Below are 115,343 nucleotides of genomic sequence, written 5' to 3' on the forward strand. Positions count from 1 at the left end.
TTAATTTACGAGCATTATTGACACGGTTTTGTGCGCCAGTTTTAGTTTGCTGACTTCCGAAAGGTTGCTCCGGGACATTACTGTCTACAGCAACAGACTCTATATGGCACGAATCGTCACCATAAATATGAGTGAAGGCCAGCAAAACTGACTGAATTTTAGCAGGATTGGTTGTCGCACAGGCTACATGGTACATAATAGATAAGAACCTCTCATATTTTACATCGTAGTATAACGGATAAAACGCATGGCACAGGTATACCTTGTTCGTCACGGTGAAACGCTCTGGAACGCAGAACGTCGTCTTCAAGGCCAGTCAAACAGTGCATTGACGGAGCATGGAGAACACCAGGCCCGGCTCGTCGCCAGACGTGCTAAAGAGCTTAATATTACCCATATTATTTCCAGCGATTTAGGAAGAACCCAGCAAACGGCTGAAATTATTGCGGCGGCTTGTGGTTTAACGGTGGTTCTTGACCCGCGCTTGCGTGAGCTGGATATGGGAGTACTCGAACGTCGCCTGTTGGACTCGCTGACCGCAGAAGAAGAGGGTTGGCGCCGTAGTCTGGTAGATGGCTCCCCTGACGGACGTATTCCTGAAGGTGAAAGCATGCTTGAGATGGGTAACCGCATGAATGGGGCGCTGAGTGCGTGCCTTGAACTTCCTGCTGGTAGCCGTCCGTTACTGGTCAGTCATGGGATGGCTCTGGGCTGTCTTATCAGTACTATTCTTGGTTTACCCGCATCGGCTGAACGGCGTTTACGTCTGCGTAACTGTTCTATTTCACGCCTGGATTACCAGGAAAGTTCATGGCTGGCTCCTGGCTGGGTTGTCGAAACCGCAGGCGACACCGCGCATCTTGATGCCCCTGCTCTTGATGAACTTCAGCGCTAACGCTTTATTGGGATGAGGTACTCACAACGGATCTCCGTAGGTGGTTTCTCGTCCCTGACATCTTTTTCCGGGAAGAAGCATTCAATATCCTGCCCCTGCCGACGCGTCAGATTAAGCATCGGCATACAGGTACCATAAAGCGTCAGGATAAACTCCTGAAACCCAGTCACTGGGCCCTGATAGTCAAACTGAACATAATCGCCACCTTTTAGCAGCACCGGATGCGCATCAGGTAATGCTGCGGTGACATTCTCTGTCATCAGCGCTGTGGTATAAAAAATTTCTTGCTCATCATCTTTTTCGTTACTCACCTGAACATCATGTAGCCCATACAGCACTTTGGGTATTTTAGGGGAATGACTCAGGAATTTAGTCCAGAACTGAAGGCGCATTTCATGACGAGAATCTGAAATTTCTTCCAGAGTACAGTTGTAGCTACGGGTTGTACCGGTCAGATGAATTTCTGGCAAGGTAATAAATTTTGCCTCTGGTGGGGTGAAGCCATCCAGCTGTAACGGCGGGCAGATACCAAAAGCACTCCAGTCAGCAGATCGTCGATAGAAAGCAGGCGTCAGAGCAAATTGTCTTTTAAAGGCGCGAGTAAATGTTTGCTGCGAGTCAAAACGATACTGTAAGGCGATATCAAGTATAGGACGTGCCGTCAGGCGTAAAGCAACAGCCGATTTTGACAGACGGCGGCCACGAATATAAGCCCCAATAGCTTGTCCCGTTACTTCTTTAAACATTCTCTGTAAATGCCATTTGGAGTATCCGGCTCTGGCTGCCACATTATCAATTGAGAGTGGCTTATCCAGATGGCTTTCCAGCCAGGAGAGTAGATCACGGATGATCCCTGCTTGATCCATAAAAACCTCTTATCCTTAACCTGACAGTGACCTGACTAAAGGAGGTGGATGATAGCATTTTTTCTGCTTTTTTCGGGGCAACTTTTGTTTAACAAGATGTGCTTCTTTACTTGGATCAATAAAAATCTGATAAGGACTATTGTTAATTAAAGAATTTTTTACTATATCTAACGCATATCTAAAAAGAATAAACTATGGTAATACTATGAATCTTAAGGCATTAGCGATTTTTGGAAGTTTGATGGTGTGCAGTTCACTGGCTTTTGCTGAACAAGTTGGCTCAGTGGATACTGCATTTAAGCTATTAGGGCCCGATCATAAAATTGTTATTGATGCTTTTGATGATCCTGATATCAAAAATGTCACTTGCTATATCAGTCGGGCTAAAACTGGCGGGATCAAAGGCGGATTGGGCCTGGCTGAAGATACCTCAGATGCTGCGATTTCTTGCCAGCAAGTGGGGCCGATTGAGCTAGCGGATAAAATTAAGAAGGGTAAATCAGATGGCGATGTCGTATTCCGCCAGCGTACTTCGTTTATTTTTAAAAAGCTGCAAGTAGTGCGGTTTTACGACGCTAAGCGTAATACACTTATTTACCTGAGCTATTCAGATAAAATTATTGATGGTTCGCCAAAAAATGCACTGAGTGCGGTGCCAATTATTCCCTGGAGTAATTGATATCTGAATAACAGGCACCCTGATAAAGAGTAGATTTTAGCGGGGTGCTTTTTTAAATTAAAATTGTCATAACTGATGATAATAATATCTATTCGTCTTTTTATCTGCGCAGTGACTTCTCAGATGAACGATTCTGTACTGACTGTATAATTCATTGATTTTTGATATAATCATAACTATCAATATGATAAATATTTGCTCATGAGTAATTATAGCTATATATGCTAATAAATATAAAGTGAGGTGTTATTGATGTTGAAATTATATCCGGAACGAATACAACAGGATATTAATAAGAATCTGAAATTAAATCATAGTGATGACTCAGTACAAACAATAATAAAAATACAAAACTCTCCAGGGTCATCATTTTCTACAATAAACCAACCAATAAAATCAAGAGGGAATGGTTTTTTTAACCGTTTTTTTAATAAAATAAAAAATGAGAAAATGGATTTTCAAGAATATTCGCGGTTGATTGGCATAACCATCCATCCTAAAACAGTACAAAAATTCCAAGGGAAAATAGAATTTAATAGTACTGGAGAAATAACCTCCATAATGAGTAAGGATATTACCAGGAAACAGTTTAATCTATTGATTAAAAACAGAATAAAACCATTGGCTGAAACGCCGCAGATAATGAAGGAACGTATCAGGACGCCAGGTGAAACTATTATTGATATTGGTGGGTTAATAAATAAAGCGGGTGTTGAGCTAGTCAATAAGCATGAGATAGAAGAGTTGATTAAATCTACCTGGCTGGATGGATCATTATCTAAGCAATCACTTTACAATACGGTTGAATTAATAAAAATAAAAATCAGTGAATCTAAAAGTATCATTCTTGAAATTGATAGCATTGTCGATACATTAGAAAAAGACTTCTTTGTCACTAAACGAAATGATAATTACTATGGACGACTATTTGAAACAGAACTTTCAAAATATATTATTCATAACCCTGATTCCGGAATGCTAAAAGTACGTGATATTGTTAGTGAATTTATTCTGGATAATTTCTCAAATATGTCTGAACATCAACAAATTGCTCTTTGTACCGAAGTGGCAAAAAACATGTGTAAAGACCCACCATTATGGCGTTCTTCTTTATATCATGCCAATAGATTCATTGTTAATAAGAAGCCACCATGTTTTATTGACATGATTGAATTTAAAGGAACGAACTCTGTTCCTTTAATATTGTCTGTAGCTGTAAAATATATTGTTTTATCTGAGGGGACTCGTGATATAAAGAATATAGCAACAAAACACTATATAAATAAAATTATGCCACAAAGGCAATTTCTCAAACCTTTGAGTGAAAAAAAAAGTTCATTTACGACGGCTTATGGATTGCTTCTTCCCTGGCAAAAATATCACCCTGCTAAAAATGAAGGTAACCCGGGATTTGGAATCCGTCCCATCGATGAGTATTTATGCCCAAGTGCAGGAGTCGCATTAACTGAACATGATGCTGCCGCTTTAGCTAACGAAAGGGCGATTGGTATCGGCATTTCCGGTTCCGCTAACGTTTTACATTTTCTGTTTCAGTATCTGCGGTTACGGGATGATAATTTTCCTCTTGATGAAGCCAAACTCGCGACCGCATCGTGGCTTAGCTACAGCGGTGGTCATTCTTTCAATGAAGCTTATTCAGTATTTGGCTTTATGACCGAGGGAAATTTTAAGCCATTGTCATTCAATGGAATAAAATCATCAAGCTCACTAGGGGGGGTGGCTGTTGCACAAGCATATAACAAAGTTATTGAGGCATCTGTTGCGTTGAGTAACTGAAAGCCTGGAGCGGTATTAACTGAATAACATCTCTGAGTGACGTTATTCAGCATACAGACAGCTGTCTGTATGCTGAGAGAGAAAGTTCTGCCAGTTAATCCTGTAAATCGCCGCAGAAGCGATAACCTTCACCGTGGATAGTGGCAATAATTTCTGGAGTGTCTGGTGTTGATTCAAAATGTTTACGAATACGACGGATAGTCACATCGACAGTACGATCGTGTGGCTTCAGTTCGCGGCCGGTCATTTTCTTCAGTAATTCAGCACGGGACTGAATTTTACCTGGGTTTTCACAGAAATGCAGCATAGCGCGGAATTCACTACGCGGCAGTTTGTAGTTGTCACCCTGTGGACTCACCAGAGAACGGCTATTAATATCCAGTTCCCAGCCATTAAATTTGTAGCTCTCTACGCTGCGGCGTTCTTCACTGATTACCGGTAAATTCATGGTGCGTGATAACAGATTACGTGCACGGATAGTCAGTTCACGCGGGTTAAATGGCTTGGTGATGTAGTCATCTGCGCCAATTTCCAGGCCCAGAATTTTATCTACTTCGTTATCACGCCCAGTGAGGAACATCAGTGCGACATTAGCCTGTTCGCGGAGTTCGCGAGCAAGCAATAAACCATTTTTACCAGGAAGGTTGATATCCATAATGACCAGGTTAATGTCATTATCTGCTAAAATCTGATGCATCTCAGCGCCATCGGTCGCTTCAGAAACATCATAGCCTTCCGCTTCAAAAATATTTTTTAACGTATTACGTGTTACTAATTCGTCTTCGACGATAAGGATGTGCGGAGTCTGCATGTTTGCTACCTAAAATATCTGACTAAATTGAAACAGGAAGTACTATAGTCTCTATCTGGCAACTGTGTTGAATTAATGCGCCAGAATTAACATGACTAAAGTAGATAATTGCCTTTTTGATGCATTGCTCATCAATGTTAACAATGTAGCTGGCCTCCATTCCTGTCTACCCTAGTGTACCCAGTAGGTTATATGCTTATGCTAACCATTTTAACAGCGACATAACAAGAATTCCGGCTCCAGGTTCTTAATAATGCTACGTATCGTTGACATATATCAAATTCAATTGTAACACGCCAGCCCTTTTATGAAGAGATTGTTATGTGATACTGGTAACGATTACAACTAATTAACAATAATAATAGTAGGAAAGAAAGGCATATCAGGCAAATGTCGTATGCAGGTCCATTATTCAGATCAGGATATTTTGGGGTGAGATCTGTTACCCTGCGGTGATTAATTTTGTCGATTAGCCTGTGTCAGACGCAGTGAAGAGAGTTTACATGCAGTTGTCTATTATTCTGGTTTCACCTGCCAGAGCAGAAAATATAGGGGCTGCGGCCCGCGCCATGAAAACCATGGGCTTTACCGATTTGCGGATTGTCGCGAGTCAGGCACATTCAGAACCCGCGGCACGCTGGGTGGCTCATGGTTCCGGGGATATTCTCGATAATATTCGTCACTTTGATACCCTTGAAGAGGCATTAACGGGGATTGATTTCACCGTTGCAACGACTGCGCGTAGCCGGGCTAAATTCCATTATTATGCGACCCCGGAACAGTTACTGCCCTTACTGAAAGAAAAGCAACAATGGGTAGGGCAGTGCGCTCTGGTATTTGGCCGGGAAGACTCGGGGTTAACCAATGATGAGCTGGCTCTGGCAGATATTCTGACAGGTATACCGATGAGGGCAGATTATCCGTCGTTAAATTTGGGTCAGGCGGTGATGGTCTATTGTTACCAGCTCTCCGGCTTAATATTATCGACTACACCGGTACAACCTTCTGCTGATAGTTTGCAATTGAATGCGTTACGCCAGCGTTTCTCATCATTGTTAACCCAGCTTAATGTCGCTGATGACCAAAAAATGGTCGACTGGCTGCATCAGCGTCTGGGGTTACTTGAACAGCGAGATACGGCAATGTTGCATCGTTTGCTGCATGACATCGAAAAAAAATTTGCAGAATAAAACGCTGTTATTATCGTCTTTATGATATAAGAAACAGATACACCCTTAATGGTTTGCAGATGGTTATCTGATAGTTTGCCATTTCGCCAGTAGAGACTGCGAGTGTCAATTATTAGCAAAAAGCTAAAAAAAATTGACTTAATGGCAGGATTACTTTAACCAGTAGGGGTAATGGATATAAAGAATTTAAAGAGCGTACAGCAACTATGAATCGTCAAGGCCTGATTACAACGATTATTACCATCACTATTACCACAGGTAACGGTGCGGGCTGACGCGTACAAGAATTAATAAAAAAAGCCCGCACCCAAAGGATGCGGGCTTTTTTTTCGATCAAAAATCAAGGGGTAATAAGCATGCGAGTGTTGAAATTCGGCGGTACTTCAGTGGCAAATGCGGAGCGTTTCCTCCGTGTTGCCGATATCCTGGAAAGTAATGCTAAACAGGGGCAGGTGGCGACCGTGCTGTCTGCCCCGGCAAAAATTACCAACCATCTGGTGGCGATGATTGAAAAGACCATCACGGGTCAGGATGCTGCGTCGAATATCAATGAGGCTGAGCAGATTTTCGCTGACCTGATAAAAGGTCTGGGCGAAGCGCAACCGGGTTTTCCGGCAGATGAGTTAACTGCGCTGGTCAGTCTGGAGTTTGCTCAACTGAAGCACGTGTTGCACGGTATCAAACTGTTAGGCCAGTGCCCGGACAGTATCAATGCCGCTATTATCTGCCGCGGTGAGAAGCTTTCTATCGCTATCATGGCTGCCGTATTACGTGCTCGTGGTTATGGGGTCACCGTTATTGACCCGGTTGAAAAGCTACTTGCTGTAGGTCACTACCTTGAGTCAACTGTCGATATTACTGAGTCCACTCGTCGCATTGCTGCCAGCCGTATCCCTGAAGACCATATGATTTTGATGGCAGGCTTTACTGCCGGAAATGATAAAGGTGAGTTGGTGGTACTGGGTCGTAATGGCTCTGACTACTCTGCTGCGGTACTGGCTGCTTGTTTACGCGCAGACTGTTGTGAGATCTGGACTGACGTCGACGGCGTTTATACCTGTGACCCACGCCAGGTACCAGACGCCAGGTTACTGAAGTCGATGTCGTACCAGGAAGCGATGGAGCTTTCTTACTTCGGCGCTAAAGTTCTTCACCCTCGTACTATCTCCCCCATCGCTCAATTCCAAATCCCTTGCTTAATTAAAAATACCGGTAACCCGCAGGCTCCCGGCACGCTGATTGGTGATGACAGCAAAGATGACTCTTTGCCAGTAAAAGGGATCACCAACCTCAACAATATGGCGATGTTTAACGTCTCAGGCCCTGGAATGAAAGGGATGCCGGGAATGGCGGCGCGTGTCTTTGCTGCTATGTCACGCGCGGGTATCTCAGTGGTACTGATCACTCAGTCTTCATCTGAATACAGTATCTGTTTCTGTGTGCATCAAAGTGACTGTGTTCGTGCCCGTCATGCCATGGAAGAAGAGTTCTACCTCGAGCTTAAAGAAGAGTTACTGGAGCCTGTTGCGGTGATGGAACGTCAAGCCATCATCTCTGTGGTCGGCGATGGTATGCGTACTGTACGCGGTATCTCAGCGAAGTTCTTCTCAGCCCTGGCACGCGCGAATATTAATATCGTTGCCATTGCCCAGGGGTCTTCTGAGCGTTCTATTTCCGTTGTTGTCAGTAACGATGATGCGACTACGGGAGTTCGCGTTGTACACCAGATGCTGTTCAACACCGATCAAGTGATTGAAGTCTTCTTGATTGGAGTGGGTGGAGTGGGCGCTGCACTGTTAGAACAAATTAAAAACCAGCAAGCACGCCTGAAGAGCAAACATATTGATTTGCGTGTGTGTGGTATTGCGAATTCAAAAGCGCTGTTAACCAGTGTGCATGGTCTGAATCTGGATAACTGGCAGCAGCAGCTGGAGCAGGCCAAAAAAGAAGAGCCATTGAATCTGGGACGTCTGACCCGTCTGGTGAAAGAGTATCATTTGTTAAACCCTGTGGTGGTTGACTGTACCTCCAGCCAGGCGGTCGCCGATCAGTATGCTGATTTCCTGAGTGAAGGATTCCACGTGGTAACGCCGAATAAAAAGGCCAATACCTCAGGCATGAATTACTACCACCAGATGCGTAATGCTGCGGCTAAATCACGCCGTAAGTTCTTGTATGACACTAACGTGGGTGCAGGTTTGCCAGTTATTGAAAACTTGCAGAACTTACTGAATGCCGGGGATGAGCTGCAACACTTCTCTGGCATCTTGTCCGGTTCGCTCTCTTTCATCTTTGGTAAGCTTGATGAAGGGATGTCTTTATCAGAAGCAACCCGTCTGGCGCGCGAAATAGGCTATACCGAGCCGGATCCACGTGATGATCTCTCCGGGGTTGATGTCGCACGTAAACTGCTTATTCTGGCGCGTGAAACCGGCCGTGAGCTGGAGCTCTCAGATATCGTTATCGAACCCGTCCTGCCAGCTGATTTTGATAGCAGCGGTGATGTTGAGAGCTTTATGGCGCGTCTGGGACAACTGGACGAGGCTTTTGTCCTGCGTGCCGCAGAAGCGCGTGAACAAGGCAAGGTTCTGCGTTACGTTGGTTTGATTGAAGAGACCGGTCTGTGTACTGTGAAAATTGCTGCTGTTGATGGTAACGATCCACTGTTCAAAGTGAAAAACGGTGAGAATGCGCTGGCCTTCTACAGCCAGTACTATCAACCGATCCCACTGGTTCTGCGTGGTTATGGCGCCGGGAATGATGTTACCGCTGCGGGCGTATTTGCTGATTTATTACGCACCCTGTCATGGAAGTTAGGAGTTTAAAATGGTTAAAGTCTATGCCCCCGCTTCCAGTGCCAATATGAGTGTTGGTTTTGATGTTCTGGGTGCGGCAGTTTCTCCGATAGATGGCTCCCATCTGGGTGACTATGTGACAGTCGAAGCGGCTGACAAGTTTAGTCTGACCAATCTGGGGCGTTTTGCCCGTAATCTGCCGACGAGGCCCGATCAGAATATTGTCTATCAGTGCTGGGAAATTTTTTGCCGGGAAATCGGTAAAGAAATCCCCGTTGCGATGACGCTTGAGAAAAATATGCCGATAGGCTCTGGTCTCGGATCGAGTGCCTGTTCAGTGGTCGCAGGTTTGATGGCGATGAATGAATTTTGCGGTAAACCCGTCAGTGATACCCGTTTACTGGCGCTGATGGGGGAGCTGGAAGGGCGTATCTCCGGCAGCGTTCACTATGACAATGTTGCCCCTTGTTTCCTTGGCGGCATGCAGCTGATGATCGAAGAAAACGACATCATCAGCCAGTCAGTGCCTTGCTTTGATAACTGGCTATGGGTATTAGCCTATCCGGGAATTAAAGTTTCCACCGCTGAAGCGCGAGCAATTCTGCCTGCCCAGTATCGCCGCCAGGACTGTATCAGTCATGGCCGTCATCTGGCTGGCTTTATTCACGCCTGTTATACCAGGCAGCCACTGCTGGCGGCAAAATTGATGCAGGATGTGATTGCCGAGCCTTATCGGGCAAAATTATTACCCGGCTTTGATAAAGCCCGCCAGGCCGTAGCGGATATCGGCGCTCTGGCAAGCGGCATCTCGGGTTCCGGCCCGACCTTATTTGCGCTGTGCGATAATTTAGATACCGCACAACGTACGGCTGACTGGCTTGGCCAACACTATTTGCAGAACCAGGAAGGTTTTGTACATATTTGCCGTTTGGATACGGCCGGCGCACGAGTTTTGGGATAACGAATGAAACTGTATAACCTTAAAGATAACACCGAGCAGGTCACTTTCGCACAAGCCATCACCCAGGGTCTTGGCAGACTACAAGGCCTGTTTTTCCCTGACGCTTTACCAGAGTTCTCTCGCTCTGAAATAGACGCCATGCTGGAAATGGACTTTGTCAGTCGTAGCAGCAAAATTCTCGGTGCTTTTATCGGCGAAGAGATCCCACAAGAAGCCCTGGCTGCACGTGTTGCCGCAGCCTTTGCTTTCCCGGCCCCGGTGAAAATGGTTGAGCCTGATGTCGGCTGTCTGGAACTGTTCCATGGCCCGACTCTGGCGTTTAAAGACTTCGGTGGCCGCTTTATGGCGCAGATGCTGACGCTCATCAGTGATAAGCCGGTCACTATTTTAACGGCGACTTCGGGTGATACCGGGGCTGCGGTTGCTCATGCCTTCTACGGGCTACCAAACGTAAAAGTCGTGATTCTTTATCCAAACGGAAAAATCAGCCCGTTGCAGGAGAAGTTATTCTGTACCCTCGGTGGCAACATTGAAACCGTGGCGATTGATGGTGATTTTGACGCCTGCCAGGCGTTGGTTAAACAGGCTTTTGACGACGAAGAATTAAAAGTGGCATTGGGTCTTAACTCTGCTAACTCAATTAATATCAGTCGTTTACTGGCTCAGATTTGTTATTATTTTGAAGCGGTAGCGCAGTTGCCAGCAGATGTACGTGACCAACTGGTGATTTCAGTACCAAGCGGTAACTTTGGTGATTTGACGGCTGGCCTGCTGGCTAAATCATTAGGCCTGCCGGTTAAGCGCTTTATTGCTGCCACCAATGCCAATGATACAGTGCCCCGTTTCCTCGCCGAAGGGCAGTGGAAGCCAAAAGCGACGGTTGCCACACTGTCTAACGCGATGGATGTCAGCCAGCCAAATAACTGGCCGCGTGTTGAAGAGCTGTTCCGCCGTAAAGGCTGGCCTCTGAATGAGCTGGGCTACGAAGCGGTCAGCGATGAAACTACGCAAGAAACCATGCGTGAGCTGCAAGGCAAGGGTTACATCTCTGAACCCCATGCGGCAATTGCTTATCGTGCACTGCGCGACCAGTTACAGGCGGGCGAGTTTGGTCTGTTCCTGGGGACTGCGCATCCGGCGAAGTTTAAAGAGAGCGTGGAAGAGATCCTCGGTCAAACCTTGCCTCTGCCAGAAGAACTGGCTTCCCGTGCTGACCTGGAATTACTGTCACATTATTTGCCTGCAGATTACGCCGCATTGCGTGACCTGATGATGGGTAAAGCCTGACCATCAGTGAAAACTTAAGATAAAACAGAGCGGTCAGGGAATTGATTACTGACCGCTTTATCCGCCAGACGTGGAAGGATAGGTTTTATCCGCAATCCCAAACGCCAGTCTGACTGGCGTTTTTTATTGCTCCGTGCGTTTAAATACCAACTCATTCTGCTGTGAAGCAGACTCGTCGAAAGCGTAGCCTTCAAGATTAAAGTCTTTCAGCTGCTCAGGGCGCGTTAAGCGATTCTGGATGATATAGCGGCTCATCAGCCCACGCGCTTTTTTCGCATAGAAGCTAATCACCTTAAAGTTACCGTTCTTCTCATCAAGAAATACCGGTTTGATTATCTCTGCATCCAGCTGACGCGGTTTAACGGATTTAAAGTATTCATCAGAGGCGAGGTTAATCAGCACATTATCGCCCTGGTCTGCCAGCGCCTGGTTAAGCTTGTCGGTGATAACCGTGTTCCAGAAATGATACAAGTCCTTGCCACCAGGGTTATTAAGCCGAATCCCCATTTCCAGGCGGTAAGGTTGCATTAAGTCTAGCGGGCGCAGCACACCATAGAGGCCGGACAACATCCGTAGATGCTGCTGGGCGAAATCGAAATCCTCTTCACTGAAGTTCTCAGCTTGCAAACCGGTATAGACATCGCCTTTAAATGCCAGAATCGCCTGACGGGCATTGTCCGGGGTAAATTCGGGCTGCCATTCGTTAAAGCGGGTGGCGTTTAACGAGGCGATTTTGTCGCTGACGCCCATAAGCGACGATATTTGTGGCGCACTGAGGGTACGAGCGACGTCAATTAATTGCTGTGAATACGCCAGCAGTTCAGGCTGTGTATAACGCTGGGTCGCTAAATCACTTTGGTAATCCAGTGTCTTGGCGGGTGAAATCAGAATTAACATGTTCGTTCCTCGCTGTGTGAGCCACTACTTTAACAAATTTTTGCACTCCATCGGCCAATCGCTGCGATAAGGCAGGGGTTTTATTTGCTGATTAGTGCCTTCACTGATGATTTCTGGCGCCTGATACCCTAAATTTGCTGTAAGCATTCAGCGATATGACTTTTTGCAGAGAGTTATCAAGCAGACTGTGGCGAATACCGGGTTATTTAGTGAAGTTATAGCTTACTGGCAGGCTGTTTCTACGCTAATTATACTCTTTGCGATGTGAGCGGCGTATCGCGGTTGCACCTCGCTTAAGGCGTGATATTATCAATGGATAATTAGTTACCTATCCCTAACTGCTAGACTCAAAGAGAAATACTGACTATGACGGATAAATTAACTGCTCTGCGTCAACTCACCACCGTGGTTGCTGACACGGGTGATATTGCGGCGATGAAACTGTACAAACCGCAAGACGCAACGACTAACCCTTCACTTATCCTTAACGCAGCACAAATTCCTGAGTACCGCCCACTGATTGATGACGCGATTGCTTTTGCTCGTAGCCAGAGCAGCGATCGTGCACAGCAAGTTATTGATGCAAGTGACAAACTGGCGGTAAATATCGGTCTGGAAATTCTGAAACTGGTTCCTGGCCGTATTTCTACTGAAGTTGATGCGCGTCTGTCTTATGACACCGAAGGCAGCATTGTTAAAGCCAAACACCTGATCAAACTGTATAACGATGCGGGTATCAGCAACGATCGTATCCTGATCAAACTGGCTTCAACCTGGCAGGGTATCCGTGCTGCCGAGCAGCTGGAAAAAGAAGGCATCAACTGTAACCTGACTCTGCTGTTCTCCTTCGCTCAGGCTCGCGCTTGTGCTGAAGCGGGTGTATTCCTGATCTCTCCATTCGTTGGCCGTATTCTGGACTGGTACAAAGCGAATACCGACAAGAAAGAATATGCTGCAAACGAAGATCCAGGCGTGGTTTCTGTTAGCGAAATCTATCAGTACTACAAAGAACACGGTTACGAAACCGTGGTGATGGGCGCAAGCTTCCGTAATATCGGTGAAATCATCGAACTGGCTGGCTGTGACCGTCTGACTATCGCTCCTGGACTGCTGAAAGAGCTGTCAGAAAGCGAAGGTCCTCTGGAGCGTAAACTGAGCTACACCGGCGAAGTTAAAGCGCGCCCAGCTCGTATCACTGAAGCCCAGTTCCTGTGGCAGCACAACCAGGATCCTATGGCAGTAGACAAACTGGCGGACGGTATCCGTAAGTTTGCTATCGACCAGGAAAAACTGGAAAAAATGATCGGCGACCTGCTGTAATCATTTGGCGTGACTGGCTCCGGCTGGTCACGCTTTTATTGTTTTACTCTGTTTGTCTCCCCTTTCCCGATGTATTATTCCAGCTAACCGTTCCCTTCTAGTTTGGAAATTATATGAATACACTCCGTGTTGGATTAGTGTCTGTCTCCGATCGCGCTTCAAGTGGTGTTTATCAGGACAAAGGGATCCCCGCACTCGAAGAGTGGTTAGCACAAGCGTTAACTTCACCCTTTCAAGTAGAAACTCGCCTTATCCCCGATGAACAACCGATTATTGAGCAAACGCTTTGTGAGCTGGTTGATGAGATGGGCTGTCATTTAGTTCTCACCACCGGGGGAACCGGCCCCGCACGTCGCGATGTTACGCCTGATGCCACGCTGGCGATTGCCGATCGCATTATGCCGGGATTTGGTGAACAGATGCGGCAGATAAGCTTAAACTTCGTTCCCACCGCGATTCTTTCCAGACAAACGGGCGTTATCCGTAAGCAGGCATTGATCCTTAATTTACCGGGTCAGCCAAAGTCTATTAAGGAAACCCTGGAAGGAGTCAGGAATGAGCAGGGTAAAGTGACTGTTTCCGGTATTTTTGCCAGCGTACCGTATTGTATACAGCTGCTTGATGGTCCTTATGTTGAAACAAATGACCAGGTTGTCGCCTCTTTTCGCCCAAAAAGTGCGATTCGCGAAATAAAATAGCAAATGTACTAAATAAGCAACATAAAATGTGGCTGGGGTGGAGTGTTAATGATTAACTGATATAGTAATTTTTTCTTTACGGATATCAGGTATTTTTTTTAATACTCTCATCAATTTATGGTTGCCTATGTCGCAAATTCATGCAAGACCTCTGAACGCTCAGGACTATAAAACGTTATCTCTTGCCGCCCTTGGCGGCGCGCTTGAGTTCTACGATTTTATTATCTTTGTTTTCTTTACTACCGTGCTGGGAGCGCTGTTCTTCCCGCCTGATATTCCTGAGTGGTTACGTCAGCTACAGACCTTCGGTATTTTTGCCGCCGGTTATCTGGCTCGTCCTCTGGGCGGCATTATCATGGCACACTTTGGTGATCTGCTCGGCCGTAAGAAAATGTTCACTTTAAGTATCTTGCTGATGGCTTTGCCGACGCTGGCGATTGGTCTGCTTCCTACCTATGAAACGATAGGTATTATGGCGCCAATATTACTGCTGTTGATGCGCGTCTTACAGGGAGCCGCTATTGGCGGTGAAGTACCTGGTGCATGGGTGTTTGTGGCAGAGCACGTACCCTATAAGCGGATTGGTATCGCCTGCGGCACGCTGACGGCGGGTCTGACTATTGGTATTTTAATCGGCTCCATTGTCGCGACAATTATCAATACCTCGATGACGCGCGAAGCGATTCACGATGGTGGCTGGCGTATACCCTTCTTTCTCGGCGGCATTTTTGGTCTGTTTGCTATGTACCTGCGCCGCTGGCTGGAAGAAACCCCGGTCTTTGTTGAAATGCAGAAAAGAAAAGCGCTTGCGGAAGAGCTGCCGCTTAAATCTGTCATCGTGGGTCATAAAAAATCTATCGTCGTATCGATGTTCCTGACATGGTTATTGTCAGCAGGTATCGTGGTGGTGATTCTGATGGCACCGGTATGGCTGCAAACACAGCTTAACATCGCCCCGGCGCTTACGTTGAAGGCAAACAGTATCGCCATCGTTCTCTTGTCGGTGGGTTGCATTGTCTACGGTCTGGCAGCCGATCGTTTTGGCGCCAGTAAAACATTTATTGTCGGCAGTTTACTGCTCTGTGTCTGTAGCTGGATGTTTTACCATCTGGTTTCCGTGTATCCGGAATACCTGTTTGCACTTTACGGGATGGTGGGATTCAGTGTCGGCATTGTCGGGGCTGTACCTTACGTTATGGTTCGTGCTTTCCCCGCTGAAGTCCGCTTTACCGGGCTCTCTTTCTCCTACAACGTCTCTTACGCTATTTTCGGCGGCCTGACGCCGATAGTCGTGACGTTAATGATGAAAGTCTCGCCGTTAGCACCTGCATGGTATGTACTGGCCTTGGGATGCGTGGGGCTGGTGATAGGTATTCTATTACGTAAAGATATAAATCATGAGAACACGGTGCTGAATAAGCCTGCTGCTCAGTCATAACCGACCTAAAAAAACGGGGAAACATAATGTTTCCCCGTTTTTTATGAACGCGTAATTATTTTTTTTCGCCTATTGGCAGGACAGTGCGACCAAACTGTTCGTTGAGCACTTCGCCCATTGCCAGATAAATAGCGCTGGCGCCACAAACGATTCCCACCCAGCCTGCGATGTGAGTAATGCTTTCATTACCAACAAAGTGAGCGATAGCGAGCAGAGCAAACAGAACTGTCAGGCTGCCAAAAACGAATTGCAGCATGCGAGGGCCGACGAGCGTGCCAAAGAACATAAACAGAGTGAATACACCCCATAAGGCCAGATAGGCGCCCATAAAATAGGTATCAGCTGGCGCACCCGCTCCCATTTTAGGTAACAGCCAGATGGCAACCAGAGTTAACCAGAACGCACCGTAAGAGGTAAAGGCGGTTAAACCGAAAGTATTTCCTTTTTTATATTCGAGCAGACCTGCAAAAATCTGTGCGATGCCACCAAAGAAAATACCCATCGCCATAATAAGGACATCAAGTTCAAAAAAACCGGCATTATGCAGATTGAGCAAAATTGTGGTCATCCCAAAGCCCATAAGGCCGAGGGGAGCGGGGTTGGCCAACTTAGTGTTACCCATAATTCCTCTAAAAAGTTATCTGAAATGCAATAATAAGTGATTACCCGTTTCCGGTTATCCGGGAGCGGGGCGCGGCATAATAAGCAGACAGAGAGTTGCCGTCTATGATCTAAAGAGGGGAAAGAATAAAAATTTTTTTTCATCTCCCCCTTGATGGAAGTCTGTATGACCCCATCTTGTATGCAACCGCGTTGTAGGACCTGAAAAAAAACGCTTCGGGCAGTTGAAATAAACGTATTTGCCCACATAACAGGTTCACAACCTAATGATGACGAATTTTTAGTGGAGACGTTCAGATGGGTAAAATTATTGGTATCGACCTGGGAACAACTAACTCATGTGTCGCGATTATGGATGGGACTACCGCACGCGTTCTGGAGAATGCTGAAGGCGACCGTACCACTCCTTCTATTATCGCCTACACCCAGGACGGTGAAATTCTGGTAGGTCAGCCGGCAAAACGTCAGGCAGTGACTAACCCGCAAAATACGCTTTTTGCAATCAAGCGTCTGATTGGCCGTCGTTTCCAGGACGAAGAAGTACAGCGTGATGAAGCTATCATGCCGTACAAAATCATTGGCGCTGAAAATGGCGATGCCTGGATTGATGTTAAAGGTCAGAAAATGGCACCTCCGCAGATCTCTGCTGAAGTGTTGAAAAAAATGAAAAAAACAGCAGAAGACTATCTGGGTGAGCCAGTAACTGAAGCTGTTATCACCGTACCTGCATACTTTAACGATGCTCAGCGTCAGGCAACTAAAGATGCTGGCCGTATCGCAGGTCTGGAAGTAAAACGTATCATCAACGAACCAACCGCAGCCGCTCTGGCTTACGGTCTGGATAAAGAAGTCGGTAACCGCACTATCGCCGTTTATGACTTGGGTGGCGGTACTTTCGATATCTCTATTATCGAAATCGACGAAGTTGATGGCGAAAAAACCTTTGAAGTTCTGGCAACCAACGGTGATACCCACCTCGGTGGCGAAGACTTCGATAGCCGTATGATTAACTACCTGGTGGAAGAGTTCAAAAAAGATCAGGGTATCGATCTGCGTAACGACCCACTGGCAATGCAGCGTCTGAAAGAAGCGGCTGAGAAAGCGAAGATTGAACTGTCTTCTGCTCAGCAGACCGACGTTAACCTGCCATACATTACGGCAGATGCAACCGGTCCTAAGCACATGAACATCAAAGTGACGCGTGCGAAACTGGAATCACTGGTTGAAGATTTGGTTAACCGTTCTATCGCACCACTGAAAGTTGCGCTGCAAGATGCTGGCCTGTCAGTTTCTGACGTTAATGACGTTATTCTGGTCGGCGGTCAGACTCGTATGCCAATGGTTCAGAAGAAAGTGGCTGAGTTCTTTGGTAAAGAGCCACGTAAAGACGTTAACCCGGACGAAGCTGTTGCTGTTGGTGCTGCTGTTCAAGGTGGCGTATTAACTGGTGAAGTTAAAGATGTACTGCTGCTGGACGTTACCCCGCTGTCATTGGGTATCGAAACCATGGGCGGAGTCATGACTGCACTGATTAATAAAAACACCACTATCCCGACCAAGCACAGCCAGGTGTTCTCTACAGCAGAAGACAACCAGTCTGCGGTAACGATCCACGTTATCCAGGGTGAGCGTAAACGTGCTTCAGATAACAAATCTCTGGGCCAGTTCAACCTGGACGGGATTCAACCAGCACCGCGTGGCATGCCACAGGTCGAAGTGACCTTCGATATCGATGCTGATGGTATTTTGCATGTTTCTGCGAAAGACAAAAACAGCGGTAAAGAGCAGAAAATTACCATTAAGGCTTCTTCTGGTTTGAACGAAGAAGAGATCGAAAAAATGGTACGTGATGCAGAAGCGAATGCGGAAGCTGACCGTAAGTTTGAAGAACTGGTACAGACACGTAACCAGGGCGATCACTTACTGCACAGCACCCGTAAGCAAGTTGAAGAAGCCGGTGACAAACTGCCTGCTGATGACAAAACTGCAATCGAAGCTGCTCTGAGCGCGCTGGAAACTTCTCTGAAAGGCGAAGACAAAGCGGATATCGAAGCGAAAATAGAGGCGCTGGCACAAGTTTCTGCCAAGCTGATGGAACTGGCTCAGCAGCAACATGCTGAACAGCAAGCGGGCGGAAGCCAGGATGCTGGTAAAGCTGGCAAAGACGACGATGTTGTTGATGCTGAGTTTGAAGAAGTTAAAGACAAAAAATAATCGCCCACTGAGCGGTTAATTCCTGACACGGGCGTTGAGGTTTATCCTCCACGCCCGTTTATGCATATTTAGGGCTAGAATAAGAGATGGCTAAAAGAGATTACTACGAGATTTTAGGCGTTCCTAAATCAGCGGAAGAGCGTGAAATCAAAAAGGCGTATAAGCGTCTGGCGATGAAGTATCATCCGGATCGTAATCAGGGTGATAAAGACGCGGAAGAGAAATTCCGTGAAGTGAAAGAAGCCTACGAAATCCTCACCGATGACCAGAAGCGTGCGGCCTACGATCAATACGGCCATGCTGCATTCGAGCAAGGCGGTATGGGTGGCGGTGGTGGTTTCGGCGGTCAGGGTGCTGATTTCGGCGATATCTTTGGTGACGTTTTCGGTGACATCTTTGGTGGTGGTCGCCGTCAACGCTCCTCGCGTGGCGCAGACTTACGCTACAACATGGAGTTAACGTTAGAAGAAGCGGTTCGTGGCGTCACCAAAGAGATCCGTATCCCGACACTCGAAGAGTGTGAAGTCTGCGACGGTAGCGGAGCGAAATCTGGCTCTAAACCGCAAACCTGTCCAACCTGTCACGGCCAGGGCCAGGTTCATATGCGCCAGGGCTTCTTTACGGTGCAGCAGGCTTGTCCGCATTGTCAGGGTCGTGGAACCATTATTAAAGATCCGTGCAATACCTGTCATGGTCATGGCCGCGTTGAGAAGAATAAAACCCTGTCAGTGAAGATCCCGGCCGGGGTTGATACTGGAGACCGTATTCGTCTCACCGGCGAAGGTGAAGCTGGCGAAAATGGTGCACCAGCGGGCGATTTATATGTCCAGGTACAGGTCAAGCAGCACGCTATCTTTGAGCGTGACGGCAGTGACCTTCACTGTGAAGTACCGATTAACTTTGCTATGGCCGCATTGGGTGGGGAAATTGAAGTTCCTACACTTGATGGTCGTGTGAAACTGAAAGTCCCGGCAGAAACGCAAACCGGTAAACTGTTCAGAATGCGTGGCAAAGGGGTGAAATCGGTTCGCGGTGGTGCGCAGGGTGATTTACTGTGCCGGGTATATATTGAAACCCCCGTCAACCTGAATGACAAGCAGAAGAAATTGCTGCGTGAACTTGAAGAAAGCTTCGGTGGGCCGGCGGGTGAACATAACAGCCCGCGATCAAAAAGCTTTTTCGACGGCGTGAAAAAGTTCTTTGAAGATCTGACCCGCTAGTTACCTGCTATAAAAAACCTGAACTATGTTAAGTGGTTCAGGTTTTTTTTTGTCTGATATTACAGTTCGGTTATTCCGAGTTATCATGACAATATAACCTGCTTTTAGCGATTTGTTATTTTCGCTATCCTGTCAAACCAATAGCCTCTTACGTACAATTTATTATTTGGATAACTGAGTAAAAAATGACGAAAACTCTACAGCGCTTTTTCCAGAATGATGCGGCGGGTGGTATTTGTTTGATTATCGCCGCTATTCTCGCCATGTTTTTAGCGAATTTTCATCTTACTGGTGCAGCCTATCAGGCCTTTCTCGATACGCCGGTAGAGATTCGCATCGGAACGCTTGATATCAGTAAAAACGTTCTGCTGTGGGTGAATGATGCACTTATGGCAGTATTTTTCCTGATGGTGGGCCTGGAAGTTAAACGCGAGATGGTACAGGGTTCGCTGGCCAGTCGTCGTCAGGCAGCATTTCCGGTTATTGCTGCTCTGGGGGGAATGGCGCTGCCTGCGCTGCTTTACCTGGCATTTAACTTCTCTGACCCTATCACGCGCGCAGGCTGGGCTATCCCGACCGCAACGGACATCGCTTTTGCCTTGGGTATTCTGGCATTACTGGGCAACAGAGTTCCGGTGGCGTTAAAAGTTTTTCTGATGGCACTGGCGATTATTGATGATCTCGGGGCGATTATTATTATTGCCTTATTTTATACCAGCTCACTTTCCATGCTTTCTCTGGGGGTGGCGGCAGCAGCGATTGCAGTACTGGCATTGCTGAATATTTTCAACGTACGGCGAACCGGGATCTATATCCTGGTCGGCATTATTTTATGGACGGCGGTATTAAAATCCGGCGTGCATGCCACGCTGGCTGGCGTCATTCTGGGCTTCTTTATTCCGCTAAAAGAACACAACGGACGTTCAGCGTCGCAGGAGCTGGAACATGTTCTGCACCCCTGGGTCGCTTTCCTGATCCTGCCGCTGTTCGCCTTTGCTAACGCCGGAGTGGTGCTGTCAGGTGTCTCCCTGGGTTCTCTGACGTCATATCTGCCGCTCGGTATTATGGCCGGACTGATAATAGGTAAGCCGCTGGGCATCAGCTTATTCTGCTGGCTGGCACTGAAACTGAAACTGGCTTCATTGCCCGTTGGAACAAAGTTCAGCGATATTATGGCAATTGGCGTGCTGTGCGGCATCGGCTTTACCATGTCGATTTTTATTACTTCACTGGCATTTGATGAACAGCACAGTGAACTCATCACGCTGGCTAAACTGGGTATTCTGTCAGGATCGTTACTGTCAGCGGTAATAGGTTATAGCATGTTAAAAGCGCGCTTTAAGGTGAAGGCATAATCTTCCGGCTGTACCCGGGTACATTGGCCCGGGTATCCGGGGTAAGGTAAGGAGCGTAGCTGATGTCGTTGATTAATTACAATCATCTCTATTACTTCTGGCATGTCTGCAAAGAAGGCTCGGTTGCTGGTGCTGCGGAAGTCCTGCATTTGGCCCCACAAACGATTACCGGGCAGATTAAAGCGCTGGAAGTCCGGTTACAGGGGCAACTTTTTCGTCGTCAGGGACGCGGGATAGTGCCCTCTGAACTGGGTCAATTAGTCTTTCGCTATGCCGATCGTATGTTTACCCTTAGCCAGGAAATGCTGGATATCGTGAACTATCGCAAAGAGTCCAGCACATTGTTTGAAGTCGGCGTAGCTGATGCTCTGTCAAAGCGACTGATTAGCGAGATCCTGAATATCGCAGTGGTTGAGGATGAACAGATCCATCTGCGCTGTTACGAGTCGACGCATGAAATGCTGCTTGAACAGCTGGGCCAGCATAAGCTGGATATGATTATTTCAGACTGCCCCATCGACTCGACACAACAAGAAGGACTCTTTTCGGTCAAGATAGGCGAGTGTGGTATCAGCTTTTGGTGTAAGAAACCGCTACCGGAAGCGCCATTTCCTGCCTGCCTGGAACAACGCCGATTACTGATCCCCGGGCGGCGCTCAATGCTCGGGCGCAAACTGCTTAACTGGATCCAGACTCAGGGACTACAGGTTGAGATATTAGGTGAGTTTGATGATGCGGCGCTGATGAAGGCTTTTGGCGAAACGCATTCGGCTATTTTTGTCGCCCCGACAGGCTATATGCAGAATATCTATAGCGATGACAGTATTGTAGAACTAGGCCGCCTTGATAACGTGATGGAAGAGTACCATGCGATTTTTGCTGAGCGAATGATCCAGCATCCGGCGGTTCAGCGAATTTGTAATCATGATTATGCTACGTTGTTTCATAGCGCCTGATTTTATGGGGAACTCTCAGATATAATTACTGTTTATAATATTTTATTATCTTATCGGTATTAGCTCTAAGAACCACATATTGAAAAAAGCCATTTCTTCCTGTCAGTGGAGAAACTATTTTTGTTTTATCCATAATAGCGACATGATTGAAATAAACATCAACATATTCACCCACATTACGGCTGAAAAAATCTTCAAACTGCATTGAGCAATCAGGGCTGTTTTTGATATTAAAAAAAACGTTATGACCGTGATTACGACTTGATACGCCAGTGACACAGTCTTTTTTTAAAATAAATACTGAGCTTCCCGCCTGGTAGGTCAGTGGAGTAATGGGGCTTGTCAGTCGGGTATTGCCTGGGGGGTTACAGCCTGACAGCAAAATTAATAAAGAAGGAATAATAACCATTTTTTTTAACATCACTTTCTCCCTGAAGGTTGATATTTAATCAAGCTGATCATCGCCTTGCCTGTATTCGCTGATGCCTGGCAACGCCGATGACAAAATTGATAGATTCAGCCTATCAATTTTTCACTCTGCAAGAGGTATTCACAGTACGGCGTCTTCGCTATCGCGGCAAGGCGTAGTTCAGTGTCAGGATCGTTATTAGCATTTTCTGAAGATAAAACTTCTGATATTTGTGATGAGGGCAGGCCTCTCGGGTTCGCCGATCGGCTGGTGATCCTAAATACTCTCTATCGCTGGCTAAATCAGAGGGAAAAACGGAACCCAGAGCAATTTGTTCCTTGGAAACAGGACTTTCAAGGCTGGCAGATTTACCACACATAACTGTGAGTGCTCTTTCTAGTAGGTTACGGAAGTGTTTATGGTCGTCCGAAGACGTCAGTTTTAGACCACGTTCAACTCCTATGACTTACTCGTTTCAAGCGCTTTGAATCTGCCAGAAAAGAGAGTAATCTAGCACCTGGTGCTATAGTTATGGTGACAGGATGTCGGCCTAATGCGTGTGTTCAAAAGTAAGTGGTTCACTAAGGTGGCTAAATCTCACGCCATCAAGGATAGCGAGTTATGTCGGGCTATTGAGGCGGTGATGGAAGGAAAAGCTGACGATCTCGGCGGTGGTGTTTATAAAAAACGGCTGAGCCAGAATCGCGAACGCGCCATAATACTGGCGAAAGGTGGACAGCATTGGTTTTACACTTTCCTGTATGCCAAGCAGGATATGGCAAATATCGATAATAGCGAACTGGCCGGATTTCGTGAGTTGGCGAAGCACTATTCTACCCTGGCGGATGAAGAAATTACCGTATTGATTAAGAATAAAGAACGGGTGGAGATTTGCTATGACCACAAAAAATAAATTCAAGAGTCCGGCATTTGAAGCTATCCACAGCGCTGCTTCTGGATTATTTAGTGTCGACGCTATCGGGCAGGAAACGATGCGCAACTTTGACAAAGCGTGTCTCAACAGCATAGACGACCTTCAACCTCTTGAGATTAAAGCACTGCGTGAGAGGCTAAATGTCAGTCAGCCAGTTTTCGCTCACTACCTTAACACCAGCGTTTCAACGGTGCAGAAATGGGAAAGCGGCGTAAAACGCCCCAGCGGTTTATCGCTGAAACTGCTTGCGGTGGTGCAGAAGCATGGGTTGAAGGTGTTGGTTTGATTGATTTTTAAGAGGGTAATCTGGGATTTTTATTGCATGTGATGTCAGAGATAAATTTCAGGCATAAAAAAACCGGCCGAAGCCGGTTTTTTTCAAAGCAACAACAGACGGGCGATTAAGCCAGTTTGCTGATTTGTGCAGTCAAGTTAGCTTTATGACGTGCAGCTTTGTTTTTGTGGATCAGACCTTTGCTAGCCTGACGATCCACGATTGGTTGCATTTCGTTAAATGCGTTTTGTGCAGCAGCTTTATCGCCGGTTGCAATCGCTGCGTATACTTTCTTGATGAAAGTACGCATCATTGAGCGACGGCTAGCGTTGTGCTTACGAGCCTTTTCAGACTGTACAGCACGTTTCTTAGCTGATTTGATATTAGCCAAGGTCCTACTCCCAAATATTTCTTTAGACAATTCAAAGGCCGAGGAATATGCCCCGTTAGCCTTCTTTTGTCAATGGATTTGTGCAAATAAACGTCGTTAAAGCCACGGCGCGTCTTGCGTTATGATGGCGCGAATTCTATCAGCATCGGGCTTGCGAATACAGCCTTTCGCATCAAAATTACACATGAAAAGACGAATCCCCAGTAAATATCTGTGCCTTCAGAGGTAAATTAGTGAAACCTTTACGATAAAGGCAACAATCGCAGGTTAACCTTATCTCTGGTAGTTGGTATAATCCAATGATTCCCACTGTTTTGAGCCAGGCATGAAGCTGATACGCGGTATACATAATCTGCGCCAGAATCATCACGGGTGTGTCCTTACTATCGGTAATTTTGATGGGATGCACCGTGGTCATCAGGCGCTGCTAAAGGGCTTGTGCGAGGAAGGTCGTGCGCGCAACCTGCCGGTGATGGTCATGATTTTTGAACCTCAACCGCTTGAACTGTTCTCTTCAGACCACGCGCCTGCTCGCCTGACCAGCTTGCGCGAAAAGCTACGTTATTTAGCAGAGTCTGGTGTCGATGCGGTGTTATGTGTGCGCTTTGACAGGCGATTTGCTGCACTAACCGCTCAAAACTTTATCAATGACCTGCTGGTTAAACGTCTCGGGGTTAAATACCTGGCGGTGGGTGATGATTTCCGCTTTGGCGCTGGTCGTCTGGGCGATTTCTTGTTATTACAGAAGGCGAGTGAAGAATTCGGCTTCGACCTCACCAGCGCAGATACCTTTTGCTCTCAGGGGGTACGAATCAGTAGTACCGCTGTGCGTCAGGCGCTGGCTGATGATGATTTTGAGCAAGCTGAAAGTCTGCTCGGGCATCCGTACAGTATTTCCGGACGCGTCGTTCATGGTGATGCCCTGGGGCGCACTATTGGTTTCCCGACCGCGAATCTGCCGTTAAAACGCCAGGTATCCCCGGTCAAAGGGGTCTATGCGGTCGAAGTGATGGGCCTGGGTGATAAACCGTTAATTGGCGTGGCCAATATTGGTACTCGCCCGACGGTATCTGGTATACGCAAGCAGCTAGAAGTCCATTTATTGGACGTTGTAATGGATCTGTACGGACGCCATATAGACGTGGTGTTACGTAAAAAAATACGTCATGAACAGCGATTTGCTTCTCTTGATGAACTTAAGGCACAAATTGCCAGAGATGTAGCGACAGCTCGCGAATTTTTTGGGTCAAACGCCTGAATGGCTAACCGAAACACGGAACTGAGAATCTAATGAGTGACTTTAAATCTACCTTGAATTTGCCGGAAACAGGTTTCCCAATGCGTGGCGACCTGGCCAAACGTGAGCCAGGTATGCTGGCTCGCTGGAATGGTGATGACCTGTACAACATCATTCGCCAGGCCAAAAAAGGCAAAAAAACCTTTATTTTGCATGATGGCCCTCCTTATGCGAACGGTAGCATTCATATTGGTCACTCAGTTAACAAGATTCTGAAAGACATTATTGTTAAATCAAAAGGTCTGTCAGGTTTTGACTCGCCTTATATTCCAGGCTGGGATTGCCACGGTCTGCCAATTGAACTGAAAGTTGAACAACTTATCGGTAAACCGGGCGAGAAAGTCACCGCCGCAGAGTTCCGCGCTGCTTGTCGTAAATATGCCGCTGAACAGGTTGATGGCCAGCGTGCAGACTTTATTCGTCTGGGTATTCTGGGTGACTGGGACAAACCTTACCTGACCATGGACTTTAAAACCGAAGCCAATATCATCCGTGCTTTGGGTAAAATTGTCGGCAATGGTCACCTGCATAAAGGGGCTAAACCGGTTCACTGGTGCGTTGACTGTGGTTCTTCCCTGGCTGAAGCGGAAGTGGAATACGATGACAGAACTTCCCCATCTATCGATGTGGTTTTCACTGCCGTAGACCCGCAAGCCGTAGTTGAAAAGTTTGGTGTGTCCCAGGTTAATGGCCCGGTGTCTCTGCTTATCTGGACGACCACCCCTTGGACCTTACCGGCAAACCGCGCTATTTCACTGGCGGCAGATTTTGACTATGCGCTGGTACAGATTGAAGGTCAGGCACTTATTCTGGCAACCGAACTGGTCGAAAGCGTAATGAAACGCGCCGCTATCACCGACTACCAGGTACTGGGCTCAGTGAAAGGCGAAGCGCTGGAATTAATGCGCTTTAAACATCCTTTCATGGATTTTGATGTACCCGCTATTCTTGCAGACCACGTTACGCTGGATGCCGGTACCGGCGCGGTGCATACCGCGGGCGGTCACGGTCCGGATGACTATGTTATCTCCCAGAAATACGGTCTGGAAATCGCCAATCCCGTTGGGCCAAATGGTTGCTATCTGCCAGGAACCTTCCCGGGACTTGACGGCGTAATGGTGTTTAAGGCCAACGATCTTATCGTGAGCCTGCTGCAGGACAACGGCAAATTGCTGCATCTTGAAAAACTGCGTCATAGCTATCCACACTGCTGGCGTCACAAAACCCCGATCATTTTCCGCGCTACGCCACAATGGTTTATCAGCATGGATCAGAAAGGGTTGCGTGAGCAGTCACTGAAAGAGATCAAAAGCGTTCAGTGGATCCCGGACTGGGGCCAGGCACGAATTGAGTCAATGGTCGCGAATCGTCCGGACTGGTGTATCTCTCGTCAGCGTACCTGGGGCGTTCCTATGTCGCTGTTTGTCCATAAAGATACCGAAGAACTGCATCCGCGCGCGCTGGAACTGATGGAAGAAGTCGCTAAACGCGTTGAGGAAGACGGTATTCAGGCATGGTGGGATCTTGACCCGCGTGATCTGTTAGGTGATGAAGCCGCTGACTACGTCAAAGTGCCTGATACCCTGGACGTTTGGTTTGACTCAGGTTCTACCAGTTCTTCTGTGGTTGATGTGCGTCCGGAATTTGGTGGCAATGCCGCTGATATGTATCTGGAAGGTTCAGATCAACACCGCGGCTGGTTTATGTCATCGCTGATGATTTCAACCGCGATGAAAGGTAAAGCGCCTTATCGCCAGGTTCTGACTCACGGCTTTACCGTTGATGGTCAGGGACGCAAAATGTCCAAGTCCATCGGCAATACTATCGCCCCACAAGATGTGATGAATAAACTGGGGGCGGATATTTTACGTCTCTGGGTTGCCTCAACCGACTATACCGGTGAAATCGCGGTTTCCGATGAGATCCTTAAACGTTCCGCTGATGCCTATCGTCGTATCCGTAACACCGCGCGTTTCTTGCTGGCAAACCTGAATGGCTTTAACCCGGCCACTGACAGTGTTAAACCAGAAGATATGGTGGTGCTGGATCGCTGGGCAGTAGGCTGCGCGCAAGAAGCTCAGGCTGATATCCTCGCTTCTTATGAAAGCTATGACTTCCATGAAGTCGTTCAGCGTATGATGCGTTTCTGTTCTGTCGAAATGGGTTCATTCTATCTCGACATCATCAAAGACCGTCAGTACACCGCGAAGCCTGATAGCGTTGCGCGTCGTAGCTGTCAGACCGCGTTGTATCATATCGCGCAGGCCTTGGTCCGCTGGATGGCACCTATTATGTCCTTCACCGCCGATGAGATCTGGAACTACCTGCCGGGTGAGCATGACCAATATGTATTCACCGGTGAATGGTACGAAGGTCTGTTTGGTCTTGAAGAACATGAACAAATGGGCAATGACTTCTGGGATACGCTGCTGACTGTCCGCGGTGAAGTGAACAAAGTGATTGAGCAGGCGCGTGCTGATAAAGTACTCGGTGGTTCTCTGGAAGCCGCAGTCACGCTGTATGCTGATGCTGAACTAGCCGCTAAACTGAACAGCCTGAGCGAAGAATTGCGTTTTGTCCTTCTGACCTCCGAGGCGACCGTTGCTGATTATGAAGCAGCTGGCGCTGATGCGCAGCAAAGTGACGTTCTGAAAGGACTGAAAGTAGCGCTGCGTAAAGCCGATGGTGAGAAGTGCCCGCGCTGCTGGCATTACACTACCGATATTGGCAAGAATGCGGAACACGCAGAAGTGTGTGGTCGCTGTGTCACTAACGTCGCCGGTGCTGGCGAACAGCGTAAGTTTGCCTGATGAAACCTATATTCTCTACCGGGTTGCGCTGGCTCTGGCTGGCGGTGGCTGTACTCGCGATTGACTTGGGCAGTAAGTATCTGGTCCTCCAGCATTTTATGCTGGGGGAAACCTTACCCCTGTTCCCGTCACTTAATTTGCACTATGCCCGTAACTACGGCGCCGCGTTTAGTTTCCTGGCGGATAAAGAGGGCTGGCAGCGCTGGTTCTTCGCCGGTATTGCTATTGCTATCTGCGTGGTACTGATGGTCATGATGTACCGCGGAAAAGCCAGTGATAAGCTCAATAATATTGCTTATGCGCTGATTATTGGTGGTGCGCTGGGCAATTTATTCGACCGGCTCTGGCACGGCTTTGTCGTCGATATGATCGATTTCTATGTCGGTGACTGGCATTTTGCCACTTTCAATCTTGCCGATACCGCCATCTGTATCGGTGCGGCGCTTATCGTTTTAGAGGGGTTCATTATCCCTTCTAAAAAGCCCGCGCAGGAAAAAAGGTAATTCATGGCTGACTCTGTACAACAAAATAGCGCAGTTCTGGTTCATTTTATTCTTAAACTGGAAGATGGATCGACCGCTGAGTCTACGCGTAGTAGCGGCAAGCCAGCACTGTTCCGACTGGGAGACACCAGCCTGTCTCCCGGACTGGAAGCAGAACTGATAGGTTTAACCGCGGGGGAGCAAAAATCGTTCTTTCTTGCGCCTGAGTCCGCATTTGGTATCCCTAGCCCGGATATGATCCAGTATTTCTCTCGCCGTGAATTTGCGGCGGCTGGTGAACCCGTGCCGGGAGCCATTATGCTGTTTACTGGCATGGATGGTAGCGAAATGCCTGGAGTGGTGCGTGAAGTGAATGGTGATTCCATCACCGTTGATTTTAATCACCCCCTGGCCGGGCAGACTATTCACTTTGACATTGAAGTACTGGAAGTCGATCCGGTACTGGAGGCGTAAATGCAGATCCTGTTGGCTAATCCCAGAGGTTTTTGTGCTGGGGTCGACCGCGCTATCAGCATTGTTGAGAATGCACTTCAACTCTATGGCGCACCGATTTATGTGCGTCACGAAGTGGTACATAACCGCTACGTCGTTGATAGCTTGCGTGGACGTGGAGCAATTTTTATCGAGCAAATCAGTGAAGTGCCTGATGGCGCGATCCTGATTTTCTCGGCCCATGGTGTTTCTCAGGCAGTACGTAATGAAGCGAAATCTCGTGAACTTACGGTATTCGATGCGACTTGCCCGCTGGTAACCAAAGTGCATATGGAAGTGGCGCGAGCCAGCCGTCGTGGTGAAGAGTCTATTCTTATCGGGCATGCCGGACACCCGGAAGTCGAAGGAACGATGGGGCAATACAGTAACCCGAAAGGGGGAATGTACCTGGTCGAATCACCTGATGATGTCTGGACGCTTGATGTTAAAGATGCCAGTAATCTCTCCTTTATGACTCAGACAACCTTATCGGTTGATGATACCTCGGACGTGATTGACGCTTTACGTCAGCGATTCCCGGAGATTACCGGCCCGCGCAAAGATGATATCTGCTATGCCACGACTAACCGTCAGGAAGCGGTACGTTCCCTGGCGAGTGAAGCTGATGTCGTACTGGTGGTGGGTTCGAAAAACTCGTCTAACTCTAACCGTCTTGCTGAGCTGGCTCAGCGAATGGGCAAAGCCGCCTATTTGATTGATGATGCGACAGATATTCAGGAAGAGTGGCTGAAAAATGCCCGTTGTGTTGGCGTCACCGCAGGGGCTTCCGCGCCGGATATTCTGGTGCAGAACGTGATTACCCGTTTACGTTCGCTGGGCGGGGAAGAAGCGCGTGAACTGAGTGGGCGTGAAGAAAATATTGTTTTTGAAGTTCCGCGTGAATTGCGGGTCGATGTTCGTGAAGTCGACTAGCATGGCGAGCGACAAATTATAAGACGATGCCAGTTGATGTAAATCAGCTGGCATTTTTTTTGGAGAACAGTATGAACAAGATCCCTATCATTATTGATACTGACCCGGGTATTGACGACGCGGTGGCTATCGCTGCTGCGCTTTTTTCTCCTCAACTCGACGTGAAACTCATCAGTACCGTATCTGGTAATGTTTCGGTGGAGAAAACGACCCGTAATGCCCTGCAATTAATGACGTTCTGGCAGCAGCCGGTTCCCGTTGCGCGTGGAGCTGCTGCTCCACTGTTACGCCCGCCACGTGACGCTTCTAGTGTTCATGGCGAGTCCGGTATGGCTGGCTATAGCTTTGCTCCGGCCGATCGTGGCGCGATTGATAAACCTGCTTTTCTGGCTATCCATGATTGTCTGCTGGCCAGTGAAGAACCTGTTACCCTGGTCACTATCGGTCCTTTGACCAATATCGCTATGCTGCTGGCCCACTATCCTGAATGTAAATCACGTATTAAGCGCATTGTGATGATGGGCGGTTCGTCAGGAAGAGGTAACTTCACGCCGAATGCCGAATTTAATATTGCGGTCGATCCTGAAGCAGCAGCGCATGTCTTTAATAGCGGGCTGGATATTGTGATGTGCGGGCTGGATGTCACTAATCATGCGATGCTGACGCCTGAGTACCTGACAACTTTACCCGGACTGAACCGTACTGGAAAAATGCTGCATGCAATTTTTAGTCACTATCGTAGTGGCAGCATGGAAACAGGACTGAGGATGCATGATTTAACCGCCATCGCCTTTTTAGTTAAACCGGAATTGTTCCGTACCAAACCATGCTTTGTGGCAGTTGAAACGCAAGGTGAGTATACCAGCGGTACTACCGTGGTCGATATTGAACAACGGTTAGGGCACCCAGCCAATGCTGAGGTAGCTTTAGATATTGATGTTATTGGTTTTCAGCAATGGGTGACAGAGGCACTGGCGCTGGCTCCCTGAAGGCGATCTGCGTGAGTTTAAGCGAGATTTATAATAAACATCGTCGAACAGTAAATTCTAATTATCAGTGTTTTTGGCTGGCAGCTCAGCGCTGAGCTGGTTACCCTGAACATATGTTTTCTTTGCCAATTTTAAAAAAGAGTACAGATATGCAAGATGCAAAAATTCGAGTAGCTATAGCAGGAGCAGGCGGACGTATGGGTCGTCAGCTGATCCAGGCAACGCTGCAGCGTGAAGGCGCGCAGCTGGGTGCTGCGCTTGAACGTCCTGGTTCTTCTCTGGTGGGTAGCGATGCAGGTGAGCTTGCTGGTGCTGGAAATGTGAATGTAGTGATTCATGACAGCCTTGATGCGGTTGCTGACGACTTTGATATTCTGATCGATTTTACCCGCCCGGAAGGCACGCTGACTCATCTGGCCTTTTGCCGTAAGCACGGTAAAGGCATGGTCATTGGAACCACCGGTTTTGATGACGCGGGTAAACAGGCTATTGCCGATGCAGCAAAAGAGATACCCGTGGTGTTTGCCGCCAACTTTAGCGTGGGTGTGAATGTCATGATGAAGCTACTGGAAACGGCAGCCAAAGTAATTGGCGAAGATACTGATATTGAAATTATTGAAGCGCATCATCGCTATAAAGTTGACGCCCCGTCAGGGACTGCTCTGGCTATGGGAGAGACCATCGCCAAGGCTATGGGTAAAAACCTGAAAGACTGTGCGGTTTATACGCGTGAAGGGGATACCGGTGAACGTGTGCCTGGTAGTATTGGTTTTGCGACCATCCGTGCCGGGGATATTATCGGTGAGCACACCGCTATGTTTGCCGATCTGGGGGAGCGTATTGAAATAACCCATAAAGCTTCTAATCGTATGACTTTTGCAAATGGTGCGGTTCGTTCTGCATTATGGCTTAAGGGCAAAGAAAGTGGTCTCTTTGATATCAAAGATGTCCTTGGTCTGGATAGTATTTAGATTTTAATGATTAAATCATGCTGATTTATTATTTTTAATATACTGATTTAATGGGTGATATTTTATCGCCCATTTTTTTAATTATTATTTAGAGTGTTTTGATGTGTTTTTCATTACTGCAAGGTATAAATCATAGTTTTACCGTTGCAATTGGGCGTCAGGCTACGAAAAGCCTCATGATTGATTGTTTTTTAATCTCACTATTTAATTTACCCCCTCAGGATTGCTAGCAATCGATTACCTGCCTAAGTTATCTGAATATTTTAACCACTAATGACAGTTTTATTTATCAGAATGGCAAATATCTATGAAAAGTGCGCGACAGAGTAGACTTTTGACTGTCTTATCTCTAGAATGCCGCCGTTTGCCAAAAATCCTGCTGGTAGACGTTTTTTGCGATTGATTCTGACTACGGTTTTGAATTAATATGCGGATAAAATGAATGATTATTCTTGGAGGACGTTTTGATTAAGTCAGCGCTATTGGTTCTGGAAGACGGAACCCAATTCCACGGTCGGGCCATTGGGGCATCGGGTACGGCAGTGGGGGAAGTCGTTTTCAACACCTCTATGACCGGTTATCAAGAAATCCTCACTGATCCTTCCTACTCCCGCCAGATTGTCACTCTTACTTATCCCCATATTGGAAATGTTGGTACTAACGAAGCGGATGCTGAATCTTCTCAGGTTCATGCTCAAGGCCTGATAATTCGCGACCTGCCACTGATTGCCAGTAACTTCCGCAACACCGAAGACCTCTCTTCTTATCTCAAACGTCATAATATTGTTGCTATCGCGGATATCGATACCCGTAAGCTGACACGTTTACTACGTGAGAAGGGCGCTCAGAACGGCTGCATTATCGTCGGTGATAACCTGGATGCCGGGCAAGCTTTAGAAAAAGCAAAAGCCTTCCCTGGTCTGAACGGTATGGATCTTGCGAAAGAAGTGACAACACAAGAAGTCTATAGCTGGCAGCAAGGCAGCTGGACTCTGGCTGATGACCTGCCAGAAGCAACGCCTGAAAATAAACTTCCCTACCATGTTGTTGCTTATGACTACGGTGTGAAGCGTAATATCTTGCGTATGCTGGTGGACAGAGGCTGTCGCCTGACAGTGGTTCCGGCGCAGACTTCTGCCGAAGACGTAATGAAATTAGAGCCAGACGGTGTATTCCTCTCTAACGGACCGGGCGACCCCGCTCCTTGTGACTATGCTATCAGCGCGATCTCCAGCCTGCTGGAAACTGATGTTCCGGTATTTGGTATCTGTCTGGGCCACCAGCTGCTGGCACTAGCAAGTGGTGCCAAAACCGTGAAAATGAAATTCGGTCACCACGGTGGTAACCACCCGGTTAAAGATCTCGACCGTGACTGCGTGATGATAACCGCACAGAACCACGGTTTTGCTGTCGATGAAACCACGCTTCCGGCAAACCTGCGCGTCACGCACAAATCGCTGTTTGATGGCACCTTACAAGGTATTCATCGCACTGATAAAGCGGCCTTTAGTTTCCAGGGACATCCTGAAGCAAGCCCTGGCCCGCATGATGCCGCGCCGCTGTTTGACCACTTTATTGATTTGATTAAGCACTATCGTGCTACAGCCAAATAATCAGGAGCTTAAAAAATGCCAAAACGTACAGATATAAAAAGCATCCTGATCCTCGGCGCTGGCCCGATTGTTATCGGCCAGGCTTGTGAGTTTGACTACTCTGGGGCTCAAGCTTGTAAAGCCCTGCGCGAAGAAGGCTATCGCGTTATCCTGGTCAACTCTAACCCTGCGACCATCATGACTGACCCGGAAATGGCTGATGCAACTTATATCGAGCCAATTCACTGGGAAGTTGTGCGCAAGATTATCGAAAAAGAACGTCCGGATGCGGTTCTGCCTACCATGGGTGGCCAGACTGCGTTGAACTGTGCGCTGGAGCTTGAGCGTCAGGGCGTACTGAAAGAGTTTGGTGTCACCATGATTGGTGCCACCGCTGATGCCATTGATAAAGCAGAAGACCGTCGCCGTTTCGATATCGCCATGAAAAAAATTGGCCTCGATACCGCGCGTTCTGGCATCGCCCATAATATGGAAGAAGCACTCGCTATCGCTGCAGACTTAGGTTATCCGTGCATTATTCGCCCTTCCTTTACCATGGGTGGCAGCGGTGGCGGTATTGCCTATAACCGTGAAGAATTTGAAGAAATCTGTGAACGTGGCCTGGATCTCTCGCCTACCAAAGAGCTGCTTATTGATGAGTCGCTGATTGGCTGGAAAGAGTATGAGATGGAAGTGGTTCGTGATAAGAACGATAACTGTATCATCGTTTGTTCTATCGAAAACTTTGACCCGATGGGGATCCATACCGGTGACTCTATCACCGTGGCTCCAGCCCAGACGCTGACCGATAAAGAATACCAAATCATGCGTAACGCCTCGATGGCGGTACTGCGTGAAATCGGTGTCGAGACCGGGGGTTCAAACGTACAGTTCGCCGTGAACCCGAAAAATGGTCGTCTGATTATTATCGAGATGAACCCGCGAGTTTCCCGCTCTTCTGCTCTGGCTTCTAAAGCGACCGGTTTCCCGATTGCTAAAGTCGCCGCTAAGCTTGCTGTAGGTTATACCCTTGATGAGCTGATGAACGATATTACCGGTGGACGTACTCCGGCTTCTTTTGAGCCTTCCATCGACTATGTTGTCACCAAAATTCCACGTTTTAACTTTGAGAAATTTGTTGGCGCCAATGACCGTCTGACTACACAGATGAAATCTGTTGGTGAAGTGATGGCGATTGGTCGTACTCAGCAAGAATCACTGCAGAAAGCATTACGTGGTCTTGAAGTCGGCGTGATGGGCTTTGATCCTAAAGTTAACCTTGACGATCCGGAAGCCTTAACCAAGATCCGCCGCGAACTGAAAGATGCTGGTGCCGAACGTATCTGGTACGTTGCCGATGCTTTCCGCGCTGGCCTGTCGGTCGACGGTGTGTTCAATCTGACCAATATCGATCGCTGGTTCCTGGTACAAATCGAAGAACTGATCCGCCTGGAAGAGCAAGTGGTCGAGGTAGGCATTACCGGCCTGAACCATGAGTTCCTGCGGATGCTGAAGCGTAAAGGCTTTGCCGATGCGCGTCTGGCTAAGCTTGCTGGCGTACGTGAGAGCGAAATTCGTAAACTGCGTGAACAGTATAAGTTGCACCCGGTTTATAAGCGGGTTGATACCTGTGCAGCAGAATTTGCTACTGATACCGCTTATATGTACTCCACTTATGAAGAAGAGTGCGAAGCGAACCCTAACCATGATAAAGACAAAATTATGGTTTTGGGCGGCGGACCAAACCGTATCGGTCAGGGCATCGAGTTTGATTACTGCTGTGTTCATGCTTCTCTGGCACTGCGTGAAGACGGTTATGAGACCATCATGGTTAACTGTAACCCTGAAACCGTCTCAACCGACTACGATATCTCTGACAGACTCTATTTCGAACCTGTCACCTTTGAAGATGTACTGGAAATTGTCCGTATCGAAAAACCGAAAGGGGTGATTGTACAGTACGGTGGTCAGACTCCACTGAAACTGGCTCGTGCTCTGGAAGCAGCCGGCGTACCTATCATTGGTACCAGCCCGGATGCTATCGACCGCGCCGAAGATCGTGAGCGTTTTCAGCATGCTGTCGAGCGTCTGAAGTTAAAACAGCCTGCGAACGCAACGGTAACTACTATCGATCAGGCTGTCGAAAAAGCGGCACAGATTGGCTATCCATTAGTGGTACGTCCTTCTTATGTCCTTGGCGGACGCGGAATGGAAATCGTCTACGATGAAACTGACTTACGTCGCTATTTCCATGCGGCGGTCAGCGTATCTAACGATGCTCCTGTTCTGCTTGACCGCTTCCTTGATGATGCGGTTGAGGTTGATGTAGATGCGATTTGTGACGGTGAAACGGTACTGATCGGCGGCATCATGGAACATATTGAACAAGCAGGCGTGCACTCTGGTGACTCCGCTTGCTCATTACCGGCTTATACCCTGAGCCAGGACATCCAGAATGTCATGCGTCAGCAGGTACAGAAGCTGGCGTTTGAATTGCAGGTTCGTGGTCTGATGAACGTCCAGTTTGCCGTCAAAGATAACGAAGTGTATCTGATTGAGGTGAACCCGCGTGCTGCGCGTACTGTACCGTTCGTTTCTAAAGCGACAGGAACGGCACTGGCGAAAGTGGCTGCTCGTGTCATGGTAGGACAGACGCTGGTAGAGCAGGGTGTTACTAAAGAAATCATCCCGCCTTACTATTCGGTTAAAGAAGTGGTGCTGCCGTTTAATAAATTCCCGGGCGTTGACCCACTGTTAGGGCCAGAAATGCGCTCTACCGGTGAAGTGATGGGTGTGGGACGGACTTTCGCTGAAGCCTTTGCTAAAGCGATGCTGGGTAGCCATTCAACGATGCGTAAACCGGGCCGTGCGCTGCTTTCAGTACGTGAAGGTGACAAAGAGCGTGTGGTTGACCTGGCGGCTAAATTGCTGAAGCAGGGCTTTGACCTGGATGCGACACACGGTACAGCAGTGGTGCTGGGTGAAGCCGGTATAAATCCACGTCTGGTGAATAAAGTGCATGAAGGTCGTCCGCACATTCAGGACAGAATCAAGAATGGGGAGTACACCTACATCATCAACACCACCGCGGGTCGTCAGGCGATTGAAGACTCAAAACTGATCCGCCGTAGTGCGCTGCAATATAAAGTGCATTATGACACCACGCTAAACGGTGGTTTTGCGACCGCGATGGCATTGAACGCTGATGCAACAGAAAAAGTTATCTCAGTCCAGGAAATGCATGCCCTGATTAATCAGTAATAGTTAACTGATTAAGATGTCGCAAAATTGACTTAAGGCTCGCTTCGGCGAGCTTTTTTAATGGCCGTATAAAATGTAGATTTTGTGCGTAATGAAATAAAATTGTGGTTATTAAACTATAATGTAAATTCAATGTGTTTTTTTTAATCAATTACCGTTAAGGTGAGGGGGTGTAATCAGGCAGTTGATAAAAAAATTTTCATTGTGTCGCCTGACCCTATCGACGAAGTATTACGCTTTCCGTATAGTGGCGAAAATTTTCCCTCCTCAGGACTTGGATAACCGAAATGATCAGTCTGATTGCTGCGCTGGCAGTAGATCGTGTTATTGGCATGGAAAACGCTATGCCATGGAATATACCGGCCGACCTGGCTTGGTTTAAACGAACCACGTTGAATAAACCCGTTATCATGGGCCGCTTGACGTGGGAATCGATTGGGCGTCCATTGCCTGACCGTAAAAATATTGTGATGAGTAGCAAGCCTGGTAACGATCCGCGCGTTGAGTGGGTTTCTTCGCTGGAAGAGGCAATTGCTGCTTGTGGCGATGCTGAAGAGATTATGGTGATTGGTGGCGGCAGTATTTATGAACAGTTTTTACCGCTGGCACAACGCTTGTATCTGACGCACATTGATGCTGAAGTTGAAGGTGATACCCATTTCCCGGACTACTCTCCGGACGAGTGGCAGTCAACCTTTAGCGAATTCCACGATGCTGATGACAGTAATTCGCATGGCTACTGTTTTGAAATCGTAGAGCGTCGCTAGTCATTATTGGGGGTGAGCATTTGCATTCATCCCCCACCTGATTAGAGCTTCCGTTAAAGCGACGCTTGGGTGTCACTTAAACGCGGCAATCCTCTTAGCTGATATACATTTCTATCGGCTGTTTAATCTGCGGCTGTGTGAAATACGTTTTATCTTCCCAGCGTAGACAGGTTAAATCTCCTCCCCAGCAGCAACCCGTATCCAGAGCATAAACCCCCTGAGGTGCTCCTTTACCTTCCAGTGATGCCCAGTGTCCAAAAACAACCGAGTAGTCAGCAGGAAGTAAACCTTGAATATCAAACCAGGGTTTGAGTGGCGCAGGGACGTGTTCCGGAGCCTCTTTCACAGACATATCCAGTTGCCCGTTAGGGAAACAGTAGCGCATCCGGGTAAAGGCATTGGTGATAAAACGCAGACGTGCCAGGCCGCTAAGATTGGCAGACCAGCTATTTGGTAGGTCACCATACATTGCATCAAGGAAAAGGGGATAGCTATCACTGGCTAACAGCGCTTCGACATCGCGGGCGCAGGCTTGAGCTGTTTCGAGCGTCCACTGGGGAGTAATACCCGCATGTGCCATCACCAGTTTTTTCTCTTTATCAACCTGAAGCAATGGCTGACGGCGTAGCCAGTTAATTAACTCATCAGCATCTTCAGCTTCAAGTAACGGCGTGAGCTTATCTTTGGGCTTATTACGACTAATGCCTGCATAGACAGCCAGGAGATGTAAATCGTGGTTTCCCAGCACCATACGTACACAGGAACCCAGGCTGCGAATATAGCGCAGCACCTCCAGCGAGTCAGGGCCACGGGCAACTAAATCACCCGTTAGCCACAGGGTGTCTTTTTCCGGTGAGAATTCGACCTGCTTTAATAATGCTGTCAGTTCATGGAAGCAGCCATGAACGTCGCCAATAAGATAGGTAGACATGGATTCAGTGAACAAATGAAGGTATGGCTAAACGAAAGACTGGAATGGCAACATTGAAATCATTACCTTCGGCATCAACCATTTGATAATGCCCTTCCATAGTACCAAGTGGCGTTTCGATAATTGCGCCACTGGTATACTGATACTCATTACCGGGCTCGATAAGCGGTTGAACGCCGACTACGCCTTCGCCCTGAACCTGAGTTTCACGACCATTACCATTAGTGATTAACCAGTAACGGCCGAGAAGCTGCACTGCCGTTCGCCCCAGATTGCGGATAGTGACGGTATAGGAAAAGACGAAACGTTCCTGCTCTGGCGAGGATTGCGCTTCGATATAGACACTTTGTACCTGGACACATACTCGGGGCGAATTAAGCATAGGTTAACTCTCCAGCTGTTTTTGCGGGTTATCAGACAGATAGTTTGCCAGCAAGCAATACTGTGCAACAGTGATATTTTCCGCACGCAGCGTCGGGTCGACACCCAGCTCTTCGAGAACCTCAACACTAAATACGTTGCCAAGACTATTACGGATAGTTTTGCGACGTTTATTAAATGCTTCAGTGGTGACTCGACTGAGCATGCGTAATTCTTTCACTGGGTGTGGCAGAACAGCATGTGGTACCAGACGGACGACGGCTGAGTCAACCTTAGGTGCTGGCGTAAATGCCGTTGGCGGCACTTCCAGTACAGGAATGACATTACAGTAATATTGCGCCATAACCGAAAGACGGCCATAGGCTTTACTGTTCGGGCCGGCAACCAGACGGTTGACCACCTCTTTTTGCAGCATAAAGTGCATGTCAGCAATAGCATCAGTATAGCTGAAGAGATGGAACATCAAAGGGGTCGAAATGTTGTATGGCAGGTTACCGAAAACACGTAATGGCTGCCCAATTTTGTCGCGTAATTCGGCAAAATTCATTGTCATCGCATCTTGCTGATAAATCGTTAATTTAGGAGCAAGAAAAGGATGGGTCTGTAAGCGTGCAGCTAAGTCGCGATCGAGCTCGATCACGGTCAGTTTATCCATACGCTCGCCAACGGGTTCAGTTAATGCCCCGAGGCCCGGACCGATTTCAACCATCGCTTGTCCGGGGAGTGGATTTATTGCAGAGACAATGCTGTCGATAACGAAATGATCGTTAAGAAAGTTTTGTCCAAAACGTTTGCGGGCAAGGTGGCCCTGGTGAACTCGAGTATTCATCGACTATTAGTAATCATTTTGATGGCGAGATTAAGCGCCGTAATAAAACTGCCGACCTCTGCTTTGCCAAGGCCTGCCAGTTCAAGGGCGGTTCCATGGTCAACAGAAGTACGGATAAAAGGTAAGCCCAGGGTAATATTTACCGCTCGGCCAAAGCCTTGATATTTCAATACCGGCAAACCCTGATCGTGATACATCGCCAGAACAGCATCGGCGTTATCGAGATATTTAGGCTGGAATAAGGTATCTGCCGGGAGCGGGCCTGAAAGATTCATTCCCTGCTGACGCAGTGTATTCAATACCGGAATGATAGTGTCTATCTCTTCGGTGCCCATATGCCCGCCTTCACCCGCGTGTGGGTTCAGACCACAGACCAGGATATGCGGCTCGGCAATACCAAACTTGGTTTGCAAGTCATGATACAGGATGGTGACAATCTGGCGTAGTAAATCCGGCGTTATTGCATCGGAAATCGCTTTTAGCGGCAGATGAGTGGTCACTAAAGCGACGCGTAACTCTTCTGTTGCCAGCATCATCACGACTTTTTCGCTCTGTGAACGCTCTTCAAAAAACTCGGTATGACCGATAAACGGAATACCTGCGTCGTTAATTATTCCTTTATGTACCGGGCCAGTAATTAAGGCAGTAAATTCACCACTCAGGCAACCATCACAGGCACGGGCGAGCGTTTCGACTACATAGGCACTGTTTGCCGCATTAAGCTTGCCTGGTATAACCGGCTCACGCAGGGCAACAGGTAATATCGTGAGGGTACCTGCACGCTGATCTGTGGCGGGTTTATCGGTGTCCAGTGGGATTAAGCTGAGAGGGTGACCTAACAGGGCGGCACGTTCGAGCAGTAATTCTGTGCTGGCACAGACCACTAACTCAACCGGCCAGTCGCGTTGCGCTAAGGCGATTACCAGGTCAGGACCAATCCCGGCGGGCTCGCCGGGAGTGATAACCACGCGTGAAATATTAGTCATTATTACCGATAATTTTCACATAAGCGCCAGCGCGCTGTTCTTGCATCCAGCTTTGGCCTTCTTCGGACATTTTACGGTTCATCAGCATACGATAGGCTCGGTCTTTTTGTGCCGCATCGGTTCTGTCGACGTTGCGGGTGTCTTGCAACTCAATCAAATGCCAGCCAAAAGAAGAGTGCACTGGAGCACTAATTTGGCCTTTGTTCAGTTTCAACAGCGCATCACGGAATGACGGGTCGTAAATATCTGGCGTTGCCCAGCCTAAGTCACCGCCCTGATTAGCTGAACCTGGATCTTCAGAGAAGGATTTCGCTGCATCAGCAAAGGTTGTGCTGCCAGTCTTAATATCCGCAGCAATTTGCTCCAGTTTCTGGCGAGCCTGAGCATCAGTCAGAACCGGTGAAGGTTTCAGCAATATATGACGTGCTTTCAGTTCTGTTACGGAGATATTTTGTGTCTGACCACGTAAATCGTTCACTTTCAGAATGTGGAAACCGACACCTGAACGAATAGGACCAATAATATCGCCTTTTTTCGCTGTGCTTAATGCCTGAGCAAACAGAGAAGGCAGTTCCTGAATACGACCCCAGCCCATCTGGCCGCCTTTCAGAGCTTGCTGATCGGCTGAATAGCTGATGGCAAGTTTACCGAAATCGGTACCATTACGCGCCTGGTCTGCAACAGATGCGGCCTGTTTCTCAGCCTCATCAACCTGCGCTGAGCTTGGGTTTTCAGGCAGTGGAATCAATATATGACTTAAGTTTAATTCAGTACTACTGTCATTTTGATTACCGATTTGTTGTGCCAGAGAATCCACTTCTTGCGGCAGAATTGTAATACGGCGACGGACTTCGTTATTACGTACCTCTGAAATCGTCATTTCCTTACGGATTTGGTTCAGGTAGCTGTTATAGCTGATGCCATCCTGAGCCAGACGATTACGAAGTTGTTCCAGTGACATATTATTCTGCTGAGCAATATTGGCGACAGCTTGATTCAATTCTTCGTCAGTAACGGTAGCACCCATTTTTTGGGCCATTTGCAGAACCAGCTCGTCCATAATCAAACGTTCGAGGATCTGATGGCGAAGCGTGGCATCATCAGGAAGCTGCTGATTCGCTTGCTGTGCATTCATTTTTACCGATTGCATCAGGCCATCGACATCACTTTCCAGCACGACGCCGTTATTGACTACTGCAGCGACTTTGTCAACAACCTGTGGTGCAGCGAAGGTTGTATTGGTCACCAGGGCAATGCTGAGAAACAGGGTTCTCCAGTTCTTCATACTTTTTCCATTTTACTTAGCCGCAAAGCGGATTACGTTTTCAGTCAAAGCGAATTACAGCGAGCTTTGGTACGGTAGAATGTTAGAACGCAGCATTTGCTGAGTGCCCAGACCGTAATTAGAACTCAGGCCACGTAACTCAATGTTAAAGCCGAATACATTATCGTACTGACTTTGATTATTTTGCCAACCGTTGATTTTACGTTCGGCGCCAATACGAATGGCATAACAGCAAGAACTATACTGTACGCCGAGCATAGTATTGGCAGTCTGTCTGGTATTCGTATCGAAGTAATACGCACCTACTACTGCCCAGCGGTCGGCGAATGGCCAGCTAGCAACAGTACCCACCTGTGCAATGCCTTCTTTATACTGCTTGGCATTAGAGAACGAAGGTAATGTTGCCTGAATATATTCAGGGCTGGCATAGCGATAGGTCAGCTGTGCCAGTCGGTCTGCATCACGACGATACTCTATTGCTGCACTGCCGGTTGCAAGGTTCGCCAGACGCGCATCATACTCTAAACCACCACGCAGACCCCAGCTCTCTGTCATGCGCCAGTAGGTATCACCGGCCCATATCATCGAACCACTTTTCTTGTCTTTTTCCCAGTTGATGTTGTCATCACCGGTGCGAGATTGATTGAAGTAATAAATTTGACCCACAGAAACGTTAAAACGTTCAATCGAAGCATCATCATAGACACGGGAAGTGACACCGGTGGTTACCTGATTAGCGGAAGCAATCCTGTCCAGGCCGCCATAGGTCCGGTCATGGAACAGTCCGTTATAGTCAGATTGTAATAACGCCGAGTCGTAGTTATTGATATTGCTCTGATTATGATACGGGACATATAGGTATTGCGCCCGCGGCTCTAACGTTTGTGTCCAGCCAGCCACGTTCTCCATATTACGGTCAAAAATCAGTTTTCCGTCAGCTTTGAACTGTGGCATGGTCCGGGTGACCGTTGACGACAAACCTCGGGCACTGTCATAGAGTTCGCGATAATCCGAACTTGACTGATTAGCCTGATAAAGCTGGTTGGTATAGTTACGATAATTTTCTAAATTATCCTGCTGATAATGCGTCACCATCAGCTTGGCTTCGGTATTCAGGCTGGCCCAACCGTTAGATAACGGCAAGTTGATTGTCGGCTCCAGATGCAAACGAGTCGCCTCAGGCATGTTGTTATTCACGTTAGTGAATTTCACCGCCTGACCATAAATATGGGTATCGAACGGACCGACATCGTTTTTATAGTAATTAACATCCAGCTGCGGCTCAGCACGGTATGAACTGGTGGTGCTACCTATTTGGTCTGCAAAGACCTGGAACTGTTTGGTGGCAAGCGTGGCGGTAAAGTTCTGGCTGGCATAACCGGCACTGAATTTTTGCGTGGCGTAGCCATCGGTACTGGAGCCGTATTGTGAAGAGAAGTCGTTAAAATAGCGGGAGTCGCTGACTTTGGTGTAGTCAACATTAAACCGCCAGACTTGGTCTACAACACCATTATGGTTCCAATAGAATAACCAGCGCTTCTCTTTGCTACCGGAGTTAATATCGTTGCCGTTATTGTACTGATCGTCTTCTGGCAGATAGTCGAACTCAAGGAGACCTTGTCCTGCCCGACTCAAATAGCGGAACTCATTTTGCCACTGAACGCCTCCCCGCTTATGCAGGTAATGAGGGGTAATAGTTGCATCAAAGTTAGGCGCGATATTCCAGTAGTAGGGCAGCGAAAATTCGAAGTAGTTAGTCGAGCTGTACTTCGCATTAGGAATTAAAAAGCCTGAACGGCGTTTATCGCCGATAGGTAGTTGGAGATAAGGACTATAAAAAACCGGCACCGAACCTAGTTTAAAACGCGCATTCCAGATTTCAGCGACCTGTTCTTCACGGTCCTGAATGACTTCACTCCCGACCACACTCCAGGTATTTGAACCTGGCAGACAGGAGGTGAAGGATCCATTTTCAAGGATGGTATAGCGGTTCTCGCCACGTTGTTTCATGACGTCAGCATTACCACGTCCCTGGCGACCGACTAGCTGATAATCACCTTTCCAGACATTGGTGTCCTTGGTGTTCAAATTCGACCAGGCTTTAGGGCCTTTGAGAATTATCTGATTATCGTCGTAACGTACGTTACCTAACGCATCCACTGTGCGAATAGGTTCTGGTTGTCCTGCCAGTTGTTTCTGATGCAGCTGGACTTCATCAGACTGTAACAGGCTATTACCCTGTTGAATCTGAACGTTGCCGCTAAAGAAAGCATTGTCAGGATAATCGCCAGTAACGCTATCAGCTTCAATGGTCACAGGAAGGTTGGTGGTGTCCCCTTCAACCAGCGCACGGTTGTAGCTTGGGACGCCCAGCATACACTGCGAAGCGAGATCGGCAGCCATACCTTGCTGGCTATAGAGAGCTGAACCAATCAAAGTGGCCAGCAAAGTAGGAATACGGTTTTTCATACGTTTAATTCGTTGTTCCGTCATCAGGGTCTAGCGAAGGCAAACGGTCAGAGACTAGCGCACTCATCATCACAGCGCTAGTGTTAATCCTGCATGTTCGGCAGTATGTCGTTAGGTAACTGCCATCAATGACGGGTATGATAAAGCAAATTCAGAATCACAGCATGACGATTTGGGGAGTTTATGCGGTATTGGGGTAAAGTACTCGGTGTTATCCTGGGAATATTCTCAGGCGGTGGCTTCTGGGCAATTGTCATAGGCTTTCTGATCGGTCATATGGTGGATAAAGCCAGAGACCGCCAGCGCTCAGGATTTATGAATCAGCAACAGCGTCAGACCCTGTTTTTTAACACCACATTTGAAGTGATGGGGCACCTGACCAAGGCGAAGGGACGAGTCACCGAGGCTGATATTCATCTGGCCTCAGTATTAATGGACAGAATGAAGCTTCAAGGCGAAGGCCGAAGCGCTGCTCAGCGGGCATTCCGCGTGGGTAAAGAGAATGACTACCCGTTACGTGAAAAAATGCGCGAGCTTCGCGGCGTTTGTATGGGGCGTTTCGACTTAGTCAGGATGTTTCTGGAAATTCAGATTCAGGCTGCTTTTGCCGATGGCTCACTGCATCCGAATGAACGCGAGGTGTTGTTTGTTATTGCCGAAGAGCTCGGTATTTCACGGGTACAGTTCGAACAGTTCCTGCGCATGATGGAAGGCGGACAGCAGTTTGGTGGCGGCCAGTATCAGCAATCGCAAGGGGGCTTCGGCCAACAGCGTGGCCCGACACTGGATGATGCCTGTAATGTGCTGGGAGTGAAGAGCAGTGATGAACCGACCGTCATTAAGCGAGCTTATCGCAAGCTGATGAGCGAGCATCACCCGGATAAACTGGTTGCTAAAGGTTTACCACCGGAAATGATGCAGATGGCGAAAGAGAAAGCGCAGGAAATTCAGGCGGCTTACGATCTTATCAAGACAACCAAGGGTTTTAAATAACCGTACTGGAGGGAAAGTGTGATGCTTTCCCTCCAGCGGTTGAAATACAGAATAGCAGTCTGCTCTGTTTAAAAATCTGCCGGAGCTTTAAAGGTCATGCTACTACCGTAGTCTGGATGCGTGATAGTCAGACTGCCAGCATGTAATTGTAAACGGGGTGCCAGCGCCAGGGCCTCTGGTGTGGCATAGAACCTGTCCCCTAAAATCGGGTGTCCTAAGGCCTGCAGATGAACGCGGAGCTGATGCGAACGCCCGGTTATCGGTTTTAACAAAATACGCGCGGTATTGTCCGGAAAGTATTCCAGTACCTGATACTCGGTTTGTGCTGACTTACCGGTCTCATAACAGACTTTTTGTTTCGGACGGTTTGGCCAGTCACAAATCAGGGGTAAGTCAATCAACCCTTCTTCCTGCTGGGGGTGACCCCAGATACGGGCAATATATTGCTTCTGCGGTTCACGTTCGCGGAACTGGCGTTTTAGCTCACGTTCTGCGGCTTTATTCAGGGCGACAACCATGACGCCGCTGGTGGCCATATCCAGGCGATGAACGGACTCAGCTTGTGGGAAATCACGCTGAATACGGGTCATGATGCTATCTTTATGTTCGTCAAGACGCCCGGGTACTGATAACAGCCCGCTGGGCTTATTCACCACCATGATATGAGCATCCTGGTAAAGAATATGCAACCAAGGCTCTGTCGGTGGGCAGTACGGCTCCATTAACATTGACTCAAATCCTTCCTGTTACATTGCAGCGGTTGATTCTCCAGCCCTGGATTTACCCGGGGCCGGAGAGGAGAGCATACCGCTTTACTGATGTGTAACCACGATCAGGCGCAGGGCATCCAGACGCCAGTTGGCTTCACTCAGTGCGACCATCACTTGTTGACGATTGGTTTCGATGGCAGCTAACTCATCATCACGAATGTTAGGGTTCACCGCACGTAATGCCTCAAGGCGAGACAGTTCGGCAGTTAATTTTTCATTCGCTTCACTCGTCGCGGCATCAATGATCACCTGCGCGGCTTCAGCCACTTTTTCTTCAGCCAGCTGCAAAATAGCGTGGACATCAGATTGAACCGCATTAACCAGTTTGCTGCCGGTATGACGGTTAACGGCACTCAGCTGACGGTTAAAGCTTTCAAACTCAACCTGGGCCGCCAGGTTAGTGCCATTTTTGTCGACCAGCATACGTATCGGCGTCGGGGGCAGGAAGCGGTTAAGCTGTAACTGCTTAGGCGCTTTCGCTTCAACAACGTAGATGAGTTCGAGTAATAAGGTTCCGACAGGCAGCGCCTTATTTTTCAGCAGCGATAATGCACAGCTTCCGGTATCACCAGAGAGAATAAGATCAAGGCCATTACGGATGATCGGATGCTCCCAGGTCACAAACTGTGCATCTTCACGCGACAGGGCAATATCACGTTCGAAGGTGATGGTGCAGCCGTCTTCCGGAAGACCCGGGAAGTCAGGAACCAGCATATGATCTGAAGGCGTCAGAACTACCATATTATCGCCGCGATCGTCCTGGTTGATACCGACGATATCAAACAGGTTTAAGGCGAAGGTGACCAGTTGGGTGTCGTTATCCTGCTCAGAAATAGCTTGTGCAAGCTGCTGTGCTTCTTCACCACCGTTGGAGTGGATCTCGAGCAGGCGGTCACGGCCTTGCTCCAGCTGAATTTTCAGTGCGGAATGCTGTTCGCGGCACTGGGTTATCAGCTCATCAAAGCCTTCGGTATTTTCTGGTGCGGCAAGATACTCAACCAGTTGAGGATAAACGCTATCATAGATAGTCCGACCGGTTGGGCAGGTATGCTCAAAGGCATCAAGACCCGCGTGATACCACTCGACCAGCACTGACTGCGCGGTTTTCTCCAGGAAAGGTACATGAATCTGAATATCATGCTCCTGGCCTATACGGTCCAGACGGCCAATACGCTGTTCTAACAAATCCGGGTTAAACGGCAGATCGAACATTACCAGCTGGCTGGCAAACTGGAAGTTACGGCCCTCAGAACCGATTTCAGAACATAACAGCACCTGTGCGCCAGTATCCTCTTCAGCAAACCAGGCTGCGGCGCGGTCGCGTTCTATTATCGACATGCCTTCGTGGAATACGGCTGCTCTGATGCCTTCACGCTCACGCAGAACTTGCTCCAGCTGGAGCGCTGTGGTGGCTTTAGCGCAGATAACCAGGACTTTCTGGGAACGATGACTGGTCAGGTAACCCATCAGCCATTCAACACGCGGGTCAAAGTTCCACCATGTTCCGGTATCACCTTCAAATTCCTGATAAATCTGTTCAGGGTAGAGCATGTCACGGGCACGTTCTTCTACCGATTTACGGGCAGACATAATGCCGGAAACTTTGATGGCTGTTTGATATTGCGTGGGCAGCGGCAGACGTATGGTATGCAGCTCACGTTTCGGGAAACCTTTAACGCCACCGCGCGTATTACGGAATAGCACGCGGCTGGTGCCGTGTCGGTCCATCAGCATGGAAATTAATTCTTTACGTGCCGCTTCGCTACCTTCTTTGTCGCTGTTAGCAACCTGGAGTAAAGGTTCGATGTCCTGGACGCTCAGCAATTCGCTGATTACGTTCAGCTGTTCGTTATTCAGACGATTACCTTCCAGTAGCAGGGCAACGGCATCGGCGATGGGACGATAGTGCTGCTGTTCTTCAACAAACTGGGCGAAGTCGTGGAAGCGGTCCGGATCGAGCAGGCGCAAACGGGCGAAATGGCTTTCCATTCCGAGCTGCTCAGGCGTTGCGGTCAGCAGCAGGATACCCGGGATATTCTCCGCCAGCTGTTCCACGGCCATATATTCCCGGCTAGGGGCTTCCTCACTCCAGACTAAGTGGTGAGCCTCATCGACCACCATCAAGTCCCATTCGGCTTCACACAGATGCTCAAGACGCTGTTTATTACGACGCACAAAGTCGAGAGAGCAGATGATTAACTGTTCGGTCTCAAAAGGATTATCACTGTCATGCTGAGCCTGCACATAACGCTCGTCGTCAAACAGGGCGAAGCGCAGGTTAAAGCGACGCAGCATTTCGACCAGCCACTGATGCTGAAGCGTCTCTGGCACAATAATCAGTACACGTTCGATACTACCTGCCAGCAATTGCTGGTGGATAATCATTCCGGCTTCGATTGTTTTACCCAGACCCACTTCATCTGCCAGCAAAACACGAGGTGCATGACGGCGTCCCACATCGCGCGCGATATTCAGCTGATGAGGGATCAGGTTGGTACGCATACCGCGCAGACCGCTCCAGATCTGACGCGATTGTTCGCTCTGATATTTCCGGGAACGGAAACGCAAAGCGAAGCGATCCATGCGATCAATTTGCCCGGCGAACAGACGATCTTGTGGTTTACTGAATACCAGTTTACTGTCGAGAAACACTTCGCGCAGGATGACCTGTTCTTCAGCGGTATCAAGGCGGGTGCCGGTATAGGCGAGTAATCCATTCTCTTCGGTGACTTCATTCACTTTGAGCTGCCAGCCTTCATGGCTGGTAATGACATCACCCGGATTGAACATTACCCGGGTAATCGGTGAGTCATTTCTGGCATACAGACGATTTTCACCCGTTGCAGGGTATAAGAGTGTGACCATGCGCGTATCCAGCGCAACTACAGTTCCCAGTCCCAGTTCGCTTTCGGTATCGCTGATCCAACGCTGACCAAGTGTAAAAGGCATAAGTTTTCGGCTCTTTTTCAGTGACGTATAAATTCTGGCAAACACACAACGACCGCCTGAGTCAGGCAGTGATTGAAAATTTAGATTATGGATTCGAAGAAAGGGCGATATGGTACTGGATGGCAGCGCTTTCGTCATCAACTGCTCATCATTAGATTAACAGAGACACTGACTGCTTTACCCGTAACCACTTTTTTAAAACAGCCCTAATTGTCCTGTCATTAGTGTAGCAAAATCATCGCCAATAAAGGGTAAAATTCCTTCCGCTACTGGTTGTAATTGACGAGTCAGGTAACTTTCATAGTCAAGGATAGCCGTCTGGTAATCAACCGGCTGTGGCCCGTGAATCGTCATAACATACTGTATAGTGCCTTTATTTTGGTATTGCAGCGGGCGGCCATGTTTTTGATTATATTCATCAGCCAGTCTTGCCGCGCGTACGTGAGGCGGGACATTTTTAATATATTCATTCAGTGGCCGCCGCAGCCGTTTACGATAAACCAGCTGAGAATCCAGTTCACCGGCCAGTAACTGAGCAATAGTTTCGCGTATATAGTCCTGATAAGGCTCGTTGCGGAAAATACGCAGATACAGTTCTTTCTGGAACTGTTGCGCTAAGGGAGTCCAGTCGGTACGCACCGTTTCCAGCCCTTTAAACACCATGCGCTGGTTATCTTTCTCCTGAACCATACCCGCGTAACGTTTTTTACTGCCCTGGTCAGTGCCACGAATCGTCGGCATTAAAAAACGGCAATAGTGAGTTTCATATTCAAGCTCCAGAGCGCAGGTCAGTTGCTGGCTCTGCCAGAGATGTTCCTGCCACCACTGATTGACATGACTGACCAATTGCTGACCCGTTTGTTTTGCCGTCGCTTCATCTTTAGCCTGTTTCAGCCAGACAAAAATCGAGTCGGTATCGCCATAAATAACATCAAAACCTTGGGCTTCGATTAAAGCTTTAGTCTGGAGCATGATCTCATGCCCCCTTAGAGTAATAGATGACGCCAGGCGAGGGTCGAAGAAACGGCAGGCATCAGTTCCCAGTACGCCATAAAAGGCATTCATAAGGATTTTCAGCGCCTGTGAAAGCGGCTGATTATCCTGACGCTTGGCTTCATCACGCCCTTCCCAGATCTTCGCAACAATATCAGGTAAACAGTGGGTCTGACGTGAGAAGCGCGCATCAAGAAATCCGGCGACCGAGTGCTGGTCATCGGGGGTAGCCATTCCTTCTACTAACCCCACCGGGTCAATCAGAAAGGTGCGGATAATAGAGGGATAAAGGCTTTTATAGTCCAGCACTAACACCGAGTCATAAAGCCCGGGACGGGAATCCATAACATAGCCGCCAGGGCTCCCCTGAACCGGTACCTCCCCCATATTGGGGGCGACAAACCCCGCCCGATGCATTCGGGGAATATAGAGATGACCAAAAGCGGCAACCGAACCACCGTGTTTATCCAGCGGCAAGCCGTTGACACTGGAGCGTTCCAGTAAAAATGGCATTAGCTCGGTTTTATGGAAAATACGCGTCACTAATTCGCAATCTTTAAGATTATAAGTCGCAAGAGCAGGTTTATCTTCCGCAAACAGACGGTCTATCTCATTCATTCTGTCCCAAGGGTTATCAATGGCTTTTCCCTCCCCAAGAAGCTCGCGTGAAACTGTCTCAAGTGAGAAAGACGAGAAACTCCAGAAGGCAGACTTCAGGGCTTCAATGCCGTCAATAATCACGCGCCCAGCCAGCTGAGCAAAGAATACCCCTTTTTTAAAGCCATGCTCCCGCCACTCGATTTCACTCTGTTCGCGCCCAAGGCATAGCGGTACGCGGTAACGCTCCGCCATCTGCTGTAGCACGCGGAAATCAAACTGGATAACGTTCCAGCCAATCACAATATCGGGGTCATGCTCAGCAAACCAGTCATTCAGCTTTTGTAGCAGGAGTGGGCGGCTGGCAACATATTCCAGATTGAAGTCCAGTTCCGGGGAGGTGGTATTCTCATTTTCGCTCCCTAACATATAGACCTGACGCTGACCGCAGCCCTCTAAACCAATGCAGTACAACTCACCATGGCGATTAGTTTCAATATCAAGAGAGACCCATTTGAGCTGTGGACGATAGTCCGGGGCGGGTTTTAGCCTGGTATCTTGGTAGTGCTGACCTTGCTGAGTTCCATTGAACCAGACTGGAGCCGTGATAAAACGCTCCATAAGATAACGCTCGGGGGGGCGAATATCGGCTTCGTAAACGCGAACACCTTCATCTCGCAGTTTTCTCTCCAGCCGCATTAACTGGCGATGTGACTGGCAATACAGTCCCATGACCGGCTGGCGCTGGAAGTCGCGGAGTGTCAAAGGCGTCAGGCGAAATCCCCGTTCTCCCGCAAGAATACCCAGGGTTTCAGCTCGTTGATTTTCGGGAATAAAAGCGACAGACTCCTGAGTGGGCAGGGTCACCTTAACCGGCCCGTCATCGGTCGCCAGCCAGAAAAATACTTCGGTACCTTGCGGGGTATCTCTCCAGTGCCGGGTGAGTAAAAAGCCCTGACGCATATTGGACACAGTAGACTCTCATTGGGGAAAACGGGTCTGATTATATCCTAAATAACTTTAGTTGTTCCCAGACGTAAAACAAAGAGTGTTGTTGACATAGCAAGACGTTACGATAAGTTGGCGGGCACGCTATGGTTTGTGAATCGCTCTCACGGGTTAGGTATTGTCAGATTAGCTCGAACGTCAAAATAAGCCAAATCGAAGTCTGGCAATGCAAAGGCGCCGAGCTAAAAATGTATACAGGATAATTAACTCCACTTCAGAATATTAACTTTTAGTCAATGAAGGTGCAGGAACAACAGCAATCCATTCTTTAGTGGGACTACCCAGCACAACTAATTCCTCATTTTTGGATAGGGTATGTTGTTCATTAGAAACGTATATGGTTGATTGAGATGTTGCTTTAGATGTTATATATATAATTCCGCCACTAAATGGTATCTCATCTGGAATATTAATTTTTGGAGCACAGTGTGTATTGTACATTTCAATATAAATATAATTGTTTTTTACTAAAGCATCATTTAACTGCTCCTTAGTTATATCTTTGTCATTTTCAAATTTGAGTTTGACAAAATATTCATCTGTGGCATTCATAATGCACCTCTATTTATTGCTGTTAATTTATGGGGTTAGCTAATAAAACTGTTCTCATCGCTGGTGGTTTCTCTTAATCCTCATAACTAAAAGTGATACTTCTTTTATTAGGGGGATTGTAATTAGCTGTCATTATCAACTGACGGATGCCATGGTTAGAGAAGACACGACAGACGTCTCATGAATACTGTTAATTAAAATTATTGCAATGACGAAATTATCGAAATATGTAGATTGTTTATCTATTAAACAGGGTGTTTTTTTAGTCGGAACGAAATGATTCATGATACATTCATTATTATATTTATTTGGCATAATAAGCAATGCATCACTATATAATTAACAACTAAGTATAGGTTTTATATGAACCATTATGTGCGCTGGCTCCATATTTATTTTTATGACGAGCAGCTCTGATCTTTAATGAAAATAACTAATATTATTATAGGAAGGTGCTGGTATTTACCCAGTGACGATTTTAATACAATAACCAGTTATTATTTTTAATCAATGTTTTTTTTACAAAAGGCAACGGGTATCAAATTAATTAATGAAAAATTAAACAATTGACATTTTTTTAAAATTAGCCCCGTAAACCCTCGCCCAATTTGATCCAAGTGCTTCCATGCCGTCAACTAATCCTACGGAATCATTAAGGAAGGTTCGGATGATTGAAGGATAGAGGGTTTTATACCCGTTATACTTCAAGTTGATTGGGTGTTACCTACTTTCAGGACCAGCATCGAGTCATAAAGCCCGGGGCGAGAGTCCATCACATAGCCGCCCGGGCTACCCTGCACGGGTACTTCTCCCGTATTAGGTATTTACGTTTTTCGCTTTAATTTTGGCCTGGAAGAATAACCCTCTAAGGCTCTGGGCACTTCACTACGCCAGGAGGCTGCTACGCTCCCTGGCGTGTACAGACGGGTTAAAATAGCTAAGAAGCAGCTGCTTTCTTTTCCAGGCGTGACATTCTGTCCAGATAACCCATCACCAGTGCTGATAACACGAAGGTTAAATGAATGATGACATACCACATCAGCTTGTTATCCGGGATATTACGCGCATCCATAAACACGCGAAGCAGGTGGATAGAGGAGATGGCAACAATAGAGGCCGCGACTTTGTTCTTCAGCGATCCGGCATCCATTTTCCCAAGCCAACTCAGCTTCTCTCTTCCCTCATCAATATCCAGAGCAGAGACAAAGTTTTCATAGCCAGAAAGCATGACCATGACCAGCAGCCCGCCGACCAGCGTCATATCAATTAGCGACAGCAGGACTAAAACCAGATCGGCTTCTGCAATACTCAGGATATTGGGAAGGAGATGGAAAATCTCCTGAAAAAACTTGATTGCCAGGGCCAGTAAACCAAGGGATAAACCGAGATAAACAGGTGCCAGTAACCAGCGCGAGGAGTACATCAGATTTTCTATAAAACGTTCCATAACTCACTACATAAAGGGCGGATTATCGGCAGATAATAACCAAAAAAATCGCCGAGTGTTAATCAAATATGCGGGCAAGTAGTACATAAAATGTTCGGTTGGAAAAAATAAAGAATGACTGTAAATGATCGTATTTTTAGGTAAGGAAAGAGGGAGGGCGCAAGTACAAATTCTGCGATTTTCTGCACCTTCTGACCACTGAATGCAATACCTGTCATTAAGAGTTTTGGAGCGCTATGTTTTCTGGAGGATGACTTCGGGTGATGAGTTATGGTTTTCTTATTAATGCTATGAGGGAGCGTAATAATCTATCAAATATTCCAGCAAGATAATGATGAGTTATATATTAGGTGGGTGACTATATCAGGTCAAAATATCGAATATGGTGCCGCTATATATTAGAGGTTATTATTATCTCGTACAATAATGAGTCTCGTTGGTTTTTAATATAGATTGACAAAGTAAAAAATTAACAATACGTTAAATGTCCCGTATAAATGCAGTATGGTTTTCTTTTCATTTAAATAAAGGATTATTTAATGACAGATACTATGGTGGTTATTTTTCCTCCCGTTCCGCCTCGTAACATCGGTGATATTAATTATGGTGGTTCTCCTTTAATTTCTCAAAATCGGCTTTCTGAGGGGGCTCAGGGTGCGCAAATTGCATCGATGTATTACAACACCGGTACTGCGACGGAGGCAACCCTGAAGTGGTTGGTTGAATATATCAAAAATAATGATCTTAAAGATAAAAAAATACAATCCGTGATCGCCTATAATATAGGTGGGTTTTGTGAAGCGGATAAAGATTTGGTGAATATACCGGGTATATCACCGATGAATGCTTTTGGTTCGTCTAGCGCCTACGATTATAAGAAAGAAAATATAAAAGAAATGAGCGGCAATGTTACTGCACCTGTTGTCGCGCTAGCTCATTATCTTTGGGGAGGGGGTGAAGAACGCTCCGTAGCGCTAAAAAATATTGGACTTAAGTTAACACCGGAAAAATTACCGCCAGTAATGAGTGTGATTAATGCTGGTGGCGTTGGCTCTTTCCATGTGGATGGTAAATTTGAATACGCCACGGCGCAGGATAGTTTGTTCACGGGGGCATACTTAGGAAACATAACGCTTCGCACAGTGGGTACGGCGACGATTGCGGCAAACGGAACCTGGAGTTATAGCGGCGTAGTAAGAGCATACAATGATAAGTATGATGCCAATCCGAGTACCCATCGGGGAGCTTTGGGCGAGATGTCGACGACTATTCTGAGGTACTTGGGCGGTACGAAGTACCCAATAAGCATACCTGGTGAAATCAAAGTATCAGGCTCAGGTAAGCGCTAGTATTGCAGAGCCGTCGTCATTAATGGTGGCTCTGTTTTTTTATTGCTCGCTGTATTCGATATATCCAGTTTTACAGGTGAGTATCGCAAAAAGCATTGTTTTACCCGTCGGCCCCTGGGCTGTGAAGGGTATCAAATAGGTATCCTTGTTTTGGTATTCGTTTTTTTCAAACGTTAAGGTGGGTTTTCTGGTGCCGAGTATTTTTACATCTTGCTCCCATCGTTCCAGGCGTTCCAGATAATCATCGTAAACGGACTTGCTCGCCTGTTCAAAAGTCATCTCAGAGCACTCAGGGCCGTTGCTTACTGCTATATAATCGTCAATTATCAGTCCAACGAATATGACGGCGATAACTAACGCTGCTTTTTTTCTAAATGACATTATTTTAATAAACCTTTTTATGTTTTTTATTATCGATACCATCATTATGATAAATAACCGTCGTCTTACAATGAACGTTTATTCATTCCAATAAACGTGAAGTGTCCCGGCTGTCATCAATAGTAATGTTCATTTTCCTGATATATACTGGTTAACTTATCATCATATGGCAAAAATTAAAATAGAGCGATATTAAGTATATTGTGATAATCGGTAATCATTGTTTATATTTTATTTAAAAAATAATGTTTATACTTGGAGATAATTTCTGTAGATACTATAAGTAAAGTATTCAATTAACCTGTCTCATTAACTAAAGTGTTTGGATGTTTTTTATTTAAGTCATTAATTTAACTGTATCATTAGTTTGGTCACCTGAATAATATCGTCTCACTTAAAGACCGGAAATCATTCTTTTATCACTGAGCCTTGGCAATCACTGGCATGGAGCTGGCAAAATATCTGTGATCTCCCATCTGGAAAATAAATAAACTACATAACAAATTGATTTTTAATGGTTATATAAATTAAGGCTCTGCCATTGCCAGCACATTTTGACAAATTGGTGATATAATTTTTTTGGGTATTCAATAAGAAATAACAGGGATAAAAATGAAAAAAATACTATTGCTTGGGGCTCTATGTTTGTTTTCTACAGCGCCAGTGCTGGCGATGAGCTGCGATAATCCGATTAATGCGTACGACAGAACCTATTGCGCCGCCTCAGAGATGATCCAGCTAGACCAGAATCTCAATCAGCAATATAGCAAGACAATGAAATCATTAACTAAAGAACAGTCCTCTTTGGTTAAGAAAGCACAGATCAAATGGATCCGTGAGCGCGATAATGATTGCTCATCAGGTGGATCCATCGGTGTGGTTTGTGTGAATGATAAAATGAAAAGCAGAATTGCCACGCTCAGCCAGATAGAAAGGGAGTGCAAAGCTTCGGGTTGTAGTAATGCTCTGCTGAGTAAAGATTAACGAGCTTGCGTATTGGCAGAGGCTGAACAGAAGAGCGGAATATCATCATCGACTCTCGGGAATCGAACATAAGATGAGCTTGAAGTGAGCAACTGCATAGCTTTGCCTTGATGCTGATATTCCGTTGGGTCGATATTTTGAAAGCGCTGCCATAAATCTGAACGTTCTTTGGCAGTCAGGCTCGCCCTTGATTTATCTCGTTTTACCGGGTGGATATGCTGACGGCTGGAGCAAGAGACCCGGTAATCTTTGACTTGGTGCTCTTTTATTTGGAGCTCTTGGGAAGAGGGAGAGTGATTAATGCTTGATGGCCTGGGCGGGCATTCTGATATTTTTACGATACTGAACATGGTTGCTTCCTGTGTTTTCCGCGTGTGAATGATTTGAACTATTGATAAGTGTAATGACTCAGTGGCGAAATGAACGTACAGAAAACGCTGAAGGATAGGGGCGATGAATTAAGTCACTGCTACGCCAGGCGCAGCAGTTTCTCTGTGTTTATTTTTTTTCAGGCTGCCACAGATTCACGGATTTCAATATTGCCGATGTGCATACCAGCATGGGCCAGCATATTAATCAGCTTATCGATGCTGAATAGCTGAATCTTCCCTTTTGCAAGTTCGGAAATTCGTGGCTGGCTAACCCCGAGAAGCACCGCTGCTTCATGCGTATTCAGGCCGCGCTTTTCGATCAATTGATTCAAAGCAATCACCAGTTGAGAGCGAACCTTCATATTTTCTGCTTCTTCTGGAGTCGGGCTGATAGCATCCCATACACTGTCAAATTGCTGAATTTTCATGTTTACGCTCCTGAATGAGTTCTCTGAACCGTTTTTGTGCCAGTTGAACATCGTTCTTTCTGGTCGCCTGCGATTTTTTTTGAAAACAGTGTAGTACGTACACTGATTCTTCAAATTTGGCTATATAAATAGCGCGATAAATACCGTCAGAATCTTTTACACGTATCTCACGTACGCCTAATCCAATATCGCTAAAAGGCTTCCAGTCGTTAGGATCCAGCCCTTGCTGTACTCTATCCAGTTGATGTCCAAGTTCTTTTTGCATTTCACTGGGGAACTTCCTTAAATCATCCAGGCTGGTATCTATGAAACTGAGAGGTTTACGCATCCGTTGCTTTACCTGTCATTTACGTAATTTCGTATATTCTACCCTTGATCCTGAAAAATACCAGAGTTTTTATGCGTATTAAGACCTGGCCTTTCGCTCAGTTAATTCAAAGCAATCACCCGTTGAGAGCGAACCTTCATATTTTCTGCTCCTTCTGGAGTTAGGCTGATAGCATCCCTATGTTTTCAACTTGTTGAATTATCATATTATTATCTTATATGTACGTTATTACATATATATTGCCGGGATAATAAAACATTCATATAATCAATCTGATAGCTTTGCTATGTGATCTGTATCACATAAAAAGCACTTATTGTTAATATGCTAATAGTAACTATCGTTATCATTATTCCATCGAAAGCGAACAAGCTTTCCACCTGTAAATGAAGGAATAAGACCATGAAAAATATTAAAACTCTCGTTGCTGTTGCCGCTCTGTCTATGATGTCTATGGGTGCATTTGCTCAAAGTATCAGCGTGACTTCATCCACAATCGACAGCGCAGAAGCGAAAATCGCTGCCAAAGCCGCTGAGCAAGGCGCTAACTACTCTATCACCAGCGCTATCGTCAATAACCGCGTGCATATGACCGCGAACCTGACCAAATAAGCACTGCCGCAGCGAAAACAGCTGCGATGCCGGTAGATTAAAAGCCTCACGATGATGAGGCTTTTTCAGTTTATGAAGCTTCTCTTTTTCTGCTATACAGCGGCAATACCAATCAATCTATTTTTCTGAATAAGATAAGCAAATAGTTCTAATTTTATTCACTAAGCCAGCCCGGTATTATTTATCACATCAGGCCGATGAAGCCGCTTAATGAATAATGAAACTCAAGGATATGACCATGAAAACCATCAAAAATTTTGTTGCAGTAGCCGCTCTTTCTCTTATGTCTATGGGTGCTTTCGCACAGAATATCAGTACTACCGCTCCTACCTTGGATGAAGCAGAAGCGAAAATTGCAGCCAAAGCGGCTGAGCAAGGTGCTAACTACTCCATTACCAGCGCTATCGTCAATGACCGCGTGCATATGACCGCGAACTTGAATAAATAAGTCAGGTGATGCTGAAAAGGCCGTCAGCGATGACGGATATTTTTCGACTGACCGACCAGAATATCAAAAGCCTCTTAGTGAGGTTTTTTTGTTTATGGAATACCGGTATGACCATCACACCGAGTTACCCGAACCACTTTAGCAACAGTTAATACATTCATTTTTTCTTAAGATTGTGTTACGGAACAGGATTTGTACTGCCATAGCGGGTACTATTGATGTAATAACAAAATGTAACTACAATGGATGTGTGATGGAACTTGAATGGGATATCAAGAAATCTGTGCTTAACTTGGAAAAGCACGGTGTTACATTCGAGGATGCTGCACTTATTTTTCATGATAATCAAAGGCTTGAGGTTTATGGTAATCGAAGCGATTATGGTGAAGACAGATGGGTAACCATTGGCTATGTGGATCCTGCTTTATTGTTTGTGGTTTATACCATCCGATATGAAAATACGATCAGACTGATTTCAGCGAGGAGAGCAAATGAACAAGAAAGACAAAAATACCGTCAAGCTAATTCTTGATCTGAAAAAGTCACCCGTGATGAGTAAAAGTCAGAAACAACGGCTGGTTGCGCTGGCGGCTCAACCTGATGACACTATAGATTACAGTGATGCGCCGGCAATGCCTGATGCGATATGGGAAAAGGCAGTAAAACTGCCAGAACCAAAGCGGCAGGTTACACTGCGGATTGATGCTGACGTTCTGGAGTTCTTCAAACATACCAGCAGCCATTACCAGACCAGTATCAATGCTGTTCTACGCTCTTATTTTGAAGCACATAAATTGCCAGGATAAAAATCAGTGCCACTCTGCTAGTCGATAGCTATCCCCAGCAGGGTTGCCGCTTCCACTTCACCGCGTAATAACACCTCGGTCTGGCCATCCCAGGCAATCTGCCCGTCAGCGATGACCAGGCTACGTTCGGCAATGCGGGCGGCATCTTCGGTGCTGTGCGAGACCATTAGCAGCGTTAACAGTTGCTCCTGGCATAAAGCATCCAGCAACAGCAGCATCTCCTGACGCAGGGCGGGGTCGAGGGCTGAGAAGGGTTCATCCAGCAGCAGAATAGGTTGCTGGCGCACTAAACAACGCGCCAGGGCAACGCGCTGGCGCTGGCCACCGGAAAGCTGAGCTGGCAGCCTGTCCAGCATGGTCTGGATCCCCATTTTTTCCGCAATCAGTAGCAGTCGGTCCTGCTGCTCTGCATTCAGTTTCATTCCCGGATGAATACCCAGAGCAATATTCTGTTTTACCGTCAGATGGCTGAACAGGTTATTTTCCTGAAATAGCATCGAGACCGGCCGTACTGAGGGCGGGGTAAAGGTATGTTCTTGGCCATTGAGGGAGATGGTTCCCTCTGCAGGGGTCAGAAACCCGGCGACCAGATTTAATAGGGTACTTTTCCCGGCACCGCTTGGCCCAAGAATAGCAATTCGTTCCCCACGTGTGACTTCAAGAGAGAAACGCATCGGCAATTGGTGATACAGCCAGGTGACATTAGTCAGAGTTATCATGGCGTCCGGGGATCTTCTCAATCAACGTGAACAGTAAAAAACACAGTAACAGTAAAATCAGCGCGGTAGCAGCACCGTCATTGCTACGGTAGGATCCGATTTGCTGATACAGCAAAAAGGGCAGAGTACGAAAATCTTCATTACCAAAGAGCGCCACCGCGCCGAAATCACCAATCGAAAGTACACAGGCAAACGCCAGCGCCTGGGCAATCGGGATTTTTAGCGCCCGCAGCTCAATAAATCTCAGGCGGTTAACTCCCCGGATATTCAGCGACTGACAGAGCCTGCCATAGCGGTCGGCAATATCACGCATCGGGTTATCCAGCACCTTGATCGCATAGGGAATTGCCATCAGCGCGTTAGTGAATATCACCACGGCATCGGCAGATTCCGGTAAGCCAATGGTACTGTTTAACAGCAAAAAGAAGCCGGTGGCGAGGACAATTCCCGGCATCGCGAGAATCAACATACCGCTGATTTCCAGCGCTTGTCCGGCAAAAAAGTGCTGGCGCAGGCGAAGCTCGCGTGAACTCCAGAGAAGCATGAGCGTCAGACAGACGCTGATTATCCCGGCGGCGATTGCGATACGCAGTGATGTCGCCAGGGCTTGCCAGAGGGCAGGCTGGTAGAGCACGGAACTCAGCGCGCTGTTAGCCCCATCAATAATCACTGCCAGCAGGGGGGGAAGCAGTAATAACAGCGCCAGGGTTATCAGCACCGTATCACTGAATTTCGCAAACCCGGTATCCTGTGGATCCCGCCATCCGCTTCCCTGACTGGCTCCGACCGAAATCGCTTTACTGAAACGCTGACTGAGCAACACCAGTCCCAGGCAGCAGACCATTTGCACCAGGGCCAGTAATGCTGCCTGACCGGGCTGATAGTCATAACTCAGGGCCTGATAGATAGCCAGTTCAATGGTGGTCGCCTGTGGCCCGCCGCCCAGAGATAATACGGTGGCGAAGCTGGCAAAACAGAGCATAAAAATCAGCGCTCCGACCGGTAATATCTGGCGACGTAACCAGGGCCATTCGATAAAGCGGAAGAAATTCCAGCCCTGAATATTAAGCTGGGCGGCAAGCTGGCGCTGCTCTGAGGGAATATTCTCCAGCACCTGGAGCAGAAGTCGGGTTGCCATCGGCAGGTTAAAGAAGACGTGGGCCAGCAGAATACCCTGCAAGCCATAAGGCGAAAATACCCACTCAATACCGAGCCAGTTCCAGAGATTTGCCAGCCAGCCTTCGCGACCATAGACGGTTAAAATACCAAATACGGCGACCAGGACCGGCAACACCAGCGTCATAGCGCACAGACGAAGCAAGGCCATACGCCCGGGAAACCGCCGTCGATAGAGTGCTCTTGCCAGGAATATCGCCGGAATCACAGACAGTACTGCGGAAAGAAAGGCCTGCCAGAACGAGAAGCGCAAGACATGCAATAAGTAGCTATCTTGCACCATCGCCAGCACATCGGTATGCGGAGCGTTAAACCACAGTGCCAGAAAGGCTGCCATGGCCACGGCTACCACCAGAGTGGCAGCCAGTAGTCCGGGGAAAATCCAGCCAGGTATTAGCGGCTGACGGCGCGTTGCCATTGACTAATCCAGTTCGCACGCTCAGCGGCAACTTGTTGTGGGCTAAATTCCAGCGTTGACTCAGGCTTAACTAATTGTTCAAAGCCCGCGGGCAAGGGCACATTGGTCACCGGATACATCCAGTTGCCGGTCGCGATTTTATCCTGGAAGTCAGGCGAAATCATAAAGCGTAGAAATTGCTGTGCCAGTTCAGGCTGCTTGCTGCTGGCGAGCTGACCGGCGACTTCGACTTGCAGATAATGCCCGTCACTGAAGTTTGCGGCAGCATAGTTATCTTTCTTGTCTTCAATAATGTGGTAAGCCGGGGAGGTGGTGTAGCTCATCACCAGGTCAGCTTCCCCTTTCAGGAACAGGCCATAAGCTTCACTCCAGCCCTTAGTGACGGTCACAGTTTTTTTCGCAAGATTCTGCCAGGCTTGCGGGGCATTATCGCCATACACTTTTTGCATCCACAGTAACAGGCCTAGCCCCGGGGTACTGGTACGCGGATCCTGATAGATGACTTTCCACTTCTCATCACTTTCCACCAATTCTTTCAGGCTTTTTGGCGGATTCTTCAGCTTATTTTTGTCATAGACGAAGGCGAAGTAGCCGTAATCATAAGGAATAAACGTCTGGTTATCCCAGCCACCTGGAATAGTCAGCCCGCTGGTATCGATAGTGGACGGAGCAAACAATTTAGTTTGTGCAGCCGCATCCACCAGATTGTTGTCCAGGCCAAGAATGACATCGGCTTTACTGTTTTTTCCTTCCATCCGCAGACGGTTAAGCAGTGAAACCGCATCTTCCAGCGCGACAAAATTGAGTTCACAGTCGCACTGTGCTTCAAAGGCTTTTTTTACCGCAGGACCCGGACCCCAGTCGGCCGCAAAGGAGTCATAGGTATAAACGGTTAATGTGGGTTTAGCGAAAGCAGGAACAGCAACGAGTACCAGCAGTGGGAGTAACTTTTTGAACACTTTGCACCTCAATATAAATGAGGCAAAGGAATTGAGTGAACAGTCTCAAATCCCTTCGCCGGCGTTATCCGGATCAGGTTCGACGGGTATTTTCTCAGCGCGGACAATTTGTCCTGGCACCCCGTTGAGCTGGCAGCATTCTACTTATTTCTATTGTATTACGGAAGTGTTAAGGATCGGGCGGCGCAAACCAGGCTGATTTAAAATCAAACCAGCCCAGGGTATTCAATCTTATGCCACGCATACTGCGCTGACCCTCAATACGCAGCCAGTGGTGGATCAGTGGCAGGATCTCTATATTATCAGCCCGTTTTTGATACCAGTGGTTGAGTGATAAGGTTTTATTACGCCAGCATTCGGCATCTTGCTGCCAGTCAACGGACAGGCACTTTTGTAGCAATGGAACTTCATACAGTTTGGCAAATAAGGAATAGTCGAGGGGAAGCGTGTAGTTAACGCTATTCAGCCAGAGATCGCTCTGCTTATCGCCTGCAAACCACTCATCGTAAGTAATAATCTGTTCATTCAGATGCACACCCTGTTCAGCCAGTAGGGTCGCCATAATACGGCTTATCACCTGATGTTCTGAGTGAGAGTCATACCAGGTCAGGGTCAGACTCGTCAGGCCTTCGGGCTTCAGAGGAATAGGTTGCTGGGGAGTATGGTGCCAGGTCGGTAACATACCGTAAGCCGGGAACCAGTGCTGCTGATTCGACTGCGCAGCCCGGTAGAGTAAGTTCATCGGTGAGAGAATATAGCTTACCCACTGACGTAGGGCGGGGTCAGCCGCTTTTGACGAACGCTTATCAAATAACAGGTAATAACAGCCTTCTTCAAGACGACTTTCAACCGCTTTTTCACTGTCCGGCATACCTTGAAGATGTAAGGCACAGGTTGAATCCTCGCCAATTTCTGGCAGTACCCAAAAGTTAACCTCATCGATTAATGCCCGAAAACCAAAATAGTCATCAAAAGCATGAATTTTTAGCTGATTTTTATTATTGAGCGCCACGGCATAAGGGCCACTCCCGATGGGCTGACGGGCAAAGTTGTCTATCGTCGGCCACTCTTGCGGCAGGATCATCGCGTTTACGCTGCCCAGTAACCAGGGCAGCCATTGATCTTCACTACTCAGATGAATGTCCAGGGTCCAGGCGGTCGGAGAGTCAATGCAGATAATATGACTGAATAGCGGCAGGTTATTAATACGCTCGAGTGAACTGATGATGTCTGACATCTCCAGCTCACGACCGTGGTGAAAATGAATGCCCGGACGAATATAAAAACGCCAGTGCAGGGTCGATATTTGTTGCCAGTGGTGAGCTATATCGGCGGTGAGTTCCCCATTTTCCTCATTTATACTGGTCAGGCCGCTAAATATCTGCCGTACAATATGGGTTTCTGAGCGCCGCAGTGCGCTACCGGGCAACAAATTCAGTAGCGGACGGTAATAAAGCACCCGCAAAATATGTCGTCCCTGGCGAAAACTCCGCCCTAAATGGGAAACCAGCATCTGCCGTACCGTATCTTTATCCCCGACAATCTGTACTAACTGCTCAATACTGTCCTGCTCCAGCAGATCTTCCGCACGCTCTTGCTGCAGAGCCAGCGCGGTATAGAGAAATTTAAGCTGAGAGCGCTTGCCACGTCCCACTTCTGTTCGCCAGTTAAGCCAGCCTTTTTCCTGCATCCCATTTAATAAGGTTCGCATGTGACGGCGTGAGCAATTGAGCTTTTGTGCCAGTTCCTCCAGGGTTGTTTCCTGTCCTTGCCCCTTACAGGTTTGCCACAGGCGAATAAAGTGCTGCTGTAAACGGGAAGATGCCATAAAAGGGGAACTCCTGAAGAAAACTCATCAATTTATCTTTCCTCATATTACGTCAATAATAGATTCCGATGAAGTGAGGAGGAGCTATGAAAAGGTTATCGACTATCCAGTTCTATCAACAGTATTTTGCCGCCACCGACAAGGTGGGTTCTGAAGGGCTTGCTCGCCTGACAGTCGCGCAAAAACTCGCGATGCTCGAAGACTTGATGCAGTGGGAAGGGAATTCCAAAACCTCTGATAGCAACGACTTGCCGACTCAAGTGTGACTGAGTTTGATGCATTGCATCTGCCAGCAGTAGTTTACTGCTGGCTTTTTTCGTTGGTAGTTTACACAATAAGCGCCCTGAGTTACTGACCCTCTCGCTTCTAAGGAACCCTATGTTCTGGCTTATCACCTTCATTCGCCGTCTGAACCCAGTCTATGCCGCTTTTATGATGGTGGCCTTTATGATGGGGATTGCTGGCGCTTTGCAGGCTCCAACTCTGAGTCTCTTTCTGACGCGTGAGGTTGAGGTTCAGCCGCTCTGGGTCGGACTATTTTATACTGTGAATGCGGTCGTCGGTATTATTGTCAGCCTGTTTTTAGCCAAGCGTTCTGATGCTCGCGGCGATCGGCGTAAACTGATTATGCTGTGCTGTCTGATGGCGATAGCCAACTGTGTGTTATTTGCTTTTAACCGCCACTACCTGACGTTGATTACTCTTGGTGTCATGCTTGCAGCCCTCGCTAACACGGCAATGCCGCAGCTGTTTGCCCTGGCGCGTGAATACGCAGATCGCTCGGCAACGGAAGTGGTAATGTTCAGTTCGGTGATGCGTGCCCAGCTTTCTCTGGCCTGGGTTATCGGGCCGCCACTCTCCTTTATGCTGGCGCTGAAGTATGGTTTTACCACCATGTTCCTTAGCGCCGCAGCGATGTTTATTATCTCGCTATTGCTGATTACCTTTGCTCTGCCTTCCGTTCCGCGTAATGCAGCTCCTGCCAGTGTGGCAATCACCGAGGTGAGCGGCTGGAAAGACAGTCATGTACGCATGCTGTTTATCGCCTCGATGCTGATGTGGACCTGCAATACCATGTATATCATCGATATGCCGCTCTGGATAAGTCAGGATCTGGGTCTCTCAGATGACTGGGCCGGCTGGCTGATGGGCAGTGCGGCAGCGCTGGAAATCCCGATTATGATTGCCGCCGGTCATTATGTGAAACGCTTCGGTAAACGAAAAATTATGATGCTGGCGGTTGCTGCGGGCGTTATTTTCTATGCAGGGCTGATACTGTTCCATAGCATTACTGCTCTGCTGATACTCCAGCTGTTTAATGCGATATTTATCGGGATTATTGCCGGAATAGGCATGCTGTGGTTCCAGGACTTGATGCCGGGTAAAGCGGGATCGGCTACCACGTTATTTACTAACAGTATTTCAACCGGTGTGATTCTGGCGGGGATATTGCAGGGTGCACTGGCACAAAACTTCGGCCATTCTGTGGTCTACTGGGGAATTGCGCTGCTGTCGATTATTGCGCTGTATCTGATTGGCCGAGTAAAAGATATCTAGGGTTTATCAATAACACAGGCTGCCTGAAAGCTTCAGGCAGCCTGTGTCACAACAATTACTGCATAAATGCCGGTAATTCTTTCTCGTAACGGGAAATTTCCGCTTCGTGTTGCAGCGTCAGGCCGATACTGTCCAGGCCGTTAAGCATACAGTGACGACGGAATGCGTCGATAGTGAAATGATAAGTCTGGTCACCCGCCTGAACGGTACCTGCTTCCAGGTCAACGACAAAACTGATGCCCTGATTTTCCGCCACCAGTTTAAACAGACTATCGATATCCGCATCGCTCAGCGTTACTGGCAATAACTGGTTATTAAAGGCGTTACCGTAGAAAATATCGGCAAAGCTAGGTGCAATCACCACTTTAAAACCGTAGTCAGTTAATGCCCATGGCGCATGCTCACGGGAAGAGCCGCAGCCAAAGTTTTCACGCGCTAACAGAATTGACGCCCCTTTGTACTGAGGGAAGTTCAGCACGAAATCCGGATCTGGCTGCTGGCCGGCATCATCAAGAAAACGCCAGTCGTTAAACAGGTGCGCGCCAAAACCCGTACGGGTGACTTTCTGCAAAAACTGCTTCGGTATAATCGCGTCAGTATCGACGTTCGCTAAGTCTAACGGAACGACCAGGCCGGTATGCTGGATAAATTTCTCTGCCATGGTAGTGCCTCTTATTTCAATGTACGGATATCAGCGAAATGACCAGAAACCGCAGCGGCGGCAGCCATTGCCGGGCTGACCAGATGGGTACGCCCACCGCGGCCCTGACGTCCTTCGAAGTTACGGTTACTGGTTGATGCACAGCGCTCACCAGGATTCAGACGGTCATTGTTCATGGCCAGACACATAGAACAGCCCGGTAAGCGCCATTCAAAACCGGCTTCAATAAAGATCTTATCCAGACCTTCTGCTTCAGCCTGAGCCTTAACCGGACCGGAACCAGGAACCACCATCGCCAGTACACCAGGAGCGACTTTACGACCTTTGGCTATTTCTGCCGCGGCACGTAAGTCTTCGATACGCGAGTTGGTGCAAGAGCCAATAAACACTTTATCAATCGCGACATCGGTCAGCGGAACGCCTGGCGTCAGGCCCATATAGGCCAGCGCTTTTTCAGCAGAGGCACGTTCAACAGGGTCGCTGAAAGCTTCAGGGTTAGGGATAAGGTCGGTAACCGAAATAACCTGACCCGGGTTAGTTCCCCAGGTGACCTGCGGTGCAATCTCTGCGGCATCTAAGGTGACGATGCTATCAAACTGGGCATCTGCATCGGTGCTGAAGGTTTTCCAGTAGGCAACCGCTTCATCCCAGTCAGCGCCCTTCGGGGCATGCAGACGGCCTTTGACGTAATTGAAGGTGGTTTCATCAGGCGCCACTAAGCCCGCTTTAGCACCCATCTCAATCGCCATATTACACACCGTCATACGGCCTTCCATGCTTAAGGCACGGATTGCGTCACCGCTGAACTCAACGACATAACCGGTACCGCCAGCGCTGCCGGTTTTACCGATAATCGCCAGTACGATGTCTTTGGCGGTAATCCCCGGAGCTGCGATACCATTGACTTCAATCTTCATAGTTTTGGCGCGACCCTGTTTCAGGGTCTGGGTTGCCAGCACATGTTCAACTTCTGAGGTGCCAATACCAAACGCCAGTGCGCCAAAGGCACCGTGTGTCGCGGTATGGGAGTCACCGCAGACAATGGTCATACCCGGCAGAGTAATGCCTTGCTCAGGGCCCATAACATGCACGATACCCTGGAAAGGGTGGTTCAGGTCATACAGCTCGACGCCAAACGCAGCACAGTTCTTGATCAGTTCCTGCATCTGAATACGGGCCATCTCACCAGAAGCATTAATGTCTTTGGTTTGAGTGGAGACGTTATGATCCATGGTGGCGAAGGTTTTTGATGGCTGACGCACCGGGCGGCCATGTGCACGCAGGCCATCAAATGCCTGCGGAGAAGTCACTTCATGCACCAAGTGTCTGTCGATATACAACAGCGGCGTCTCTTCGGGTGCTTCAAACACCACGTGAGCATCATATAATTTCTGATATAAAGTCTTAGCCATGATTACTTTCCTTCAGCGACGTAACGAGCAATGATATCGCCCATCTCGCTGGTACTGATTGCATTCCCCTCGCGGGCTAAATCACCGGTACGATGACCTTCTTCCAGAGCGTGGTTAATCGCCGCTTCAATCGCCAGAGCGGCGTCTTCTGCCCCAAGGCTGTAACGCAGTAACAGAGCCAGAGAAAGAATCTGTGCAATCGGGTTAGCAATATTTTTACCGGCAATATCCGGCGCTGAACCGCCAGCAGGCTCATACAGGCCAAAACCTTCTTCATTCAGGCTGGCTGAAGGCAGCATGCCCATAGAACCGGTGATCATGGCGCATTCGTCAGACAAAATATCGCCGAACAGGTTAGAACACAGCAGCACGTCGAACTGTGAAGGGTCTTTAATCAGCTGCATGGTGGCGTTGTCGATATACATATGGGACAGCGCAACGTCCGGGTACTCTTTGGCGATTTCATTGACAATTTCACGCCACAGCAGTGAGGTTTGCAGGACGTTGGCTTTATCAATCGAGGTCACTTTGCTACGACGCTTGCGGGCAGACTCAAAAGCGATGCGGGCAATACGTTCGATTTCAAAGCGATGATAGACTTCGGTATCAAAGGCTTTCTCTTCCGGGCCGCTACCTTCACGTCCTTTCGGCTGGCCAAAGTAGATGCCGCCGGTCAGTTCACGCACGCATAAAATATCGAAGCCATTAGCGGCAATATCAGCGCGCAGCGGGCAGAATGCTTCCAGGCCCTGATACAGGCGAGCCGGACGTAAGTTACTGAACAGTTTAAAATGTTTACGCAATGGCAACAGTGCGCCGCGCTCTGGTTGCTCGGCAGGAGGCAGGTGCTCCCACTTCGGGCCGCCTACGGAACCGAACAATACGGCATCAGCTTCTTCACACCCGGTAACGGTGGCCGCTGGCAGCGGAGTCCCGTGCAGATCGATTGCCGCACCGCCCACATCATAGCTGCTGGTGGTGATTTGCAGAGAGAAACGCTGACGAATCGCATCCAGTACTTTCAGGGCTTGGGCCATCACTTCCGGACCAATACCGTCACCCGGTAAAACGGCAATTTGATATTTTTTAGACATTACACTGTTTCCTGATTTTGTTCTGAATTCTGTTGTTGAGCTTTGCGTTGTAATTCTTGTTCTACTTTTCCGGCGCGCCAGATGTTGTTGAGGACGTTGACCATCGCCTGAGCTGAAGATTCGACAATGTCGGTTGCCAGCCCAATACCGTGGAAGTTACGACCGTTATAGGTCGCGACAATATCAACCTGGCCGAGTGCGTTCTCGCCATGCCCTTTTGCTTTCAGGCTATATTTTGCCAGTTCAATGTTGTAACCCGTAACGCGGTTAATCGCCTGATACACCGCATCAACCGGACCATTACCATTCGCCGCTTCACTTAACAGCTCTTCGCCACAGGCCAGTCTTACGGAGGCAGTCGCGACATCGTTCGAAGCAGACTGCACGCTGAAGTAGTCCAGACGGAAATGCTCAGACTCTTCTTGTTGTCTATTAATGAAGGCCAGCGCTTCCAGATCGTAGTCAAAAACCTGACCTTTTTTGTCTGCCAGTTTTAAGAAAGCGGTGTACAGATTATCCAGATTATAGTCATCTTCTTTATAACCCATTTCATCCATACGGTGTTTAACTGCCGCACGACCGGAGCGAGAAGTCAGGTTCAATTGTACCTGATTCAGGCCGATAGATTCGGGCGTCATGATCTCGTAGTTTTCACGATTTTTCAGCACGCCATCCTGGTGAATACCGGATGAGTGCGCGAAGGCGCCGGTACCGACTACCGCTTTGTTCGCAGGAACCGGCATATTACAAATCTGGCTGACGGCCTGGCTGGTACGCCAGATTTCCTGGTGATTAATATTGGTATGCAAATTCATAATGTCTTTGCGTACTTTGATAGCCATGATCACTTCTTCCAGTGAACAGTTACCGGCACGCTCACCAATTCCGTTCAATGTCCCTTCAACCTGACGGGCACCTGCGTGAACCGCTGCAATCGCATTCCCGACAGCCAGACCTAAGTCATCGTGGGTATGTACTGAGATAATGGCTTTATCAATGTTTGGAACGCGCTCATATAACCCGGTAATCAGGCTGGCAAATTCAAAAGGCATGGTGTAGCCGACGGTATCGGGAATATTGATAGTGGTGGCACCGGCACTGATAGCCGCTTCTACCATACGGGCTAAGTCAGCAATTGGCGTACGTCCGGCATCTTCACAAGAGAACTCAACATCATCGGTATAGTTACGAGCACGTTTTACCATGTAGACCGCACGTTCGATAACTTCATCCAGCGTGCTGCGCAATTTGGTCGCGATATGCATTGGGGAGGAGGCGATAAACGTATGGATACGGAAGGCTTCAGCGACTTTTAATGATTCCGCGGCAACATCGATATCCTTTTCAACACAGCGCGCCAGGGCACAAACGCGGCTGTTTTTGATGTTTCTGGCAATGGTCTGTACTGACTCAAAATCGCCAGGAGAAGAGACCGGGAAGCCCACTTCCATGACATCAACACCCATACGCTCCAGTGCCATAGCGATTTGCAATTTTTCCTTCACGCTCAGGCTTGCCTGTAAGGCCTGTTCCCCGTCACGTAAGGTGGTATCAAAAATGATGACTTGCTCGCTCATGGTGTAATCCTTGTTCTGTTCGGTTGCCTTATCCGCAGGCATAAAAAAACCCGCGTTTGGCGCGGGTTTCTTTGTCTGTTGGCTTGAATCAATGCTGATTGCTGCCCACCAGTCTACCGCGCAAATGAGATGCGTTTAGTAGTAGACCGAGTAGGCGGATAGTGCGAATCATCATTCAAGCCCCAAGTAATTCTTAAGATGTACTAATTGGTACTTGATTTGCAGGGGTATGTCAACTCTCAATTGAATAATGACCCGTGTTACATAAGGGATAGTTATGGTGAAATTCACTACAAAACGGAGAGTTAGAAAAATAATAAGCCAGTGATTAATTCGCTGATTTTCTGTACGGTTTGCGGTTCTGGCCCCTGAAAATAAAACAAGGCCGACGGACAGAAAGCGCTCTTAATAACTTACACGATAAAAAATGGCTAATGCAGGCCAACAGCCATCCATCAGATTTTCTCTTTCAGCGGCAGAATTCGGCATTTTCTGCTGTAGCATTTTATTTCTTCTGTCAGGATTGTTTATACATCTGGTAAATAAGTGGTCAATTCACTTTGATTCATTTACTTGCTGAGATATTAATTTAACAGCATGAAAACAATTAGCAGATAACTCTGCATAAGGGTTGTTTTGTAGCGAGTAAGGCAAATGACCACCAGTTGTCTGTCCGGTGCCGTGTTTGCCTGGCCTGGCCTGAGCGGTTATGTTAGTCAGACTACTATTAATAAAATGAAAATGTCAGCTGCACAATAGGTGGCAAGGGCAACGCAGAGCACTGCTCTGCGTACAGTCATCAACGTGAGCCGGGAGGCAAACCAATGGAGATGTTGTCAGGAGCCGAAATGGTCGTCCGATCGTTAATCGATCAAGGCGTAAAGCAAGTATTCGGCTATCCGGGAGGCGCAGTACTCGATATTTATGATGCGCTTCATACCATGGGCGGTATTGATCATGTGCTGGTCCGGCATGAACAAGCTGCGGTGCATATGGCAGATGGCCTGGCGCGTGCCACCGGGGAAACCGGTGTCGTACTCGTCACCTCAGGTCCTGGTGCAACTAACGCCATTACCGGTATTGCTACGGCCTATATGGACTCCATCCCGATGGTGGTATTGTCCGGCCAGGTCGCGACCTCTCTGATTGGTTACGATGCCTTCCAGGAATGCGATATGGTGGGAATTTCCCGCCCTGTGGTAAAACACAGCTTCCTGGTGAAACAGGTTGAAGATATTCCGACGGTTATCAAGAAAGCATTCTGGCTGGCGAGCAGTGGCCGACCGGGACCTGTAGTGGTTGATTTGCCGAAAGACATCATGAATCCGGCGAATAAATTCCCGTATATCTGGCCTGAGTCGGTCAGCATGCGTTCTTATAATCCGACAACTCAGGGTCATAAAGGACAAATCAAGCGCGCGGTTCATACTTTACTGGCAGCGAAAAAGCCGGTGATGTATGTCGGTGGCGGGGCGATTAACTCTGCCTGTGAGAGTGAGCTGCTGCAGCTTGCAGAGAAACTGAATATACCGGTGGTCTCTTCGCTGATGGGACTGGGTGCATTCCCGGCAACCCATAAGCAGGCGCTCGGCATGCTCGGTATGCATGGCACCTATGAAGCTAATATGGTGATGCATAACTCCGACGTTATCTTTGCTGTCGGCGTACGTTTTGACGATCGTACTACCAATAATTTAGCCAAATACTGTCCTGATGCGACGGTTGTGCATATTGATATCGATCCAACCTCTATCTCTAAAACCGTTGCGGCAGATATTCCGATCGTCGGTGATGCGAAACAAGCGCTGAATCAGATGCTTGAGATACTGGGGCAGGATGAGGCGAAACAACCTGTCGCTGAGCTTGATGACTGGTGGCAGCGTATTGAACAGTGGCGGGCGCGTAACTGCCTGGCATTTGATACCACCAGCAGTGAAATCAAACCGCAGGCGGCGATAGAAACGATTTATCGGCTGACTAAGGGCGAGGCTTACGTCACCTCTGATGTCGGTCAGCACCAGATGTTTGCAGCACTTTACTATCCGTTTGATAAACCGCGTCGCTGGATTAACTCCGGCGGTCTGGGCACTATGGGCTTCGGTCTGCCTGCGGCACTGGGCGTTAAAATGGCGCTGCCGGACGAAACCGTAATCTGTGTGACGGGTGATGGCAGTATTCAGATGAATATCCAGGAATTGTCGACCGCATTGCAATACGGCGTCGCGGTGCTGGTACTGAACCTGAACAACCGCTATCTCGGCATGGTGAAGCAGTGGCAGGACATGATTTACTCCGGCCGCCACTCTCAGTCTTATATGGAGTCATTACCGAACTTCGTTGCCGTGGCAGAAGCTTACGGGCATGTCGGGATTAACATCACTAAACCAGAAGAGCTGGAAAGCAAGCTGACTGAAGCCCTGGAAATTGTCCGTAGCGGTCGTCTGGTATTTGTGGATGTGAAAGTTGATGGCACTGAACACGTTTATCCGATGCAGATACGCGGTGGCAGCATGGATGAAATGTGGTTAAGCAAAACGGAGAGAACTTCATGAAGCGCCGAGTATTATCTGTGTTACTGGAAAATGAATCCGGTGCCTTATCCCGGGTTATCGGTCTGTTCTCACAACGTGGCTATAACATTGATAGCCTGACGGTTGCTCCGACTGACGATCCTACCCTTTCACGCATGACCATCCAGACGGTCGGTGATGAAAAGGCGCTGGAGCAGATTGAAAAGCAGCTACATAAACTGGTTGATGTCTTACGTGTCAGCGAGTTAGGACAGGGCGCTTTTGTTGAGCGGGAAATCATGCTGGTCAAAGTTCAGGCCAGCGGCTACGGACGCGAAGAAGTGAAGCGGACGGCTGAAATCTTCCGCGGGCAAATTGTTGACGTCACGCCAACGCTTTACACCGTGCAACTGGCAGGCACCAGCGATAAGCTGAACGCGTTTCTTGATACTATTCGTGATGTGGCGAAGATAGTTGAGGTCGCTCGCTCAGGTATCGTTGGCGTTTCTCGCGGTGATAAAATTATGCGTTAAGGCTTTACCCTGAATAATTCGGGCTGCCCGGGGGTAACCCGAATTATTTGGGGTGATTACTGCACCAACTCTTCCCTGCTAATCACCACCAGCCTGTGTCGGTGAACGTCTGAGGAAGTCCCCCGGCAAAAATTATCCCACCGCCCATAGAAAGCATTCATATCCTGAATTGGCGTCAAAGGTCTGTTTATTTCAGAGCCGTCAGAGGCATAGACACTGTAGCCGGTTTTAAATGACCAATCGATCATCGTTTCCCAAAAAAGCTTACCGTCTGAGGAGTGCTCCTCATCAGAGACGACGATATTGTATTGTTGCAACAGATTCGCGAAAAATAGCTTAGCGAGATCTTTGACTGCGGCATTATGTTCTGACGAGAGGGTTCGCCATACTTTGATTTGTACGCAGTTTGCCTGATTGAATACAACATCATCGCGAAAAAATAGTTCAGCCAGGTAAACCGTTTCGCATTTGTTCCCGATAGTAACCAGCCGATATTGATTTTTTTCTCGTGCCTTGAGCAGACGGTAGCCATGTTGAACGGCATAACCATATAAAGAGATATCCTCAACGCCGTCCTCCAAAAATTGTCTTGTGTGGTCAATGTTTCTGGACGGTATTTTGAGCGTTATATTGAGGTCCATTTCAGGGATCTGCTTTGGCATTGAGTTTTCTTCCGCGCGGCTAGACATATATTTTTCACGGTATGTTTTCTAGAATGGATCGTCTATCAGATAACGCTTCTGTAAAATACCTCATTCGGGATGTACCTGAAGCCATTACTGCGGCAGACTTTTCATCGACTCCCTTTGCTCAAGTTCAGAATGAAAGAGAGGAACAGGGCGTATTTTTTTGCCTTCCAGCTGAGAAAACATCTGCTCAATCGCCATTTCAAGCATTGCGCTTACCGGAGCTTTGACACTGGAAAGCGTCGGAATCAGATAGGCCGCAGCCGGAATATTATCAAATCCAACGATGGCAACATCTTCAGGGATCTTTTTTCCGGCTTCTGCCAGACGGCGCATGGCCCCGATAGCCATTTCATCATTTGCCGCGATAACGGCGTCTAAATCGGGTTTTTCGCGAAGGAGACTTTGCATCGCCTGGTAGCCACTTTCTATACTCCAGTTTCCTTCAGCATAGGCAGCATGTTCATCAAGCTGTGCTTCTTGCAATGCGGCCCGGATACCTGCCTGACGTGACTTTGCCGTGGGTGAACTTAAATTGCCTGAAATAATGGCGATCTTTCTATGCCCGTTCTCAATTAAACGATTCGCGACGCGCCAGGCATCATGCTGATGATCGCAGCATACGGTATGAGCCGGGTGTAATTTCAGTTCTCGGTTAATGACCATTATCGGCGTGGATGTGCGCTCAATTAACGCATCCAGATCTTCTGTAGTCAGAAAGTGAGAGTAAAGAATAATGGCATCACAGCGAAGACCGGTTAGCAGCGAAATCGCAGCGCGTTCGCCTTCTGCACTGCTTTTACCATCAGCTAACAGGAGATCCAGTCCCTGGCTTTGCAATTTGCGGGCACAAAAAGAGACAATTTCATTAAAATAATGCCCGTCAAACATCTTGTTTGCCATCACCAGACCTATGCATTTCGACTGGTTGGTTGACAGGTTTTTTGCAAGTAAATTAGGGCGATAGCCTAATTCTTCAGCCACTTCAAGTATCCGCTGGCGAGTCTTTACGCCGACATACCCTGTCTCATTTAATGCCCGTGAAACCGTGGTTTTTGAAACCCCTATGGCATCGGCGATTTTCTGCATGGTAGACATGTTTTCATTTTCTCTTCAGGTACGAGGTCGGTCTTATGGTGTGATTTTCACCTGAGACTCTTTTGGTAGCAATATTTTAAATTTGAATTAACTCACATTTTTACAGAATGCTTATTGCCTCATAAAAGTCAGCTGATAACTTATATGTTACCGGTTACACATTGTGGAAAAAAAGCAGTATCGACAGATACGACTCGATACTGTCCGTTTTATAAGTATGCCAAATCATGGAATTTCTATATGTCTGATAATTTTAAAGAATTAGCGCAGAACGTATTGGCTGAAGTGGGGGGTAAAGATAATGTCACCTCACTGATTCACTGTATGACCAGGTTAAGATTCACTCTAAAGACCAAACAGAACATTGATAAAGAGCGTCTTAAAGCGGTTCCGGGTGTAATGGGTGTTGTTGATAATGATCAACAATTTCAAGTGATTGTTGGTAACGATGTCGCCAATGTCTTTGCAGAGATTAATCTATTACTGGGTAACGACAGCGCTGAAGAAAGTCTTGATATTATTCCAGAGAAAAAGAAAATAACCCCAAAAACGGTGGCGATGGGCATTCTGGATGCACTTATCGGCACCATGACCCCGATAATTCCGGCAATCATTGGCGCTTCGATGGTCAAATTGCTGGCGATGTTTCTTGAAATGTCGGGTGTGATTGATAAAACATCTTCGACATTCGCCATCTTAAATGTACTCGGTGACAGTGCCTTTTTCTTCCTGCCGATTATGGTCGCGGTTTCTGCGGCAACAAAGTTTAAAACCAATGTTTCTCTGGCGATAGCCGTTGCTGGTGTCTTTGTACATCCTGCTTTCCTCGACATCATGAAGCAGGCGGGTGAGGGACAGCCGATCACTTTTATGAGCATCGGTTTAACCTCTGTTTTCTACCCTTACAGCGTGATTCCGGCCTTGTTTATGACCTGGATTATGTCCTTTGTTGAACGCTGGGTAGATAAAATCGTACCGTCGGTGACGAAAAACTTCCTCAAACCGATGCTGATTTTACTGATAACCGCGCCGCTGGCCATTCTCTTGATTGGTCCGCTTGGGATCTGGATTGGCGACGGTATCTCGCAGATTGTCTACGGCATACACGACCATTTAGGCTGGCTGTCTGTTGCCTTGATGGGAGCTATGTGGCCTCTGTTAGTGATGGGCGGAATGCACCACGTCTTTACGCCTACGGTGGTACAAAATATCGCGCAAACGGGTCAGGAGAATATGGTTAAACCCGCTGAGCTTGGCGCAAACCTTTCATTAGGTGGCATTTCTCTTGCCGTGGCATGGAAAACCAAGAATCGCGCGCTACGTCAGACCGCGTTAGCGGCTGCGGCTTCGGCTATCGTGGCGGGTATTACTGAACCTGCTCTTTACGGGGTGGCGTTAAGACTCAAACGCCCGCTTATTGCCGCGGTGATCACCGGCTTTATTTGCGGTGGCATTGCCGGGGCCGGGAACGTCGTATCTTATTCTATGGCTTCATCCAGTCTTGTCACCGGTATTCAGTTTGTCGATGTTAATAATCCGAGCAGTATTCTTTGGGTCTGCGCCGTGATGCTGCTGTCCCTTGTTATCTCATTTTTTGTCACATTATTAATCGGTTTTGAAGATATTCCTGAAACCACATCCTCTTCACCCGCTACCAGTAAAAATAATGGGGAGCAACATGCCATCATCAACGTTTCCAAGTGATTTCTTATGGGGCGGCGCTATTGCCGCTAACCAGGCTGAAGGTGCATATCGTGAAAATGGAAAAGGTATTGCGACGGTCGATGTTATTCCTTATGGAAAAGACCGGCTCGAGGTCAAATTAGGCAACCAGAAACACCCCACGATTGATACGGATGTTTTCTACCCGAGCCATGAAGCGATAGATTTTTATCATCGTTATAAAGAGGATATTGCTCTGCTGGCGGAAATGGGTTTTAAAGTCTTCCGCACCTCGATCGCCTGGAGTCGTATTTTTCCGCTCGGCGATGAGGCTGAACCTAATCAGGAAGGGATTCAGTTCTATAAAGACCTGTTCAATGAGTGCCGTAAATATAATATTGAGCCGTTAGTCACCTTGTGCCATTTTGATATTCCAATGAATTTAGTGGAAAAATACGGTTCATGGCGAGACAGGAAGGTCATCGACTTTTTTATGAACTACGCTACAACCTGCTTCACTGAATTCAACGGCCTGGTGAAATACTGGCTGACCTTTAATGAGATTAATATCCTGCTGCATATTCCGTTTACCGGCGCAGGTTTGATTTTCCAGGACGGGGAAAATAAGGAGCAAGTTAAATATCAGGCTGGCCATCACCAGTTGATTGCCAGTTCACTGGCGACCAAAAAAGCACACCAAATTAATCCGGATAATCAGGTCGGTTGCATGCTGGCGGGCGGTGATTTTTATCCTTATTCCTGCAACCCGGAAGATGTCTGGGCTGCGGTTGAGAAGAACCGGGAAAACTTATTATTTATCGATGTCCAGGCACGTGGTTATTACCCGTCTTATGCCGCGCGTTTTTTCAGTGAAAACGATATTCACATCCATCAGGAGCCGGAGGATGCAGAGATCCTCAAAAATACCGTCGACTTTGTTTCATTCAGCTACTACGCCTCCCGGTGTGCCAAAGCAAAAATGGATGATGAAAATGTCTCGGTAGCGAACCTTATCAACACCGTACCCAACCCACATATTAAAACCAGTGAATGGGGCTGGGGTATCGACCCTAAAGGGCTTCGCATTACCATGAACACCATCTTTGACCGCTATCAGAAACCATTATTCCTGGTGGAAAATGGTCTGGGCGCAAAAGATGAACTGACAAACCAGGGTCAGGTTGAAGATGACTATCGCATTGCGTATCTGCGCAGCCACATTCATGAAATGGGTGAGGCGATTAAGGACGGTGTACCGATAATCGGTTATACCACTTGGGGATGTATCGACCTGGTGTCTGCTTCAACGGGAGAGATGAGCAAGCGCTATGGCTTTATTTATGTCGACCGGGATGATCTGGGGCGCGGTACGCTTGCCAGAACACGGAAAAAATCGTTCTACTGGTACCAGAAAGTGATAGCCACTAATGGTGGTGACCTGAGCTAAGTTTCTGGCGTGATGCTCTGTTATTAACAGGGCATTACTGTTACTGATTGCCAGAACCTTTAGTCCGGGGGATGTATGAAAGATACCCGGACTGAGAGTTTCATTCGAGCCACACGAATATTTCTCTACTATGACGCTAGCCAATATGCTTGAATTATCCAGGGCAGTAATGTAACCATGAGAGTAATATGGATACCACGAATCTGGTGAGTAAGGGGCTACAGTGAAATTGGATGAAATCGCACGTCTGGCTGGTGTATCACGTACGACGGCGAGTTATGTTATCAATGGTAAGGCGAAACAATACCGCGTAAGCGACAAAACCGTTGAAAAAGTCATGGCGGTGGTTCGTGAACATAACTATCACCCAAACGCGGTGGCAGCCGGTTTGCGTGCCGGTCGTACGCGCTCTATTGGTCTGGTTATTCCTGATCTGGAGAATACCAGCTATACCCGAATTGCGAACTATCTGGAAAGACAGGCACGTCAGCGTGGCTACCAGTTGCTTATCGCTTGCTCTGAAGATCAGCCCGATAATGAGATGCGTTGCATTGAGCATCTTCTGCAGCGACAGGTTGATGCCATTATTGTTTCTACTTCACTGCCGCCTGAGCATCCTTTTTACCAGCGCTGGGCAAAAGACTCCTTTCCTATCATCGCCCTCGACCGGGCATTAGATCCTGAACATTTTATCAGTGTGGTCGGTTCAGATCAGAGTGATGCCGAAATGCTGGCTGCTGAATTACGCACCTTCCCGGTAGAGAATGTACTTTATCTGGGGGCTTTGCCTGAACTGTCAGTAAGTTACTTACGTGAACAAGGTTTCCGTTCTGCCTGGCAGGGAGATACGCGTAAAGTCGACTATCTCTATACTAATAGCTATGAACGTGAAGCAGCAGCATTACTTTTTGATAAGTGGCTGGAAACTCACGATATGCCACAGGCATTATTTACCACCTCATTTCCCCTGCTACAGGGCGTGATGGATGTCACCTTGCGTCGTCATGGTCGTCTGCCTTCTGAGCTTTCTATTGCTACCTTTGGAGACAATGAGTTACTCGATTTCCTGCAGTGTCCGGTACTGGCTGTCGCTCAGCGTCACCGTGATGTCGCGGAGAGAGTACTTGAACTCGTTCTCGCGAGTCTTGATGAGCCGCGTAAGCCTAAGCCTGGGCTGACGCGTATTCGGCGCACTCTTTATCGGCGCGGAAGTTTAAGCCGTACCTAGAGGACAAAGTCTTCCCGGCGACTTGAATATTTGAAGTTGCCGGCTCCCCATTCAACTCAGTTAATCACCCTGAATTCTGTTTGCGCTCACTGATCATCGAATTGCAATATCAAGAATTATCTTAAATGATTTAAGGTGTATTTAGGACTCAGGCTATTTATTGTTTCTTAATTTCTGTCGTCTTTATTTTCAATGGGCTAAAACGGCCTTCAACGTAAATGAAAAGTTACATTGTATTATTTTGTTACACACATATTCGGGTTAATGCCAGATTATTAGTCATTGACCAATAAACCACCATCACTCGTTTGCGTCCAGGCCGCGCCATACCTGGATTTGTCGCTGTTTTTATTGATGCAGAACCTTTAGAATACTGCGGGTATTTTAGACGGCGAAGCTAATATTTTAACCTGCTTTAATATCCAGGTTTTTAACAATATTTGCGCTTATTTGCCTTTTTCTTTCAAATATTCATAACGTTAATTTTCTCACCCGGGCAGGACATCTGTTGTTTGTCTCTTTAATATCTCATCCGCAAAGGCGAATTTATTCTCGTAACAGCCCCCGCCTTGCTTGACAAGGTTTTCCTATGCTCCGTAAACTCCTTATATGTGGGAATTTGTGGGGTAAAGTGGTGGAATTGGCCACCAGAGGGGGAAACGGTATGTTCCGTGGGGCCACGCTTGTCAATCTTGACAGCAAAGGGCGGCTTGCCGTTCCGACCCGTTACCGGGAACAACTGGTGAACATCTCTGAAGGCCAGATGGTCTGTACCATCGACATCCACCACCCGAGCCTGCTGCTCTATCCTCTTGCTGAATGGGAAATCATTGAGCAGAAGCTTTCTCGTTTATCTAGTATGAATCCTGCAGAGCGCCGCGTACAACGGCTATTGCTCGGTCATGCCAGCGAATGCCAGATGGATAGTGCAGGGCGGTTGTTACTGGTGCCTGTGTTGCGCCAGTACGCAGGGCTAACCAAAGAGATCATGCTTGTCGGGCAGTTCAATAAATTTGAACTTTGGGATGAAGCGACCTGGCATCAACAGGTCAAGGAAGACATTGACGCTGCACAGATGTCTATGAATGCTCTGTCGGGAAGTCTACAGGATTTGTCATTTTAAATAATATGCAAACTTTTAAACACACAACTGTGCTGCTTGATGAAGCGGTAAAGGGTCTCAATATTCGTCCCGATGGTATCTATATTGACGGTACTTTCGGACGCGGCGGACATTCACGTCTGATTTTGTCCCAATTAGGTCCTGAAGGACAACTACTGGCAATCGATCGTGATCCACAAGCGATTGCTGCGGCTGAGGCTATTGATGATCCTCGGTTTTCTATTATTCATGGTCCTTTCTCCTCCCTGGCAACTTATGTTGAAGAGCGCGGACTCAGCGGCAAAATCGATGGTATTTTGCTGGACTTGGGCGTTTCTTCTCCGCAGCTTGATGATGCAGAGCGCGGATTCTCCTTTATGCGTGACGGTCCGCTGGATATGCGGATGGATCCAACACGCGGTCAGTCGGCAGCGCAATGGTTACAAACAGCAGAAGAAGCGGATATTGCCTGGGTGATAAAAACCTATGGTGAGGAACGTTTCGGTAAACGTATTGCACGTGCCATTGTTGAGCGTAATCGTGAACTGCCACCGATAACGCGCACCAAAGAATTAGCGCAAATCGTGTCTGAGGCAATGCCAGTTAAAGATAAGTTTAAACATCCGGCAACGCGTACTTTCCAGGCGATACGAATTTGGGTCAACAGTGAACTGGACGAAATTGAACAGGCGCTGAATGGTTCCCTTGAAGTATTAGCCACCGGTGGTCGGTTATCGGTTATCAGTTTCCACTCGCTTGAAGACCGTATTGTGAAGCGCTTTATGCGTGGAAACAGTCGTGGACCTCAGGTTCCTGCCGGGCTGCCACTGACCGAAGAACAGTTGAGTAAACTGGGCGGCCGCCAGCTTAAAGCCTTAGGTAAATTGATGCCGGGTGAAGCGGAAGTGGCAGAGAATGCGCGAGCACGTAGTTCAGTATTGCGCATCGCTGAAAGGACAGGTGCATGATTAACCGCGTGGCTGAGTCACTGAGTAAGGTTGCTCAGCTTGCTCAGGTGGGGAATCCGGAACGACATTCACTGCCGGGCGTCATCGGCGGTGATTTACTGCGTAACGGTAAATTACCGGTTTGTCTGTTTGTCGCGATTGTTATCACCGCTGTCATTGTCGTCACTACCGCACATAAAACGCGGTTGTTGACAGCACAGCGTGAGCAAATGGTAGTGGAACGTGATGCGCTGGAGATTGAGTGGCGTAACCTGATTCTTGAAGAAAATGCGCTCGGCGATCATAGCCGCGTTGAACGGATAGCAAAGGATAAATTGCAGCTGCAACATGTTGACCCTTCGCAGGAAAATATTGTTGTTCAGCAATGAGGACGTAAGTAGCAAATGAAACTAGCAGTAAAAACGCCCAAATCAAAACGCCCGGAAGTTCAGGCCAACTTTATTAGTTGGCGTTTTGCGTTGCTTTGCGGTTGTATTCTGCTGGCTCTGATATTGCTGATGGGTCGTGTCGCCTGGCTACAGGTTATCAACCCGGATATGTTAGTGCGTCAGGGTGATATGCGTTCGCTTCGGGTGCAGGAAGTGTCAAGCGTCAGGGGCATGATAAGTGACCGAGCGGGTCGCCCGCTGGCGGTCAGCGTGCCGGTGAATGCGATTTGGGCCGATCCGAAAGAGCTGCATGATGCCGGGGGCGTAACCCTGGACAACCGCTGGAAAGCACTGGCCGATGCGTTGAATACTCCGCTTGATCAGCTTGCCACTCGTGTGAACAGTAACCCGAAAAGTCGCTTTATTTACCTGGCGCGTCAGGTCAACCCGGACGTGAGTCACTACATTAAACAACTCAAGCTTCCTGGTATCCATTTACGTCAGGAATCTCGTCGTTACTATCCCTCAGGTGAAGTGACTGCTCACTTAATTGGTTTCACCAACGTGGATAGCCAGGGTATCGAAGGGGTTGAAAAAAGCTTTGATAGATGGCTGACCGGGCAACCTGGTGAACGTGTGGTGCGTAAAGATCGCTTCGGACGCGTGATTGAAGATATCTCTTCCACTGACAGCCAGGCTGCACATAATCTGGCGTTGAGTATCGATGAGCGTCTGCAGGCGCTGGTATACCGTGAATTGAGCAATGCTGTAGCTTTTAACAAAGCGGAATCAGGTAGTGCGGTACTGGTCGATGTAAATACCGGGGAAATACTGGCGATGGCTAACAGCCCGTCCTATAACCCCAACAATCTGGCGGATACCGAAAAAGACGTCATGCGTAACCGTACCATCACCGATGTGTTTGAGCCGGGTTCAACGGTGAAACCGATGGTGGTGATGACAGCACTTCAGCGCGGTGTCGTGAATGAAAACGCAGTACTGAATACCGTTCCTTACCGTGTTAATGGCCATGAGATAAAAGATGTTGCCCGTTACAGTGAATTGACGCTGACCGGGATTTTACAGAAGTCGAGTAACGTCGGTGTTTCAAAACTGGCGTTAGCGATGCCCTCCTCAGCGTTAGTAGATACCTACGCACGCTTTGGATTAGGGAAAGCGACCAATTTGGGGTTGGTCGGAGAACGCAGTGGCTTATATCCTCAAACACAAAAACGGTGGTCTGACATAGAGAGGGCCACCTTCTCTTTCGGCTACGGGCTAATGGTGACACCGTTACAGTTAGCGCGTGCTTACGCAACAATCGGCAGCTATGGCATCTATCGGCCGCTCTCGATAACCAAAGTGGATCCGCCTGTACCGGGTGAACGTATTTTCCCGGAGGCCACGGTGCGTAAAGTATTGCATATGATGGAAAGCGTTGCCTTGCCGGGCGGCGGTGGGGTAAAAGCGGCGATTAAAGGCTACCGTATTGCGATTAAAACCGGTACCGCTAAAAAAGTCGGGCCGGACGGAAAGTACATTAATAAATACATTGCCTATACCGCAGGCGTAGCTCCAGCCAGCAACCCGCGTTTTGCACTGGTGGTGATTATCAATGATCCACAATCCGGTAAGTACTATGGTGGTGCCGTATCAGCCCCAATATTTGGTGCCATTATGGGTGGTGTGCTACGCACAATGAATATTGAGCCGGATGCGTTAGCAACCGGAGAGAAAAACGAGTTTGTAATTAATCAGAAAGAGGCATCAGGTGGCAGATCGTAATTTGCATGACCTTCTTGCGCCTTGGGTAGCTGGGCTCCCCGCGCGAGCATTACGAGATATGACACTCGACAGTCGTACAGCGGCTGCGGGCGATCTGTTTGTGGCAATCAATGGGCATACGGTGGATGGACGTCGCTATATCCCGCAAGCTATCGCACAAGGTGTGGCTGCTGTTGTTGCTGAAGCTGAGAGTGAGGCACAAGACGGCGAAGTGCGTGATATGCACGGTGTACCGGTTATTTATCTCAGCCAGCTGTCACAGCGCTTGTCTGCTCTGGCAGGACGTTTTTATCATGAGCCGTCTTCGGCTATGCGCCTGGTCAGTGTCACCGGGACTAACGGAAAAACAACGACCACTCAGTTACTGGCGCAATGGGCGCAGTTGCTGGGTGAAAAAAGTGCGGTAATGGGCACTGTTGGCAATGGTTTACTGGGTCAGGTTATCGCTGCGGAAAATACCACTGGTTCCGCGGTGGACGTTCAGCGTGAGCTGGACCATTTGCTGGCACAAGGGGCAACCTTTGGCGCAATGGAAGTCTCGTCCCATGGCTTGGTTCAGCACCGGGTTGCTGCCCTACAGTTTGCTGCTTCAGTCTTTACCAATCTTAGCCGCGATCACTTGGATTATCACGGCACCATGGAAAATTACGGAGCCGCAAAATGGCTGTTATTTTCCAGCCATGAGTACGGACAGGCGATTATTAATGCCGACGATGAAGTCGGACGCCAGTGGCTCTGTCGCTTGCCTGATGCGGTTGCCGTCAGTATCGAAAATAATATTCAGCCGGATTACTCCGGGCGCTGGGTTGCGGCTGGTGCGGTTGAATACCACGATGGCGGAGCCTTGATTCATTTCTCTTCATCCTGGGGCGAGGGCAAAATTGACAGTCGTCTGATGGGGCCTTTTAACGTCAGCAACCTATTGCTGGCTCTGGCTACTTTGCTGGCTCTCGGTTACCCGCTGGAAGAATTACAGAATACCGCCGCCCAGTTACAACCGGTTTGTGGTCGTATGGAAGTGTTCCGCGCCTCAGGGAAACCTACAGTAGTGGTGGATTACGCGCATACGCCTGATGCGCTGGAAAAAGCTCTCGCAGCTGCACGTCTGCACTGTCAGGGGAAATTATGGTGTGTCTTTGGTTGTGGCGGAGACAGGGATACCGGTAAACGTCCGTTGATGGGCGCAATTGCTGAACAATATGCTGATATTGCGATAGTCACTGATGATAACCCGCGTACCGAAGACCCGGCGCTCATCGTTAAAGATATTCTGGCTGGCATGGTGAACCCTGCGCAAGCTCGGGTTATTCAGGGGCGGGCAGAAGCCGTCACCAGTGTCATTATGCAGGCGCAAGAAAATGATGTGATCCTGCTGGCAGGTAAAGGCCACGAAGATTATCAGATTGTCGGAAATCGTCGTCTCGACTACTCCGACCGTACCACCACTATGGCATTGTTAGGGGGAGCGGCATGATCCCGGTTTCTCTGAAACAGCTGGCGACTGTCCTGCAAGGGCAGGCATACGGTGCGGACGTTGAGATAACCGACGTGACGACCGATACCCGTAAGCTGACGCCCGGCTGCTTATTTGTCGCGCTGAAAGGTGAGCGTTTTGACGCCCACGATTTTGCAGCAGACGCTGTTAAATCGGGTGCGGGTGCATTACTGGTTTCTCGTCAGCTTGATATCCCTGTGCCGCAATTAGTGGTGGCGGATACGCGTCTGGCCCTGGGTGAATTAGGCGCATGGGTACGCCAGCAAGTTCCTGCTCGAGTGGTCGCGCTGACGGGTTCATCTGGTAAAACTTCAGTTAAAGAGATGACCGCTGCCATATTGCGCCAGTGCGGCAATACGCTTTATACCGCAGGTAATCTGAATAATGATATCGGTGTCCCTCTGACGTTGCTGCGTCTGACGCCTGAATATGACTTTGCTGTTATCGAGCTTGGCGCTAACCACCAGGGTGAAATCGCCTGGACGGTATCGTTAACCCGTCCGGAAGCGGCGCTAGTGAATAACCTGGCCGCGGCGCACCTTGAAGGTTTTGGTTCTCTGGCCGGTGTGGCAAAAGCGAAAGGCGAAATTTTCCAGGGTCTGCCTGCTGATGGTATTGCGATTATTAATGCCGATAGCAATGACTTAGCCGGATGGCATTCGCAGTTAACGGGGCGGACGGTATGGCAGTTTTCACCTGATAGCGCGGACAGTGATTTTAGTGCCAGTGATGTTCGCATTACTGGCCGGGGTTGTGAATTTACCTTACAGACCCCTGAGGGTTCTGTTGGCGTTTCACTGCCATTACCGGGTCGTCATAATATCGCTAATGCTCTGGCTGCTGCGGCACTGTCCACGGCAGTGGGTGCTCCACTGGAAGCGATACAAGCGGGTTTAGGTGACTTGCAGCCAGTTCCTGGTCGCCTGTTTCCAGTGCGTTTGAATGAACATCAGCAACTGCTGGATGATACTTATAACGCCAATGTGGGCTCGATGACCGCCGCAGTACAGGTCCTGGCTGAAATGCCGGGTTATCGGATACTGGTGGTTGGTGATATGGGCGAACTGGGCGTCGAAGCAGAAGACTGCCATCGCCAGGTTGGCGAGGCGGCCAAATTCGCCGCAATCGACCGTGTTTTGAGTGTGGGTATATTGAGTGAAGCGTTAAGTCATGCCTCTGGCGTGGGTGAGCATTTCACTGAGAAAAGCGCACTGGTTACACGTTTGAAAGCATTAATCGCAACTCACCCTGAATTAACTATTTTGGTGAAAGGTTCACGTAGTGCGGCTATGGAAGACATCGTCCGCGCTTTGCAGGAGAAACAAGCATGTTAGTTTGGCTGGCCGAGCATCTGGCTAAGTATTATTCCGGTTTTCACGTCTTTTCTTATTTGACGTTTCGCGCCATTGTCAGTTTGCTAACTGCTTTAATTATCTCTTTGTGGATGGGGCCGCGTTTTATCGCCCATTTACAGAAGCTCTCATTCGGACAAGTAGTTCGTCATGACGGCCCTGAGTCGCATTTCAGTAAGCGCGGTACCCCGACGATGGGCGGGTTGATGATCCTCGCTTCAATTGTTATTTCGGTGCTGATGTGGGCCTATCCCTCTAACCCTTACGTCTGGTGCGTCCTGTTCGTTCTGGTGGGTTACGGTATTATTGGTTTTGTCGATGATTACCGCAAAGTTGTGCGGAAAGATACCAAAGGACTCGTCGCTCGCTGGAAATATTTTTGGATGTCGGTGATTGCTCTGGCGGTCGCGTTCACCATGTATATTGCCGGAAAAGATACCGCAGCTACCCAGTTGGTAGTGCCATTCTTTAAAGATGTGATGCCGCAGTTAGGGCTGTTTTATATCTTGCTGGCCTATTTTGCTATTGTTGGCACCGGTAACGCGGTTAACCTGACCGATGGCTTGGACGGCCTGGCAATTATGCCGACCGTACTGGTTGCCGCGGGCTTTGCTTTAGTCGCCTGGGCTACAGGTAACATGAACTTTGCCGGTTATCTGCATATACCCTATCTGCGTCATGCGGGTGAGCTGGTGATTGTCTGTACCGCTATCGTCGGCGCGGGCTTAGGGTTCCTCTGGTTCAATACCTACCCGGCGCAAGTATTTATGGGTGATGTTGGCTCGCTGGCACTGGGTGGTGCGCTGGGCACCATTGCAGTTCTGCTGCGTCAGGAATTTTTGCTGGTGATTATGGGCGGCGTATTTGTCGTAGAGACGCTGTCGGTGATTTTGCAGGTCGGTTCTTTCAAACTGCGCGGACAGCGTATTTTCCGTATGGCACCGATTCACCACCACTATGAATTGAAAGGCTGGCCAGAACCGCGAGTGATTGTGCGCTTCTGGATTATTTCGCTGATGCTAGTGCTGATTGGCCTGGCAACGTTGAAGGTACGCTAATCATGGCTGACTATCAGGGTAAAAACGTCGTTATTATCGGACTGGGCCTTACCGGCCTGTCTTGCGTTAATTTCTTCGTCTCACGCGGGGTGTTTCCACGCGTGATGGATACCCGCGTCACACCGCCCGGTCTGGACTCTTTGCCAGAGCAGGTTGAGTGCCATACCGGCTCATTGCAGCAAGACTGGTTGTTAAACGCAGATTTAATTGTTGCAAGCCCGGGTATGGCATTAGCACACCCGGCGCTGGCCGCTGCGGCTGATGCAGGCGTTGAAATTGTCGGTGATATCGAACTGTTTTGCCGCGAAACACAGGCTCCAATCGTTGCGGTGACCGGTTCAAATGGTAAAAGTACCGTCACGACTATGGTCGGTGAAATGGCCAAAGCCGCAGGGCTTAAAGTCGGTGTCGGTGGCAATATCGGCCAGCCTGCATTAACGCTGCTGGAAAATGCCTGCGATCTGTATGTACTTGAACTGTCTAGCTTTCAGTTAGAAACAACCTACAGCCTGAAAGCGGCAGCTGCGACTATCCTGAATGTCACCGAAGATCATATGGACCGATACCCTTCAGGTCTTGGACAGTACCGTTCGGCAAAGTTACGTATCTATGACCAGGCTAAAGTTTGCGTGGTCAATGCGGATGATGTCCTGACTTTACCTCCGGGTGGAGCAGACTCTCGTTGCGTGAGTTTTGGTATTGATGTCGGTGACTATCATCTTACCCAGCAGCAAGGTGTAACCTGGCTGCGGGCGAAAGGCGAAAAAGTTCTCAGCAGTAAAGAGATGAAGCTAGTCGGTCAGCATAACTACACCAATGCGCTTGCTGCTCTTGCGCTGGCCGATGCGGTCGGTTTGCCACTTTCTAGCAGTCTCAGTGCGCTGACACAGTTTGGTGGTCTGGCGCATCGTTTTCAGCTGGCGCTGGAAAATAATGGCGTACGCTGGATTAATGACTCCAAGGCGACCAACGTCGGTAGTACTGAAGCGGCTCTGAACGGTCTGCAAGTAGACGGAACCCTGTATTTGCTTCTGGGCGGGGACGGGAAGTCAGCGGACTTTGCGCCGTTAACTCCCTATCTGCAGACTGACAATATTCAGCTCTACTGCTTCGGTCGTGATGCGTCCGAACTGGTCGCTTTGCGGCCTGAAATCGCCCATCAGACTGAAACCATGGAACAGGCTATCCGACAGTTAGCCGGACAGCTTAAAGCCGGTGATATGGTGCTGTTGTCACCTGCCTGTGCAAGCCTGGATCAGTTCAAGAACTTTGAACAGCGCGGTGAAGCCTTTACCCGCCTTGCGAAGGAGTTTGGCTAATGCGATTGTCTCTCCCTCGCTTGCGTCTGCCTCGGCTACCGGGATTAGGTCTCCTGGCCTGGGTTGCGTCGGCATTAAAAGGGTGGGTCATGGGGACCAGCGATGCTGAGGCTAACAGCAGGTTATTGTACGATCGCACCTTACTGTGGTTAACCTTCGGTCTTACAGCAATAGGTTTTATTATGGTCACCTCGGCATCGATGCCGGTGGGACAGCGGCTGGCAAACGATCCGTTTTTATTTGCCAAGCGTGACGGACTCTATATTACTCTGGCCTTTGCGCTATCCATGATAACACTACGCCTGCCGATGGAGTTCTGGCAGCGACACAGTACCGCAATGCTGCTGGCATCAATTGGTATGCTGGTGGTCGTGCTGGTGGTGGGGAGCTCTGTTAATGGTGCTTCACGCTGGATTTCAATAGGGCCGTTACGTATCCAGCCTGCAGAATTGTCTAAACTTGCGCTGTTCTGTTATCTGTCTAACTACCTGGTACGTAAGGTGGATGAGGTACGTAATAACCTGCGCGGCTTCCTCAAACCTATGGGCGTTATTCTGGTTATGGCGCTGTTATTACTGGCACAGCCTGACCTTGGAACGGTAGTAGTACTGTTTGTTACCACCCTCGCCATGTTATTTCTGGCTGGCGCTAAGTTATGGCAGTTTATCGCCATTATCTGTACCGGTATTGCCGCAGTTGTGATGCTTATTCTTGCAGCTCCCTATCGTATTCGTCGTGTGACCTCGTTCTGGAATCCATGGGATGACCCTTTTGGTAGTGGTTACCAGTTAACCCAGTCACTGATGGCTTTTGGTCGCGGTGAAATGTGGGGACAAGGCTTAGGCAACTCAGTCCAGAAATTGGAGTATTTACCTGAAGCACATACCGACTTTATCTTCTCTATTCTGGCAGAAGAGATGGGATATATCGGTGTGGTGGTTGCGCTTTTAATGGTATTCTGCGTGGCTTTTCGTGCTATGTCTATCGGTAAACGAGCACTGGAAATTGACCAGCGTTTTGCTGGTTTTCTGGCCTGTTCTATCGGGATTTGGTTCAGCTTCCAGGCACTGGTTAACGTGGGTGCCGCATCGGGTATGTTACCGACTAAAGGGCTGACACTGCCGTTGATAAGCTATGGTGGTTCCAGTTTACTGATAATGTCTACCGCCATTATGTTGTTATTACGAATCGATTATGAAACTCGTCTGGCGAAAGCACAGGCGTTCACACGGAGTGCCAAATGACAGGCAAATCAAAACGGTTAATGGTGATGGCTGGAGGAACAGGAGGACACGTGTTCCCAGGGCTTGCTGTTGCACACTATTTGATTGCTCAAGGCTGGCAGGTTCGCTGGTTAGGTACTAGCGATCGAATGGAAGCGGACCTGGTTCCTCGTAACGGTATCGAAATAGATTTTATCCGTATTTCCGGCTTACGTGGAAAAGGTATCAAAGCGCAGTTAATGGCACCGGTGCAAATTTTTAAAGCCTGGCGTCAGGCACGCGCCATCATGAAAGCCTGGAAACCTGATGTGGTACTGGGTATGGGCGGTTATGTCTCAGGGCCTGGTGGTCTTGCTGCATGGTCGTTGGGTATCCCTGTGGTGCTGCATGAGCAGAACGGTATTGCCGGGCTGACCAATAAATGGCTGGCAAAAATTGCCACCAAAGTGATGCAGGCATTTCCTGGCGCTTTCCCTAAGGCTGATGTCGTGGGGAACCCGGTGCGGACTGATGTTCTGGCCTTACCGCTTCCGGAGCAACGTTTTGCCGATCGTGAAGGCCCGTTACGCGTGCTGGTGATCGGTGGCTCCCAGGGCGCACGCGTTCTGAACCAGATTATGCCGCAGGTTGCAGGGCGGCTGGCGGAGCATATTACTCTCTGGCATCAAACCGGCAAGGGAGGGCAGGACTCCGTACTGCAAGCTTATGGCGAGATGGCTTCGCAGCATAAAATTACTGAATTTATTGATGATATGGCGGCAGCTTATGCCTGGGCGGATGTCGTTGTCTGCCGTTCCGGAGCGCTGACCGTGAGTGAAATTGCTGCGGCGGGTTTACCCGCACTGTTTGTCCCTTTCCAGCACAAAGACCGGCAGCAGTACTGGAATGCATTACCGCTGGAAAAAGCAGGGGCAGCCATTATCCTTGAACAGCCTCAATTTACCGTTGATAGCGTAGCGGAAACGCTTGCGGGCTGGGATCGTGAAACTTTATTAGTCATGGCACAACGTGCACGGGCGGCATCGATTCCTGATGCTACCGAGCGGGTCGCGAAAGAAGTCGCTGCCGTGGCTGGAAAATAATCTTCGTGGGTGGCTGTAAGCTCCCATGATTTTGATGTAATGACGGAATACCGTCCTCAGGTTTAGAGAATGAATACACAACAACTGGCTAAACTGCGTTCAATAGTGCCCGAGATGCGTCGCGTCCGGCATATTCACTTTGTTGGTATCGGCGGCGCCGGTATGGGTGGTATTGCTGAGGTTCTGGCTAACGAAGGCTATCAGATCAGCGGTTCCGATCTGGCTCCGAACCCGGTCACACAACAGTTGTCCGCGCTGGGCGCAACAATTTATTTCAATCATCGCCCTGAGAATGTGCGCGATGCGAGTGTGGTCGTAATGTCCAGTGCAATTTCAGTGGATAATCCTGAAATTGTTGCTGCCCACGAAGCGCGTATTCCGGTTATTCGCCGGGCAGAGATGCTGGCTGAGCTGATGCGTTTTCGTCATGGCATAGCGATTGCGGGCACTCACGGTAAGACCACCACGACGGCAATGGTATCCAGTATTTATGCTGAAGCGGGTCTTGATCCGACTTTCGTTAACGGCGGCCTGGTGAAAGCGGCGGGAACACATGCGCGTCTGGGTAATAGCCGTTACCTGATTGCTGAAGCCGATGAGAGTGATGCGTCATTCCTGCACTTGCAGCCTATGGTCTCCGTGGTGACCAATATTGAAGCCGACCATATGGATACCTACCAGGGCGACTTTGAGATCCTGAAGCAGACTTTTATTAATTTCCTGCATAATTTGCCCTTCTATGGTCGGGCAGTGATGTGTGTGGATGACCCGGTTATTCGTGAGCTGTTGCCACGCGTCGGACGTCAGACCACCACTTACGGTTTTAGTGATGATGCGGATGTTCGCGTTGAAGATTATCGTCAGTCCGGAGCGCAGGGCTACTTCACAGTAGTACGCCAGGATAAACCGGTCCTTCAGGTGGTACTGAATGCTCCGGGGCGTCACAATGCCTTGAACGCAACCGCTGCTATTGCAGTGGCGACCGAAGAAGGCATCGAAGATGCCGCTATCCTGAGAGCGCTGGAAAACTTCCAGGGAACCGGACGTCGTTTTGATTTCCTGGGTGAGTTTAACCTCGAAGCGGTCAATGGTAAGTCAGGTACTGCCACTTTAGTGGATGACTATGGTCACCATCCAACCGAAGTGGATGTCACGATTAAAGCGGCGCGTGCAGGCTGGCCGGATAAAAATCTGGTGATGATTTTTCAGCCTCATCGCTATACGCGTACGCGTGATTTATACGATGATTTTGCCAGCGTCTTATCACAGGTCGATGTGTTGCTGATGCTGGATGTCTATGCAGCGGGTGAGCCCGTTATTCCTGGCGCTGACAGCCGTTCGCTATGTCGTACTATTCGTAGCCGCGGTAAAGTCGATCCTATTCTGGTCTCTGACCACGCGGATGTGCCTGAGATGCTGGCTCCGATGCTTTCTGGTAATGATCTGATCCTCGTTCAGGGGGCAGGTAATATCGGCAAGCTTGCGAAATATTTAGCGGAGATCAAACTCCAGCCTCAAAAAAAAGAGGATGACCACTATGGCTGATAAAATAGCGGTACTGTCAGGTGGCTCTTCTGCTGAGCGTGAAGTTTCTCTGCAATCCGGACAAGCGGTTCTCGCGGGTCTGAAGGAAGCGGGGATTGATGCTGTGGTTTTTGACCCACAGATGCAGCCGGTAACAGAATTAAAAGCGCTGGGGTTTAATAAAGTCTTTATTGCTCTGCATGGGCGTGGCGGCGAAGACGGCACCCTCCAGGGATTACTGGAGATGATGCAGCTTCCCTACACCGGCAGCGGTGTTATGGCTTCGGCCATCACCATGGATAAACTGCGTACCAAACTGCTCTGGCAGGGTGCCGGGCTTCCGGTGGCTGCCGGGCTGATGCTACGTCGCGATGAGTGGATTCAAGGGCTTGCTGATTCCGAGCTGGCCCGCATTGAGGCTTTAGGGGTGCCGCTTATTGTGAAGCCAAACCGTGAAGGCTCCAGTGTCGGTATGTCAAAAGTAGACAACCTTGATGCGCTGCCTGAAGCACTAACGCAAGCCTTTAAGCATGACGTTGAAGTACTGATTGAGAAGTGGTTAAGCGGCCCTGAATATACCGTTGCGGTACTGGGAAATAATATTTTACCGCCGATCTGTATCCAACCGGCTGGAACCTTCTACGATTATAATGCTAAGTATATATCGGATCAGACAAAATATTTATGTCCTACCGGTTTGAGCGAACAGAAAGAGCAAGAATTGCAGGCGTTAGTTTTACAAGCCTGGAATATTTTAGAGTGCAGTGGCTGGGGACGCGTGGACGTAATGCAGGACAGTGACGGTCAATTTTATCTGCTGGAAGTCAATACCTCTCCGGGAATGACGAGCCATAGCCTGGTGCCAATGGCGGCGCGACAGGCTGGGATGACCTTCTCGGAGCTGGTAGTCCGTATTCTGGCGCTGGCTGACTGATATGTCGCAGGCGGCACTAAATTCGCGTCAGCGATCAGAAGAAGATAACGGTTCAGGACAGGGTAATGGTTCAGGACACAGTAACGGTTCGCGCCTGGCAGGAATTATTTTTCTGTGTATTGTGTTAGTTACGGTATTGGTCGGAACCTTTATGGTGGTGAACTGGATGGAGGATGCCCAGCGCCTGCCACTGTCAAAACTGGTCGTTACTGGCGAGCGGCACTATACGCGTAATGATGATATCAGGCAGTCTATTTTGTCATTGGGGCCCCCTGGTACCTTTATGACACAAGACGTTAATATCATTCAGCAGCAGATAGAACGTTTGCCCTGGATAAAACAGACCAGTGTAAGAAAGCAATGGCCGGACAAATTAAAGATTCATCTGGTTGAATTTGTGCCGATTGCGCGGTGGAATGATCAGCATATGGTCGACATGCAAGGAAATGCGTTTAGCGTGCCGGCTGCAAGGAGTAGCGGACAGCAGAATTTGCCGAAGTTATCGGGTCCGGAAGGTAGTGAAAATGAAGTACTGCAAGGTTATCGGGATATGGGAAGTATTCTGGCTAAAGATAACTTTACCTTGAAGGCTGTCGCCATGACGGCGCGTCGCTCCTGGCAGTTGACGTTAAATAATGGCATACAACTTAATCTCGGTCGGGGGGATACAATGAAACGTTTATCGCGTTTTGTTGAACTCTACCCGCTGCTTGAGCAACAGGCGCAGACGGATAACAAAAAGATAACCTACGTTGATTTGCGTTATGACTCAGGTGCAGCGGTTGGGTGGGAGGTGCTTCCTGACCCGGATCCTAATTTGGACAAGCAACAGAATCAGGCACAGGTAGAATAATAATGATCAAGGCGACGGACAGAAAACTGGTAGTGGGACTGGAGATTGGCACAGCCAAAGTTGCCGCTTTAGTAGGGGAAGTCCTGCCTGACGGTGTAGTGAATATTATTGGTGTAGGTAGTTGCCCGTCACGCGGTATGGATAAGGGTGGCGTAAACGATCTCGAGTCAGTGGTAAAGTGTGTACAGCGCGCCATTGATCAGGCTGAATTAATGGCGGATTGCCAGATTTCTTCAGTTTACCTGGCGCTATCCGGGAAACACATAAGCTGTCAAAATGAAATAGGTATGGTGCCTATTTCAGAAGAAGAAGTGACCCAGGAAGACGTTGAAAATGTCGTCCATACTGCTAAATCAGTGCGTGTCAGGGATGAGCATCGTGTTTTGCATGTCATTCCGCAAGAATACGCCATTGATTATCAGGAAGGCATTAAAAATCCAGTCGGCCTGTCTGGTGTGCGTATGCAGGCCAAGGTACATCTGATTACCTGCCATAATGATATGGCAAAAAACATTGTGAAAGCAGTGGAACGTTGTGGTCTTAAAGTTGACCAACTTATTTTCGCCGGTCTGGCTGCAAGCTATGCCGTGTTGACCGAAGATGAGCGTGAACTCGGCGTCTGTGTCGTTGATATTGGCGGCGGGACCATGGATATGGCGGTATATACTGGTGGTGCACTGCGCCATACCAAAGTGATTCCTTATGCAGGTAACGTGGTAACCAGTGATATTGCTTATGCTTTCGGAACACCCCCGAGTGATGCCGAAGCAATTAAAGTCCGTCATGGCTGCGCGTTAGGTTCCATTGTCGGAAAAGATGAAAATGTCGAAGTACCGAGCGTGGGTGGGCGTCCACCCCGCAGTCTACAGCGACAGACATTAGCAGAGGTTATTGAGCCGCGCTATACCGAGCTGCTTAACCTGGTGAATGAAGAACTTTTACAGTTGCAAGAACAGCTTCGCCAGCAAGGGGTGAAACATCACCTGGCTGCCGGTATCGTGCTTACCGGTGGAGCTGCGCAAATTGAAGGACTGGCCGCCTGTGCCCAACGTGTATTCCATACACAGGTGCGTATCGGACAGCCATTAAATATTACTGGCCTGACAGATTATGCCCAGGAGTCCTACTACTCAACAGCGGTAGGGTTGCTGCACTATGGTAAAGAATCGCATCTCAGTGGTGAGGCTGAAGTAGAGAAAAGGACCTCAGTTAGCTCGTGGTTTAAACGCCTTAACGGCTGGTTGAGAAAAGAGTTTTAATTTTTTGTAAGTGACCGGTGTATTTTACCGGTCTCAGGCAACAGGCGTAAACGGAGAGAAATTATGTTTGAACCTATGGAACTGACCAACGATGCGGTGATTAAAGTCATCGGCGTCGGCGGCGGCGGCGGTAATGCCGTTGAACACATGGTGCGTGAGCGCATCGAAGGCGTTGAATTCTTCGCAGTAAATACCGATGCCCAGGCATTGCGTAAAACTGCAGTAGGACAGACTATACAAATAGGTAATGGAATTACCAAAGGTCTGGGTGCCGGAGCGAATCCTGAAGTCGGTCGTAATGCTGCAGACGAAGATCGTGAAGCACTGCGTGCTGCGCTGGACGGTGCGGACATGGTCTTTATTGCCGCAGGTATGGGTGGTGGTACTGGAACCGGTGCTGCTCCTGTAGTTGCTGAAGTGGCAAAAGATTTAGGTATTCTGACTGTTGCCGTTGTAACCAAGCCTTTTAATTTTGAAGGCAAGAAACGTATGTTATTCGCAGAGCAGGGCATTGCGGAACTATCCAAGCATGTTGACTCTCTAATCACTATTCCGAATGACAAACTGCTTAAAGTTCTGGGCCGTGGGATTTCACTGCTGGATGCCTTTGGCGCAGCCAATGACGTGCTGAAAGGCGCAGTTCAGGGTATTGCTGAACTGATTACCCGTCCTGGCCTGATGAACGTTGACTTTGCTGACGTACGTACCGTGATGTCCGAAATGGGTTATGCCATGATGGGTTCCGGTGTCGCTCGCGGTGAAGATCGTGCAGAAGAAGCGGCTGAAATGGCTATCTCCAGCCCATTACTGGAAGATATCGATTTGTCAGGTGCGCGTGGTGTGCTGGTTAACATCACTGCGGGCTTCGATTTACGTCTGGATGAGTTTGAAACGGTCGGGAATACTATCCGTGCCTTCGCTTCAGATAACGCAACAGTGGTTATCGGGACTTCACTGGACCCGGATATGAACGACGAGCTGCGTGTGACTGTAGTGGCAACCGGTATTGGTATGGACAAACGTCCGGAAATTACCCTGGTAACCAATAAACAGACTCAGCAGCCTATTATGGATCGCTACCAGCAACACGGTATGGCACCATTAACACAAGAGCAAAAGCCTGTGAGTAAAGTCGTCAATGACAATACGCCACAGACGGCAAAAGAACCTGATTATCTGGATATTCCAGCTTTTTTACGTAAACAAGCTGACTAAGAATAAACCGAAGTTTGGGATAATCCGCTCTTTGTGCTAAAGTAACACACCGTTTGTAATATATACTGACGGCTAGAACATCAATTTGGCGAGATTATACGATGATCAAACAAAGGACATTGAAACGTATCGTTCAGGCGACTGGCGTCGGTTTACATACCGGCAAAAAGGTCACACTAACGTTGCGCCCTGCGTCGGCAAATACCGGGGTCATCTATCGTCGCACTGACTTGAATCCACCGGTAGACTTCCCGGCCGATGCCAAATCCGTGCGAGATACTATGCTCTGTACTTGCCTGGTAAATGAGCATGATGTACGGATTTCAACGGTAGAACACTTGAATGCCGCGCTGGCAGGATTAGGTATCGACAACATTATTATTGAAGTCGATGCGCCTGAAATCCCAATTATGGACGGTAGCGCTGCGCCGTTTGTCTATCTGCTGCTTGACGCAGGGATTGACGAACTGAATGTTGCCAAAAAATTCTTGCGTATTAAAGAAGCGGTACGCGTTGAAGATGGCGACAAATGGGCTGAATTATTGCCGTTTAATGGTTTTTCGCTGGACTTTACCATCGACTTTAACCATCCGGCGATTGATGCCAGCACTCAGCGCTACAGCATGAACTTCTCTGCTGACGCATTTGTGCGCCAGATAAGCCGTGCGCGTACCTTCGGATTTATGCGTGATATCGAATATCTGCAGTCCCGTGGCCTGTGCCTGGGCGGCAGCTTTGACTGCGCTATCGTGGTTGATGACTATCGCGTATTGAACGAAGACGGCCTGCGTTTTGAAGACGAGTTTGTGCGTCACAAAATGCTTGATGCGATTGGCGACTTGTTTATGTGTGGCCACAATATTATCGGTGCCTTTAATGCCTATAAATCAGGACATGCACTGAATAATAAACTGCTTCAGGCGGTACTGGCTAAGCAGGAAGCCTGGGAATGGGCAACCTTCGAAGATGAAGCTGAGTTACCACTGGCATTTAAAGCACCTAACCTGGTGCTGGCGTAACATTTAAGTTATCGATTACGACTGGTTTTGCTGGCACTCTCTCCGGCCAGGGAAGCCAGTCGTTCTATCGCTTTTCTAAGCTTCTCCGGGCTCCGCTTCGCCACTTCAAGCAAAGTATCAGCACTCTGTTCGCTTAACTGACGATTAACGGTATATTTCACGTTATTGGTTTGAGTGTTGTTTTCTTGTACTATTTCGGCCCTTTTTCCCGCCAGTGATGGATTAATCCTGATGTCGATTGATGTCAATGATGGTAATATTTGTGCGCGTAATGCACTGAGTAAAGCGGGCTGCTCGTAACGCAGGCGCATCAACCAGCTAGCATTTGCAGTTTCGATGACCAGAATACCCTGACGAAAGTTGGCAACCCGACACCAGGGATGCAGTGGCGCAGGTAAAATACCTTGTACTGCACGGTTTAAACGTAGCAGGGCGACAGCACGTTGCTGAATATTTTGCAGCATGCTTTCCTTGCCGCTATCGTCGAACAGATTATCCAGGGCTTGCGGGCGACTGTCGCGCATGTATTAAACTCCGGCGGAAATAAGTGATAACTATTCTAAATCGTTGGCGACAATTTGGTAGACGTTATTTCTGGCCGCACCTCCTGTTGGGAATGGTGGCGGCGGGACTCGGCTTGCCTGCGCTCAGCGGTAATACCGGACCAGGTGTTTCAACGGCAACTTCAACCGCCGAGAATAATACTGCCCGTCAGGTAGAGTTTGATAGCCTTATTCTGTTGCAAGAAAATACCAGACGCACCTCATTCAGCGTTGATTACTGGCATCAGCATGCTATTCGTACTGTTATTCGCCACCTTTCTTTTGCGATGGCGCCACAGGCACTGTCGATTGCAGATAAACATGAGCCGCTTAAGGCTCAGCATTCTGCGCTACTCAATTCTCTCAGCGTACTACTGACTCAGGAAGGTAAGCCTCCTGCGGTTGTGCGCCATACTGCACTCCAGACAATACCAGAGTCGGAAATTTTTAATACCGTCATCTGGATCCGTCAGCTGCAAGGTATCCGCGCAGGCCCCCTCCGTCTTGGTTAATTTATCACCTTTAATTATGACTTTAATTTATTACCCGTAAAGACGGAAGTATTTGAGAATTTATTATGTTAACCAAATTATTAACTAAAGTTTTTGGCAGTCGTAACGATCGTACTCTGCGTCGCATGCGTAAGCTAGTCGGTGTCATCAATGGCATGGAACCTGCGATGGAAAAGCTGTCAGACGATGAGCTGAAAGCAAAAACCGATGAGTTCCGTGGGCGTCTTGAAAAAGGCGAAACCCTGGAAAATCTGTTACCAGAAGCTTTTGCTGTGGTACGTGAAGCCAGTAAGCGTGTATTTGGTATGCGCCACTTTGACGTGCAGTTACTCGGCGGCATGGTACTGAATGAGCGCTGTATCGCTGAAATGCGTACAGGTGAAGGTAAAACCCTGACTGCAACCCTGCCAGCTTACCTGAACGGTCTGACCGGGAAAGGGGTACACGTGGTTACAGTGAACGACTACCTTGCACAGCGTGATGCCGAAAATAACCGTCCCTTATTTGAATTCTTAGGCCTGAGCGTAGGTATTAACTTACCTAACATGCCATCTCCGGCTAAACGTGCAGCTTATGGCGCTGATATTACCTACGGAACCAACAACGAATATGGTTTTGACTACCTGCGCGACAACATGGCATTCAGCCCTGAAGATCGTGTGCAGCGTAAACTTAACTATGCGCTGGTGGATGAAGTCGACTCCATCCTGATTGATGAAGCCCGTACCCCACTGATAATCTCAGGTCCTGCAGAAGACAGCTCTGAGCTCTACAAGAAAGTCGATAAAATTATCCCGAGTCTGATTCGTCAGGAAAAAGAGGACTCCGACACCTTTAAAGGTGAAGGTCACTTCTCGGTTGACGAAAAGTCACGCCAGGTTCATTTGACTGAACGTGGTCTGATAATTATTGAAGAGTTGCTGGTACAACAAGGCATTATGGATGAGGGTGAATCACTTTACTCCCCAACCAATATCATGCTGATGCACCATGTGACTGCCGCTCTGCGTGCCCACGTGCTGTTTACTCGTGATGTTGACTACATCGTCAAAGACGGTGAGGTCATTATTGTTGATGAACACACCGGTCGTACTATGGCTGGCCGCCGCTGGTCTGATGGCCTGCACCAGGCAGTGGAAGCAAAAGAAGGCGTTGAGATCCAGAATGAAAACCAGACTCTGGCTTCTATCACCTTCCAGAACTACTTCCGCTTGTACCAGAAACTGGCGGGTATGACGGGTACTGCTGATACCGAAGCATTTGAATTTAGCTCTATTTATAAGCTGGATACCATCGTCGTACCAACCAACCGTCCGATGGTTCGTAAAGATATGCCAGACCTGGTCTATATGACTGAACTGGATAAAATCGCCGCGATTATCGAAGATATCAAAGAGCGTACCGCTAACGGCCAGCCATCACTGGTAGGTACAATTTCGATTGAAAAATCAGAAGTTGTCTCTCAGGAGCTGACCAAAGCGGGTATCAAACATAACGTTCTGAACGCTAAATTCCATGCTAATGAAGCCGGAATCATCGCTCAGGCCGGTTATCCTGGTACCGTGACTATCGCTACCAACATGGCGGGTCGTGGTACTGATATTATGCTGGGTGGTAGCTGGCAGGCTGAAGTTGCTTTGCTTGACTCACCGACTCAGGAGCAAATTGATCAAATCAAAGCTGACTGGAAAGTCCGTCACGATGCGGTTCTGGCTTCTGGTGGTTTACATATTATCGGTACCGAACGTCATGAATCACGTCGTATTGATAACCAGTTACGTGGTCGTGCGGGTCGCCAGGGTGATGCTGGTTCTTCACGCTTCTACCTCTCTATGGAAGATGCCCTGATGCGTATCTTCGCTTCAGATCGCGTATCAAGCATGATGCGTAAACTGGGAATGAAGCCTGGCGAAGCGATTGAGCACCCGTGGGTCACCAAAGCGATTGCGAATGCTCAGCGTAAAGTTGAAAGCCGTAACTTTGATATTCGTAAGCAGCTGCTGGAATACGATGACGTTGCCAGCGATCAGCGCCGTGCTATTTATACCCAGCGTAACGAACTGCTGGATGTGTCGGATGTCAGTGAAACCATTAACAGCATCCGTGACGACGTCTTTAAAGCGACTATCGATTCCTATGTTCCACCACAGTCACTTGAAGAAATGTGGGATATCGAAGGCCTGGAAGAGCGCCTGAAAAACGACTTCGATCTGGACCTGCCGATTAAAGAGTGGCTGGATAAAGAACCTGAACTGCATGAGGAAACTCTGCGCGAGCGTATTCATCAGCAGGCGCTGGAGCTGTATCAGCGTAAAGAAGAGGTTGTTGGTGCAGAAGCGATGCGTCACTTTGAGAAGGGTGTAATGCTACAAACGCTGGACTCCCTGTGGAAAGAGCACCTGGCAGCCATGGATTATCTGCGCCAGGGTATTCACTTACGTGGTTATGCGCAAAAAGATCCTAAGCAAGAGTACAAACGTGAATCTTTTGCCATGTTTAGCACCATGCTGGAATCTCTGAAATACGAAGTGATCAGTACCTTAAGTAAAGTACAGGTCCGTATGCCGGAAGAGGTTCAGGCGATGGAAGAGCAACGCCGTGAAGAAGCTGAGCGCCTGGCCCGTATGCAGCAACTGAGTCATGTTGATGATGATACTCAGGCGGCACAATCCCTCGCAGCTGAGCAAGGCGATCGTAAAGTGGGTCGTAACGATCCGTGCCCATGTGGTTCAGGTAAAAAATATAAACAGTGTCATGGTCGTTTAAGCTAATCCCTCTTGCCGTAGTGCATTTACGCATTGCTTGAAAGACTAAATGAGGAGGAAACCTGTTTTCCTCCTCATTTTTTATACATGAAGGTCAGTGCCATTAACGCACTGGCCTTCATACTTTTTAACGGTGTCGATATGCGGTATTGACGCGTGGAGTAAGGCAAAAGAGGGTTGCCAACAGGGAATAGATAAACCGATAAACCTTGAGTTAGCAGGCCCAGGCGCGGAAGAAACTACCCCATGCCTTGAGAAACTCGAAGTGTTAACGGCCCAATTTATAAGGCCGTCCACCCACAAATTATTTTTTCTGTATACGTGATGGTGACGCAGAGTGATAGTACGCATCGGCTTCGGTAAAACGCTTCTGTATCGCGGCTGATGGCATTTTATCCAACAGACTGAATACCATAATCCCAATGCTACCGAAAACAAAGCCCGGGATGATTTCGTACAGACCCAGCCAGGCAAACTGTTTCCAGACGATAACCGTTACGGCACCAATTATCATCCCAGCCAGCGCGCCGTTACGGGTCATACGTGACCACAATACCGAGAACAGAACCACCGGACCAAACGCAGCACCAAACCCAGCCCATGCATAGCTTACCAGACCCAGCACACGGTTATCCGGGTTAGCCGCAAGTGCAATAGAGACCAGGGCAACCACAAGCACCATGATGCGCCCTATCCACACTAACTCTTGCTGACTGGCATTTTTACGAAGGAAGGCTTTGTACAAATCTTCAGTAATCGCACTGGAGCATACCAGCAACTGGCAGCTCAGGGTCGACATCACTGCGGCGAGAACCGCGGAGAGAAGAATACCGGCAATCCATGGGTTGAACAGGATTTGTGCCAGTTCAATAAACACCCGTTCGGCATTCTGGTTAACTGGCCCTGCCAGCGCGGGGAAGTTAGTAAAGTAAGCTATGCCAAAGAAGCCAACGGCAACCGCTCCCATCAGGCACAGGACCATCCAGGCCATGCTGATGCGACGAGCGTGAACAATACTATGGTGGGAATCCGCTGCCATAAAGCGTGCCAGAATATGTGGTTGACCGAAGTAACCGAGTCCCCATCCCATCAGCGAAATAATCGCGACAAAGTTCAGCCCTTTGAGCATATCCACGTTTTCAATGCTCTTTTGTTTAATGACTTCCAGTGAGTCGTCGAAACCACCGACGCCAATGATGACCATTACGGGGGTCAGGATCAGGGCAAAAATCATCAAACTGGCCTGCACGGTATCGGTCCAGCTCACCGCCAGGAAGCCACCAATAAATGTGTAAATGATAGTTGCTGCTGCTCCCACCCACAGTGCTGTTCCATAACTCATACCAAAGGTGCTTTCGAACAGACGCGCTCCCGCAACAATACCGGAAGCACAGTAGATGGTGAAAAACAGCAAAATAACCAATGCGGAGATAATACGTAAAATACGGCTTTTATCTTCAAAACGCCCGGTGAAATAATCCGGTAACGTCAATGCGTTATTGTTGAACTCTGTATGTACGCGTAAGCGTCCGGCAACCAGTTTCCAGTTGAACCATGCACCTAATACAAGACCGATAGCAATCCAGCTCTCTGAAATTCCCGACAGAAAAATTGCACCCGGTAATCCCATAAGCAACCAGCCACTCATGTCTGATGCACCTGCGGATAGCGCGGTGACAAATGGCCCTAAGCGACGTCCTCCCAGAATATAATCGTCAAAATTCTTGGTTGAACGCCATGCAAAAAAACCTATAAATATCATGCCGAAAATATAGACACAGAATGTCACTAACAGCGGTGTACTAATACCCATCAAAATTCTCCACAATTATATTTCGGCAATTCCATGATTTGCCGTTTTATGACCCACCGTAATGTGGTCAAGATCTCTATGTTTACCAGGGCCACTAAATCCCGCAGTCATCGATGTTCATTCTCAATCGATTTAACACACCATTTACATCAAATTTAATCCAGAGTAGACGGCTTTTTTCTGTAGGTTGCACTTCTTCACATTTTTTTAGGTTGCACCTTTGAAAAGTGTTAACTCCTACAGAGAAAAGAAACTGAAAATTTTATCGACCACAGAATGAAAATCACGCCATTAACTCTTCATTCATTTTAAATATTGTAATGCATGTCACATTTAACCAGGTTGCACAAAGTTGCAATATTGTGAAGATTTTTCAGTATTGGGGGTGAGATCGATAACACCACTCGTAAACGTATTAAAGCAGTAGCCTCACGAATCGACCGCACGCCATCTTTAATTAACTCGAGAGACTGAAAATGACGAGATATTCCCTGAGCAAATCCAGCCGCAGTCTGTTTCCCTGACAACTATCACTGCCGACTGTCGCCGCGCTGAAACCGATGCCGTACCCATGCTGAAGGTAACTTAGCGTCGACTAACCCCTGCTTCTGCCAGACATGCTTTTCTTCGTGGGTCCAAGAACGAAATAAGGTTAAGACTCACAAAAAACCAACATTTATTTAAGCCTTTATTGACAAGTACAGCGTAATGAAAATAAATGTCTATACAACCCATGACAAGTGAACATTATGACTGAACTGACCGCAGAAGATCGCATCTGGCGCAACGCTCGCCTGGCAACGCTAGACCCGTTACGTCCGCAGTCTTATGGTCTGCTCGACAATCATGCGCTTATTGTGCGTGGAGGATATATTCACGCCATCGTTCCGGATGCCGATATTCCCGACGGTGCCGTTCACGTCATCGACGTTGGAGGCAGACTTATTACGCCGGGTCTTATCGACTGTCATACGCACCTTATTTTTGGCGGCAGCCGTGCGCAGGAGTGGGAGCAACGGCTAAACGGTGCGTCATACCAGCAAATCAGCGCAGCAGGCGGCGGCATTAACTCGACGGTGCGGGCAACCCGGGATATGCCTGCAGAGCAGCTCCAGTCGCTTGCTCAGGAACGACTGAACCGGTTGATGCGTGAAGGGGTGACCACTCTTGAGATAAAGTCCGGGTATGGGTTAGATCTGGAAAACGAAGAGAAAATGTTGCAGGTTGCCGGAGCGCTGGCACAGGTGAATCCCTGTGAGGTGAGCCGTACGCTGCTTGCGGCTCACGCCACTCCCCCGGAGTATAAAGACCGGGCTGATGAGTATATTTCCCGGGTCTGTGAGACGATATTACCGGCACTGTGGCAGAAAGGCCTGTTCGAAGCGGTGGATGTTTTTTGCGAGAACGTCGGCTTTAGCCCGGCGCAAACTGAACGAGTATTCCGTACCGCTTACGATTTGGGTATCCCGGTGAAGGGACACGTGGAGCAGCTCTCATCTCTCGGCGGTGCGCAATTGGTCGGGCGTTACCAGGGGCTGTCCGCCGATCATATTGAGTATCTTGATCGTGACGGCGTGGTCGCCATGAAGCAGGGCGGCACTGTGGCCGTACTGCTCCCGGGCGCCTTCTATTTCCTCAATGAAACCCGTAAACCACCGATTGCGTTGCTGCGCGAATTGCAGGTGCCGATGGCGGTCGCCACCGACTACAATCCGGGTACCAGCCCGTTCGCCAGCCTGCATCTCTCAATGAACATGGCCTGCGTGAAATTTGGCCTGACGCCGGAGGAAGCCTGGGCCGGAGTGACTCGCCATGCCGCAAAAGCGCTGGGGCGTCAGGATTCCCATGGTCAGCTAACCGCTGGATTTGTGGCGGATTTTGTCGTCTGGGATGCGCAGCACCCGGTCGAAATCGTTTATGAACCTGGGCGGAATCCGCTCTGGCAACGCATTTTTCGTGGTGAGGTGACAGCATGAATCTGTGGCATCCGGTAGCCCCTTCACTCTGGCAGGGACGTGATGACAGCCTGGAGGCTCCCAACGCACTGCGCCTGTTTCAGTCGATTACCAACGACGGTGATTTTTCCCCGCAAAACCATAGCAGTAAAATTGCGTTGTTGGGGTTTGAATGTGATGAAGGAGTGAAACGCAATCAGGGACGGGCTGGTGCTGCACAAGGCCCGGATATTCTACGTGGCGCGCTGGCTAATATGGCCAGTCATCGCGGCCATGAGCAGCTTGTAGAGATGGGGAACATTCGTGCGGAGCCAGAAAAACTGGAAGCCGCGCAGCAGGCACTCCACGATGCGGTGCTGGCTTGCCAGCAGGCCAGGATGCGCACTCTGGTTTTTGGTGGGGGACATGAAACCGCGTTCGGGCATGGTTCTGCGGTGCTGAGTGCGTTTCCCAATGAGCGTATTGGTATTGTTAACCTCGATGCACACCTGGATTTACGCCATGCACCGCATGCCAGCTCCGGCACACCTTTCCGCCAGCTGGCACTGCAGTGTGAAGCGCAGCGGCGTGGTTTTCACTATACCTGCATAGGCGCAAGCAGGGCTTCAAATACCGCTGCACTGTGGGAAGAGGCGGCACATCGTCATGTCACGGTGATCGAGGATCTTGACGTGTTGAACGTCATAGAAGATCGCGCGTTGCCGGAAATCCATCGGGTGATCGACAGTTACGATCGCATCTACCTGACTATCGATCTTGATGTCTTACCCGCGTGGGAAATGCCCGCAGTCTCAGCTCCTGCGCCGCTTGGGATCCCGCTGATGCTGCTGCTGCGGATAGTCGAACCGCTGTGTCGCAGCGGTAAACTACAGGCAGTCGATTTGGTGGAGTTTAATCCTACATTTGACCGTGAAGGGCAAGGAGCGAAAGTCGCAGCGCGTCTGGCATGGCAAATTTTACACTGGTGGTAGGATTACTTCTGCTTTAAAAATAAGGATACCCGTCATACTTCAAGTTACAGGTGCGTTGGCTGCGTTCATTCACCCGAATCACTTACTTGGGTAAGCTCATCGGGATTCATTCTCTTGCCGCCTTCCTGCAACTCGAACTATTTTGGGTATACCCGTCATACTTCAAGTTACAGGTGCGTTGGCTGCGTTTATTCACCCGAATCACTTACTTGGGTAAGCTCATCGGGATTCATTCTCTTGCCGCGTTACGAGACTCATAAATGAGTCTCGTCCTGACGGGCCAACGCTTTACGTTGTTCAAAACGTAAACATTTTGTCCTGTAACTCGAATTATTTAGTGTATATACTCCGCTGAATTCGCCGACGATGTCAGACAAAAGGAACGCCAGCGCTATGTATTCCCCCAGACTCGCACCCGCCAGCGCGCCGGTGCCATTTTATGAGAAAGTGAAGCAGGCTATCAGCGAGAAGATTTACACGGGAGTCTGGCAACCGCACGATCGCATTCCGTCGGAAGCAGAACTGGTCGCGCAGTTTGGTTTCAGCCGCGGGACGGTCAACCGCGCGGTGCGCGAAATGACCGATGCAGGCCTACTGGTACGGTTGCAGGGTGTTGGCACTTTTGTGGCTGAGGCAAAGGGAAAATCGGCGTTGTTTGAAATCCGCAGCATTGCCGATGAGATTACCGCCCGCAACCATCAACACCGCTGTGAAGTGTTGTTACTCGAAGAGACGCGTGCCGACTTCATCCAGGCTACGGCCCTGGAGGTGCTAGAGGGGACGCGTATTTTCCATTCAAGGATCGTGCATTTCGAAAATGACACCCCGGTGCAGATTGAGGATCGTATTGTCAACGCCGCCATCGTGCCTGATTATCTGCAACAGGATTACTCCACCACTACGCCGCACGCTTATCTGTCGCTGATTGCGCCGCTGACGGAAGGGGAGCACATCGTTGAGGCTGTCGCCGCCACACCGGACGATTGCCGTTTATTGCATATTAAAGAGCATGCCCCCTGCCTGCTCATTCGACGCCGTACCTGGTCTACCTCGCATGTTGTCTCCCTTGCTAACCTGCTTTTCCCCGGTAGCCGCTACCGTTTACAGGGGCATTTTAGCTCCTGATCTCTCAGCGTCAGCAAAAACGTGATTGCTGACGCAATATAATAAAAATGTATCTGACTTGTTAAAAATGCACTTGAGCATGGTTGTATAGGCAAGTATATATGATTGCATATTAACCGGTCATCATCAGGAGAAAACAACAATGTCGCTAACCAAATTCCGCCGGCAGGATATACGCGCTCCACGTGGTACAGAACTCACGGCCAAAAGCTGGCTGACCGAAGCTCCATTGCGCATGCTGATGAACAATCTGGACCCGGACGTAGCGGAAAACCCGCATGAGCTGGTGGTTTACGGTGGTATCGGCCGTGCGGCACGTAACTGGGAATGCTATGACGCTATTGTCAAGGCGCTGACTCAGCTTGAAGATGATGAAACACTGCTGGTGCAGTCCGGTAAGCCGGTGGGGGTATTTAAAACCCACAGCAACGCACCGCGTGTGCTGATTGCCAACTCCAACCTTGTTCCACACTGGGCAACCTGGGAACATTTCAACGAGCTTGATGCTAAAGGCCTGGCCATGTACGGCCAGATGACCGCAGGTAGCTGGATCTACATCGGTAGCCAGGGCATTGTGCAGGGGACTTATGAAACCTTCGTTGAAGCCGGTCGTCAGCACTACAACGGCAGCCTGAAGGGACGCTGGGTATTAACCGCCGGTCTGGGTGGCATGGGCGGCGCGCAGCCTCTGGCGGCCACTCTCGCCGGTGCCTGCTCGCTGAATATTGAATGCCAGCAGAGCCGTATCGATTTCCGTTTGCGTACCCACTATGTGGATGAGCAGGCGACCTCGCTCGATGATGCGCTGGCGCGTATCAAAAAGTACACCTCAGAAGGCAAAGCCGTGTCTATCGCCCTATGCGGTAACGCGGCGGATATACTGCCAGAGCTGGTAAAACGTGGTGTGCGCCCGGATATGGTTACCGACCAGACCAGCGCGCACGATCCGCTGCACGGCTACCTGCCACAAGGCTGGACGTGGGAAGAGTATCAGCGCAATGCGGGAGAAGATCCGCAGGGTACGGTTGAAGCAGCAAAACGTTCGATGGCAGAGCACGTTAGCGCGATGCTGGCCTTCAGCAAGCAGGGTGTCCCGACTTTTGACTACGGTAACAATATTCGCCAGATGGCCAAAGAGATGGGCGTCAGCAATGCCTTTGATTTCCCGGGTTTCGTACCGGCCTATATTCGTCCGCTGTTCTGTCGGGGCATTGGGCCGTTCCGCTGGGTGGCGTTGTCAGGTGACCCGGAGGACATCTATAAAACGGATGCCAAAGTGAAGGAAATTATCAAAGACGATGAGCATCTGCACCACTGGCTGGATATGGCGCGCGAACGCATTAGTTTCCAGGGACTGCCGGCACGTATCTGCTGGGTGGGCCTGGAGTGGCGTCAGAAACTTGGCCTGGCGTTTAACGAAATGGTACGCAGAGGTGAAGTTTCTGCACCCATTGTTATTGGTCGCGACCACCTGGATTCTGGTTCAGTGGCCAGCCCCAACCGTGAAACTGAAGCCATGCGCGATGGCTCTGACGCGGTTTCTGACTGGCCGCTGCTGAATGCGCTGCTTAATACCGCGAGCGGTGCGACTTGGGTGTCCCTGCACCACGGTGGTGGCGTAGGAATGGGCTTTTCCCAGCACTCTGGCATGGTTATTGTCTGTGACGGTACCGACGAAGCGGCAGCGCGTATTGCCCGCGTGCTACACAACGATCCGGCGACTGGGGTGATGCGTCACGCCGATGCCGGGTACGATATTGCCATCGACTGTGCTGCCGAGCAGAAGCTCAATCTTCCTATGGTCGCCGCAACACAAGGACATCATTCATCATGAAAACCTTGACACTTAACCCTGGCAAACTGACTCTGACGCAGCTGCGTAACGTATATCAGCATCCATTGCACCTGGCGCTCGACGAGAGTGCTTTTGCTGCCATCAATGAAAGCGTAGCCTGCGTCAACGGCATTATTGCTTCAGGGCGTACCGCTTACGGAATCAACACAGGATTTGGTCTGCTGGCTTCGGCCCGTATCGACAATAATGATTTAGAAAATTTGCAGCGTTCGCTGGTGCTGTCTCATGCCGCGGGCGTCGGTGAACCGTTGGATGACGCGATGGTGCGCCTTATTATGGTGCTGAAAATTAACAGCCTGGCGCGTGGTTTTTCCGGCATTCGTTTGCAGGTTATTCAGATGCTGGTGGCCATGGTTAACGCCGGGGTTTATCCGCGGATCCCGGCAAAAGGCTCCGTGGGTGCCTCCGGCGATCTGGCCCCGCTGGCGCATATGTCGCTGACCTTACTCGGCGAAGGCCTGGCCCGCTGGCAGGGCGAGTGGTTGCCTTCCTGCGAGGCACTGAAAAAGGCCGGGTTGCAGCCACTGACACTGGCGGCAAAAGAGGGCCTGGCGCTGCTTAACGGTACACAAGCCTCCACCGCCTTCGCGCTGCGAGGCCTGTTTGAAGCGGAAGACCTCTTTGCCTCCGCTGTGATTTGCGGAGCCTTGACTACCGAAGCAGCGCTGGGCTCACGCCGTCCATTTGACGCCCGTATCCATGAAGTACGCGGCCAGCGTGGACAGATTGATGCCGCTGCACTATATCGCCATGTTCTCACCGATGACAGCGCCGTTTCACAGTCACACCACAACTGTAGCAAAGTGCAGGATCCCTACTCTTTGCGCTGCCAGCCACAGGTGATGGGAGCCTGTCTGACCCAGCTGCGCTATGCCGCAGAAGTCCTGTTGACCGAATCTAACGCGGTCTCTGACAACCCGCTGGTGTTTGCCGCCGAGAACGAGGTTCTCTCTGGCGGTAACTTCCACGCAGAACCGGTTGCCATGGCGGCAGATAACCTCGCCCTGGCGATTGCCGAAATAGGTTCTTTGTCAGAACGCCGCATTGCCCTGCTGATGGATAGCCACATGTCCCAGTTGCCGCCGTTCCTCGTGAAAAACGGTGGGGTGAACTCCGGCTTTATGATTGCCCAGGTTACCGCTGCTGCGCTGGCGAGTGAGAACAAAGCCCTGTCGCACCCACACAGCGTCGACAGTCTGCCGACCTCGGCAAACCAGGAAGACCATGTATCGATGGCACCCGCTGCCGGGCGTCGCTTGTGGGAAATGGCTGCCAACACCCGCGGTGTGATAGCCGTGGAATGGCTGTCAGCCTGCCAGGGACTGGATATGCGTGAAGGTCTGACGACCAGCCCGCTGTTGGAACAGGCGCGTCGGCTGTTGCGGGAACAGGTTTCCCATTATGACAAAGACCGTTATTTCGCCCCCGATATTGAAGCTGCCATTGCTCTGCTGGCACAACGTCACCTGACGAAACTGCTGCCTTGTAGTATTGCCTGGTAAAACCCACTTTTCTGTACCTGTAGCCTGGGGAGCGGTTCCGCCCCAGTGCTGCTCTACACGCATTGATGTCGTCATAAAACAATAATCAGGACAATCAAAAATGCAACAACACAACAACCAGCCCCGTTTGCTGCGCGGGCTTAACGCCCGTCATATTCGTTTTATCGCGCTCGGTTCCGCCATCGGCACTGGGTTATTCTATGGTTCTGCCGCCGCTATCCAGACCGCCGGGCCTGCCGTGCTGCTGGCGTATCTCCTCGGCGGTGCGGCAGTCTTTATCGTTATGCGTGCGCTGGGTGAGATGGCGGTTCGCAACGCTATTCCCGGCTCATTTGGCAGCTATGCCCGTCACTATCTTGGCCCGCTTGCCGGGTTTATCACCGGCTGGACCTACATTTTTGAGATGGTAATCGTCTGCCTCGCCGATGTTACCGCGTTTGGTATTTACATGGGGCTCTGGTACCCCGACGTTCCACGCTGGACCTGGGTACTGAGTATCATCTTCTTTATCGGCGCGATGAACCTGTGCCACGTGCGTGTCTTCGGTGAAATGGAGTTCTGGCTGTCACTGTTAAAAGTGGCGGCAATTATTGCCATGATTGCCGCTGGAGCCGGGATCATCTTCTTCGGTTTCGGTCAAAATTTCCCGGCTACAGGAGTTTCGAACCTGTGGGAGAACGGAGGGTTTGCGCCTAATGGCTGGGAAGGGGTAATAGCTTCGCTCGGGATCGTGATGTTCGCCTTTGGCGGTATCGAAATTATTGGTATCACTGCGGCAGAAGCACAGGATCCGAAGAAAGTTATCCCCCAGGCCATCAACACGATCCCGCTACGCATCGTTCTGTTTTACGTTTGTACGCTGGCGGTACTGATGGCTATTTTTCCGTGGAACAGTATTGGCGAGGAAGGCAGTCCGTTTGTACTGATTTTTAGTGGCCTGGGGATTCCGGCGGCTGCGAATATCCTCAACATCATTGTTATCAGTGCAACCATTTCGGCTATTAACAGCGACATTTTTGGCGCAGGTCGCATGATGTATGGCATGGCGAAAGAGGGGATGGCGCCGAAAAGTTGTCTGCGTATCTCGAATCATGGTGTGCCCTGGATGACGGTGTTAGTCATGGGGGGCTCACTGCTGGCAGCAGTGGTGCTTAACTGGCTCATTCCGGAGCGAATTTTTGTGCTTATTGCCTCACTTGCCGCTTTCGCAACGCTCTGGGTATGGATAATGATCCTGTTAGCTCACTTTGCAATGCGCCGCAGCATGAGCAGCGCTGAAAAGGCACAGATTGCTTTCCCAATACCCTTCTGGCCGGTAGCACCGATCCTGACGTTGCTGTTTATGGGGCTGGTGATTGTCGTGCTTGGCTGGTTTGAAGAGACCCGCATGGCGCTTATCGCCGGACTGGTGTGGCTGGCGCTACTGATAGTGGTGTGGTTCACCTGGGCAAAGAAAAGCGTCGGGGAGACCGTCACTGAGACCATCACCGAGTAAGTATCCTCCTGCAGAGCCGGGGCTTTGAGAGCCCTGGTTCAAACAAACCGAATTTTAATTTTTATCCCGAACCTTTCTTGATAAGAAAACAGCCACCCCGTTCTTTAGCCGCTGACAGAGTCCGATAAAAATGGTAAGAGTTAAGGTCATTGTCACATCTATGATGTCCTGCTTGTATTATCCGTTACTCTATAAATAGGCGTTAAGCATGAAAAAAATACACATCGCTGCGGGAATTATCCAAAACACGCTGGGCAATATCTTTATCACTCAGCGTGGGCCTGACATGCATATGGCCAATAAATGGGAATTTCCTGGTGGTAAGCTGGAGGAGGGAGAAACGGCTGAACAGGCGCTGGTGCGCGAGCTGCATGAGGAAGTGGGTATTGATGCAGTTGAGTTCCAGCATTTTGAAACACTAGAATACGCATTCCCTGACAGACAAATTACTTTGACTTTCTTTCTGGTCAGTCAATGGGAAGGTGAGCCTTGGGGTAAAGAAGGGCAACCTGGACGCTGGGTTAAACCGAGTGAATTACTAGCTGACGAATTTCCGCCAGCTAATGCATTAATTATTGAGAAATTAACTCAGAATTGATCCCTGCCAGGTTCTTCGCTCCATTCATCATGATCGGAATATAACTGGCTGCCCTGAATTACTTTTTCTTCGGCAGCCCACTCTCCTAAATCAATCAACTGGCAGCGCTTTCTGCAAAATGGGCGATATGGGCTGCTCTCATTCCAGATAACGCTTTTGCCACAGCTGGGGCAATTGACTACAGGGGTTTCATCTTGGCTCATATTGACTCCTTAACAGCAAGCTAACTCAAAATCCAGGCGTTCCGGGATGATGCCATTTTCAGCATCAACCGGCATAAAACGAATCGCAAAACGATTTTTATGCCCTGAGATTTGCGGATAAATAGGCTCACTGGTATCAAGCTTCAGGCGCAGTAAATCTGCCTCGTCACTGTTGTTCTGATAAAAACCATTTAAGCTCGTTTGTTTACGATAGGGTACTGAATTACGAATAATATCGAGAATTAAATCCAGCGCCTGTTGTATCGGGTTGAGGCTGGCAAGCCACTGTGAGACCTGATTGTCACGACTCTCTTGTGGCAAATGAAGCCAGAGATGCAGGGTTGGCAGGTCAAAGCTGCAACAGCCACCAGGGATGTTCAGACGCTGACGAACCAGAGCAATCAGGCGGTCTTCTCTTAATTGCTGACCGATACGTGGCGCTGACATTAGCACTGTAGAACAACTTTCCAGCTGTTTGCGTAATGTTGCAATACGTTGTTCATCGACGCCCGGTACTTCTGACCAGCTCAGAAGTTTCCGCTGTTGTCTGCCCAGCTCTTTCAGGATCTCGGTACGCATTTCTCCGCGTTCGAAAACATCTAGTAACTCACCGATATTACGAAAGAAATAGAGTGCTCGGGCGGTGTCATTCACGGGTAATACGGTATTAAGTTGCTGTATAAGAAATTCGATACGTAACCAAGTACGCATCTTTTCATTTAACGGGTGTTCAAAAAGAACCTCAGTACTCATTATTCTCTTTCCTGTTGTGCGGCTCTGGTGGCCAGCATCAGATACTGACGGTGTAAACTCTCAACCGGTTGTTCGATTGCCTCAGGACTGCCATCATTATTAATCACATCATCAGCAATGGCGAGACGCTGTTCACGACTTGCTTGTGCAGCCAGAATTTTTTCAGCCTGGGTGCGGGAAATTTGGTCCCGCTGCATCGTGCGCTGTATCTGACATTCTACAGAAACATCGACCACCAGCACGCGGTCTGCTTTGTCCTGAAGACTATTTTCCACCAATAAGGGGACGACCCACAAGACATAGGGTGATGTTGCCTGTTCAATAAGATAGCGTGTTCGCTGATGGATCAATGGGTGAAGAAGCGCATTGATCCAGTATTTATCTTCGGGGAAATTGAAGATCCTCTCACGCAGTGCGCGACGATTAAGCCCCCCATCTGACAATAAAATTTCGGGACCAAAATGTTGAGATATGAGATCTAAAGCAGGCTGACCGGGCTCAACAACCTCCCGTGCAATGATATCAGCATCAACAACGGTTATACCTACGCGGGAAAATGCGTCGGCAACAGTACTTTTGCCGCTGCCAATTCCTCCCGTAAGAGCGACCGTATATTTCATTGAACCATCCAGAT

105 protein-coding genes, 1 pseudogene, 1 riboswitch and 1 other annotated feature (1 of these 108 only partly in view) are annotated in these 115,343 nt (G+C 48.7%); of the genes and pseudogenes, 67 read left to right on the top strand and 39 right to left on the bottom strand.

Annotated elements, in window-relative coordinates:
• On the bottom strand, positions 1-196 hold the 5' end (the start) of the coding sequence (gene yjjX / locus M2387_RS17755) for an inosine/xanthosine triphosphatase (protein ID WP_259051287.1). The gene continues 323 nt to the left of window position 1, outside the view; 196 of the gene's 519 nt are visible here — the first part of the coding sequence; its start codon is at positions 194-196; its stop codon lies beyond the left edge, outside the window.
• Between the two features lie 51 nt (positions 197-247).
• On the opposite strand from yjjX, the gene gpmB reads away from it, so the two are divergent.
• On the top strand, positions 248-895 hold the full coding sequence (gpmB, locus tag M2387_RS17760; protein WP_259051289.1) for a 2,3-diphosphoglycerate-dependent phosphoglycerate mutase GpmB: 648 nt from the start codon (positions 248-250) through the stop codon (positions 893-895).
• On the opposite strand, the gene robA is transcribed toward gpmB, so the two are convergent.
• Entirely contained in the window at positions 892-1,761 is an 870-nt protein-coding gene (gene robA, locus M2387_RS17765; protein WP_259051291.1) for an MDR efflux pump AcrAB transcriptional activator RobA, read from the bottom strand. The genes gpmB and robA overlap by 4 nt on opposite strands.
• A gap of 205 nt (positions 1,762-1,966) precedes the next feature.
• Here robA and creA point away from each other — a divergent pair, with 205 nt between their 5' ends.
• On the top strand, positions 1,967-2,440 hold the full coding sequence (gene creA, locus M2387_RS17770; RefSeq protein WP_259051293.1) for a protein CreA: 474 nt from the start codon (positions 1,967-1,969) through the stop codon (positions 2,438-2,440).
• Positions 2,441-2,692: 252 nt separating this feature from the next.
• Positions 2,693-4,237, top strand: a complete 1,545-nt coding sequence (locus M2387_RS17775) for a hypothetical protein (protein ID WP_259051294.1) — start codon at positions 2,693-2,695, stop codon at positions 4,235-4,237.
• A gap of 94 nt (positions 4,238-4,331) precedes the next feature.
• On the opposite strand, the gene arcA is transcribed toward M2387_RS17775, so the two are convergent.
• Entirely contained in the window at positions 4,332-5,048 is a 717-nt protein-coding gene (gene arcA / locus M2387_RS17780; RefSeq protein ID WP_259051295.1) for a two-component system response regulator ArcA, read from the bottom strand.
• A 503-nt stretch (positions 5,049-5,551) separates the two neighbouring features.
• Here arcA and M2387_RS17785 point away from each other — a divergent pair.
• The 5 genes from M2387_RS17785 to thrC all read left to right on the top strand — a co-directional run bounded on the left by M2387_RS17785 (position 5,552) and on the right by thrC (position 11,281).
• Positions 5,552-6,238: a tRNA/rRNA methyltransferase gene (locus tag M2387_RS17785; RefSeq protein WP_259051296.1), complete on the top strand. Its 687-nt coding sequence runs from the start codon at positions 5,552-5,554 to the stop codon at positions 6,236-6,238.
• Between the two features lie 206 nt (positions 6,239-6,444).
• Positions 6,445-6,513, top strand: coding sequence for a thr operon leader peptide (thrL, locus tag M2387_RS17790; RefSeq protein WP_259051547.1), 69 nt, complete (start codon positions 6,445-6,447; stop codon positions 6,511-6,513).
• Positions 6,450-6,569, top strand: a sequence feature (Thr leader region). It overlaps the preceding gene by 64 nt.
• Before the next feature lie 25 nt (positions 6,570-6,594).
• Positions 6,595-9,063 carry a bifunctional aspartate kinase/homoserine dehydrogenase I gene (thrA, locus tag M2387_RS17795; RefSeq protein WP_259051297.1) on the top strand — a complete coding sequence of 823 codons (2,469 nt, stop codon included), beginning with the start codon at positions 6,595-6,597 and terminating at the stop codon, positions 9,061-9,063.
• 1 nt (position 9,064) lies between these two features.
• On the top strand, positions 9,065-9,994 hold the full coding sequence (thrB, locus tag M2387_RS17800) for a homoserine kinase (RefSeq protein ID WP_259051298.1): 930 nt from the start codon (positions 9,065-9,067) through the stop codon (positions 9,992-9,994).
• A gap of 3 nt (positions 9,995-9,997) precedes the next feature.
• Positions 9,998-11,281, top strand: a complete 1,284-nt coding sequence (gene thrC / locus M2387_RS17805; RefSeq protein WP_259051299.1) for a threonine synthase — start codon at positions 9,998-10,000, stop codon at positions 11,279-11,281.
• 123 nt (positions 11,282-11,404) lie between these two features.
• Here the strand turns inward: thrC and yaaA are convergent, their stop codons facing one another.
• Positions 11,405-12,178, bottom strand: coding sequence for a peroxide stress protein YaaA (gene yaaA, locus M2387_RS17810; protein WP_259051300.1), 774 nt, complete (start codon positions 12,176-12,178; stop codon positions 11,405-11,407).
• Positions 12,179-12,544: 366 nt separating this feature from the next.
• Between yaaA and tal the strand changes: the two genes are divergently transcribed.
• From tal to M2387_RS17825, 3 genes are all read left to right on the top strand, one after another.
• A complete protein-coding gene (gene tal / locus M2387_RS17815; protein ID WP_259051302.1) occupies positions 12,545-13,498 on the top strand; it encodes a transaldolase in 954 nt (317 codons plus the stop codon).
• Between the two features lie 113 nt (positions 13,499-13,611).
• Complete coding sequence (gene mog, locus M2387_RS17820; protein WP_259051304.1) at positions 13,612-14,196, top strand: molybdopterin adenylyltransferase; 585 nt, start codon at positions 13,612-13,614, stop codon at positions 14,194-14,196.
• Between the two features lie 127 nt (positions 14,197-14,323).
• Entirely contained in the window at positions 14,324-15,634 is a 1,311-nt protein-coding gene (locus M2387_RS17825) for an MFS transporter (protein ID WP_259051305.1), read from the top strand.
• A gap of 55 nt (positions 15,635-15,689) precedes the next feature.
• Here M2387_RS17825 and satP read toward each other — a convergent pair whose 3' ends face one another.
• Positions 15,690-16,256: an acetate uptake transporter gene (gene satP, locus M2387_RS17830; protein WP_259051306.1), complete on the bottom strand. Its 567-nt coding sequence runs from the start codon at positions 16,254-16,256 to the stop codon at positions 15,690-15,692.
• Positions 16,257-16,552: 296 nt separating this feature from the next.
• Here satP and dnaK point away from each other — a divergent pair, with 296 nt between their 5' ends.
• From dnaK to nhaR, 4 genes are all read left to right on the top strand, one after another.
• A complete protein-coding gene (gene dnaK, locus M2387_RS17835; protein ID WP_259051307.1) occupies positions 16,553-18,469 on the top strand; it encodes a molecular chaperone DnaK in 1,917 nt (638 codons plus the stop codon).
• 86 nt (positions 18,470-18,555) lie between these two features.
• Complete coding sequence (dnaJ, locus tag M2387_RS17840; protein WP_259051308.1) at positions 18,556-19,689, top strand: molecular chaperone DnaJ; 1,134 nt, start codon at positions 18,556-18,558, stop codon at positions 19,687-19,689.
• A gap of 185 nt (positions 19,690-19,874) precedes the next feature.
• The gene (nhaA, locus tag M2387_RS17845; protein ID WP_259051309.1) at positions 19,875-21,044 is read left to right on the top strand and encodes a Na+/H+ antiporter NhaA; all 1,170 of its coding nucleotides are present in this window, start codon (positions 19,875-19,877) and stop codon (positions 21,042-21,044) included.
• 62 nt (positions 21,045-21,106) lie between these two features.
• The gene (gene nhaR, locus M2387_RS17850) at positions 21,107-22,000 is read left to right on the top strand and encodes a transcriptional activator NhaR (RefSeq protein WP_259051310.1); all 894 of its coding nucleotides are present in this window, start codon (positions 21,107-21,109) and stop codon (positions 21,998-22,000) included.
• Between the two features lie 25 nt (positions 22,001-22,025).
• On the opposite strand, the gene M2387_RS17855 is transcribed toward nhaR, so the two are convergent.
• Entirely contained in the window at positions 22,026-22,421 is a 396-nt protein-coding gene (locus M2387_RS17855) for a hypothetical protein (RefSeq protein WP_259051311.1), read from the bottom strand.
• 541 nt (positions 22,422-22,962) lie between these two features.
• On the opposite strand from M2387_RS17855, the gene M2387_RS17860 reads away from it, so the two are divergent.
• The gene (locus M2387_RS17860; RefSeq protein ID WP_259051313.1) at positions 22,963-23,322 is read left to right on the top strand and encodes a type II toxin-antitoxin system RelE/ParE family toxin; all 360 of its coding nucleotides are present in this window, start codon (positions 22,963-22,965) and stop codon (positions 23,320-23,322) included.
• Positions 23,306-23,629 (top strand): helix-turn-helix domain-containing protein, encoded by a 324-nt coding sequence (locus M2387_RS17865; protein ID WP_259051314.1) that lies wholly within the window; start codon positions 23,306-23,308, stop codon positions 23,627-23,629. Before M2387_RS17860 ends, M2387_RS17865 begins: the two co-directional genes overlap by 17 nt.
• Positions 23,630-23,744: 115 nt before the next feature.
• Here the strand turns inward: M2387_RS17865 and rpsT are convergent, their stop codons facing one another.
• Positions 23,745-24,008 (bottom strand): 30S ribosomal protein S20, encoded by a 264-nt coding sequence (rpsT, locus tag M2387_RS17870; RefSeq protein WP_259051315.1) that lies wholly within the window; start codon positions 24,006-24,008, stop codon positions 23,745-23,747.
• A gap of 325 nt (positions 24,009-24,333) precedes the next feature.
• Between rpsT and ribF the strand changes: the two genes are divergently transcribed.
• From ribF to folA, 10 genes are all read left to right on the top strand, one after another.
• Positions 24,334-25,266 (top strand): bifunctional riboflavin kinase/FAD synthetase, encoded by a 933-nt coding sequence (gene ribF / locus M2387_RS17875; RefSeq protein WP_259051316.1) that lies wholly within the window; start codon positions 24,334-24,336, stop codon positions 25,264-25,266.
• A gap of 32 nt (positions 25,267-25,298) precedes the next feature.
• Positions 25,299-28,115: an isoleucine--tRNA ligase gene (ileS, locus tag M2387_RS17880; protein ID WP_259051317.1), complete on the top strand. Its 2,817-nt coding sequence runs from the start codon at positions 25,299-25,301 to the stop codon at positions 28,113-28,115.
• Positions 28,112-28,618 (top strand): signal peptidase II, encoded by a 507-nt coding sequence (gene lspA / locus M2387_RS17885; RefSeq protein WP_259051550.1) that lies wholly within the window; start codon positions 28,112-28,114, stop codon positions 28,616-28,618. Before ileS ends, lspA begins: the two co-directional genes overlap by 4 nt.
• Positions 28,619-28,621: 3 nt before the next feature.
• Positions 28,622-29,071 carry an FKBP-type peptidyl-prolyl cis-trans isomerase gene (gene fkpB / locus M2387_RS17890; protein ID WP_259051318.1) on the top strand — a complete coding sequence of 150 codons (450 nt, stop codon included), beginning with the start codon at positions 28,622-28,624 and terminating at the stop codon, positions 29,069-29,071.
• Positions 29,072-30,022, top strand: coding sequence for a 4-hydroxy-3-methylbut-2-enyl diphosphate reductase (ispH, locus tag M2387_RS17895; RefSeq protein ID WP_259051319.1), 951 nt, complete (start codon positions 29,072-29,074; stop codon positions 30,020-30,022).
• Positions 30,023-30,093: 71 nt separating this feature from the next.
• Positions 30,094-31,011, top strand: coding sequence for a ribonucleoside hydrolase RihC (gene rihC, locus M2387_RS17900; RefSeq protein ID WP_259051321.1), 918 nt, complete (start codon positions 30,094-30,096; stop codon positions 31,009-31,011).
• 149 nt (positions 31,012-31,160) lie between these two features.
• Positions 31,161-31,982, top strand: a complete 822-nt coding sequence (gene dapB / locus M2387_RS17905) for a 4-hydroxy-tetrahydrodipicolinate reductase (RefSeq protein ID WP_259051323.1) — start codon at positions 31,161-31,163, stop codon at positions 31,980-31,982.
• 464 nt (positions 31,983-32,446) lie between these two features.
• The gene (carA, locus tag M2387_RS17910; RefSeq protein ID WP_259051325.1) at positions 32,447-33,595 is read left to right on the top strand and encodes a glutamine-hydrolyzing carbamoyl-phosphate synthase small subunit; all 1,149 of its coding nucleotides are present in this window, start codon (positions 32,447-32,449) and stop codon (positions 33,593-33,595) included.
• Positions 33,596-33,610: 15 nt separating this feature from the next.
• On the top strand, positions 33,611-36,835 hold the full coding sequence (gene carB / locus M2387_RS17915; RefSeq protein WP_259051328.1) for a carbamoyl-phosphate synthase large subunit: 3,225 nt from the start codon (positions 33,611-33,613) through the stop codon (positions 36,833-36,835).
• A 287-nt stretch (positions 36,836-37,122) separates the two neighbouring features.
• Positions 37,123-37,602, top strand: coding sequence for a type 3 dihydrofolate reductase (gene folA, locus M2387_RS17920; RefSeq protein WP_259051330.1), 480 nt, complete (start codon positions 37,123-37,125; stop codon positions 37,600-37,602).
• A gap of 94 nt (positions 37,603-37,696) precedes the next feature.
• Here folA and apaH read toward each other — a convergent pair whose 3' ends face one another.
• Genes apaH through lptD form a run of 6 tightly spaced genes read right to left on the bottom strand, consistent with a single transcriptional unit; the run spans position 37,697 to position 44,483 of the window.
• Complete coding sequence (gene apaH / locus M2387_RS17925) at positions 37,697-38,533, bottom strand: bis(5'-nucleosyl)-tetraphosphatase (symmetrical) ApaH (RefSeq protein ID WP_259051332.1); 837 nt, start codon at positions 38,531-38,533, stop codon at positions 37,697-37,699.
• Between the two features lie 4 nt (positions 38,534-38,537).
• Complete coding sequence (gene apaG, locus M2387_RS17930) at positions 38,538-38,915, bottom strand: Co2+/Mg2+ efflux protein ApaG (RefSeq protein ID WP_259051334.1); 378 nt, start codon at positions 38,913-38,915, stop codon at positions 38,538-38,540.
• A 3-nt stretch (positions 38,916-38,918) separates the two neighbouring features.
• A complete protein-coding gene (gene rsmA, locus M2387_RS17935) occupies positions 38,919-39,743 on the bottom strand; it encodes a 16S rRNA (adenine(1518)-N(6)/adenine(1519)-N(6))-dimethyltransferase RsmA (protein ID WP_259051337.1) in 825 nt (274 codons plus the stop codon).
• The gene (gene pdxA, locus M2387_RS17940) at positions 39,740-40,729 is read right to left on the bottom strand and encodes a 4-hydroxythreonine-4-phosphate dehydrogenase PdxA (protein WP_259051339.1); all 990 of its coding nucleotides are present in this window, start codon (positions 40,727-40,729) and stop codon (positions 39,740-39,742) included. Before pdxA ends, rsmA begins: the two co-directional genes overlap by 4 nt.
• Positions 40,722-42,014 (bottom strand): peptidylprolyl isomerase SurA, encoded by a 1,293-nt coding sequence (gene surA / locus M2387_RS17945; RefSeq protein WP_259051342.1) that lies wholly within the window; start codon positions 42,012-42,014, stop codon positions 40,722-40,724. Before surA ends, pdxA begins: the two co-directional genes overlap by 8 nt.
• Before the next feature lie 54 nt (positions 42,015-42,068).
• Positions 42,069-44,483 carry an LPS assembly protein LptD gene (gene lptD, locus M2387_RS17950; protein ID WP_259051343.1) on the bottom strand — a complete coding sequence of 805 codons (2,415 nt, stop codon included), beginning with the start codon at positions 44,481-44,483 and terminating at the stop codon, positions 42,069-42,071.
• A gap of 183 nt (positions 44,484-44,666) precedes the next feature.
• Between lptD and djlA the strand changes: the two genes are divergently transcribed.
• Positions 44,667-45,476: a co-chaperone DjlA gene (djlA, locus tag M2387_RS17955; protein ID WP_259051345.1), complete on the top strand. Its 810-nt coding sequence runs from the start codon at positions 44,667-44,669 to the stop codon at positions 45,474-45,476.
• Positions 45,477-45,544: 68 nt separating this feature from the next.
• Here djlA and rluA read toward each other — a convergent pair whose 3' ends face one another.
• From rluA to M2387_RS17985, 6 genes and pseudogenes are all read right to left on the bottom strand, one after another.
• Entirely contained in the window at positions 45,545-46,204 is a 660-nt protein-coding gene (rluA, locus tag M2387_RS17960; protein WP_259051347.1) for a bifunctional tRNA pseudouridine(32) synthase/23S rRNA pseudouridine(746) synthase RluA, read from the bottom strand.
• A gap of 84 nt (positions 46,205-46,288) precedes the next feature.
• The gene (rapA, locus tag M2387_RS17965; protein ID WP_259051348.1) at positions 46,289-49,195 is read right to left on the bottom strand and encodes an RNA polymerase-associated protein RapA; all 2,907 of its coding nucleotides are present in this window, start codon (positions 49,193-49,195) and stop codon (positions 46,289-46,291) included.
• A 195-nt stretch (positions 49,196-49,390) separates the two neighbouring features.
• The gene (polB, locus tag M2387_RS17970) at positions 49,391-51,748 is read right to left on the bottom strand and encodes a DNA polymerase II (protein WP_259051553.1); all 2,358 of its coding nucleotides are present in this window, start codon (positions 51,746-51,748) and stop codon (positions 49,391-49,393) included.
• Positions 51,749-52,015: 267 nt separating this feature from the next.
• On the bottom strand, positions 52,016-52,345 hold the full coding sequence (locus M2387_RS17975; protein ID WP_259051349.1) for a hypothetical protein: 330 nt from the start codon (positions 52,343-52,345) through the stop codon (positions 52,016-52,018).
• A 624-nt stretch (positions 52,346-52,969) separates the two neighbouring features.
• Positions 52,970-53,166: pseudogene (locus tag M2387_RS17980) on the bottom strand (hypothetical protein); the annotation flags it as partial.
• A 116-nt stretch (positions 53,167-53,282) separates the two neighbouring features.
• Positions 53,283-53,792 (bottom strand): TIGR00645 family protein, encoded by a 510-nt coding sequence (locus M2387_RS17985; RefSeq protein WP_259051350.1) that lies wholly within the window; start codon positions 53,790-53,792, stop codon positions 53,283-53,285.
• 539 nt (positions 53,793-54,331) lie between these two features.
• Between M2387_RS17985 and M2387_RS17990 the strand changes: the two genes are divergently transcribed.
• Positions 54,332-55,141, top strand: coding sequence for a lipid II-degrading bacteriocin (locus M2387_RS17990; protein WP_259051351.1), 810 nt, complete (start codon positions 54,332-54,334; stop codon positions 55,139-55,141).
• Between the two features lie 39 nt (positions 55,142-55,180).
• On the opposite strand, the gene M2387_RS17995 is transcribed toward M2387_RS17990, so the two are convergent.
• Positions 55,181-55,522 carry a YebF family protein gene (locus M2387_RS17995; RefSeq protein WP_259051352.1) on the bottom strand — a complete coding sequence of 114 codons (342 nt, stop codon included), beginning with the start codon at positions 55,520-55,522 and terminating at the stop codon, positions 55,181-55,183.
• A 612-nt stretch (positions 55,523-56,134) separates the two neighbouring features.
• Here M2387_RS17995 and M2387_RS18000 point away from each other — a divergent pair.
• Positions 56,135-56,506, top strand: coding sequence for a lysozyme inhibitor LprI family protein (locus tag M2387_RS18000; RefSeq protein WP_259051353.1), 372 nt, complete (start codon positions 56,135-56,137; stop codon positions 56,504-56,506).
• Here M2387_RS18000 and M2387_RS18005 read toward each other — a convergent pair.
• The 3 genes from M2387_RS18005 to M2387_RS18015 all read right to left on the bottom strand — a co-directional run bounded on the left by M2387_RS18005 (position 56,503) and on the right by M2387_RS18015 (position 57,633).
• Positions 56,503-56,856 carry a hypothetical protein gene (locus M2387_RS18005; RefSeq protein WP_259051356.1) on the bottom strand — a complete coding sequence of 118 codons (354 nt, stop codon included), beginning with the start codon at positions 56,854-56,856 and terminating at the stop codon, positions 56,503-56,505. The genes M2387_RS18000 and M2387_RS18005 overlap by 4 nt on opposite strands.
• 158 nt (positions 56,857-57,014) lie before the next feature.
• A complete protein-coding gene (locus tag M2387_RS18010; protein ID WP_259051359.1) occupies positions 57,015-57,305 on the bottom strand; it encodes a helix-turn-helix domain-containing protein in 291 nt (96 codons plus the stop codon).
• Positions 57,286-57,633 (bottom strand): type II toxin-antitoxin system RelE/ParE family toxin, encoded by a 348-nt coding sequence (locus tag M2387_RS18015; protein ID WP_259051360.1) that lies wholly within the window; start codon positions 57,631-57,633, stop codon positions 57,286-57,288. Before M2387_RS18015 ends, M2387_RS18010 begins: the two co-directional genes overlap by 20 nt.
• A 402-nt stretch (positions 57,634-58,035) precedes the next feature.
• Here M2387_RS18015 and M2387_RS18020 point away from each other — a divergent pair, with 402 nt between their 5' ends.
• The 4 genes from M2387_RS18020 to M2387_RS18035 all read left to right on the top strand — a co-directional run bounded on the left by M2387_RS18020 (position 58,036) and on the right by M2387_RS18035 (position 59,499).
• Complete coding sequence (locus M2387_RS18020) at positions 58,036-58,245, top strand: YdgH/BhsA/McbA-like domain containing protein (protein WP_259051361.1); 210 nt, start codon at positions 58,036-58,038, stop codon at positions 58,243-58,245.
• A 238-nt stretch (positions 58,246-58,483) separates the two neighbouring features.
• The gene (locus tag M2387_RS18025) at positions 58,484-58,693 is read left to right on the top strand and encodes a YdgH/BhsA/McbA-like domain containing protein (RefSeq protein ID WP_259051362.1); all 210 of its coding nucleotides are present in this window, start codon (positions 58,484-58,486) and stop codon (positions 58,691-58,693) included.
• Positions 58,694-58,946: 253 nt separating this feature from the next.
• A complete protein-coding gene (locus M2387_RS18030) occupies positions 58,947-59,225 on the top strand; it encodes a BrnT family toxin (RefSeq protein ID WP_259051363.1) in 279 nt (92 codons plus the stop codon).
• Positions 59,185-59,499, top strand: a complete 315-nt coding sequence (locus M2387_RS18035; RefSeq protein WP_259051364.1) for a BrnA antitoxin family protein — start codon at positions 59,185-59,187, stop codon at positions 59,497-59,499. Before M2387_RS18030 ends, M2387_RS18035 begins: the two co-directional genes overlap by 41 nt.
• Before the next feature lie 17 nt (positions 59,500-59,516).
• On the opposite strand, the gene thiQ is transcribed toward M2387_RS18035, so the two are convergent.
• The 4 genes from thiQ to sgrR form a co-directional block, all read right to left on the bottom strand.
• Positions 59,517-60,218, bottom strand: a complete 702-nt coding sequence (gene thiQ, locus M2387_RS18040) for a thiamine ABC transporter ATP-binding protein ThiQ (RefSeq protein ID WP_259051365.1) — start codon at positions 60,216-60,218, stop codon at positions 59,517-59,519.
• Positions 60,202-61,812: a thiamine/thiamine pyrophosphate ABC transporter permease ThiP gene (gene thiP, locus M2387_RS18045; protein ID WP_259051366.1), complete on the bottom strand. Its 1,611-nt coding sequence runs from the start codon at positions 61,810-61,812 to the stop codon at positions 60,202-60,204. The genes thiQ and thiP overlap by 17 nt, the downstream gene beginning before the upstream one ends.
• Positions 61,788-62,771 (bottom strand): thiamine ABC transporter substrate binding subunit, encoded by a 984-nt coding sequence (gene thiB / locus M2387_RS18050; protein ID WP_259051368.1) that lies wholly within the window; start codon positions 62,769-62,771, stop codon positions 61,788-61,790. The genes thiP and thiB overlap by 25 nt, the downstream gene beginning before the upstream one ends.
• A 32-nt stretch (positions 62,772-62,803) precedes the next feature.
• A riboswitch (TPP riboswitch) is annotated at positions 62,804-62,905 on the bottom strand.
• A 35-nt stretch (positions 62,906-62,940) separates the two neighbouring features.
• The gene (sgrR, locus tag M2387_RS18055; protein ID WP_259051370.1) at positions 62,941-64,599 is read right to left on the bottom strand and encodes an HTH-type transcriptional regulator SgrR; all 1,659 of its coding nucleotides are present in this window, start codon (positions 64,597-64,599) and stop codon (positions 62,941-62,943) included.
• An 86-nt stretch (positions 64,600-64,685) separates the two neighbouring features.
• Between sgrR and sgrT the strand changes: the two genes are divergently transcribed.
• A complete protein-coding gene (gene sgrT, locus M2387_RS18060; RefSeq protein WP_259051372.1) occupies positions 64,686-64,865 on the top strand; it encodes a glucose uptake inhibitor SgrT in 180 nt (59 codons plus the stop codon).
• A gap of 112 nt (positions 64,866-64,977) precedes the next feature.
• Complete coding sequence (locus M2387_RS18065; RefSeq protein WP_259051374.1) at positions 64,978-66,156, top strand: MFS transporter; 1,179 nt, start codon at positions 64,978-64,980, stop codon at positions 66,154-66,156.
• 55 nt (positions 66,157-66,211) lie between these two features.
• On the opposite strand, the gene leuD is transcribed toward M2387_RS18065, so the two are convergent.
• The 5 genes from leuD to leuL all read right to left on the bottom strand — a co-directional run bounded on the left by leuD (position 66,212) and on the right by leuL (position 71,075).
• Positions 66,212-66,817, bottom strand: coding sequence for a 3-isopropylmalate dehydratase small subunit (gene leuD, locus M2387_RS18070; protein ID WP_259051376.1), 606 nt, complete (start codon positions 66,815-66,817; stop codon positions 66,212-66,214).
• Positions 66,818-66,828: 11 nt separating this feature from the next.
• Positions 66,829-68,229, bottom strand: a complete 1,401-nt coding sequence (leuC, locus tag M2387_RS18075) for a 3-isopropylmalate dehydratase large subunit (RefSeq protein WP_259051377.1) — start codon at positions 68,227-68,229, stop codon at positions 66,829-66,831.
• A 2-nt stretch (positions 68,230-68,231) separates the two neighbouring features.
• Positions 68,232-69,323 (bottom strand): 3-isopropylmalate dehydrogenase, encoded by a 1,092-nt coding sequence (gene leuB / locus M2387_RS18080; protein ID WP_259051378.1) that lies wholly within the window; start codon positions 69,321-69,323, stop codon positions 68,232-68,234.
• Positions 69,323-70,900, bottom strand: a complete 1,578-nt coding sequence (gene leuA / locus M2387_RS18085; protein WP_259051555.1) for a 2-isopropylmalate synthase — start codon at positions 70,898-70,900, stop codon at positions 69,323-69,325. Before leuA ends, leuB begins: the two co-directional genes overlap by 1 nt.
• 88 nt (positions 70,901-70,988) lie before the next feature.
• The gene (leuL, locus tag M2387_RS25940; RefSeq protein ID WP_409040081.1) at positions 70,989-71,075 is read right to left on the bottom strand and encodes a leu operon leader peptide; all 87 of its coding nucleotides are present in this window, start codon (positions 71,073-71,075) and stop codon (positions 70,989-70,991) included.
• Positions 71,076-71,724: 649 nt separating this feature from the next.
• Between leuL and ilvI the strand changes: the two genes are divergently transcribed.
• Together ilvI and ilvN are read left to right on the top strand one after the other, a co-directional pair.
• The gene (gene ilvI, locus M2387_RS18090) at positions 71,725-73,452 is read left to right on the top strand and encodes an acetolactate synthase 3 large subunit (RefSeq protein ID WP_259051379.1); all 1,728 of its coding nucleotides are present in this window, start codon (positions 71,725-71,727) and stop codon (positions 73,450-73,452) included.
• Positions 73,449-73,943, top strand: coding sequence for an acetolactate synthase small subunit (ilvN, locus tag M2387_RS18095; RefSeq protein ID WP_259051380.1), 495 nt, complete (start codon positions 73,449-73,451; stop codon positions 73,941-73,943). Before ilvI ends, ilvN begins: the two co-directional genes overlap by 4 nt.
• A 56-nt stretch (positions 73,944-73,999) precedes the next feature.
• Here the strand turns inward: ilvN and M2387_RS18100 are convergent, their stop codons facing one another.
• Both M2387_RS18100 and M2387_RS18105 read right to left on the bottom strand, forming a co-directional pair.
• On the bottom strand, positions 74,000-74,605 hold the full coding sequence (locus M2387_RS18100) for a hypothetical protein (RefSeq protein WP_259051381.1): 606 nt from the start codon (positions 74,603-74,605) through the stop codon (positions 74,000-74,002).
• A 114-nt stretch (positions 74,606-74,719) separates the two neighbouring features.
• The gene (locus M2387_RS18105) at positions 74,720-75,727 is read right to left on the bottom strand and encodes a LacI family DNA-binding transcriptional regulator (RefSeq protein ID WP_259051382.1); all 1,008 of its coding nucleotides are present in this window, start codon (positions 75,725-75,727) and stop codon (positions 74,720-74,722) included.
• A 240-nt stretch (positions 75,728-75,967) separates the two neighbouring features.
• Here M2387_RS18105 and ascF point away from each other — a divergent pair, with 240 nt between their 5' ends.
• From ascF to lpxC, 19 genes are all read left to right on the top strand, one after another.
• The gene (ascF, locus tag M2387_RS18110; protein WP_259051383.1) at positions 75,968-77,431 is read left to right on the top strand and encodes a PTS cellobiose/arbutin/salicin transporter subunit IIBC; all 1,464 of its coding nucleotides are present in this window, start codon (positions 75,968-75,970) and stop codon (positions 77,429-77,431) included.
• Positions 77,406-78,836, top strand: coding sequence for a 6-phospho-beta-glucosidase (ascB, locus tag M2387_RS18115; protein WP_259051384.1), 1,431 nt, complete (start codon positions 77,406-77,408; stop codon positions 78,834-78,836). The genes ascF and ascB overlap by 26 nt, the downstream gene beginning before the upstream one ends.
• A 223-nt stretch (positions 78,837-79,059) precedes the next feature.
• A complete protein-coding gene (cra, locus tag M2387_RS18120) occupies positions 79,060-80,064 on the top strand; it encodes a catabolite repressor/activator (RefSeq protein ID WP_259051386.1) in 1,005 nt (334 codons plus the stop codon).
• Positions 80,065-80,728: 664 nt separating this feature from the next.
• On the top strand, positions 80,729-81,187 hold the full coding sequence (mraZ, locus tag M2387_RS18125; RefSeq protein ID WP_259051389.1) for a division/cell wall cluster transcriptional repressor MraZ: 459 nt from the start codon (positions 80,729-80,731) through the stop codon (positions 81,185-81,187).
• Between the two features lie 5 nt (positions 81,188-81,192).
• A complete protein-coding gene (rsmH, locus tag M2387_RS18130) occupies positions 81,193-82,134 on the top strand; it encodes a 16S rRNA (cytosine(1402)-N(4))-methyltransferase RsmH (protein ID WP_259051390.1) in 942 nt (313 codons plus the stop codon).
• Entirely contained in the window at positions 82,131-82,502 is a 372-nt protein-coding gene (gene ftsL / locus M2387_RS18135; protein ID WP_259051391.1) for a cell division protein FtsL, read from the top strand. The genes rsmH and ftsL overlap by 4 nt, the downstream gene beginning before the upstream one ends.
• Before the next feature lie 15 nt (positions 82,503-82,517).
• Positions 82,518-84,287, top strand: a complete 1,770-nt coding sequence (locus tag M2387_RS18140; protein ID WP_259051392.1) for a peptidoglycan glycosyltransferase FtsI — start codon at positions 82,518-82,520, stop codon at positions 84,285-84,287.
• Entirely contained in the window at positions 84,274-85,761 is a 1,488-nt protein-coding gene (murE, locus tag M2387_RS18145) for a UDP-N-acetylmuramoyl-L-alanyl-D-glutamate--2,6-diaminopimelate ligase (protein ID WP_259051393.1), read from the top strand. Before M2387_RS18140 ends, murE begins: the two co-directional genes overlap by 14 nt.
• The gene (gene murF, locus M2387_RS18150) at positions 85,758-87,116 is read left to right on the top strand and encodes a UDP-N-acetylmuramoyl-tripeptide--D-alanyl-D-alanine ligase (RefSeq protein WP_259051394.1); all 1,359 of its coding nucleotides are present in this window, start codon (positions 85,758-85,760) and stop codon (positions 87,114-87,116) included. Before murE ends, murF begins: the two co-directional genes overlap by 4 nt.
• Positions 87,110-88,192 (top strand): phospho-N-acetylmuramoyl-pentapeptide-transferase, encoded by a 1,083-nt coding sequence (gene mraY / locus M2387_RS18155; protein WP_259051395.1) that lies wholly within the window; start codon positions 87,110-87,112, stop codon positions 88,190-88,192. Before murF ends, mraY begins: the two co-directional genes overlap by 7 nt.
• 2 nt (positions 88,193-88,194) lie before the next feature.
• Entirely contained in the window at positions 88,195-89,511 is a 1,317-nt protein-coding gene (murD, locus tag M2387_RS18160; RefSeq protein WP_259051397.1) for a UDP-N-acetylmuramoyl-L-alanine--D-glutamate ligase, read from the top strand.
• The gene (gene ftsW / locus M2387_RS18165) at positions 89,511-90,755 is read left to right on the top strand and encodes a cell division protein FtsW (protein ID WP_259051399.1); all 1,245 of its coding nucleotides are present in this window, start codon (positions 89,511-89,513) and stop codon (positions 90,753-90,755) included. Before murD ends, ftsW begins: the two co-directional genes overlap by 1 nt.
• Positions 90,752-91,816 (top strand): undecaprenyldiphospho-muramoylpentapeptide beta-N-acetylglucosaminyltransferase, encoded by a 1,065-nt coding sequence (gene murG, locus M2387_RS18170; RefSeq protein WP_259051401.1) that lies wholly within the window; start codon positions 90,752-90,754, stop codon positions 91,814-91,816. The genes ftsW and murG overlap by 4 nt, the downstream gene beginning before the upstream one ends.
• A 69-nt stretch (positions 91,817-91,885) precedes the next feature.
• A complete protein-coding gene (gene murC / locus M2387_RS18175; protein WP_259051402.1) occupies positions 91,886-93,361 on the top strand; it encodes a UDP-N-acetylmuramate--L-alanine ligase in 1,476 nt (491 codons plus the stop codon).
• A complete protein-coding gene (locus M2387_RS18180; RefSeq protein ID WP_259051403.1) occupies positions 93,354-94,274 on the top strand; it encodes a D-alanine--D-alanine ligase in 921 nt (306 codons plus the stop codon). The genes murC and M2387_RS18180 overlap by 8 nt, the downstream gene beginning before the upstream one ends.
• Before the next feature lies 1 nt (position 94,275).
• Positions 94,276-95,127, top strand: coding sequence for a cell division protein FtsQ (gene ftsQ / locus M2387_RS18185; RefSeq protein ID WP_259051405.1), 852 nt, complete (start codon positions 94,276-94,278; stop codon positions 95,125-95,127).
• A gap of 2 nt (positions 95,128-95,129) precedes the next feature.
• Positions 95,130-96,386 carry a cell division protein FtsA gene (gene ftsA, locus M2387_RS18190; RefSeq protein ID WP_259051408.1) on the top strand — a complete coding sequence of 419 codons (1,257 nt, stop codon included), beginning with the start codon at positions 95,130-95,132 and terminating at the stop codon, positions 96,384-96,386.
• A gap of 63 nt (positions 96,387-96,449) precedes the next feature.
• On the top strand, positions 96,450-97,601 hold the full coding sequence (gene ftsZ / locus M2387_RS18195; protein ID WP_259051410.1) for a cell division protein FtsZ: 1,152 nt from the start codon (positions 96,450-96,452) through the stop codon (positions 97,599-97,601).
• 101 nt (positions 97,602-97,702) lie between these two features.
• On the top strand, positions 97,703-98,620 hold the full coding sequence (lpxC, locus tag M2387_RS18200; RefSeq protein ID WP_259051412.1) for a UDP-3-O-acyl-N-acetylglucosamine deacetylase: 918 nt from the start codon (positions 97,703-97,705) through the stop codon (positions 98,618-98,620).
• Positions 98,621-98,628: 8 nt separating this feature from the next.
• On the opposite strand, the gene M2387_RS18205 is transcribed toward lpxC, so the two are convergent.
• The gene (locus M2387_RS18205) at positions 98,629-99,144 is read right to left on the bottom strand and encodes a DUF721 domain-containing protein (protein WP_259051413.1); all 516 of its coding nucleotides are present in this window, start codon (positions 99,142-99,144) and stop codon (positions 98,629-98,631) included.
• 23 nt (positions 99,145-99,167) lie between these two features.
• Between M2387_RS18205 and secM the strand changes: the two genes are divergently transcribed.
• Together secM and secA are read left to right on the top strand one after the other, a co-directional pair.
• Positions 99,168-99,674: a secA translation cis-regulator SecM gene (gene secM / locus M2387_RS18210; RefSeq protein WP_259051414.1), complete on the top strand. Its 507-nt coding sequence runs from the start codon at positions 99,168-99,170 to the stop codon at positions 99,672-99,674.
• Between the two features lie 65 nt (positions 99,675-99,739).
• A complete protein-coding gene (secA, locus tag M2387_RS18215) occupies positions 99,740-102,445 on the top strand; it encodes a preprotein translocase subunit SecA (protein ID WP_259051415.1) in 2,706 nt (901 codons plus the stop codon).
• A gap of 298 nt (positions 102,446-102,743) precedes the next feature.
• Here secA and putP read toward each other — a convergent pair whose 3' ends face one another.
• Positions 102,744-104,252 (bottom strand): sodium/proline symporter PutP, encoded by a 1,509-nt coding sequence (putP, locus tag M2387_RS18220; protein ID WP_259051416.1) that lies wholly within the window; start codon positions 104,250-104,252, stop codon positions 102,744-102,746.
• A gap of 390 nt (positions 104,253-104,642) precedes the next feature.
• On the opposite strand from putP, the gene M2387_RS25945 reads away from it, so the two are divergent.
• The 8 genes from M2387_RS25945 to mutT all read left to right on the top strand — a co-directional run bounded on the left by M2387_RS25945 (position 104,643) and on the right by mutT (position 113,753).
• The gene (locus M2387_RS25945) at positions 104,643-104,726 is read left to right on the top strand and encodes a hypothetical protein (protein WP_409040082.1); all 84 of its coding nucleotides are present in this window, start codon (positions 104,643-104,645) and stop codon (positions 104,724-104,726) included.
• 275 nt (positions 104,727-105,001) lie between these two features.
• Positions 105,002-106,228 carry an imidazolonepropionase gene (gene hutI / locus M2387_RS18225; RefSeq protein ID WP_259051417.1) on the top strand — a complete coding sequence of 409 codons (1,227 nt, stop codon included), beginning with the start codon at positions 105,002-105,004 and terminating at the stop codon, positions 106,226-106,228.
• Positions 106,225-107,178, top strand: coding sequence for a formimidoylglutamase (hutG, locus tag M2387_RS18230; protein ID WP_259051418.1), 954 nt, complete (start codon positions 106,225-106,227; stop codon positions 107,176-107,178). Before hutI ends, hutG begins: the two co-directional genes overlap by 4 nt.
• A gap of 393 nt (positions 107,179-107,571) precedes the next feature.
• Complete coding sequence (locus tag M2387_RS18235; protein ID WP_259051420.1) at positions 107,572-108,303, top strand: histidine utilization repressor; 732 nt, start codon at positions 107,572-107,574, stop codon at positions 108,301-108,303.
• A 142-nt stretch (positions 108,304-108,445) separates the two neighbouring features.
• On the top strand, positions 108,446-110,137 hold the full coding sequence (hutU, locus tag M2387_RS18240) for a urocanate hydratase (RefSeq protein WP_259051422.1): 1,692 nt from the start codon (positions 108,446-108,448) through the stop codon (positions 110,135-110,137).
• A complete protein-coding gene (gene hutH / locus M2387_RS18245; RefSeq protein WP_259051424.1) occupies positions 110,134-111,660 on the top strand; it encodes a histidine ammonia-lyase in 1,527 nt (508 codons plus the stop codon). Before hutU ends, hutH begins: the two co-directional genes overlap by 4 nt.
• A gap of 100 nt (positions 111,661-111,760) precedes the next feature.
• Complete coding sequence (locus tag M2387_RS18250) at positions 111,761-113,155, top strand: amino acid permease (RefSeq protein WP_259051427.1); 1,395 nt, start codon at positions 111,761-111,763, stop codon at positions 113,153-113,155.
• A 208-nt stretch (positions 113,156-113,363) separates the two neighbouring features.
• Positions 113,364-113,753, top strand: coding sequence for an 8-oxo-dGTP diphosphatase MutT (gene mutT, locus M2387_RS18255; protein WP_259051430.1), 390 nt, complete (start codon positions 113,364-113,366; stop codon positions 113,751-113,753).
• On the opposite strand, the gene yacG is transcribed toward mutT, so the two are convergent.
• From yacG to coaE, 3 genes are read right to left on the bottom strand one after another with little or no spacing between them, the layout of a single operon-like run.
• A complete protein-coding gene (yacG, locus tag M2387_RS18260) occupies positions 113,744-113,956 on the bottom strand; it encodes a DNA gyrase inhibitor YacG (RefSeq protein ID WP_259051432.1) in 213 nt (70 codons plus the stop codon). The two genes, mutT and yacG, sit on opposite strands and share 10 nt — an antisense overlap.
• 9 nt (positions 113,957-113,965) lie before the next feature.
• Positions 113,966-114,709 carry a cell division protein ZapD gene (zapD, locus tag M2387_RS18265; RefSeq protein WP_259051434.1) on the bottom strand — a complete coding sequence of 248 codons (744 nt, stop codon included), beginning with the start codon at positions 114,707-114,709 and terminating at the stop codon, positions 113,966-113,968.
• On the bottom strand, positions 114,709-115,329 hold the full coding sequence (gene coaE, locus M2387_RS18270; RefSeq protein WP_259051436.1) for a dephospho-CoA kinase: 621 nt from the start codon (positions 115,327-115,329) through the stop codon (positions 114,709-114,711). The genes zapD and coaE overlap by 1 nt, the downstream gene beginning before the upstream one ends.
• Between the last annotated feature and the right edge of the window lie 14 nt (positions 115,330-115,343).

It is taken from the genome of Klebsiella sp. BIGb0407 (assembly GCF_024807845.1).
Taxonomy (GTDB): Bacteria; Pseudomonadota; Gammaproteobacteria; order Enterobacterales; family Enterobacteriaceae; genus JGM124.

Excerpts from the sequence above, each read along its gene's own strand:
- gpmB (WP_259051289.1), top strand. The coding sequence starts at position 248 with ATGGCACAGGTATACCTTGTTCGTCACGGTGAAACGCTCTGGAACGCA.
- robA (WP_259051291.1), bottom strand. The coding sequence starts at position 1,761 with ATGGATCAAGCAGGGATCATCCGTGATCTACTCTCCTGGCTGGAAAGC.
- creA (WP_259051293.1), top strand. The coding sequence starts at position 1,967 with ATGAATCTTAAGGCATTAGCGATTTTTGGAAGTTTGATGGTGTGCAGT.
- M2387_RS17775 (WP_259051294.1), top strand. The coding sequence starts at position 2,693 with ATGTTGAAATTATATCCGGAACGAATACAACAGGATATTAATAAGAAT.
- arcA (WP_259051295.1), bottom strand. The coding sequence starts at position 5,048 with ATGCAGACTCCGCACATCCTTATCGTCGAAGACGAATTAGTAACACGT.
- M2387_RS17785 (WP_259051296.1), top strand. The coding sequence starts at position 5,552 with ATGCAGTTGTCTATTATTCTGGTTTCACCTGCCAGAGCAGAAAATATA.
- thrA (WP_259051297.1), top strand. The coding sequence starts at position 6,595 with ATGCGAGTGTTGAAATTCGGCGGTACTTCAGTGGCAAATGCGGAGCGT.
- thrB (WP_259051298.1), top strand. The coding sequence starts at position 9,065 with ATGGTTAAAGTCTATGCCCCCGCTTCCAGTGCCAATATGAGTGTTGGT.
- thrC (WP_259051299.1), top strand. The coding sequence starts at position 9,998 with ATGAAACTGTATAACCTTAAAGATAACACCGAGCAGGTCACTTTCGCA.
- yaaA (WP_259051300.1), bottom strand. The coding sequence starts at position 12,178 with ATGTTAATTCTGATTTCACCCGCCAAGACACTGGATTACCAAAGTGAT.
- tal (WP_259051302.1), top strand. The coding sequence starts at position 12,545 with ATGACGGATAAATTAACTGCTCTGCGTCAACTCACCACCGTGGTTGCT.
- mog (WP_259051304.1), top strand. The coding sequence starts at position 13,612 with ATGAATACACTCCGTGTTGGATTAGTGTCTGTCTCCGATCGCGCTTCA.
- M2387_RS17825 (WP_259051305.1), top strand. The coding sequence starts at position 14,324 with ATGTCGCAAATTCATGCAAGACCTCTGAACGCTCAGGACTATAAAACG.
- satP (WP_259051306.1), bottom strand. The coding sequence starts at position 16,256 with ATGGGTAACACTAAGTTGGCCAACCCCGCTCCCCTCGGCCTTATGGGC.
- dnaK (WP_259051307.1), top strand. The coding sequence starts at position 16,553 with ATGGGTAAAATTATTGGTATCGACCTGGGAACAACTAACTCATGTGTC.
- dnaJ (WP_259051308.1), top strand. The coding sequence starts at position 18,556 with ATGGCTAAAAGAGATTACTACGAGATTTTAGGCGTTCCTAAATCAGCG.
- nhaA (WP_259051309.1), top strand. The coding sequence starts at position 19,875 with ATGACGAAAACTCTACAGCGCTTTTTCCAGAATGATGCGGCGGGTGGT.
- nhaR (WP_259051310.1), top strand. The coding sequence starts at position 21,107 with ATGTCGTTGATTAATTACAATCATCTCTATTACTTCTGGCATGTCTGC.
- M2387_RS17855 (WP_259051311.1), bottom strand. The coding sequence starts at position 22,421 with ATGTTAAAAAAAATGGTTATTATTCCTTCTTTATTAATTTTGCTGTCA.
- M2387_RS17860 (WP_259051313.1), top strand. The coding sequence starts at position 22,963 with ATGCGTGTGTTCAAAAGTAAGTGGTTCACTAAGGTGGCTAAATCTCAC.
- M2387_RS17865 (WP_259051314.1), top strand. The coding sequence starts at position 23,306 with ATGACCACAAAAAATAAATTCAAGAGTCCGGCATTTGAAGCTATCCAC.
- ribF (WP_259051316.1), top strand. The coding sequence starts at position 24,334 with ATGAAGCTGATACGCGGTATACATAATCTGCGCCAGAATCATCACGGG.
- ileS (WP_259051317.1), top strand. The coding sequence starts at position 25,299 with ATGAGTGACTTTAAATCTACCTTGAATTTGCCGGAAACAGGTTTCCCA.
- fkpB (WP_259051318.1), top strand. The coding sequence starts at position 28,622 with ATGGCTGACTCTGTACAACAAAATAGCGCAGTTCTGGTTCATTTTATT.
- ispH (WP_259051319.1), top strand. The coding sequence starts at position 29,072 with ATGCAGATCCTGTTGGCTAATCCCAGAGGTTTTTGTGCTGGGGTCGAC.
- rihC (WP_259051321.1), top strand. The coding sequence starts at position 30,094 with ATGAACAAGATCCCTATCATTATTGATACTGACCCGGGTATTGACGAC.
- dapB (WP_259051323.1), top strand. The coding sequence starts at position 31,161 with ATGCAAGATGCAAAAATTCGAGTAGCTATAGCAGGAGCAGGCGGACGT.
- carB (WP_259051328.1), top strand. The coding sequence starts at position 33,611 with ATGCCAAAACGTACAGATATAAAAAGCATCCTGATCCTCGGCGCTGGC.
- folA (WP_259051330.1), top strand. The coding sequence starts at position 37,123 with ATGATCAGTCTGATTGCTGCGCTGGCAGTAGATCGTGTTATTGGCATG.
- apaH (WP_259051332.1), bottom strand. The coding sequence starts at position 38,533 with ATGTCTACCTATCTTATTGGCGACGTTCATGGCTGCTTCCATGAACTG.
- apaG (WP_259051334.1), bottom strand. The coding sequence starts at position 38,915 with ATGCTTAATTCGCCCCGAGTATGTGTCCAGGTACAAAGTGTCTATATC.
- rsmA (WP_259051337.1), bottom strand. The coding sequence starts at position 39,743 with ATGAATACTCGAGTTCACCAGGGCCACCTTGCCCGCAAACGTTTTGGA.
- pdxA (WP_259051339.1), bottom strand. The coding sequence starts at position 40,729 with ATGACTAATATTTCACGCGTGGTTATCACTCCCGGCGAGCCCGCCGGG.
- surA (WP_259051342.1), bottom strand. The coding sequence starts at position 42,014 with ATGAAGAACTGGAGAACCCTGTTTCTCAGCATTGCCCTGGTGACCAAT.
- lptD (WP_259051343.1), bottom strand. The coding sequence starts at position 44,483 with ATGAAAAACCGTATTCCTACTTTGCTGGCCACTTTGATTGGTTCAGCT.
- djlA (WP_259051345.1), top strand. The coding sequence starts at position 44,667 with ATGCGGTATTGGGGTAAAGTACTCGGTGTTATCCTGGGAATATTCTCA.
- rluA (WP_259051347.1), bottom strand. The coding sequence starts at position 46,204 with ATGTTAATGGAGCCGTACTGCCCACCGACAGAGCCTTGGTTGCATATT.
- rapA (WP_259051348.1), bottom strand. The coding sequence starts at position 49,195 with ATGCCTTTTACACTTGGTCAGCGTTGGATCAGCGATACCGAAAGCGAA.
- polB (WP_259051553.1), bottom strand. The coding sequence starts at position 51,748 with ATGCGTCAGGGCTTTTTACTCACCCGGCACTGGAGAGATACCCCGCAA.
- M2387_RS17975 (WP_259051349.1), bottom strand. The coding sequence starts at position 52,345 with ATGAATGCCACAGATGAATATTTTGTCAAACTCAAATTTGAAAATGAC.
- M2387_RS17985 (WP_259051350.1), bottom strand. The coding sequence starts at position 53,792 with ATGGAACGTTTTATAGAAAATCTGATGTACTCCTCGCGCTGGTTACTG.
- M2387_RS17990 (WP_259051351.1), top strand. The coding sequence starts at position 54,332 with ATGACAGATACTATGGTGGTTATTTTTCCTCCCGTTCCGCCTCGTAAC.
- M2387_RS17995 (WP_259051352.1), bottom strand. The coding sequence starts at position 55,522 with ATGTCATTTAGAAAAAAAGCAGCGTTAGTTATCGCCGTCATATTCGTT.
- M2387_RS18000 (WP_259051353.1), top strand. The coding sequence starts at position 56,135 with ATGAAAAAAATACTATTGCTTGGGGCTCTATGTTTGTTTTCTACAGCG.
- M2387_RS18005 (WP_259051356.1), bottom strand. The coding sequence starts at position 56,856 with ATGTTCAGTATCGTAAAAATATCAGAATGCCCGCCCAGGCCATCAAGC.
- M2387_RS18010 (WP_259051359.1), bottom strand. The coding sequence starts at position 57,305 with ATGAAAATTCAGCAATTTGACAGTGTATGGGATGCTATCAGCCCGACT.
- M2387_RS18015 (WP_259051360.1), bottom strand. The coding sequence starts at position 57,633 with ATGCGTAAACCTCTCAGTTTCATAGATACCAGCCTGGATGATTTAAGG.
- M2387_RS18020 (WP_259051361.1), top strand. The coding sequence starts at position 58,036 with ATGAAAAATATTAAAACTCTCGTTGCTGTTGCCGCTCTGTCTATGATG.
- M2387_RS18025 (WP_259051362.1), top strand. The coding sequence starts at position 58,484 with ATGAAAACCATCAAAAATTTTGTTGCAGTAGCCGCTCTTTCTCTTATG.
- M2387_RS18030 (WP_259051363.1), top strand. The coding sequence starts at position 58,947 with ATGGAACTTGAATGGGATATCAAGAAATCTGTGCTTAACTTGGAAAAG.
- M2387_RS18035 (WP_259051364.1), top strand. The coding sequence starts at position 59,185 with ATGAACAAGAAAGACAAAAATACCGTCAAGCTAATTCTTGATCTGAAA.
- thiQ (WP_259051365.1), bottom strand. The coding sequence starts at position 60,218 with ATGATAACTCTGACTAATGTCACCTGGCTGTATCACCAATTGCCGATG.
- thiP (WP_259051366.1), bottom strand. The coding sequence starts at position 61,812 with ATGGCAACGCGCCGTCAGCCGCTAATACCTGGCTGGATTTTCCCCGGA.
- sgrR (WP_259051370.1), bottom strand. The coding sequence starts at position 64,599 with ATGGCATCTTCCCGTTTACAGCAGCACTTTATTCGCCTGTGGCAAACC.
- sgrT (WP_259051372.1), top strand. The coding sequence starts at position 64,686 with ATGAAAAGGTTATCGACTATCCAGTTCTATCAACAGTATTTTGCCGCC.
- M2387_RS18065 (WP_259051374.1), top strand. The coding sequence starts at position 64,978 with ATGTTCTGGCTTATCACCTTCATTCGCCGTCTGAACCCAGTCTATGCC.
- leuD (WP_259051376.1), bottom strand. The coding sequence starts at position 66,817 with ATGGCAGAGAAATTTATCCAGCATACCGGCCTGGTCGTTCCGTTAGAC.
- leuC (WP_259051377.1), bottom strand. The coding sequence starts at position 68,229 with ATGGCTAAGACTTTATATCAGAAATTATATGATGCTCACGTGGTGTTT.
- leuB (WP_259051378.1), bottom strand. The coding sequence starts at position 69,323 with ATGTCTAAAAAATATCAAATTGCCGTTTTACCGGGTGACGGTATTGGT.
- leuA (WP_259051555.1), bottom strand. The coding sequence starts at position 70,900 with ATGAGCGAGCAAGTCATCATTTTTGATACCACCTTACGTGACGGGGAA.
- leuL (WP_409040081.1), bottom strand. The coding sequence starts at position 71,075 with ATGATGATTCGCACTATCCGCCTACTCGGTCTACTACTAAACGCATCT.
- ilvI (WP_259051379.1), top strand. The coding sequence starts at position 71,725 with ATGGAGATGTTGTCAGGAGCCGAAATGGTCGTCCGATCGTTAATCGAT.
- ilvN (WP_259051380.1), top strand. The coding sequence starts at position 73,449 with ATGAAGCGCCGAGTATTATCTGTGTTACTGGAAAATGAATCCGGTGCC.
- M2387_RS18100 (WP_259051381.1), bottom strand. The coding sequence starts at position 74,605 with ATGCCAAAGCAGATCCCTGAAATGGACCTCAATATAACGCTCAAAATA.
- M2387_RS18105 (WP_259051382.1), bottom strand. The coding sequence starts at position 75,727 with ATGTCTACCATGCAGAAAATCGCCGATGCCATAGGGGTTTCAAAAACC.
- ascF (WP_259051383.1), top strand. The coding sequence starts at position 75,968 with ATGTCTGATAATTTTAAAGAATTAGCGCAGAACGTATTGGCTGAAGTG.
- ascB (WP_259051384.1), top strand. The coding sequence starts at position 77,406 with ATGCCATCATCAACGTTTCCAAGTGATTTCTTATGGGGCGGCGCTATT.
- mraZ (WP_259051389.1), top strand. The coding sequence starts at position 80,729 with ATGTTCCGTGGGGCCACGCTTGTCAATCTTGACAGCAAAGGGCGGCTT.
- rsmH (WP_259051390.1), top strand. The coding sequence starts at position 81,193 with ATGCAAACTTTTAAACACACAACTGTGCTGCTTGATGAAGCGGTAAAG.
- ftsL (WP_259051391.1), top strand. The coding sequence starts at position 82,131 with ATGATTAACCGCGTGGCTGAGTCACTGAGTAAGGTTGCTCAGCTTGCT.
- M2387_RS18140 (WP_259051392.1), top strand. The coding sequence starts at position 82,518 with ATGAAACTAGCAGTAAAAACGCCCAAATCAAAACGCCCGGAAGTTCAG.
- murF (WP_259051394.1), top strand. The coding sequence starts at position 85,758 with ATGATCCCGGTTTCTCTGAAACAGCTGGCGACTGTCCTGCAAGGGCAG.
- mraY (WP_259051395.1), top strand. The coding sequence starts at position 87,110 with ATGTTAGTTTGGCTGGCCGAGCATCTGGCTAAGTATTATTCCGGTTTT.
- murD (WP_259051397.1), top strand. The coding sequence starts at position 88,195 with ATGGCTGACTATCAGGGTAAAAACGTCGTTATTATCGGACTGGGCCTT.
- ftsW (WP_259051399.1), top strand. The coding sequence starts at position 89,511 with ATGCGATTGTCTCTCCCTCGCTTGCGTCTGCCTCGGCTACCGGGATTA.
- murG (WP_259051401.1), top strand. The coding sequence starts at position 90,752 with ATGACAGGCAAATCAAAACGGTTAATGGTGATGGCTGGAGGAACAGGA.
- murC (WP_259051402.1), top strand. The coding sequence starts at position 91,886 with ATGAATACACAACAACTGGCTAAACTGCGTTCAATAGTGCCCGAGATG.
- M2387_RS18180 (WP_259051403.1), top strand. The coding sequence starts at position 93,354 with ATGGCTGATAAAATAGCGGTACTGTCAGGTGGCTCTTCTGCTGAGCGT.
- ftsQ (WP_259051405.1), top strand. The coding sequence starts at position 94,276 with ATGTCGCAGGCGGCACTAAATTCGCGTCAGCGATCAGAAGAAGATAAC.
- ftsA (WP_259051408.1), top strand. The coding sequence starts at position 95,130 with ATGATCAAGGCGACGGACAGAAAACTGGTAGTGGGACTGGAGATTGGC.
- ftsZ (WP_259051410.1), top strand. The coding sequence starts at position 96,450 with ATGTTTGAACCTATGGAACTGACCAACGATGCGGTGATTAAAGTCATC.
- lpxC (WP_259051412.1), top strand. The coding sequence starts at position 97,703 with ATGATCAAACAAAGGACATTGAAACGTATCGTTCAGGCGACTGGCGTC.
- M2387_RS18205 (WP_259051413.1), bottom strand. The coding sequence starts at position 99,144 with ATGCGCGACAGTCGCCCGCAAGCCCTGGATAATCTGTTCGACGATAGC.
- secA (WP_259051415.1), top strand. The coding sequence starts at position 99,740 with ATGTTAACCAAATTATTAACTAAAGTTTTTGGCAGTCGTAACGATCGT.
- putP (WP_259051416.1), bottom strand. The coding sequence starts at position 104,252 with ATGGGTATTAGTACACCGCTGTTAGTGACATTCTGTGTCTATATTTTC.
- hutI (WP_259051417.1), top strand. The coding sequence starts at position 105,002 with ATGACTGAACTGACCGCAGAAGATCGCATCTGGCGCAACGCTCGCCTG.
- hutG (WP_259051418.1), top strand. The coding sequence starts at position 106,225 with ATGAATCTGTGGCATCCGGTAGCCCCTTCACTCTGGCAGGGACGTGAT.
- M2387_RS18235 (WP_259051420.1), top strand. The coding sequence starts at position 107,572 with ATGTATTCCCCCAGACTCGCACCCGCCAGCGCGCCGGTGCCATTTTAT.
- hutU (WP_259051422.1), top strand. The coding sequence starts at position 108,446 with ATGTCGCTAACCAAATTCCGCCGGCAGGATATACGCGCTCCACGTGGT.
- hutH (WP_259051424.1), top strand. The coding sequence starts at position 110,134 with ATGAAAACCTTGACACTTAACCCTGGCAAACTGACTCTGACGCAGCTG.
- M2387_RS18250 (WP_259051427.1), top strand. The coding sequence starts at position 111,761 with ATGCAACAACACAACAACCAGCCCCGTTTGCTGCGCGGGCTTAACGCC.
- mutT (WP_259051430.1), top strand. The coding sequence starts at position 113,364 with ATGAAAAAAATACACATCGCTGCGGGAATTATCCAAAACACGCTGGGC.
- yacG (WP_259051432.1), bottom strand. The coding sequence starts at position 113,956 with ATGAGCCAAGATGAAACCCCTGTAGTCAATTGCCCCAGCTGTGGCAAA.
- zapD (WP_259051434.1), bottom strand. The coding sequence starts at position 114,709 with ATGAGTACTGAGGTTCTTTTTGAACACCCGTTAAATGAAAAGATGCGT.
- coaE (WP_259051436.1), bottom strand. The coding sequence starts at position 115,329 with ATGAAATATACGGTCGCTCTTACGGGAGGAATTGGCAGCGGCAAAAGT.